Genomic DNA, 115,343 nt, shown 5'->3' on the forward strand with positions numbered 1-115,343 from the left:
CTTGTTTAAAACAGCTAGTTTTCTAGAGGAACCTTTTCGATCCTTCAAACGGAAGAACAAAATTCTTGAAGATGCATACACACCCGAATTGATAGATGAGAACAAAGCAAGGACAATAACAAAATTGACGATATCCGCTGCAAATGGGATATTCATTTTTTCAAATACCATCACAAAAGGACTGACATTCGTACCTGCTAAAGTATTCCAAGGAAAAAGAATCAAAAGCAAAAACAAAGGAATGATGTAAAAGGAAATGATTCTTCCCATGACACCTTTGATGGCTTTAGGAATCGCACGTTTAGGATCATCTGCTTCGCTTACCGTGATAGCAATCAGTTCAGAACCGCCGTAAGAATAGATAACTACAAGCAAAGAACTGATGATTCCCTTCATACCATGAGGAGTAAACCCACCATGGTCAGTCAATTGCTGAAGGGTAGGGAAAACGCCTGTGCCCAACATTTGCTGACCGACAAGATAAGTAGCAAAAATGATCAGTAAGATAATGACACTGATTTTAGCAAAAGCCAGCCAATATTCTGTTTCTGCGAATAACCGTACCGAATAAAGATTGATGATCGTAGTCAAAACAGCCAACATAAAAACAAATACCCAGGCTGGAATGTGCGGGAACCACAACTGCAAAAAGGAAGCAGCTGCAACAGCTTCAGCGATGATATTGATAATCCACATAGACCAGTAGACCCAATCAGTAAAATCAGCAGAATGAGCACCTAGATAAGGGCGTATCAAACCGGATAATCCGTGATGCGTGTCGCCACCGCTTAAAACGATTTTTCCCAGACCTTTCATCACGATATATAAAATCAGTCCACCAATCAAAAAAGCAATCAATACAGAAGGGCCGGCGATTCCAATCGCTTCGCCACTTCCTTTAAATAGACCTGCACCGATTGCTCCACCTAAAGCTAACATGGTGATATGTCTGGAGCTAAGTTGTTTTTTCAATTTTTTATCTTCCATAAATGACCTCTTTCTTTTAAATTCACAATCAAAATTTATATTAAGAATAAATAGCAATATTTAACAATGACTAATGATAACAAATTTTCAGACAATTACAACTATTCAGAAAACTTTTAGGCGAATTTTAATAGAAGAATGATTTATTTCATCATATTTTCATACAAATGTTAAATTTTCATACAAATATAGGAAGCGTTTTACTGGCTTTTTACTATTTAAACAGGCTATCATAGGAAAAAGTGACAGAGAAAGTGAGGCGGAAAAGATGAACAAAAATGACGTACTGCTAGTTGCAAAAAATAAATCACTTTATTTTTTGCCTTCCATCCGCTCTTTAGATGTTTGGTCCGGAAAAGATTTACTACAGTCGGAATTCATTAAATCAGCTAGACAACAGTTGGCAAATTATCAGCTGATCGTTTTTTTAGATTATGGATTTGATATGGAGATGGCTCGACGCGTGCGCCCATTTACCAATGCAAAAATTGTGTTATTTTTTTGGAATCACTTCAAAGCAGAACACGAGGCGATGCTGAAGCAGGCACAAGATGAACCGGCAATCGATGAGATTTATCATTTTGATTTTTTGGAAGCAAAAGAACTTGGGCTGAAACATAATAGTTCATTTTATTCGAAACATATGGATTTTTCTTCTAGCGAACCAAAGACGGATCTATTTTTTGGTGCAACGAATAATGGGAGAAAAGAACGAGCAGAAAGCTATAAGCAGGAATTTATAAAAAGAGATGTTACGACCAACTATTTCATTCTTCCACATCGAGGGAATGAACAACCTGGATATCTTACTTATGAAGAGTACCTGAAAAAAACAGGGGAATCGCGCGGGATTCTGGAACTGTTGCGGGAGGGTCAGCAAGGAGTGACTTTGCGGACATTTGAATCTATGTATTTTCAAAAGAAACTAGTAACGGATAATCAAGCGATTGCTCATTATCATTTTTATCGTCCTGAAAATATTTTTTTGCTTCGAGAACGTGATTTAGATGAATTACCGGAATTTCTGCATACACCTTTTAAGCCAATCCCATCAGAGCTATTGGAATTTTATGATGCAGAAAATTGGGCAAAACGATTTATCACTAACGATTCCACTATTTATGAGCAATACGAATATGACCTCTCCTCTGTTGAAAATAAATAAAAAACCTACATTTTGAAGATATTATGTACCGAAACAAACAAGCACAATTCTTATGGCATCATGAGAGTTGTGTTTTCTTTTTGATCTTTCATTGGGCTTAAAAAAAGAGAACCAGCTGCTGATTCAGCTGATTCTCATCAGAGAGCCTTTTATTCTGCGCCAAGGATTCCTTCTTTTGCATGGACTAATTGGGTCAAAAAGGCACAATATGGTGTAGCAATATCATATTTTTGTCCTTTTCGCCAAACGGCACCATCGATGTAGTCGATTTCAGTCAAACGATGGTTTTTGATCAGGTCTTGGTACATAGATGGGTAATGCAACCCGATGTTGTCAGGATCATAAGTAGAAGCAATATGTTGGTACACTTCTTCTTGATCTAGTATGATTCCTTCTTTTGCTGCGATAGAAGCAAATTCAGATACGATTGTTCGAACCATGCTCTCTGCCGCTTTTTGCGCGCCTAGTTCAGCAATATTACAATCCAAAATCGTGCATAAACCATTCAATGTTCCATTTACACAAGCTTTTCGCCAAATGGAATAACGAACATTATGGCTATAGATCGGATTTAATTTTGCTTCTTGAAAGACTTCTACAACTTCTTTTGTAAATGCTTCGCCTTCTGGTTCCAAGTTCTCTAGTTCGATTTCTCCATCACCTAACAATGTGACTTTTCCGGGACCAGCCAGACCAGCTGTCCACATCGTGATCCCAAATAAGATATTTTTCTTTGGCACATATTTTTCCAGTACATCTTCATGACCTAATCCATTTAGTAAACACAAAACATAAGTATTGTCAGTAATAATGGATTGGATCGAACGAAACATATCATCTAATTGATTCGCTTTTGTTAATGCTACGATCAAGTCCACGTGTTCGTTGCTTTCGATGATTTCTTCTGGTGAATAGATTGGCAGTTTTGCGACCACTTCTTTACCGTTAAAGTCAGCAATCAACCCATTTGTACGAATGGCTTCAATGTGAGCAGGCCAACGATCGATCAAGAGGACCTCATTTCCGCTTTGATGTAGCATCAATCCGATTCGGCTGCCCATTGCTCCGGCCCCAGCTATTGCGATTTTCATGTTTTTTCTCTCCTTTATTCAATGAGTTCCCTTTTAGTATATAGAAAGATGGAAGAAAATAGCATTGTTTTGTTTGAAAAAAATGAAAAAAAGTGTCTTACTTAAGAAGAAAGTGAGGGATACAGATGGATATTTTGGCGGCAATTGATTCATTTAAAGGAAGTGCTTCTTCATTTGAACTAAATCAGGCAGTTCTAAATGGCTGGGAAGATCGTAAAGGAAGAAAAATCAATGTGCCGATTGCAGATGGCGGAGAAAATACTGCAGAAGCAATCTATTACGCGCTCGGGGGAACATGGCGTACCATTGATGGGATGGATCTCTTATTCCGTCAGCGAAAAATCAGCTATTTATTGACAACTTGGCAAGGAAAAAATACCGCAGTCATCGAATCTGCACAAGCATTGGGGTTAGATCTACTTGATAAACCAACGGATCAAACTATCCGACTTGCTTCCAGTTATGCCTTAGGAGAACTTATCAAAGATGCACTGCTTCAAGAAGTAGAACAAATTATTGTCACTTTAGGAGGAAGCGGGTGTAGCGATGGTGGTCTAGGATTACTCCAATCCTTGGGTGCTTCTTTAGAAGGGTACACAGAAGGAAATCCTTTATTATCTACTAAAAAACTTCATTTTGATCGAAGAAACGTTCTTGTTTCTAAAGTAAAATTGATTATCGCTGCAGATGTTACCAATCCATATACAGGTCAACAAGGAGCTGCTTGGCAATTTGGAAGACAAAAAGGAGGAATAGATACGACGCTAGCTTTCTTAGATAAACAAGCAGGAAAGATTGCTCAGCAAATAAAAGATTTCTGGGAGGTGGATTTAGATGATATTCCAGGAAGTGGAGCAGCAGGCGGTATTGGTGGAGCCCTTTTTTTGTTGGGAGCGAAGATGGTTTCTGGTTTCGATTTAGTCAGCCAAATCACTGGATTGGAAAAAAAGATCGAACAAGCAGATGTCATCATTACAGGAGAAGGGCGGATCGATCAGCAAACGATCCACGGAAAAGTTCCATACGGTGTAGCAGTGCTTGCAAAAAAATATCGAAAACCAATCATCGCTATTTGCGGAAGTAGAGACCAAGAGCTAGAAGGACTCTCTGATTTTCTCCCAATTGTCTTAAGTATTCATTTGGGTCCAATAGGTTTAGAAGAAGCAATGGAACACAGGCAAACATTAGAAAAAACAAAAATCTTAGGACAGACACTTAGCAGATTTTTCACCATCCTCCCGAAGTAGTTGACAAAATCATTTTCTTTATGCTATCGTAATTTCAAATATAGGACAAAGTGAGGGATCCGTGCATTGAAAAATTAAGTCGATTGATGAAAGCTGCATTCAGACTGTACCTTGTGGAGACAAGGGAGCAGTGTGCAGATTTTCGGGATTGGCTTGGTTTTTTCGATGTATGGGTCTTTTTGTGTGTACCCAACCCTTGCATCCTCTTTAGCCAGTTCTGAAAATAGGACTGGTCTTTTTTTACGAGGTGATGGAAAATGTCTAAAATCGAAATAAAAAATCTGACATTCGGCTACGACAGCCAAGGCACATTATTATTTGAACAAGCAAATCTAAATTTTGACACACAATGGAAACTAGGACTTATCGGACGAAACGGTCGAGGAAAGACAACTTTACTGAATATTCTACAAAACAAACTACCTTATCAAGGGCAAGTAATCCATCAGCAAGAATTTGTCTATTTCCCGCAACAGACAAAAGATAAAGAACGTTTAACCTATTACGTGTTAAATGATATTACGGATTTTGAGATATGGGAAATCGAAAGAGAGCTCCAATTGATGCAAACAGATCCTGAAATCTTATGGAGAGAATTCAGCACACTATCAGGGGGAGAGAAGACAAAAGTCCTACTGGCACTTTTATTTGTGGATGACACTCATTTCCCGTTAATCGATGAACCAACGAATCATTTGGATATCTCTGGTAGAAAACAAGTAGCGGCTTATTTGAAAAAGAAAAAACAAGGCTTCATCGTGGTCAGCCATGACCGGGGATTTATCGATGAAGTAGTGGACCATGTTTTAGCAATCGAAAAAAGTCAACTGGAACTTTATCAAGGGAATTTCTCTATCTATGAAGAACAGAAAAAACTTCGTGATGAATTTGAAATGGCTCAAAATGAAAAATTGAAAAAAGAAGTCAGTAGGCTAAAGAAAACAGCAGCTGAAAAAGCCGAATGGTCTCGTTCCCGAGAAGGAGATAAAACAAAGAAACAAGTCGGATTCATCGATACTGAATCTAGACGAGTGAATAAAGGAGCAGTGGGTGCTGATGCTGCACGGACGATGAAACGATCCAAAGCAATCGTGAATCGGATGGAGACCCAGATCTGCGAGAAAGAAAAACTATTAAAAGATATCGAATATATCGATTCTTTGACGATGAATAGCCAAGCGTCTCACCATAAGCGACTTTTAAGCGTAGAAGATCTTCAATTAGGGTATGAAAATCTGTTATTCGAGCCAATTCATTTTACAATCGAGCCTCATCAGCGGGTGGCGATTTCAGGACCTAACGGTGCAGGAAAGTCATCCATTATCCATTATCTTCTGGGGGCATTCAACGGCAAGGTTATAGGAGAAAAATCCCAGCCAAAACATCTGAGCATTAGTTATGTACGCCAAAATTATGAAGACAATCGAGGAACGTTGGCGGAATTTGCAGAGAAAAACCAAGTAGACTACCAAGCATTTTTGAACAACCTCCGAAAGCTTGGGATGGAAAGAGATGTTTTTCATAACAAGATCGAGCAGATGAGTATGGGCCAACGGAAAAAAGTGGAATTGGCTAAATCTTTATCACAGCCAGCTGAACTATATATATGGGATGAACCATTGAATTATTTGGATGTCTTCAATCAAGAACAATTAGAACAACTGATCTTGAACGTGAAACCTGCCATGTTACTAGTGGAACATGATCAAACCTTCCTGGATAAAGTATCTACTGAGATTATTTCTCTTGAGAAAATCTAACCCTTGTAATCTCAAGAACAACAAGGTATGGTTAAGGGGAACTTTGCCAACGAAGGAGAGAATCACATGCTTTATGTAACGAGACACGGAGAAACAACTTGGAACGCACAAGGATTAGTTTGCGGACGGGCAGATGTGCCGCTGACTGAAAAAGGACAGATGCAGGCACAGAAACTAGCAGAAAAGGTAGTAGATTTGCCTGTTCCAATCACGAAAATCATCCATTCCCCTCTTCAACGAGCAAGAGATACAGCACAAGCAGTTGCTGATCGTCTCAGCTTGCCGCTGACCGTTGATGAACGATTGGTAGAAATGGATTTTGGGGATTATGATGGACTGCCAAGCAAAGATGAGAACTTTCAAAAAGCACGTTTAGCGTTCGCTGTACGATTCCCAAATGGGGAGTCAGTCTTAGATGTGTATGCACGGATCGTTCCTTTATTGAAAGAATGCATCGAAGACGAAGAAAATGTCTATCTGTTAGTTTGCCATAATGCCTTGATAAGAGTGATCAATGCTTATTTTCATCCGATGCCTAATGAGGGGTTCTTTACATTCATGGTAGATAATACAGAATTGGTTTCTTATGAGTAATTATGTGTTTGTGTTATTTAAATAAAATATTTCAAGGCACTGCTTTTGCTTAGCAGTGCCTTTTTTAGGTTATGACAATTCTTTTGGTAATATAAACTCAACCTTTAGAAACGAAATTTAATTATTTTAATAAAAGTGTTGAAATTTTATTTCTTTAGATATATACTCTAGTCATAGAAATGAAGACGGATACAGAAAAAGAGGGATAATATGTTTGGCTTTTCAATATTTATGAACGATTCTTTGTCAGAAGAGAAGAAACAGTATATCCGCCAAATGGCATCCAATGGCTTTGTCGGTATTTTCACTTCCATGCATATACCAGAAGATGATGTTTCGGCATATCAAAAGCGATTGATCGAACTAGGAAGCGAAGCGAAAAAGAATAAACTAGAATTGATGGTCGATATTTCAGGAGAGGCATTGGAACGAGCTGGTTTTTCATTAGAAGATCTCACGCCTTTGAAAGCAATTGGTGTAACAGGTTTAAGAATGGATTATCATATTTCCAATCAGCAGATTGCCGACTGGTCACATCAATTGAAAATCAGTTTGAATGCTAGCACGATCACGCCTAAAGATATCGATGAATTGAAAGAAGCAGAAGCTGATTTCTCACAGATTGAAGCTTGGCATAATTATTATCCACGTCCCGAAACAGGGCTGGACAAAGAATGGTATCAGAAAAAAAATCAATGGCTCAAAATTCAAGGTCTCCTTGTCCAAGGTTTTGTACCAGGAGATACAGAGTTGAGAGGCCCACTATATCAAGGATTGCCGACTTTGGAAGAACATCGCGGGGTCCATCCTCTTGCAGGCGCTCTAGATCTATTAGCAAGTAACACGGATATTGTTTACATCGGAGATGCAGGTCTGTCAGAAAACGTTCAGGAGCAATTTGCTTCTTTCCAAAAAGAACAGACAGTCTTGCTCCATACGGAACCTGTAGATGAAGAATTTTACGAATATATATTAGGGAAGCATACGAATCGGCAAGACGATGCAAGAGATGTCATACGAAGCGCAGATGCACGTTTTCGAGAGATTCCGCCTATCCCAGCAAGAAATACAGCTACGCGTATGAAAGGGTCTATTACTTTAGATAACGAAAAGTATTTGCGCTATATGGGTGAGATCCAATTAACTAAATATGATTTGCCAGCGGATGAAAAAGTGAATGTAGTAGCCAAAGTTATCAAAGAAGAGCTACCATTGATCAACCAAATCAAAGCTGGTATGAACTATCAATTTATAAGAAAAGAAGGAAGATAAAAATGAGCAAAATCAATTTAGAGAACCTAACAACGGAACGCAGAAACCAAGAAACTTTTGGATTAGATGAGATGAGTATTTCTCAAGCCGTTCAACTAATGAACAAAGAAGATCAGAAAGTGGCCGCTGCGGTTGAAAAAGAACTGACAAGTATCGAACCAGTGATTGCTAACACGATTGAATCCTTTAAAAAAGGTGGACGCCTGATTTATATGGGAGCCGGAACAAGTGGAAGACTAGGTGTGTTAGATGCTGCTGAATGCGTACCGACATTCGGTGTAGAACCGGAAATGGTCATAGGTCTAATTGCTGGTGGAGAAGAAGCAATGACTGTAGCTGTCGAAGGGGCCGAGGATTCTTATGAGCTAGGGCAAGAAGATCTAATCAAGCTGAATTTGACAAAAAATGATATAGTTATTGGTATCGCAGCTAGCGGTCGTACACCATATGTGATCGGTGGATTAGATTACGCAAAATCGATCGGTGCTGTCACAGGAACGATTTCTTGCAATAAACAAGCCGAAATCAGTAAACACGCGGATTTCCCAATCGAAGTCGATGCAGGTCCAGAATTTTTGACAGGCTCTACTCGATTGAAGTCAGGAACAGCACAAAAACTGATCTTGAATATGATTTCTACTATCAGTATGATTGGTATAGGTAAAGTATTCAATAACTTGATGGTCGATGTCAAACCAACAAATGAAAAACTAATCGAACGCTCAAAACGAATCATCATGCAAGCGACAGAAGCTGATTACGAAACAGCTGAAAAGTACTTTGAAGAAGCAGATCAAAATGTTAAGCTGGCTATCGTCATGATTTTGACAAATAGTGATAAAGAGGAAGCTCAAGCAAAATTAGCTGAAGCAAACGGATTTGTAAAAGGGACCTTATGAGGGGGAAAAGACCATGGCAAAAAACGAACTGACTTTGGAAGAACTGGCAAAACAAATTTATAAAGGGGCAGGCGGCATGGGCAATGTAGAAAGCATTGTCCACTGCATGACTCGTGTGCGTATGAAGATCATCAATGATGATCTTGTAAATGTCTCTGAATTAAAAGCGATTCCAGGAGTGCTTGGTGTAGTAGAAGATGAACAGCTTCAAGTCATCATCGGACCTGGGAAAGTGAACAAAGTAGCACAGCAAATGGTTGATTTGGCAGGCGTGAAATTAGGAGAAAAACTTCCTTCTGTAAGTGCAGCTACAGCAAATTCATCAGCATCTGGAAAAGACCGTGTAAACGAACGGGCACAAGAAATGAAAGCGGCACAAAAATCGAAACAAAAACCATCTAAAATCAAATCGGTATTAAAAGACATTTCTAATATCTTTGTGCCAATGATTCCTGCATTTGTCGGTACTGGGATCGTGGCAGGGATTGCCGCAGTTTTAGCAAACTTAGTCACAGCCGGAACACTTGATGCAGCAACATGGCAACAATATATCGATGTGATGAACATCTTGAAAAACGGGATGTTTAGCTACCTAGTTATCTATACAGGTATCAATGCTGCACAAGTTTTTGGTGCAACACCAACTCTTGGTGGAGTTATCGGGGCCGTTGTGATGCTGACAGGGATGAATCCGGAAGCACCACTGAAAAACTTATTTACTGGTGAAGCTCTTGCAGCTGGACAAGGTGGGATCTTAGGTGTCATCTTCGCTGTTTGGCTATTGTCAATCGTTGAGAAAAAACTGCATAAAGTAGTACCTGATGCGGTAGATATCATCGTTACACCAACTCTTTCATTGATTGCCATCGGTCTGATTGAAATTTTCTTCATCATGCCTTTAGCAGGTTTCATTTCTGATGGCATGGTCGGTGGGATCAACTGGGTACTTGGCGTTGGTGGAGCATTTGCCGGCTTCGTTCTAGGCACATTATTCTTGCCGATGGTTATGTTCGGACTGCATCAAATTTTGACTCCAATCCATGTGCAAATGATTGATGAAACTGGTCGTACGCTATTGCTTCCAATTCTTGCGATGGCTGGTGCAGGACAAGTGGGTGCAGCATTGGCATTATGGATTCGCTGCAAAAAAGATAAAGAATTAACAGAAATGATCAAAGGAGCTTTACCAGTCGGGATCCTAGGAATCGGCGAACCATTGATTTACGGAGTAACATTACCTCTAGGACGCCCATTTATTACTGCTTGTATCGGTGGAGGTATCGGCGGGGCAGTGATCGGAATGATCGGAAATGTCGGGGCTATCGCTATTGGACCTTCAGGAGCCGCTTTGATCCCATTGATCTCTGACGGTAAATGGTTAGGCTACATCCTTGGATTATTGGCAGCTTATGCTGGTGGCTTCGTTGCTACATTCTTCTTCGGTATTCCTAAAGACCGTTTAGAAAAAGAAGAATTAGCGACTGAAACAGCCACAGTAAATGAAGTGCCTGAAAAAGCAGTACCTCAAACTTCAGCTGAAAGTGTGACTATCCTCTCATCAGTTGCTGACGGAACAGTTGTTTCTTTAGATAAAGCAAGTGATCCAGTTTTTGCACAAAAGATGATGGGTGAAGGCTACTTTGTAGAACCAGAAAACGGACATATCCATTCTCCAGTTACTGGGGTAGTCAGTTCTGTCTTCCCAACGAAACACGCTATTGGGATCACAACGCCAAATGGTTTAGAAATCTTGCTTCATATGGGAATCAACACAGTTGACTTAGGCGGTACGCCATTTGATGTGAAAGTAACAGAAGGGCAGCAAGTGACACCTGATACGCTTGTAGCAGAAGCTGACTTAGAAGCGATCAAAGCAGCAGGCAAAGAAACATCCATGATCGTCTTGGTAACCAATATGGATCGTGTAAAAAACTTTGTCTTGGAAAAAACAGGTAAAGCAAAAGCAAAAGCACCTGTGATGGATGTCAAAGCTTAATATGATAGAAACAATAGAAACGAAAGAAGAAGCTGAAATCTATTTTTCAGCTTCTTCTTTTTTATTATTTATTGTTTTCTGCTAAAATCTGATAAATTCGTGTCACATCAGATGGTGTTCCCCGTAATTCATAATCTGCCAAGAAAGGAAAGCCAAATGTTTGTGCATATTGTTTGGCTGTTAGACAATACTGATTATTGAAGTTTTTATTCCCGCTACCGACTACACCAAGACAAAGTTTATGATTGTCTTCATGTTCCAGATATTCACGCATCGTTTCGGTCAAGATTTCTGTATCACCGTTATCTAAACCATTTCCGCCGTCTAAATAAGTAGGAACGAAAGTAAAAAATGGTTCTGTTTCTTTCGTAAAATCACTATTTTCATGGATTTCTTTTAAAGTAACTTCAGGATTGACAGGATCTTCTGCATGCATTTTTTCAGCATATTCTGCTAGATGTTTGGCAAAGGCACGCGTATTTCCTGAAATCGATATATATAAAATGTTCATGGATCATCCCCCAATTCTTTCCTTTTAGTATAGCATCTTTTTTAAGTTTTTTGGTGGTGTAATTTGGAAAGGGACTAGGCGCTTTGCTTGTATAATGAGAAAAAAGCCGGTAGAATTATATTTCTATTAAAGTTTTTATTAATTAAGTAAAAATAAAAAAGGTTTGTTATACTTTTTGATAAAAGCGGTTTTATTTTGGAGGATGCTTACATGGATACAGAGCAACAGAAAAAAGGAATTGGTTTAATTCCACTTGCTGCCTTAGTAATTGGTTCAGCGATTGGAGGTGGCGTATTTGGTATTATGACGGACATCTCCGGATCGGCTGGCGGCCCAGCTATTTTCAGTTGGGTACTCGTAGGAACAGCAATGTTGATGCTCTCCTTGTCGATCAATAATATCAATAAAAAACGTCCAGATTTAAAAGGCGGGATCTTTAGTTACGCAGAAGAAGGTTTTGGCCGTTTCGCTGGTTTTATCAGCGGTTGGGGTTACTGGCTCACATGCTGGTTAGGCAACGTAGCTTTTGCAACATTGTTGATGAGCGCATTAGGATATTTCTTCCCAGTATTTGAAGGTGGGCAAAATCTGGCATCGATCGTGATGAGTACAGTCTTTTTATGGGGATATGCATGGCTAGTGAATCGGGGAGTCGAAAATGCTAGTTTCGTCAATGCTATCGTCACATTCTGTAAATTAGTGCCATTATTTTTATTTATTGTAGTAGCTATCAGCACGTTTTCGATCCAACAATTCATTGATAACTTTTCTAGCGACATTATATTGAATGCGAATGGACAGCCGATCCCGTTTTCCAGTCAAGTATTGAGTTGCATCATGGTGATGCTTTGGGTATTTGTTGGTATTGAAGGAGCCTCTGTCGTAGGTTCACGAGCAAAAAAACAATCAGATGTTGGGAAAGCAACGATTCTAGGGATATTCGGCTTGATTATTATTTACGTCTTGGTTTCCATGCTTCCATATGGGACAATGACGATGAATCAGCTGCAAACGATCAAGGCGCAGCCTGCTATGGGCTATGTGTTTGAAATGATGGTTGGTAAATGGGGAGCAGTCGTGATCAACGGCGGTTTGATCATTTCTTTAGTTGGTGTTTGGCTCTCATGGACGATCTTACCGATTGAAACAATGGGAAACATGGCTGAAGACGGACTTTTGCCTAAAGCATGGGGAAAACTCAACAAAAATGGGGCACCAACTTATGCTATCGTATTGACGACGTTATGTACGAATGTCTTTTTACTTTCATTATTATTCACTGACAGTGCTTATAACTTTGCTTACACACTTGGTACAGCAGCTATTTTCTTCACGTGGCTTTTCTTAGGATTGTACCAAATGAAACTTTCTTATCAGCGGAAAGAATGGGTCCAATTTTTAGTAGGGCTTTTAGCAAGTGCCTTTCAAGTATGGGCTATGCTAGTCGTAGCCTTTAATGAAGTAATGCTTGTTCTTGTTCTTTTCTTGCCAGGCATTTATTTTTATCTCAAAGCACGTAAGGAGCAAAACGAGCCTGTACAACATATCCACTTAGATAAGATTTTACTTATAGGTGTGACGATGGTCGGAGTGATTGCAATGGTTTTATTTGCCACTGGGATGCTTCACGTATAGAAGTATAAAAGAAGTATAAAGAGAGGTTGTGAGCCTGTCGTTTATTCAAAAACATACTAGGAAAGGAGCTGTGACACAAATGTTGTCACAGCTCCTTTTTCAGAATAAACGGTGTTTAAGAGACAGCCAATCGGCAATAAGGCTGAACGTCTCTTTCACAACCTCTTTTTTGATGAGTCATCATACATTTTTTCGCTTAAATACGAGATATCCTAATGCTAAGAACAAAACGATGTAAGCTAAATTACCGAACAGCATTTGATTAGTAGAAAGATGAGTCAATTGCTTCATGATCTCTTCGTTTCCAATTTGGTTTTGCAGATTCAACATACTGATCGGATTCCATTTGATCCACTCCCATTTTTGGATGAGTGCGATAAGGATACCAGATATGATTGACGAAGCAAAATAAAAGACGATTCCTGCTGAGATGGATGCACCGGAACTATTGATAAAGCAAGCAATCATCAACACTAAACTTAAAATCAGCCATAAACCGATATAACTACCCAAAGTATAAGTGAACAAGCTTTGGATCAGTGTTTGACCAGTAGAAACCTTCTCCGTGAAGGAAATCGAAGGGAAAAGAATCAGTTTCATCAACACAGTGACAATAATAGCTAAAAGGTATAAATAAACAGAATAAATAACTAATGTGATCCATTTGCTTACTAATATTTCTCCTCGAGAATACTTTCTATAAAGGAGATTTTTCAATGTACCATATTGTGCTTCCATCGAAATGATCGTGCTTGCAGCTGCAATCATGATAAAGACAATCCAAGATGTGGCACTAAAAAGCTGAGCAGTCATTTCAACTGGATCAATGATCGTCGTGTATTTTTTGGCTAGAAGTGCTGTTCCTATGAGCAAAACAACTAATAGAACAGATAAAATAGCAGTTGACTTTTTCTTGATCAATTTAAATAATTCTTGTTTTACAAGCAATGTCATTTTTCTTCTTCCCCCTTTACTGAATCCAGAATTTCCAATAGAGAAGATTCCAAATCATTCGTCAGATGCTGGACATCTGTCACATGGATATTTTGTGCAGACAATAACTGGATCACGGTTCCTAATAATTCTTCGTTTTCTTTTAAAAGCTTGATTTTATCAGAATCTTCCAAAGTATATCCAGCTTCTGTCAAGATCGTTCGAGCAGCTAGATCATTCGTTGTAGAGATAATGATGAAATCTTGCGCTGCTTGGTTCAATTCAGCCATTGTACATTGCTTGATGATCTTTCCTTGATTGATCAGGATCAGTTCATCCACCATTTTTTCAAGCTCACTGAGTAAGTGACTGGAGATCAAGAAAGAGGTGCCTTGAGTAGCCAAGTCGGTAATGATTTTTCGCACATCTCTTGTTGCTTGTGGATCCAACCCGTTCATCGGTTCATCTAAAATAACGATAGAAGGATGGTTCAGTAAGGCAAGAGCAATCCCTAGCTTTTGTTTCATTCCCAACGAGTAAGATTTCGCTTTTTTGTGAATGTACTTTTCCATCTTGAGCTGATTCACGATAGTATCGATAGCAGATACATCGTTTGTTTCAGAGAATAACTTCAGATGATCATAGCCTGTTAAGAATGGGTAGATACCCGGATATTCGATCAATGCTCCTACTTGTTCCAACCCTTTATGACTAGAGGGAGAAATCTCATTTTCACCAATACGGATTGTTCCATCTGAGTAATGGATCAGTCCTAAAATAGCTTTCATGATCGTTGTTTTTCCAGCGCCATTAGGACCTACTAATCCAACGATTTTGCCAGGAGATAAGTTAAAACTGACATCGCTGAGGGCTTGTTTGTGACCAAAGTTCTTGGATAATTCTTGGACCGAAAGACTTTTCAAAAATATTCACTCCTTTTCTATAGATAGTACAAGCATACACCTGATGTGTGGAGAAGTCGCTAGGTCATTGGACTTATTTCTTATTTTTTCATAAAAAAATTGAATATTAAATAAAAAGGCTTATTTTTTCTGATCAGTACTTATTCCAAGTGTCTAGTGGCCGCTAGTAATCTTGATGCCAATGATACTGATGAGTAGCATCCCCACAAAGAACCAAGTGGAAAGATTCAGCTTATCATGAAACAAGACCACACCAATTATGACCGAACCAACTGCGCCAATCCCTGTCCAGATAGGATAAGAGAGACTCATCGGCAAACTTTTGATTGCCTTTGATAAAAAGTAAAAACTAGCAATCATTCCAATCACTGTGTAAAAAGAATAATTTATTTTAGAAAAACCATCACTCCATTTCATCATCGTTGACCAGAATACTTCCAAAATTCCTGCTATGATTAATTCCATCCATGCCATACATACGTTCCTCCTTCAATATAAAAAATACACAAAAAGAGGAGAATCATCCCTTCAAAGACCTAATGGAATGATCATCCTCTTTTTTACTACCCGGTGGCAGATCGTATATCTTTTTCTGTAGTATAGCACACCTATCCAGATATCGGCAATCTCATACTTTTTAGTAAAGTGTACCAAGCATTGACGGATATATCGTTAGCAGAAAAGAAGATGAATGCTTTGCAATTTTATAGAAAGGAGTTGTTATTTATTAATCATTTAAAAAAAACAGTAACTAGACCTTATTTCTATATATTAGCGGGCAATAAATTAAAAAAAGCTTTACCTTACAATAAGTAAGATAATTTTTGTGATAAAAAAATAACGAAAAATATTTAAAAATAGTGTCTATTTCGTGAGAAAACAACTATATTTTTTATGTGTTTTGCTTTATAATTAAAAAAATATTGTCATTTTATGGAGGAAAATATATGGAAAATTATCTTAGCCTTTTAGGCGTCTTGATTGTTATTCTCGGGTTTGCATTTAAATTAGACTCGATATTGATCGTAATGGTTGCTTTAGTTGTTACAGCTTTGACTGGCGGTCTTGGCATTCAAGGAATGTTAGAACTTTTAGGTACAAGTTTTGTAAACAATCGCGGGATGGCGATTTTTATCATCATTATGTTGGCAACAGGAACGCTTGAAAGAAATGGTCTGAAAGAATCAGCGGCTTCCTTGATCAAGCGATTCAAGAAAGTATCTGCTGGTATGATTGTAGATATTTATGGGATCTTTCGAATGATCTTTGCGGCTTTTAACGTGAGTTTTGGTGGAGTTGCTGGATTTGTTCGTCCAATCATTTTACCGATGGCATTGGGGACCATCGAATCAAAAGGATTAGAAGTCCATCCTAAGCATGAAGAAGAACTAAAAGGTATGGCTTCGGCTATGGAAAATGTCTGCTGGTTCTTTGGCCAAGTACTATTCATCGGAGGAGCAGGGGCGTTGCTAGTCCAATCAACGCTGAAAGATCTAGGATATGACGTAACATTGGGACAGCTTGCTTTAGTGGAAGTTCCAGTGGCTATCACGGCTTTAGTTGTGGCAAGTGTCTACTTCTATCTTAAAGAAAAGAAATTAGCGAAGAAATATTATCCAGGAAAGGGGCAATAAGATGGACTTTTTTACAAATCCTGATATTTTATTAGGCGATAAATTACTGGAGATCCTTTATATCGTGATGGGACTCGTATTGATTTACACTGGAGTAAGAAACTTAACAGATAAAACCAATCCTCATCGTTACGGCTCAGCCTTTTTCTGGACGGTTTTAGGGGTAGTTATTGCAGGAGGAAGATGGCTTCCGGCAATCGTGAACGGTGGCTTGATCTTTGCGATGACCATACCAGCAATTGCTAAGAAAGTCAGCAAAGGAGAAAGCCGGCTTCCATCAAAAGAATATATGGAAAAAATGTCAGACAAACTAGGAATGAAAATCTTTATTCCAGCTTTGAGTATCGGTGTCTTTGCGATCTTGTTTGCTCTATTTACCAATTTAGGTGCTTTAGTCGGCGTGGGCGTCGGTGTTTTTGCAGCCATGCTAATCTTGATGTTCTTTTCTCGAGATAATCGACCAAGTACATTTTTAGATGATGCAGCAGATATGCTGGGCACAGTAGGGCCGTTAAGCATGTTGCCAATGCTTTTAGCTTCTCTAGGTGCGGTATTTACAAGCGCTGGAGTTGGGACAGTGATTTCCAATGCAGTAGGTACGATCGTTCCAGAAGGAAATGTGAACATCGGCATCATCATTTACGCTCTTGGCATGGTGATATTTACGGTAATCATGGGGAATGCATTTGCGGCCATCACCGTGATGACGGTTGGGATCGGTGCACCATTCGTATTTAGTCATGGAGCGAATCCAGCGTTAATAGGAATGGTTGCATTGACTTGCGGTTTTTGTGGGACCCTGCTGACACCGATGGCTGCTAACTTCAATATCGTGCCTGTAGCGATGCTGGAGATGAAAGACAAATACGGAGTGATCAAAAACCAGTTGTTTATTGCGTTATTTATGCTAGTTTTCCAAATTGCTTATATGATTCTATTTAAATAATAGAAGAGAAGGGTTGTGACAGAATAATTGTCGCAACCTCTTCTAACATTGTAGTGGAACACTATTTTTTTATAAGAATATATTAAGTTTGATCTGTTATGTTATTTAAACTATTGTTTCCTTTATTTACGCTGTTCAAGGAAAATGGTATGATAAAAGATAACCATATGTTAAATCAATCGGACGGAGGAACAACAGATGAAAGTACTAGTAACAGGTTTTGATCCATTTGGTGGGGACAAAGTGAATCCAGCCTATGAAGCAGTAAAAAAAATGCCAGATGAAATCAGCGGTGCTGAAATCATCAAAGTGGAAGTACCGACCGTATTCGAAAAAAGCAGTCAAGTAGTCAAAGAAGCCATCCAACAGCACCAACCAGATGTCGTGATCTGTGTCGGACAAGCAGGTGGACGGTCAGCAGTCTCGTTCGAACGTGTCGCAATCAATCTAGCAGAAGCAAGAATCCCTGATAATGAAGGAAATCAGCCATTCGATACGGCTTTAGAAGAAAACGGTCCAGCCGCTTACTTTACCTCATTGCCAATCAAAGCAATGACAAAAAATGTACAAGATCATGGTCTACCAGCGTACATCTCTTATACAGCAGGAACATTTGTCTGCAACGATATCATGTATCGTTTGCTTCATTTGATCGAAACACAATTCCCGGCCATTCGAGGTGGGTTCATCCACGTGCCATTCTCACCCGATCAAGTGATCGATCGTCCAGTGGGTACACCTTCTATGTCTTTAGAAGACATTGCTTCTTCTTTGACTTATGCAGTTGAAGCAGCAGTAGAAAATAAAGAAGATATTTCCGGAAATGCCGGAACAACTCACTAGTTTAGCAAGAAACACTGGCTGGTTGCTAACGTTATGTTAGTAGCCAGCTTTTTGTAATTAGAAAGGAAAGAAACAGCCATGGAAGAATGGCAATCCGTCTTTGAAGAATGGTTTCCAAAAGAAATCAGCAAAAGCTATCCCATCAAAATTTCTAAACAATACACAAGCAGTCAACGTTGGGAGATCTATGCAAAATTAACGAAAAAACAGCGGGAACTAGTCGATAAGCACCGCCGATATCTAATCAGCTCTCGTTTTATGGAAGAACATTATTTAGCTGCAACAGATTGGGTGTTTTCTGACTTCAAGATCAATCCGTTTTTTCGAACAAAACGAAGCCAGCAAAAATTGTATTGTGAGTGTGGTAAAGAATTAAAAGTGCAATACATCGTTAAATCGCCAAAAACCGGAAAGATCCTAAAACTAGGCATCAACCACTTTGCCGATCACCTGCATGTCTCTCCGACAGTGGCAGCTTCGATCCATCAGGGAATGACAAAAGTTGATCTGGCCTTAGACGAATTATTATGGCTTAAGCAGAAGAATATCGATTTTCCTGAAGGACTATGGCAAAAATACTGTTTTGTCTTGTACCAAAATCGTCGGATGAAACAGCCATATTTACCGGATATAAAATTAGCTCAGCGGCTCGCAGAATTTCGCCAAGTAGAAATGCCGATTTACATAGCGGATTATCAAGCATTGGAAAATGAAATCAAGAAAATAAGTGAACACATCAATGGGCAGCCAAAAAAGCGACAGATAAAAAAAGAACTATTTGACGACTTTGCAGAAGAATTAGTAAAGGATGTAGAAGAATTCTTGATCAACTATCGCGCATTTTTACGTAAAGATTGGCAATCCATCGTATATGAAGAAGTGCCAGTACATCCTAATGCTTATTTTGAAACATTTATTTCCGTGTTGAGAAAGACAAAACGTCAACGAACACCAGAAGTCACTGCTCAGATGGAATATTTTGCGAAAAACCAACGATTCATCCAACCAAAAATCTATCTATTTATTTGGAAGCAATATTGTCGCTATGGTTTTACAGAAGGGTTCTTCGACAGCATTCCTCGGATAGTCAGAAATGGTTTTTTAAAAGTATTGCGTAAAGAACGAGAAGCTATACAATCTGCTGATAAGAAAGACCGTACAGTTTCAAAAGAAAAATGGCAACTAGTAGTGAAAGATATCCAATCTGGAAATGTGCAAGAGACAATCGACAAATGGAAAGGAAAACATTATCGTTTTACTGAAGCTCAGAAACAAGCGTTGGAATATTATCAGAAGTTAGAAGAATCACTGCGTTTCAATGATGAGGCAAGAAAGTATCTGAAGGAATTACTATAAAAAATAGAGGCTGGGACAGAAGCGTTTAACTCCAAGAAATAAGCTGAAATTCACGAAAATTGCTTTTCGAATTTTTGTGAATTTCAGCTTATTTCCGAAGGAGTTGCTTCTGCTTCAGCCGTTTATACGTGTTTAGAGCGTGAGACAAAAGTGTTCTTTACTTTTGTCCCACGCTCAGTTTTTTTATGCGTGTTGTTGTGCGTTGTAGTATTCTTCTTCCATTTTTTGCATACGTTCACGTTCTTTTTGGTTATACCAAGGTGAAACGGTAAATGCAAGGACATCATTCAGCAAGTAAACAGAGCTGTTCACGAACATCGCCAAACTTGCAGATCCATGCGTAAATGAAATATACCAAAGGACCATTTGAGCAAGCCCTGAAGCTAACCACCAGTAATATTGGTTGTTGTAACGCAAGAAACTGATGATACCAGCAGTCAAGCTAATAGAAAAAGCAATGGCATCTACCCACGGCCGAGGATCATCTGTATAACGACCAATCAGGAATCCTGAAACAAGATAGACAAGGAAAGTACTGATGATTGCGATAAACCAGCTTTTTCCAGTGAATTTTCGGATTTTTGAAGCCATATTATGATTCCATTCTTTACTTAACAATACGGGGATATCCAATGTGATCATATAAGCAATCTGTTCACCGATACTTAAATAGTTCTTTGCTGAGAATCCAACGATAATAAAACAAATCGCAGACAAAATACCTAAAATACCGTTGACTGATTTTGCCGCATTGATGGATAAAATACACAATACACCAAGCGTGGTACCGATAAATGTAATAACGGACAGCCAAGTGATGGGACTATTGACAAGAGTCATGACCTGGCAGCCAAGACTGAAAAAGAAAAGATAATAATTTTGTTGCGGCCAGCCTTTTAGCTGATGAGCTAAAAACTGAAAATATGACTTCATGTATGAGGACTCCTTAAGACACTAAATGTAGTGTGTTCTGTATTTACTAACACAATCTATTGTATGCTTTTCTTGAAAAAAAACTAGTCTTTCAATTATAAATAATTTGTGTTATGATAATTTTCTGTTTGTTTTCTTGAAAATATAATTTCTTACTTTCATTTATTATATTGGGAACAGGAAGAGTGTCTTGGAGGACCTACTTTCTGTTTTTTTTTGCCTTTTTTCTTATAAAAAGGAAAAACAGCTATTTTTTTCAATCTGACACATTTACAATGGAACTGGAGATTAATATAGATCCGAGTTTAAACGAAGAATAGGAGTGCTCATATGAATCTTACAACGATCCATCATATAGCCATCATTGTTTCAGATTATCAGAAATCACGTGATTTTTATGTTAATAAATTAGGATTTGAAGTAATCAGAGAAAATTACCGCAAAGAACGAGATGACTATAAATTAGATCTGAAACTAGGAAGTGCTGAATTGGAGATTTTTGGAATTGCTAATGCGCCACAACGACCAAACTATCCAGAAGCTTGTGGCTTGCGTCATCTTGCTTTCAAAGTAGACGATATTGAAGAAACAATTGCAGAATTGCAGTCCTTAGGGATCGAATCAGAACCGATTAGAGAAGATACCTTTACAGGAAAAAAAATGACGTTTTTCTTTGATCCAGACGGATTGCCATTAGAACTGCACGAATAAAGATAACAAAATTGTCACTTTTTTTTCGTTTCATTCGATTTTTCATTCGTTCATTTCTTGATATTCTTTAAAAAAAAGAAACAGGAGAATGAAGAATGAAAAAAATGATGTTTGGTGTTGCTGCCCTCATCGTAATAGGGATTACCGGTATGACGGGACTGCTCAATGCCGCTTTTCACATGGATGATATTAGTGACCAGGAATATCGGATCTCATTGAAAAAAGCAGCAGCAATCGTAAAAAACGAAACAAAAGAACATAACATATCTGCTATTCATTTTGCAGTTGAAAAAGATTTGGAGAATCCTACGAATGCAACATATGAATACCAGTTTTTTTGTGAAGGACAAGTCATAGCAGTCAATCCATCCACTGGGAAAATAACCGTACGAAATGACACGGAAAAGGCCGCAGAACATCTTTTTGATATAGAAAAAACGGAAGAGTTCAAACAACCGCAAGCAGCGATGAAGGAAGCAGTCAGCTACTACGGGAAAAAAGCAAAAGTGAAAGAGTGGACACTTCTAGTCAAAGATGAACGTCCTTATTATAAAGTCCGATTAATAGATGGAGAACAGGACCGTCAGGTATGGATATCTGCATAGAAGAAGGATATTGCTTCTCTTTTTTTCAATATAAGAGTAAGCTAAGAGGGTAAAGATGAAAGGAAGTTGAGATAACATGGAAAAAATGAAATGCCCTAATTGCGGAAAAAAATTTGCATACGAAGAAGTCAATAATGTAGTCGAACATAATGATAAAGAAATGCCAGTCGTCTGCCCTTATTGCCGAACTGAAGCGGCAAGAATCGTTACTCATGGTTATTTCATTACTGAAAAGATTGAAGATTTTTTAAAATAACGATTTTGCGATTTCTTTTTCTGCATGTTAGAATGGAGAAAAGGAGAGGAAACTATGATTCGTTTTGCGAGAAAAGAAGATGCTCCAGAAATCGCCCCATTGCTCTTAGTGATTCTAAAAGATATGGAACTGCCATTTTTGAAGCAGACAGGGGAACAAAAGACTTTAGAGATTTTAGAAGAAGCAATCACTGATCCAAATTATCGTTACAGTTATTCACGAGGTATCGTAGAAGAAATAGACGGTAAAGTTGCAGGAGTTGCTTACGGTTATACAGATGAAGAAGAATCAATCATCGATCAGCCACTGGTACCTATCTTAGAGAAATATCAGCTAGATGCGTCTACACGTTTGTTCATTGATAAAGAAACGTTTCCCAACGAATGGTATTTGGACTCTATCAGCGTATCAGAAGATTTTAGAGGACAAGGCATCGGTTCACGGTTATTAGAAGCATTACCTAAATTGGCGAAGAAAGCTAATCGCTCCGTCATCGGTCTAAGTGTGGATGAAAAAAATCCAAAGGCTAAAAAATTATACGAACGCCATGACTTCAAAGTTGTCGGTCAGCGGATGATCAGTGGTCATCTTTATGATCATATGCAAAAGAAATTAAATTGATTTAAATTGTCAAATAGTGAAAAAATAATAATGGTGTAAAGAAGAATGAACGTTACTAAAAATTGAATAGGTTTTAATAAGGTTGTGACAGAAGTGGTCAGCTTCAAGAAATAAGAAGGAATTTACGAAAATTGCTTCTCAAATTTTTGTAAATTCCTTCTTATTTCCGAAGAAGCTACTTCTGGAACACCGTGTATCAGAGGTTGTGAAAAAGCTGCCCTGCATCAAGTAATAAGAACAGCCAAATAAAAATAGCTCCTCCTATTTTTCGTTTGGTTGGGCTTATTACCGCAGATGCAAGCTTTTGAACACCGTTTATTCGAAATAAAGGACTGTGACACGATTTTTGTCACAGTCCTATTTGCTATCCGTTGTAAAACTATATTCGACTCCGAATGAATCTTTCAATCTTGTTTGGTTATCAGCTACCCATGTAAATTCCTTTTTGAATCTTTTCCGATTAGATAAGTTTTTTTATTATCAGAATCGATTTCCACTCTTCCATTTTTGACTTTCCTGTTGAAACTTTGCAGTAACTCTGGATTTTCAGTAGAAATAGTTTCGGAAGGAAAGTCTTCTTTAATCATTTCAGCCAGTAACAGTCGATCGGTTTCGCTTAACAATTTTGTTGGAGTATCACCATTCCTTACCTTTACCGATTCCTTCAAAAATAAATATCAGGAAGGAGATAATATAAGTGAAAAAATTTAAGAACTTATTTATTTTAATAATGGCTATATGGGGATTAACCGCTTTTTCACAAAAAATCCATGCTGATACAAATGATTTAAATGCTGAGCAAGTAATGAGTACTATCAATAGCAGAGGTAGTAAAGTTATCTACCACACAAGACGATCGGCTACTTTAAGCGGTCTAACAAATACAATTATATATAATGATGGTATTTATTGTGGGCAATTATATTTACAAACTTGGTCTTACGACAAAGATTTTGCTACAGGAAGATTTTGGTATGTAGGGATATATAGAGGAACAGTCAGATCGAATGGAGGATGTCCTATCGGACGATTAAAGTCTTAATATGTGTTATGAGAATATAGAAGGATAAAACAGCACTTTTTTAGTTCATCATCAAGAGTGTTTGAATACCTCCGTCTCGAAGGGAATTTTGGTATTTCCTATTTTTGATAAGAAATATTGGGAGTCGTTACTCGATCAAGTAACGACTCCCAATATCGTAGATTCTTAATTTTGACTTAGAGTTTGAGATTGTTTATTGTTAGCTTGCTTTCATTTTTTCTAGTTCACATCAAATCGATAGGATAAAGGCTTTTCTTTGCTTTTGTCTTTACGGTAGAGCCAGTAATCTAAAACCGCAGCAATACAAATACAAACTGGAGCATCTTCATCATTTGAGACATCCAATACATAGTAATCTCCTGAAAAAAGTGTTGCTTTATCCATTTTCATGATTTGCTGATTGAAATGATGGATTTGATATTGATGATTATAGATATCACCTTGGACTGTCCAGTGAAGTCTACGAATATAATAAAAATCACCGGGCCAATTGAATATTTTCTGCATGGTTCCCACCTTTTCGAACTCTTTATACAGCTCAAAACGCGTACCGAATGTCAGGCTTATCTGCTTGATGTGAGCAACGAGATCGCCATTCATGGCATAAAGAGACAATGCATCGCCCTTTGTTCCCCAGCGACCAACCATCAAAAACAGGGAATGTCCTTTTTCGTTTTTGACAATTGTCCGAGTTGCACGTCCAAGCTGTTTTTCCTGAATGAAAAATTCTGACATCTATATCCCTCTTTTCTAGATAAAACTACAAGTCTTCTGCAATCGCGCGCAATATGGCTTTTCCTACGCCAGATTCAAGGTTTGTGTCCGTTGTATATTTGGCATAATCTTTTACTTCGATTTCTGCATTTCCCATTGCGAAACTGACTCCTGCTACTTGCAGCATGCTGACATCATTGAAGTTATCGCCAATCGTCATGACTTCTTCTAAAGAAATCCCACGCTCGTGAGCGACATGGGCAACAGCAATTCCTTTTTGAGCGTTTTTATGGTTCACTTCGATATTGTTTTGACCAGAGGAAGTAACTGCTAGATCGCCTAAAAGAGAAATCTGCTTTCCAACTGGACCTAATACAGCTGGCCCTTCTGTATGAAAACAAATAATTTTTAAAACTTCCAGATTCTTTTCTTCCAAGATAGCACGAATACTGTCCACGTATGTGATGTGCAATAACTCCAGCTTAGCTGAGGCCATGGCAATCGCCATTTTATACGTAAGGTGAGGTAAATGGGTAGCCACCATGGAAGCAAAACTTTCGATTCGTTTCGCTTGATTTTCAGAATAAAGACCATCGTTGGTTGCTACTTCATAGTAAATACCGTTAGCATCTAGAATATCTAAAACAGAGATTGCTTGATTATTTGGAATCGATACGGTAAACAGTGAATTTCCTTCTTTATCAAATACCTGTGCCCCGTTCAAAGTGATCATCGCACAATCGATTCCTACCTCATCTAAAGCTGCGCGAGCTTCTTGATAGTTTCGACCAGTAGCGACCATGAACTCAACACCGGCATCATTTGCAAAACGTATCGCCTCGGCATTTTCAGGAGAAACACTCATATGGGCATCTAATAATGTGCCGTCCATATCTGATGCAATTAATTTGATCATAATGATTATCGTTCCTTTCTGCTTCTTGTTCCTAGTTTACCATATTAATCAAGTGCTGAGGGTGAAGATTGTCCCTTGTGATTGAAGAAAATGTGAGTTATTCTTTTTATTAGGAGGTGGAGGTTTTGAAAGAAATCATTCATAACAGTTGGCAAGAAGTTTTGTCCCCAGAATTTTCAAAAGATTATTATCTGCATCTAAGAGAATTTTTAAAAAAAGAATATGCGTCCCAAAAGATCCATCCAGATATGTATCATATCTATGAAGCATTGGAATTGACTCCTTATGAAGAAGTTAAAGTGGTGATTTTAGGACAAGATCCTTATCATGGAGAAAATCAAGCTCATGGCTTATCTTTTTCTGTGCAACCCGGCGTAAAGATCCCGCCATCGTTAAGAAATATCTATAAAGAGCTTAATGATGATCTTGGAATCGCACCTGTTCAACATGGAAATCTAGTGTCATGGGCTAAACAGGGAGTCCTTTTACTCAACACCGTTCTTACCGTTCGGGAAGGGCAAGCGTATTCTCATCGCGGGAAAGGTTGGGAAAGATTAACAGACACGATCATTGAAAAATTAAATGAACGGGAAAAACCAATCGTGTTTATCTTGTGGGGAAAACCGGCACAAGAAAAAATCAAAATGATCGATAAGAGTCGCCATATCATCATAACATCTCCACATCCCAGTCCGTTATCTGCAAGTCGTGGCTTTTTTGGTTCCAAACCCTTCTCGAAAACGAATGATGCGCTCCTTGCGTTAGGAGAAGAACCGATTGATTGGCAACTGCCTGAAACAGTGTAATAAAACAGCGCTTTCCTGTTATAGCGCAGTTCGCTATGTATGTGAAAAACTTAATTTTTCCAGCATTTTTGACTGATACAGATAAAATAAACTGTTCTTTTTTTCTGGAATAGTGTATGATAATACATATAAAAACGTCTGGAGGTCATCTTGTGGAATTGTTTGATAGTTTAAGATTTAAGATTGTTCGCCGTGGGATCAAAATCGTTTTCCCGGAAGCTACTGATGCTCGTATTTTAGGCGCAGCTGCCCGGTTGAAAGCAGAAGAACTTGTGGAACCTATTTTAGTAGGGAACGAAGAAGAAATAAGAAATGCAGCGCATGCCAGAGGAATCAAAACATCTAGCTTTACGATCATCAGCCCTGATAATTACGATAAGTGGGATGAAATGGTGGATGCTTTTGTTGAACGCAGAAATGGAAAGGCATCCAAAGAACAAGCAGAAAAGATTTTAAAAGATGTGAATTACTTTGGTACGATGCTTACGTATATGGGGATTGCAGACGGAATGGTCTCTGGAGCGATCCATTCGACTGGCGACACTGTTCGCCCAGCACTTCAGATCATCAAAACAAAGCCTGGCATCAGTCGGACAAGCGGAGCGATGATCATGGTACGTGGAAGAGATCAAGAAAAATATGTCTTTTCGGATTGTGCGATCAACGTGAATCCAACTGCGCAAGAATTGGCTGAAATCGCCGTAGATTCTGCAAAAACAGCAGAATTGTTCGATATCGAACCAAAAGTAGCAATGATGAGCTTCTCGACAAAAGGCTCAGCGAAATCGCCAGAAGTAGACAAAGTAGTTGAAGCAACTAAAATCGCTAAAAAACTAGCGCCACAATACATGATCGACGGCGAATTGCAATTTGATGCTTCTTATGTTCCTTCAGTTGCACAACTGAAAGCGCCAGATTCAGAAGTAGCTGGTCAAGCAACAGTCTTTGTATTTCCAGAATTGCAGTCAGGAAATATCGGCTATAAAATTGCTCAGCGTTTCGGTAACTTTGAAGCAATCGGACCAATTCTACAAGGCTTGAACAAACCGGTTTCTGATTTGTCTCGTGGAGCAAATGAAGAAGATGTATATAAATTATCGATTATCACAGCAGCACAAACATTGATTGATTAACAAATACACGCGAACTAGCCAAAAACAGCAGCTGCTGTTCTTGACTAGTTCATTTTTTCTTTAAAAAAACTTCATTACGCGATATACTGGCAAAAAGAAAGAAGAGCGGGAGAAGATGAAAAATGATCGAACTATCAGGATTAACAATGACAGAACAATTCGCAGAGGCAATTGGTCATTCCGCAATGCCAGGTGACAATCTGATATTGACTGGTGATCTAGGTGCGGGTAAAACAACGTTGACGAAAGGAATTGCCCAAGGATTAGGGATAACGCAAATGATCAAAAGTCCGACATACACGATTATTAGAGAATATAGTCAAGGTCGGATTCCGTTGTATCATATGGATATTTATCGGGTAGCAGCTAGCGGAGCAGATTTAGGGTTAGATGAATATTTTGAAGGTGATGGGCTTTCCGTTGTCGAATGGGGAAATCTATTAGAAGAAGCACTGCCGGAGGATTATTTGGAACTGATTTTAGAAAAAAGTGATACAGATTTAGAAAAACGGTATGTGAAACTAATCTCATACGGGGAGCAAAGTGAAACCTTCAAACAGCGAATTCTAGAAAAATGGGCTGAAAATCATGAGTGAAGAAGTTGGGATCATCTTGCGGGAAGCAGTGCCAGGAGATGCAAAAGACATTCTTTTGATGATGGGACAAGTCAATAAGGAGACAGAATTTTTAGTTTTGGATGAAGCAGAACTCCTGTTACCACCAGAAACCTTAGAAGAAGAGTTGGATTATATATACGAAAGCAATAATAATTTATTGCTGCTTGCAATCTATGAAGGGACGATTATTGGAACAGCATCTGTCAAGGCAGACAGTCAATTTCGTTTGTCTCACGTGGGAGAAGTCGGTATCAGTATTCTGCAGGAATATTGGGGAATGGGACTAGGCACTCTTATGCTAGAAGAAATCATCAGTTGGGCGAAGGAAATGGGTGTACTTTTTCGATTGGAGCTTGACGTTCAAGTTCGTAATGAAAGAGCCGTACACCTTTACCGAAAAATGGGCTTCCAAATCGAAGCGGTCATGCCTAGAGGGGCAAGAACAGATCTAGGCGAATTTTTAGATGTATATAAAATGAGTTATTTGATTGAATAGAAGAAATAGGAAAAGAGTGAGAAACTGTCATCCTTTTGAGAAGGCAGAAAAACACACGAAGGGACTATGACAAAATACGTGTCACAGTCCCTTTTTCTGAATAAACGGTGTTCAATCAGCTAACCTTCGGTATTAGCTCAAAAAACAGCAAAATATGAGGAACTATTTTGCCGTTTGTTTCTCTAATACTCAGATCAAAACGCTGATTTCACAACCTCTTGGTAAACGGTGTTCAAAAGCTTGCATCTGCGGTAATAAGTCCAACCAAATGAAAAATATCAGAAGCTATTTTTGTTTGGCTGTTCTTATTACTTGATGCAGAACAGCTTTTTCACAACCTCTTCCTTATACGGTGTTCTCCTGCCAGCTCCTCGGTTACCAGTCACAATATTTAATAAACATGAGGAGCTATTTTTTGAAATTGCTCCTTGTGACTCGGAGTGAAACGGCAGGCTCACGACCTCTTTGTGTGTTTCATAAGTATTCTTTTACTTTATAGTCACAAGTTTTTTCAATGGATCTGTCCCGAATTTTTTTTCTTGATAAAGCAGGATTTCCGCACATGCACGACTATCTTCCAATGCATCATGGTGATGATCTAATTGGATGTTCAAATTTTCGCACACAGTGTTCAATCGATGATTTGGAAATTCAGGAAACAAGCGACGGCTACTTTTCACTGTACATAAAGAAAGATAATTAGGCTGTTCAAGATGATAATAATCTAAGCATCCCGCTAAGACCTTTGTATCAAAAGCAGCATTATGTGCAACGACTAAACGATTTTTTTGAAAATATGGTTGGATAGTTTGCCAGACTTCTGGGAATTTCGGCGCATTGCGTACGTCTTCTTGATGGATTCCGTGAATTTGGACATTTCGCCAGAAAAAAGGAGTCTCAGGCTGTATCAATGTATAGAATTCATCAACGATCTGGCTGTTTTTTACCATGACTAGCGCAAGAGAACAAGCACTATAAGGCTGATGATTGGCAGTTTCAAAATCCATGGCAACAAAATTCATTTCTGTAAAACCTCCTTGGGAAATTACTGTAACATACTTTTGAAAAAAGCAAATAAATTTAACAAAAAACATAGAATTTTTTATGTAATATTTGTTGAAAAAAGCTAGTTTTTGAACTTATTCCTTGTGATTTGGAGTTAGATAGGGATCATGAATTCTCGGTATTAAGCCAAATTTATGCAAAGTTGTGAGGAACCATTTTCAAAAAAATTTCTTACGACTCGAAAGTAGGCGACTTTTTCACAACCTCTCCACTAAACGGTGTTCAATCAGCTGACCCTCGGTATTAGCTCAAAAAATGGCAAAATATGAGGAACTATTTTTTCCATTTGTTTCTCTAATACTCAGGTCAGAACGCTGATTTTACAACCTCTCCACTAAACGGTGTTCAATCAGCTGACCCTCGGTATTAGCTCAAAAAATGGCAAAATATGAGGAACTATTTTTCCGTTTGTTTCTCTAATACTCAGGTCAGAACGTTGATTTCACAACCTCTCCACTAAACGGTGTTCAATCAGCTGACCCTCGGTATTAGCTCAAAAAACGACAAAATATGAGGAACTATTTTTCCGTTTGTTTCTCTAATACTCAGGTCAAAACGCTGATTTCACAACCTCTCCACTAAACGGTGTTCAATCAGCTGGCCCTCGGTATTAGCTCAAAAAATGGCAAAATATGAGGAACTATTTTTCCATTTGTTTCTCTAATACTCAGGTCAGAACGCTGATTTCACAACCTCTTAATAAACGGTGTTCAAAAGCTTGCATCTGCGGCAATAAGCCCAATCAAACGAAAAATATGAAGAGCTATTTTTGTTTGGCTGTTCTTAATACTCGAAACTAAACGACTTTTTCACATCCTCTTTATTTCAAATCTAATTCTACTGGACAATGATCACTGCCCATAATGTCCGTATGGATCTTTGCATCAGCTAGTCTTGGCTCTAAATCTTTGCTCGTCAAAAAGTAATCGATCCGCCAACCAGCATTGTTTTTTCTTGAATTGAATCGGTAGTTCCACCAAGAGTAGACACCTTCCTGGGTTGGATAAAAATAACGGAATGTATCGATAAACCCGTTATCCAACAGTCGAGAAAGAGCCGCTCTTTCTTCTGGAGTGAATCCAGCATTTTTTTGATTCGTTTTCCAGTTTTTCAAATCAATCTTTTGATGAGCGACATTTAGATCCCCACACACGATGACTGGTTTTTGTTTTTTTAGATTTTCCAAATAATTATAAAAGGCTTCTTCCCATTCTAATCGGTAATCTAAACGTTTTAATTCGCTTTGAGAATTTGGCGTGTAACAGGTTACAAGAAAGAAATCGGAATATTCCAAAGTAATCAGACGGCCTTCTGTATCATGGATATCGATACCCATTCCGTAAGTGGCATTCAATGCTGGTTTTTTAGCAAAAATCGCTGTGCCGGAATAGCCTTTTCGTTCTGCGTAATTCCAATATTGATAATAACCTGGAAGATCTAAATCAATTTGTCCTGCTTGGAGTTTCGTTTCCTGCAGACAGAAAAAATCGGCGTCTAACTCATGAAAAACTTCTAAAAAATTTTTATTTACGATGGCACGAAGCCCGTTTACGTTCCAAGAGATAAATTTCAATAAAAGCACACTCCTTCGAATTAATTTCCTTACCTTTGCGATACTATTGTACCTCATTTTAGTAAAAAATGGTGTAAGATGAAAGTAACTAAATGATCCAGGAGGAAAGTCGATGAAGATTGGTGTAATCGGTGTAGGGAATATCGCAGAAAAAGCATATTTACCAACTTATGCGAAAAAACAAGGAACACTTGATTTTTATTTTGCAACAAGAAATAAAGAAACAAAAGAAAGAATTCAAAAAGAGTACGGGTTCCAACATCTATATGAAACGATCGATGAGCTTTTAGAAGAAAAAATCGAAGCATGTATGATCCACGCAGCAACAAAAGTACATTATGAATTAGCCAAAAAATGTCTAGAAAATGGTATCCATGTTTATATTGACAAACCACTGAGTGTCCATCTAAATGAAGTTCGTGAATTGCAAGAATTAGCTGATAAGAACCAAAAAATTTTGATGATCGGTTTCAACCGGCGCTTTGCTCCTATGGTAGAAGAATTGAAATGTATCCCAGATAAGCGGTTGATCCACCTGCAAAAAAATCGAATAGCGGCAAAAGAAACGACAGAATTCGTCCTTTATGATTTGTTTTTACATCTTATTGATACAGCGGTGTATTTATTGGATGAACCCATTTTGAGAACAAAATACCAGATAAGAGAAACAAAAGAATTTTTGGAATATGCCATTTTACAATTAGAAACACAAAATCAAACGGCTATTTTAACGATGGATTTAGCAAGTGGCGCTAATATAGAAAAATATCAAGTAACAAGTAAAAATGGTACTTATGAAGTAAACGATCTGACCCAGCTTGTCATTCAAGATGCTGATGGAAAAAAAGTGAAAGAATTTGGCGACTGGACAAACACGCTAGTCAAACGCGGGTTTGAGCCAATGGTAGAGGCCTTCTTTTCTCAGATCCGTTTAGGTAAATCGGAAACAGAAATGCTTAAACAAAAAGAAGTTGTAAGAAGTCATGAATTATGTGAGGAAGTGCTTAAAGATCACTACCGTCATCAACTTTGAACAAGACTGGCAAGATTGTATTAAGCGTGATAGAATAATGAGGACGTTTGAGAAAAGAAAGGAAAATCCTCAGTGAATAAAGAAGAAATAGTTGAAAGCTTAGCCACGATTACTTTATTGTTTGATGAACCATTGATGAACTATACGTTTACGAAAACAGGCGGACCAGCTGATGTCCTTGCATTCCCGAAAAAGCAAGACGAAGTAAAGCAAATCATCGATTATTGCCGAATCCATGATATACCTTGGATGGTATTAGGAAATGCAAGCAATCTGATCGTTCAAGATGGCGGGATTCGCGGTGTAGTCATCATGCTGACTGAAATGAAACAGATTCATGTCAAAGGAACGATGGTCATTGCGGAAGCAGGTGCCTCACTGATTGATACGACTTATGCAGCTTTGGCAGAATCATTGACTGGATTTGAATTTGCTTGCGGCATCCCGGGAAGTGTCGGTGGAGCGGTTTATATGAATGCAGGTGCGTATGGCGGAGAGATCAAAGATGTTTTTGCTGAAGTGGATCTTTTGCTTGAAGATGGAACATTGAAAACTTTGACAAAAGACGAAATGGTATTTTCTTATCGTCACAGTAAAGTCCAAGAATTACGTGCTATCGTATTGGAAGCTCGATTCAGTTTGCAAACAGGGGATTATGAAGCAATCAAAGCAAGAATGGATGAGTTGACCGAATTGCGTCAATCAAAACAGCCATTAGAATACCCTTCATGCGGAAGTGTCTTTAAGCGCCCAGTAGGACACTATACAGGTCAGCTGATCCAACAAGCAGGATTGCAAGGCCTGAAATGGGGCGGTGCACAAGTCTCTGAAAAACATGCTGGATTCATCGTCAATATTGATCATGCGACAGCGACAGATTATATTGAATTGATTGCGCACATCCAAGAAGTAATCAAAGAAAAATTTGATGTGTCTTTAGAAACAGAAGTGCGGATCATTGGAGAAAAACAAGCAATATCAGAAACAAGCAGAAGTTTAGCCAATTAATAAGTAATGGAACTTAAAATAAGTAAAAGAGCAGGACGGTGGCCGCCCTGCTCTTTTTTGTGGTTGTTTACGCAAATGGCGCAAATCTTGTACATTTTAACACAATAAAACAAAAAATATAGAATATTTCCTCATAAATTTTTCCATTTTTTGCAATATTCTCAAAAAAAAGATAAAAAATGAGAATAACTGATGAAAAAACAAGCATAATCCATCATAAAATCAGTATAGGTGAAAAGATGAACTTTCATCTGCATATCAAGTAATTGGTATGAGGCATTTTTTGAGGTGTAGGATATGAAGTTGGATTACCTTATAGAAGAGGAAGATAGAGAAAAACTGCTGCTAGCTAGATATTTAGAATTTGAGAAAAAGAATTATGTAGTGCTACCTAAGTTATATGAAACATTAGGTTTGTCTAAATTTAAAACAAGAAATTATATCATAGAATTAAATAAAGAATTTACTGAATTCAAAACAAAGCCAGAGATCCAAATTTCAGAAGAAGCAGAGATCCATGTCGAACGTCTGAATTTGACGGATATCAAAAATTTAAGAAGAATCTACTTTCAACGATCAAAAATTGCTCGACTGTTAACGGAGATCGTGGATTCAAAAGTAACGATCGAAAAATTTGCAGAGAATCATTTTTTAAGCATATCAAGAGCCTATGTAAAAAGAAGAGAATTAGTCTCTTTTCTTGAACAGCATCAAATAAAGTTAAAGAAAAACATATTAGTTGGGGAAGAAATAAACATACGGAACGTATTATTTGGGGTATATTTCGGGGTCTTTAATGGTTTTTCTATGCCATTTAGAGAAAGCGTCATGAATGAAGCAAAGAGTATCGTGCAATATTTTGAATATCTGTTCAATTTAAAACTGTCTGCAACAAAACGAATCAAATTCAATTTGCTAACCACTATTAGTTTGTTGAGGGCCTATGGGAATCAACCAATCGGAAAACGTTTCTTTTCAGATGAATACTTTAAGAGCTCAGAAGGAATGAAGATCATCAAGGATTTATCACATATTTCTTTTTTTCATATCCCTAAAGAGCAGATCATTGATGAGATTTCTTATATCATGTTGTTTTTGATCACGGAAGAAGAATTTGAATTAGATGGCGCATTTGGACTTGCGGAAGCTCATTTTCATGATATCCACATGATTAGTCAAAAAATGTCAGTGGAATTGATTGATCAATTACCATTTTCGATTGAAATCTCTGAAGAAGAAAGACTATATATACGAAAAGAACTTCGTATGGGTATGATGCATGTCAATCGAAAAAATTGGATATTCGACTTTGAGATGACTAGCTTTACGTCTAAAAAGCAGCTACAGTTTTTCTTCGAGACGTATCCAATATTCAGTACAGCAATCCAAAAGGTCATACAAGAGAATAAACGCTATTTCTTGGGAAAAGATGAACGTTTCATGATTCGCTTATTTTATGATTATCTCTTTTTATTGGTCGGTATTTGTCCGGTATCATATTTTGAAGCACCGATTCATGTCTGTATTGATTTTTCGCAAGGATCTGCTTATACCGATTACATTATTTCTCAAGTGAAAGGATTTAAAAATTACAATATTGTGATTGAGAGTCGAATCACTTCTCGTACGAATATTTATTTATCTGATTGTTTACTTGAAAAATTTAATAAAGAACAGATAATTTGGAAAAATCCACCGACTCCAGATGACTGGGAATATTTTGGAAATATCATCATCAGAGAAAAAAATAGACATTTAACTGAAAAAATCAGCTAGTATTTATGGATGGCAGCTTTGTCTCACATATTTATTAGCTGATTTATGTTTTTTTCAAAGAAAAGGTAACTAGATATAACTAGATATATTACTTAACAAAATTAAAAATTACATAAGTTATTATTCCGATTTTCTTGAAACAATAAAAAATCAAAAAAAATACTCTCCTAATAGTCCATCTTCTTTTGATTTTATTTATATAATGAAATCATCTTATGAAAATTACTACTTCATGTTTAGACAAGAGTAGGGAGGACTAAGAATAAATGTGTTCAAAAAGACGTTCAAAACAACTAAATAAACACGCTTGTCGTTTAGATAAGGAACGGTCGTGTTCTGAAAAACACTACGTTAAGTTTATGATGCGCACGATGCTGATCAGTTTATCTGTAGGTGTCTATATGCATGTACCCGTTCAGGCAACGGCACAAACCATCAAGGTCGTACGTACCTCTGTTTCTGAGACCACTGATTCCCCTATCACTATTACTCATACTTTCACTGATGCAAATGGAAAACAGCTACTTCCTGCATTGACTTCCTATAATAAAGTCAGTTATCCTCCAACGATAAACCACTACTGGTTAATTCCTAACAAAACATTATGGACATCGGAAACCGGAAGCAGTGTGCCGCTTTCTATCTTTTCCGATATGACTGATCCTACAAAAGGTGATCAGTTAAAACAGATCACTGATATTTTGAATCATGCTTTGACAGATATAAAGAACGGTGGAAGCGCACAAGTTTCTTATGTATATGAAAAAGATTATTCACAGTTTGAAGGAAAGAAAATCGATGTTCTGGCAGGGACAAAAGTTTCGATATCTGATCTGGTAGAAAGGCTGAAGAACGCAGATGGAACACAAGGAGATATGTCCAAAGTAATTTCAAACAATGGGAATATCGTGGATACGACTAATACAGGAACATCTACTATTTCCTTGTCCTATTTTGATCCAATTGCTTTAAAAACAATGACTGCATCTGCTGTGATCCATGTTCGTGCTGATCAAACAGCTATCAAAGGAAAAGATCTTCACTTAAGAACAGGAGAGAGTTACGCCCCTAAAGATCTTGTTGAATATGTAACAAAAAGCGATGGAACTTCAGGAAATAAAGAAGAAATCAAAATGAACGGGACAGTAGATACTACAACTCCGGGAGAATATCCCGTTGTATTAACTTATATAGACTCGAAAACATCAAATGTGGCAGAAACAACAGCTGTAGTTTATGTAGAAGCATCTGCTGCTTCATCGACTGTCATCACTCATTTTATAGATAGTCAAACAAATAAAGAACTTCAAGCAGAAACACATATGAGTAGTGTAAATCGTATTCCTGATTTGCGCCTACCTGCTGAATTTTCTGATCGAGTGCCAAATATAGATTTATCGACTTATGAACAAGACGGAAAAGTCACTTCTATTTCTGATTGGATGCAAGCAAACGGATTAGACAGAAAAAGTCACTGGTCGGAGATCCTTGAAGTACTTCACTCAGAACTGATGAATAACAGGAAGCAATCAGGAGGGGAAATTACCTTTACTTATGTTTATATACCAGACAATCGTTCATTAGAAGGCCATGATCTTATTGTTCATCCAAACGAAAAAATAAACAAAGAAGAGTTGATCCAATCAGCAACAAATTCCTTAGATAAACCCGTACCGTTAAAGGATGTATCGGTTACAATCAATGAAGTACCATTGGAGGATGGTTATTTGACCAAACAAACAGGTGATTTTACGATTATGTATAGTTATCATGACCCGTATTCACTCCAAGAACTCCATGCTCAGTCGCTTTTACACGTTTTACCATTAAAAAAACAGATAAGACAAAAAGAACAAAAAAAACAAGAAGAAAACTTGTCAGAAAAAAAACAACAAATGGCTCATGCAGTTTCTCCAACAGGGGAAGCAAAGCAAACAAGAAATTTACAGCCAGCAAGAATATCTAGAAAAATCTCAGAATCTAATAAAACGATAAGGCAAGAAGCTCATTTGGCCCCACAAGTTTCTGGATTGGAAAATGAAATTTTAGAGCCTAAAATAAAACAACAATCAGAAAAAGAATTTGTTGCTAAACAGTCGGCAGATCAGAATGAATCAGATGACCAGAAAGAAACGAAGAAAAAACGCTTGTCAACTATTGATTCCACCGATGAGCATCTGCAGCCGCAAGTACCACTTCCTAGTCCGGGAACACCCGCACCTGGTGGAGGTATTCCTTCTTCTGCTTTAGGAGATTTCATGCGAGGTATGGCAGGAACATGGGTATACGCTAATCGAAATGAATTTGGCGCAGATGACTGGTTCTGATTTATATCTCTATCTGTTATAGTCAAATAAGTAGCTGAGTCATATGTTATTTGGCATAATGGAGACGAGGAGGGATAGAAAAATGTTAGATAAAACGTTACCTTACGCAGAAATCTGGATGACAAGACCACTTCAACAAAATGTTCCAATCACGCCTTTAGCGGAAGGTTTTGAATTTCGATTTTATCAAAAAGAAGATGAATCTGCTTGGGCGGAGATTGAGACTTCCGTTGGGGAATTTCAAACGACAGATGAAGCACTTGAGTATTTTCAACAAAACTTTGCTCCTTATCCTGAAGAACTTGAAAGAAGGATGTTTTTTGTAGAGACAAAAAAAGGAGAAAAAGTAGCAACCTGTACCGCTTGGCGAAAAAAATCAAGAGAGCAAGTGTATCCGGTTTTTCATTGGTTAGCAGTGAAACCAGATTACCAAGGAAAAGGGCTCGCAAAAGCATTGACTGCCAGAGTCTTGCAAGAATTTCCTACCCTCCATACGGACGGACCAATCTATCTTCACACACAGACATGGAGCCATCAGGCGATTGCTCTTTATAAAAAAATGGGTTTTACTTTTATTGCTGAAAATCTAGACGGCACACCTAATCCAGATTATGAAAAAGTTATGCAGGTTTTAAGTAAATTAGATAAATAACGAAATGGTGAAATAAGTCCTCAGTATTGGGATAAAAAACGAAATAGTCATTCCTCATATCTTACTTTTTTGAGTTAATACTATCGGATAACTAATGGCATGCCATACATTCAAAAAAGAAGGGGCAGTGACAAAAGTATTGTCACTGCCCCTTCTCTTGTTTTTTAGCATGTTTTATCGTTTGATTTTTTTAGGAATAAAATTCTTGATGAACGTAAATTTTTGGTAATCGTTTCGACTATAGAGGTAACCAAATACACTGAAAACAACTGCTCCAATAAAATTAACAAATAAATCCTTCATAGTATCCATGATTCCCACGTCTAAGTAACCATTTTGGATGATTGTTTTATCTGTTTTACCATCTGCATTTTGACTTTCAATGATTGTCCGAGTGATATCTGGAACATGATAGACAGTGTTTCCGTCTTTACTTAACTCCACACTATTGATTTGCTGGATGATCGTATCTTTTTGCATATCGAATTGCAGTAATTTATCTGCTGAAAATTCCACAAACTCCCACATAACACCAACTGTCATCGAAAAACAGAAGGAAACAACTGCTAGTAATAAAGGAGTCAAGTTCATGGTTTTTGTATTTTTATTGAGCAAATAAACAAGGGAAAAGCCGACACCCCCAGCTAAAAATCCGCTGAATGCATGTAGAAAAGTATCCCACATTGAAAAATAGCCATAAAAATCACTTAACTCTCCTAAAACTGTTGAACTAAAAATAAAAGATAACAAAATGATTTCTAGCATATTTGGAATCTGTATCTTTAATATCTTTTCTAGGAAATAAGGAATTTCAAACAAAATCAGTGTCAATAATAAAAGCATCGTATTTCCCCAATGTTGGTTCCAAATCTGATCAGCCAACATAATAACAACGATGATACGTAATAAAATATAGATTCCATTTGTGATTCTGCCAGCAGTTTTTGTACTGTTCGTAAAAAAGGTTTTCAAATGATTCATAAAATAACTCCTTCATGTATATCCTTAATTATACTAAGAAGCGTGTGTTTACCAAAGCTATATGACTTAAAGAAAAACAGAGTTGATATTGTGAAAAAAATCACTTAATATAGTATAAGGAGAAAAGGGGGATACAAATGAAAAAATTAGTTGCTGGTTTATTAACAGCCGTTGCACTTCTTGCTATGAGCGCATGCGGCGCAGATCAGAAAAATACAGCGCAGACAAGTTCTAGTACGAAGGAATCTGCCGAAGTATCATCAGGCGCTTCTGAACAAGTATATACAGATCCAAAAGAAATGAAAGAATCTTATGATGTCGTGATTATTGGAGCTGGTGGTGCAGGGATGGCAGCAGCTATCGAAGCAAAAGATGCTGGGTTGAATCCAGTAATTTTGGAAAAGATGCCTGTTGCCGGAGGAAACACATCTAAATCATCAAGCGGTATGAATGCTTCAGAAACAAAATTTCAAAAAGAAGAAGGAATCAAAGACTCGAATGATGCCTTCTATGAAGAAACGCTAAAAGGTGGTGGAGGAACGAATGATAAAGAAATGCTTCGATACTTTGTCGATCACTCTGCTGATGCGGTCGATTGGCTAGATCAAAACGGTATCAAACTGGACAACTTAACGATCACTGGAGGGATGAGTGAAAAGAGGACACATCGTCCGTCTGATGGCTCGGCTATTGGTGGATACTTAGTGGAGGGGTTATTGAATAACGTCCATGAGCGGGAAATCCCTATTTTTGTCAACGCAGATGTGACAGACATTAAGAAAAATGGGGAAACGGTCAATGAAGTGACTGTACATGTTCAAGGAGAAGAACCAAAAGAGGTCACCGGAAAAGCAATCGTAGTTACCACAGGCGGTTTTGGTGCCAGCAAAGAATTTATTGAAAAATATCGTCCCGATTTAGCTGATTATATTACGACAAATCAAGAAGGATCAACTGGAGATGGTATCACCATGATTGAAAAATTAGGTGGACAAACCGTTGATATGGATAAAATACAAATTCATCCAACTGTGCAGCAGGATGAGGGGGTCTTGATTGGTGAGGTTGTTCGCGGAGAAGGAGCAATCTTGGTCGATCAAGAGGGGAAAAGATTTGTCAATGAAATGGATACAAGGGATAAAGTATCTGCAGCAATTACAGCATTGCCTGAAAAATCAGCTTATTTGATTTTTGACCAAGGCGTGCGTGATCGTGCCACAGCTATTGAATTTTATGACCAAAAAGGATATGTCACAACTGGAAAGACAATGGAAGAATTAGCAGAAAAAATCGATTTACCAAAAGAAACACTAGCAAAAACAGTTGATGGATGGAATACGGATGTTGCGGAGAAAAAAGATGCTCAATTCAACCGTGCCACAGCCATGGAACATGACTTATCGTCTCCGAATTATTATGCGATCAAAATCGCACCAGGAATCCATTACACGATGGGCGGTGTGAAAATCAATACGAACACTGAAGTATTAGATAAAGAAAACCAGCCAATTAGGGGGTTATATGCTGCTGGTGAAGTCACAGGTGGCTTACATGGAAACAACCGGATCGGTGGAAATTCAGTTGCGGAGATCATTATTTTTGGGCGACAAGCGGGCATACAAGCAGCTCGATTTGCTTCGGAAAATGAATGAAATAGAACGTAAATAAAAAGAGGTTGTGAAATCAGCGTTTTGACCTGAGTATTAGAGAAACAAACGGCAAAATAGTTCCTCATATTTTGCCGTTTTTTGAGCTAATACCGAGGGTCAGCTGATTGAACACTGTTTAGTGAAGAGGTTGTGAAAAAGCTGCCCTGCATCAAGTAATAAGAACAGCCAAGTAAAAACAGCTTCTTATGTTTTTAACTTGGTTGGACTTATTACCGCAGATGCAAGCTTTTGAACACCATTTGTTCGGAAAAAGAGCGTGAGACAAAAGTGTTCTTTACTTTTGTCCCACGCTCTAAACACGTATAAACGGCGGAAGCAGAAGCAACTCCTTTGGAAATTAGCTGGAATTCACAAAAATTTGAAAAGCAATTTTCGTGAATTTCTTCTTATTTCTTGGAGTTAAACGCTTCTGTCCCAGCCTCTTTTTTGATCAGCATGATTTTATTCAGTTATCTTCAAAATGATTTTTCCGATGTTTTTGTTTGCTTCCATATATTCATGCGCTTGTTTGACTGCGCTGAATTGGAATGTACGGTCAATGATTGGCCGAATCTTGCCATTTTCTAGAAAAGGCCCAGCTTTTTGCATAAAAGTTTGTGCGAGCTCTGCTTTATACTGATCACTTCTAGGTGTCAATAATGTACCAAGCAGTTGGACACGTTTCCCAATCAATACACCAAGGTCTATCTCAGGCACGATGGTCCCACCTAGCATACCAATCAAGACCCAACGTCCATCAACGGCTATAGAAGCTAAATTCTTTTCCCAGTAAGAAGCGCCGATGAAATCCAAAATAACATCGATTCCCCGACCTTCAGTGATTTTTCGTACCTCTTCTTGAAAGTCTTGTTTTTTATAGTTGATCAATTCATCTGCACCAAGTTCTTTACAAAAGGCGAGTTTTTCTTCTGATCCTGCAGTAACGATGATTTTCGCGTGAGAAAGCTGTCTAGCTAATTGGATCGCTGCTGTTCCCACACCACTTGCTCCTGCATGGATCAAGACAGTTTCGCCTTCTTGTAATTTTCCAAGCCAGTAAAGTGTTTGATAAGCAGTCAAAAAAACTTCTGAGATTCCAGCAGCAGAAACATAGTCTAGCGTATCAGGGAGAAGGATTGCACGATCGGCAGGCATCACAGCATATTCGGCATAACCACCTAGATTGACTAATCCGTATACTTTTGTCCCAGGAGTAAAAGTGGAGATATCACTTTTATTCTCAACTACCTCTCCAGCTACTTCGACTCCCAAAATAGGGTAGGGAGGTTTCAAAGAGACTGATTCTCTTTTCATAATATCTGTTCGATTGACAGCTGCTGTATGGACTTTGATCAGTAATTCGCCTTGTTTTGGTTTAGGAACAGGCACTTCAATTTGTTCTAATACATCTACAGAACCAGGATGCTTGATTGAAATGGCACGCATGGATCTATCCCTCCTTTGCCCATTCTTGGAATGCTGTATTCAACTCTTTGCTACCTTCAGAAAGTACTAGAGTCGTACGAGAAATATCCGTTTCTTCCACTAGAGCGGCAAGTACAGCAGCAACTGTAGAGCGAGTGATCGTTTTTGATGCCTTCTCATTAGGCTTAGTTAATTGAATGGAAGTAACTTCTTCATCGTTAGTCAATGTGACTGGTTGAAGAATGACAAAATCTAAGTTAGTTCGTTTCAGCCATTCATCTGCATAATGTTTAGTAATATAATAATCTGTCATGGACTCAGGCCATTTTGCTGGTTCATCTGCATAAACAGCACTGACCATCAGATAGCGAGAGACATGCGCATTTTCAGCTGCGATCACTGTTTTGATTGCGCCATCCAAGTCTACTTGCAGAAGATTCTTTCCTTGAGAGCCGGCAGCAAAAATTAATACATCGATGCCTTTGAATGCTTCGGTCATTTTTTCCACGGACCAAGTTAAATCAAAAGAGACATACGAAACATTCTCTTTTTTTACTAATGTTTGGGAAGCGACATCTCTCACCCCTGCAAAAATTTCATGGGAACTTGGAGCTAAATCTTTTATCAGGTGTCGGCCAATTTGTCCGTTTGCACCTACAACAAAAATTTTCATTTGGATCATCCTTTCGACGTCAAATCTTTCCATTCAATAGTAACACCAAAAGAGAAAAAAATCAGAGATCGGCTACGATGACTATCAGTTAGTAAGAGAAGGGTGCTTGAAGTATCTTAACAAGACATTGCATACTGCTGCAGTCGCAAGACCTGCGACGATTCCTTCAGGTATACCACTTGTAAAAATAACCGCTAGAATAGCTGAATAAACAGCATTTAAATTTGTTCCGATGACTTTGGCATAATCTTGCTGGAATAAAAAGTAGATCATATTCATCACTAAAATCGTATTGGTCAATGAACCGGAAAGTCCAGCTAAGAATAAAGAAACGGAATCTGCTTTTTGTTTCATTAGTTTGCGCAGACCTTTATAAACGAAATAAGGAACCACCCCAATCAAGATACGAGGAATAAACGCGATCAGCAAGGCTTTCCAGCTTCCATGTTCTGTTCCGATGACTGGGATAAACGGAGAAAAGACAAAAGACAAAGGTGTTTGGATAACTGTGCTACGGATCATGCTGATCAGTCCAAATGTACCGCCAAGAAAAGCACCTAGTCTTGGTCCTAAAACGATCGAAGCAATGATTACAGGAATATGCATGGTTGTTGCATTGATTGGACCGATAGGGATAAAACCTAAAGGCGTAACAGCTAATAAAATCAAAATAGCTAAAAACATCGCAGTTAATGTAAAGTTTTTTGTATTTTTCATAAGTACTCCTTTTTTCTAAGCATTTCTTTCATTAAGAGTCAGCATGACCTGTTCGATGATCGTCTGAATATCAGCTAAGGCACCTTTTCCAAAATCTCCACAAGCTAAAAGAGATTCTCTTGGTTCAATTTCCTGATAGCCGACAGATCTCAATGTTTCCAGATTACGCTGAGTGATCGGGTTTTGATACATATTCGTGTTCATGGCAGGGGCAATCAATTTTGGTGTTCCCACTGGAAGCGCCATTGCGACTGTTGAAAGAAGATCGTCTGCAATGCCATTTGCTAGCTTGCCGATAATGTTTGCTGTAGCAGGCGCGATGAGAAACAAGTCAGCTTGTTTTGCTAGTTCGATATGATTGATTACCTGCGGATTTGATTCTTGCATGACGTCTGTATGGACTGCGCGCTTCGACAGAGATTGCAAGGTTAATGGCGTGATAAAATGTGTGCTGCTTTTAGACATAATCACATCTATCTGGGCACCTAATTTGACGAATTGACTTGTAAGATCAGCGCTTTTGTAAGCAGAAATACTTCCAGTAACGCCTAGTAAGATCTTTTTCATTTTGATTCCTCCAGTCTAATTTTCTCAGTAATCAATGCAGCAATCTCAGATTTACTTTGAGCTTCTTCCACTGTTCCATCTTTAGATAAGAGATAGCCGTGGTGTGTCTCGCCATGGATTTCCGTCAAATCATTTGCGAAAATAAAATCAGTTTTGTTATTTATCAGACTATTTTTTGCGACTGCCAGAAGAGATTCCTTTGGTACATCTACTAATAGTTTGAAACCAATGATTTTTGCTTTTGGCTGCCATTCACGTAGATAAGAAATGATTTTTGGTGTTTTCTTCAAAACGAGCACAAGATGCTCGGTGTCAGAAGAGATCTTTGAAACAGTGGTATCTGTCTGTTCATTTTCCGCAAACCAATTGTCCAGTTCTTCTTGCGTTGAAGAAGTGGGTAGGTTTTTTGCCAGCTGTTCTTCTGAAAAACTAAAAGCAGGAGTAAAATCACTGACTGCCATACTGTGGATAATCGCGTCGTAGTGTTCTTTTTTCGTTAGTGCTTCTAATTGTAAAAATAAGTCCAGTGCAGATTCGATCGTATAAATCGTTATATTGGAGTGTCTTTTCGGTTTCAGTGCTTGTTTCGTAGTCACGTAATCGATTGTGGTATCCGGATTGGCAGCTAAATAATCAGCTAATGCTTGCCCTAATCGTCCTGTCGAATGATTTGTAATAGCACGTACTTGATCGATTTTTTCAGTCGTTCCTCCAGCTGTGATTAGAATCTTCATTTATGGTCACCTACATTTACTAGTGTTCTTCCTTGGTGTGTTCCAGCAAGTAGTTTAGATGCTGTTTCAGGCAATTGATCCAGAGTAATCTCTTGGACGACCAGTTCATCTGCAATCTGCAAATCCGCCATCTGTTGCCATAAAGAAAGACGTTGATCTATTGGTACATTGACAGAATCAATTCCAATCAACTGGATGTTTCGCAGAATAAAAGGCAAGACAGTCGCGTTTAGTTTGATTCCCCCAGCATTGCCACATAAAGCTACTGCACCGTTATAAGAGATCAATGGAAGAAGACTACTTAGCTGCTCGCCACCTACTGTGTCGATGACATAGTCGATTTGCTGTTTTCCTAAAGCTTTTGTTGTCTCTGGCAGAAATTCATCAGGTCGTACGACTTGAGAAGCACCTAGACTTTTTAGCCATGTGACAGACTCTTCTTTTCTGGAAAAGGCAATGATTGACTGGAATCCTAGTTTATGTAACAGGGCTATCGCTGTACTGCCTACACCGCCAGAAGCACCAGTAACGACAACTTTTTTATCGGAGGTCATACCTTGACGGATTAAAGCGTTCACACACAACATAGCAGTAAACCCTGCTGTACCAAAAATCATCGCTTGACGCAGTGTCATATTTTTCGGTAGAGGGACTAACCAGTCTCCTGGTACTTTTTGGTATTGGCTGTAACCGCCTGGATAGGTGACACCAAGCCCAAAACCAGTAGCAAGTACAAGATCTTCTTTTGAAAAACGTGGATTGTTACTTTGGACGACAGTTCCGGATAAATCAATCCCTGGAGTCATCGGATATGTTCGTATCACCTGACCAGATTCGCTCATTGCCAATGCATCTTTATAATTGACATCAGAATAGGCAATTTTTACCAAGACTTCATTTTCAGCCAATTCAGTAAATGGCAGATCACTGATTGCTGTATGGAAAACAGGTTCCTTTATTACCTGAAAAGATCGAAAAGCGTTCATTCGTGAGACACTCCTTTTAAAATTTTCTTTTATCATACCATAAAGCCTACTCTTTTATTCTTGTTCTTCCGTAAATTTAGACAAAAATTAGGTGAAAAATAAAGAATCAAACAACTAGAATTTATTCCAAAAGATAAAGAAATATTCAGCAAAAAAAATTTTACAAAGGGTTGCCTTTTTCAATAAATTTCGTATACTAATACGAGTGATAGTAAACAGGAAGTTTACTATTAGAAAACTTCGATTCGGAGGAAATTATGGAAATTGGTGAGAAGTTAAGAAATTTGCGCATCCAAAAGAATTTGACACAAGAAGAACTAGGCGAACGCACAGATTTGTCAAAAGGGTATATTTCCCAGTTGGAACGAGATTTAAGTTCACCATCAATGGAAACATTCTTTTCTATTCTTGAAGTCTTAGGTGTGACTCCAGAAGAATTTTTTCATCAAGAAGCAGCGAATCTGCAAGTGGTTTATTCAAAAGAAGATCATACGGTTTATTTTGATGAAGAAAACGGGTATGAATTGGAATGGCTCGTGGCTGATTCGAATGAAAAAGAAATGGAGCCTGTCTTGCTGACTTTTGAAGGTGCAGGAGAATATAAGACGTTTGAACCTTCATTATCTGAAACGTTTATTTTTGTATTAGAAGGGGAATTAGAGTTAAGCTTAGGAGAGACGGTCTATGTGGCAAAAGCAGGACAGTCGATCTATTATCAAGCGACAAAACAACATCAATTAAGGAATCATCTCAAAAAACGAACAAAAGTATTGATTGTTGCAACGCAATCATATTTGTAATATAGGGGGTAAAAACGTGGGGAAACCAATCATTTCATTTGATCAAGTAGTGAAACGCTATGATGATGAAACAGTATTAAAAAAAGTAAGTTTTGAGATCGAACAAGGAAAATTTTATACACTGCTTGGTCCTTCCGGCTGTGGTAAAACAACGATCCTACGTATTATAGCTGGATTCACCGAAGCTACAGAAGGGGACATCTATTTTGAAGGGAAACGGTTGAATGATTTGCCAGCTAATAAGCGACAAGTAAATACCGTCTTCCAAGATTATGCACTTTTTCCTCATATGAATGTTTTTGATAACGTTGCTTTTGGATTGAAGATCAAGAAAATGTCCAAATCAGATATCGAAAAGAAGGTAAAAGATGCTTTGCGTATGGTCCAGCTTCCTGGATACGAAAAACGGGAGATCAGTGAAATGTCTGGTGGTCAAAGACAGCGTGTAGCGATTGCACGAGCAATTGTAAATGAACCGAAAGTATTGCTACTAGATGAACCGTTATCGGCGCTTGATTTGAAACTACGTACAGATATGCAGTATGAACTGCGGGATCTGCAACAACGATTAGGAATCACGTTTATTTTTGTTACTCATGACCAAGAAGAAGCGTTGGCAATGAGTGATGAGATTTTTGTCATGAATAAAGGGAAAATCGTCCAAAGTGGTACACCTGTAGATATTTATGATGAGCCAATCAATCATTTCGTTGCTGATTTTGTTGGGGAGAGCAATATCGTGGACGGTGTAATGATCGAAGATAATCTAGTTGAGTTTGTTGGTAAGCAATTTGAATGTGTCGATGGCGGGATGCGTCTAAATGAACCAGTTGAAGTTGTTTTACGCCCAGAGGATTTGACGATCACGACACCAGATAAAGGAAAACTAGTCGTAACGGTTGATACTCAGCTGTTTCGTGGTGTCCATTATGAAATCATCTGTTATGATGAACAGCAAAATGAATGGATGGTCCATTCAACGAAAAAAGCTAAAGAAGGAAGCAAAGTAGGATTGGCCTTTGAGCCAGAAGATATCCATGTCATGCGTTTCAACGAGTCTGAAGAAGAATTCGATGCACGTCTTGACAGCTACGAAGAATAGGGGGGACAAGAATGAAAACAATGCGCAGGATCTATTCCGTCCCTTATATTTTGTGGCTCGGTTTATTCGTGATCGCGCCTGTATTAATGATCATTTATCAATCTTTTTTTGATATGAATGGGCAATTCACGCTGAATAATTATCTATCTTATTTTACGTCGGGGACATCGCTTTCTATGACGATCAATTCTGTATGGTATGCATTTTTGATCACGTTTTTCACGCTGATCATCAGTTACCCGACTGCTTATTTTTTAACAAAACTGAAGCACAAGCAATTATGGCTGATGCTGATTATTTTGCCTACATGGGTGAATCTGCTGCTTAAAGCTTACGCATTTATTGGAATTTTCAGTGTGCACGGCAGCGTGAATCATTTCTTTGATTTTATCGGGATCGGGCCGAAACAGATATTATTCACAGACTTCAGTTTTCTGTTCGTGGCAACGTATATCGAGATTCCATTTATGATTATGCCAATTTTCAATGCATTGGAAGAGATGAATCCTTCTTTGATCAGTGCCAGCAGAGATTTAGGCGCGAATAGCTTTGAGACCTTCCGACGAGTGATTTTTCCGTTATCATTAAATGGTGTGAAAAGCGGCGTCCAAGCAGTATTTATTCCTTCTCTTTCTTTATTCATGCTGACTCGTCTGATTGGCGGAAATCGGGTGATCACTTTAGGAACGGCTATCGAACAGCATTTCTTGGTTACACAAAACTGGGGGATGGGTTCTACAATCGGTGTGATTTTAATCATTGCTATGTTCATCGTGATGCTCCTGACAGGCGAGAAGAAAAAAGGAGGTCGCTCATAAATGAAAAAATTTAAATGGTCGTATCTTTATTTAGGGATTGTTTTTTTATTCTTATATGCACCGATCTTCTATCTGATTTTTTATTCCTTCAATGAAGGAGGAACGATGAACAGCTTTACAGGGTTTACTTGGGAAAATTATGAAGCTGTTTTTGAAGATACTCGTTTGATCATTATCGTATTGAATACGTTCATGCTGGCTTTCTTATCTGCATTGATCGCCACGATCATCGGGACATTTGGGGCTATGGGAATCTATTACACGAAGAAACGACGTGCACGGACAGCGTTGTTGAGCATGAATAACATCTTATTAGTCTCTCCTGATGTTATTATCGGTGCTAGTTTCTTGATTTTCTTTACACTACTAGGATTCGGATTAGGTTTTCAGAGTGTATTGCTTTCCCATATTGCTTTCAGCATTCCAATCGTCGTCTTGATGGTCTTGCCAAAATTGCAGGAAATGAACGATTCAATGGTCGATGCGGCTAGAGACCTTGGTGCTAATAATTTCCAAGTAGTCAAAAATATCATTTTGCCTTATCTTTCTCCAGGAATCATAGCTGGATATTTTATGGCATTTACTTATTCTCTTGATGATTTTGCGGTTACGTTTTTCGTCACAGGAAATGGCTTTACGACGCTCTCAGTAGAGATTTATTCTCGTGCAAGACAAGGAATCAGTTTAGAAATCAATGCGCTAAGTGCGTTAGTTTTCTTGTTCTCCATGATATTGGTCATTGGATACTACTTCATTAGTAAAGAAAACCGTCCAAAACGGCTGAAGAAAAACAGAAGAGTACGCGAGGGGGTGGCACGGCTGCGATGAAAAAATTACAATCTCTGTTTTTAGGTATTCTCATCATTATTGCGGTGTTGCTGCTTGGTGTTCGTCAACTTGAAAAAACAAGTGGCATGAGTGGAGCAAAGGTACTTACCATCTATAACTGGGGAGATTATATCGATCCTAGTCTGATCACGAAATTTGAAAAAGAATATGGATACAAAGTGAATTATGAAACATTTGATTCTAATGAAGCGATGTTCACAAAAATCCAGCAAGGTGGGACAAACTACGACATCGCTATACCAAGTGAATATATGATCCAAAAAATGATCAAAGAAAAACTAGTACTTCCATTAGATCATTCGAAGATCAAAGGATTAAATAATATTGATCCACGATTTTTAGACTTGGATTTTGATCCAGATAATCAGTATTCGATTCCATATTTTTGGGGAACTTTAGGGATCGTATATAACGATAAATTCTTTGATGCAGATCAAATTAAGCATTGGGATGATTTGTGGAAGCCGGAATTAAAAGACAGTTTGATGCTGATTGACGGTGCACGAGAAGTTATGGGGCTTTCTTTGAATAGTTTAGGCTATTCTTTGAATAGTAAGAATATGGCACAGCTGACAGAAGCAGCAAATAAATTGAATCATTTAACGCCAAATGTCAAAGCAATCGTGGCAGATGAGATCAAAATGTATATGATCAATGAAGAAGCCTCCGTGGCAGTGACATTTTCTGGCGAAGCTGCCGATATGATGTGGGAAAATGAACATTTACATTACGTAATCCCACCAGAAGGTTCCAATCTTTGGTTTGATAATATCGTTATGCCAAAAACCGTGAAAAATAAAGAAGGTGCCTATGATTTCATCAACTTTATGCTAGAACCGGAAAATGCGGCACAAAATGCAGAGTATATTGGTTATTCTACACCAAATGAAAAAGCAAAAGCGTTATTGCCAAAAGACATTTCGTCGGACGAACAATTCTATCCATCTGATGACACGATCTCCCATCTTGAAGTCTACGAAGATCTAGGATCGAAATACCTAGGCATCTATAATGACCTATTCTTAGAATTCAAGATGTATCGGAAATAGCGAGAAAATAAGCAAATTTGTATAACTATAATAAAAAGGACTTAGTTTTGATGGGAAATTTTTCAAAATTAAGTCCTTTTTTATGTGGTTGAAACGGGTATGATCATTTTAAGGAAGTGATCTAAGATGAAAGGACGACTGAACAATTATCATATTAGAAAAGCTTTATTGTATTCCACAAACCAATTACTAAGAATAACAAATTAGTTTTTGTTTGTTCTTATTCCCTATTGACTTTTCTTTCAAACATGCTATTCTAATTTTATTCTAATAGTATCCGATGAGAAGGAAAGTAGACAGAAAATGGTTCAAGAGAGGCTTTGGTTGGTGTAAAAAGCTAGAAGTTGACTGTCGAAAATGGCCTTAGAGGATTTTTTGTCGAAAGGTAGGCAAAAACGAACAGTCTTTCGTTACCAAGACCACTGATTTTATTGTCAGGCTGAGAGAAAGAATGTTTTTTCTGAAAAAAGGTGGTACCACGAGTATAATCGTCCTTTTACTAGTATTTGCTAGTAAAAGGATTTTTTTTTACAAAAAAACAAAGAAAAGAGTGAGTGAAATGAGCAAAAATAGACCATTTACAGTAGATCATGTCGGAAGTTTCTTACGCCCGCAATCGATCAAAGAAGCAAGAAAAAAAGTTCAAGAAGGCTTACTTTCAAAAGAAGAACTTCGTGCAATCGAAGACCAGGAAATAAAAAAATTAGTGGAAGACCAAAAAGCAGTCGGCATCAAAGGAATTACAGATGGTGAATTTCGGCGTGGATTTTGGCATCTTGATTTTTTAGAAGAACTAAATGGTATCGAAGGCTATGTTCCAGAAACTGGATATAATCAAACATTCCACGGAAAAGCAGCTCCAGCTTATAATATTCGGGTAGTAGATAAATTATCTTTCAATCCAAATCACCCATTTTTAAAAGATTTTGCTTTTCTGAAAGAAGTAGTGGAAACAGATGATACTTTTGTTGCAAAAGCAACGATCCCTAGTCCCACGATGATTTTACGACAAGAGATTCTATCTAATGATGGTTCTTCAAAAATCAAGGAGATTTATCCTGATCTAGCTGATTTTTATGAGGACTTGTCCTCTACTTACAAAGCAGCGATTCATGCTTTTTATGAAAAAGGTTGCCGTTACCTGCAATTCGATGATACAAATTGGGCGTTTCTAGCTGATCAAACTAAAAGAGAAGCACTTCTTCAAAAAGGAATTGATCCGAAAGAAATGGCCCATATTTGTACAGAGATTATCAATAATGCACTGGAAGACAAACCAGAAGATTTGACGATCACAACACATATCTGCCGCGGGAATCACGCTTCTTCTTGGCTGTTTTCCGGTGGATATGAACCCATTGCAGAAGAGTTGTTTTCAACAAATTATGATGGTTTCTTTTTGGAATACGATTCTGACCGAGCAGGAGATTTTACTCCTTTAAGACATTGGAGTAACAAAGAAAGTAAAGTTGTTTTAGGATTAGTTACTTCTAAGTTTCCAGATTTGGAAGATACGGAGAAAATAAAAGAACGAATAAAAGAAGCACAACAATTTGTACCATTGGAAAATCTAAGTATCAGTCCTCAATGTGGGTTTGCTTCAACAGAAGAAGGAAACCATTTAACAGAAGAAGAACAATGGAAGAAAATCCAATTATTGCAGCAAGTCGCAAAAGAAGTTTGGCTATAAAAATGTGAGGCTTGGCAAAAAAAAGCGTCCCAAAAAGTCGGCTTTTCATGGAGTGGAGAAATCCACTCTTTTTTATTTACCTTTTATATTATTTATTTGTTAAATAAATAGGAACAAAAAAATTAAATTACTTAATACACACATTAGGGATCATTCATTGAAGGATTAGAAGACAACGAGGATGGCGAAAAATATGATTACAATAGAAAAGTCGTTCTAAACAAATCAGTTCCTAGTATCACACAACGCAAGCCAGTCGATTTGGTGAGATTAGAGGAGTGAAAGCAAACTTTATTATATAAGAAAAAATATTCGAAAGGGATGCTAGTTTAGGTACTAGTGCTGATGAATTAATATTATGCCTCGTAATATTAGGCGTAGTTACTCTAGAGACATCACTATGGACTATGATTTGTCTCAGAGTCACAACATGTTTTTTTATGAAAAGAAACAGCTAAAATAATTAAATTGCGCAATGTTTAAACTTTCTTAAACTATAACCTAATAAATGTGAAGAAATAATGCACAATTTCTTCACATTTATCTTCTATTCTATATACATACCAACCAACAACCCTATATACTTTTTCATTTTTACTCCTCAAGTAAAAATAACTCCTAGACCGCGGCTACCCACCGCGGTCGTTTTTTTATTCTTCAATCAAAATCGCTTTGATACCCAAACCTGCCAAGATTCGGGCAGAAGTATAAGTATTCAATCCTCTTCTGAAAGTAATGTAAACTTTTTTATCTTTTGGGATTTCATTGATTCGATCTCGTAACTCATTCATTGGAATATTTTTTGTTGCCGAGATACTGCCAGAAGGTGCTTTATTAGGTTCACGTATATCTAAAAAGAACGCTTCTTTCAAATCGTTTTCGGGTATATCACTTGCTTTGATCGTTTCTACGATATTCGTCATTTGATTGATTGCGACATAACCAGCTATATTCAACGGGTCACGGGTAGTAGAATACGGTGGAGAGTAAGGCAACTCCAAATCAGGCAAATCAAAGACTGTCAAGTTTCCGGTGATCGCTACAGAAAGTTCTCCCATCCGTTTATCGACACCTTTTTCTCCAAATGCTTGTCCACCTAAAATACGACCGCTATCTGCATCAAAAATCAGCTTTAGATTTAATCTTGTAGCTTCTGGATAGAAATAGGCATGGTCAAAAGGAGTGATAAAAACAGTTTTATAATTTGTTATGCCTGATGCTTTTAATGCATGTTCTGTCATTCCCGCATAACTTGCTGTATGATCAAAGATTTTTGCGACACCTGCACCAATATATCCGCGATAGCGCATAGGCGTACCATTTAAAATATCTGCCAACATATGTCCTTGACGATTGGCCGCACTGGAAAGCATACTTTGGATCGGCTGACCAGTCACTACACTAGTCGTTTCGATAATATCGCCAATCGCATAGATGTCCGGCAGATTGGTTTGTAACTGGTCATCAACAATGATCTGGCCTGTATCTGATAATTGTATGCCGGTTGCTTTCACCACTTCATTATTCGGAGAAACACCAACAGCAAAAATTAGCATATCAGCAGAAAGGACGGAGCCATCTGATAATACTATTTCTCGACCTTTATCACGGATCTCAGTAACTCTTGTTTCTAAATGAACGGCTAATCCTTCTTTCAGCAATTTGTCATAAACTAAATCAGCAATTTCTGGATCATAAGGGAAAGCGACTTGTGGCAATTGATCGATTAAAGTCACGTCTAAGCCGCGATGCTTGAAATTCTCAGCTAATTCCAGACCCATAACACCTGCACCAAGAATGACGACATGTTGTGGATTTTTTTCTTCAAGGAACGATTTGATTCGATCCGCATCCGTCACACTACGGAGGACAAAGCCGTTTTCTGCTTCAAAAACTCCGGGAATATCCGGATAATCTGGTCTAGCACCAGAAGAGATGATCAACTTATCGTAATCTGTTTTTGTTTCTTCATTTGTGGATAGGTCTTTAACTGTTAATCGCTTAGTAGAAGGATCGATTGCTGTTACTTCGTGTTTAGTAAAGACATCGATGTTGTTTTTTGTTTTCAATATTTCTGGTGTACGTTCGATCAGCGAGTCACGGTCAGTGATCACACCTCCTAAATAATAAGGCAAAGCACAACTTGCATAAGAAATATTTTCTCCGCGTTCATAGATAATGATTTCGTGCGCTTCATTCAATCGACGGAAACGAGTGGCAAATGAAGGACCGCCAGCTACACCGCCAATGACAACAACTTTCATAAAAACATCTCCTTTTCTACGTTGATCGTACTATGTTATGGTAAAAAACAGCAAATAATTGTGCCGGAAAATTATTGTTTATTTTGTCAGTAGAGAAAAATAGTAAGAAAAAGAGAAAGGTTTCGCTATGTTTCTGCATAAAAAAGAAAGAGGCTATGACAACAGTGCTGTCACAACCTCTTTCCATTGGCTTTTAATTCTCGTATTCTTCTAATTCCAAGCTTAGTTCTTCCCATTCCGTCAATTTTGTTTCTTGATCTTGTCTAGCAGCTTCTAAATCTTGGTTCAGCTCATTGAGTTTTACGTGATCTTCCAGGTTTTCTGGCGCGACCATTTCTTGTTCCAACTGATCGATCCATTCATCGATCCGCGCCATTTCTTCTTCAACCTGAGTAATTTTTCGTTGAAGGCTACGGATAAGCTTTTGCTGTTCTTTGCTTTGGTAATAATCAGATTTGTTCGTGGGAGCAGGAGCAGATTCTGGCTCATCTTGTGCCAACAATTCGGCGATTTCTTCTTCTTCCTGCTTTTTCTCTAAATAATAATCATAGTCTCCTAGATAGACTTTGCTGCCATTTTCAGAGAGTTCGACGACTTTTGTCGCGATCCGATTGATGAAATATCGGTCATGGGAAACAAAAAGCAGTGTGCCGTCATAATCGATCAATGCATTTTCTAATACTTCTTTGTTGTCAATATCTAAATGGTTTGTTGGTTCATCCAAAATCAAAAAGTTTTCTTTGTTCATCGCTAACTTGGCTAAAGCAACCCGTGCTTTTTCACCGCCACTTAGCAGAGGGATTGGTTTTTCTACATCTTCGCCAGAAAATAAGAAAGCACCTAAAGCACTTCGAATCTCTTTTTCTGGAGTGGTAGGATGCTCATCCCACAATTCTGCTAGGATCGTCTTGTTTGTATGCAGATCAGCTTGACCTTGATCGTAATAGCCGATGGTGACATTTGTCCCTAGCGTTTCTTTTCCACGGATAAAAGGGATCTGGTGAATGATTGATTTCAGCAATGTCGATTTCCCGATACCATTCGGACCTACTAGAGCAATCGCTTCTTGACGACGGATATCTATATTGATTGGTTCAGATAAGGTGACATTATCATATCCGATAGCGGCATCTTCGATTTGCAAGACTACATTTCCAGAAGGCTTTTCTATACTGAATAGAAAGTTTGCTTGTTTTTCATCCCCTTGAGGACGATCCAGCCGGTCCATTTTTTCTAATGTCTTTCTGCGGCTTTGCGCTCGTTTTGTGGTAGAGGCGCGAACAAGGTTCCGAGCAACGAAGTCTTCTAATTTATGGATTTCTGTTTGCTGCTTTTCATAAGCCTTCCATTCACTTGCTAGCTGTTCTGCTTTCAAATCTAGATATTTCGAATAGTTACCTTTGTAATGGCGCATTTTTCTTCTGCTTAATTCATAGACTTCATTGACTACTTTATCTAAAAAATAACGGTCATGGGAAACAATCAATAATGCACCAGTATAGCTTTGCAGATAATTCTCAAGCCAGGAAAGCGTCTCGATATCTAAATGGTTCGTTGGTTCATCTAGAATCAAAATGTCAGGGTGTTGCAAAAGCATGCGAGCTAAAGCTAAACGAGTGCGCTGTCCGCCTGATAAAGTATCGATTTTCTGATCATAAAATGAAGAATCGAATTTAAACCCATGCAATACGGAACGAATTTCATTTTCATAACCATAGCCGTTTCGATCTGAAAAATCGTGTTGCAGCCGGTCGTATTCTTTTAAATAAGAAGTATATGCAGGTGTGTCTGGCGTACCTTCGCTAATGAAAATCTCTAGCTCGCGCATCCGCTCTTCCATTTGTCTAACTTGTTCAAAAGCTTTCAGCATCTCGTTCCAAACTGTTTCATTGGAATCAAGTCCTGTGTCCTGAGCGAGGTATCCGAGAGTCGCTGTTTTATTTTTAGCGATCTTTCCTTCATCAGGTGCTTCAATTCCAGCAATGATCTTCAATAAAGTCGATTTTCCAGCGCCATTTCTACCAACTAAAGCGACACGAGCGCCTGTACTGATTTCTAAATGTATGTTTTCAAATAAGACTTCTGCACCAAAATGGCGAGCAATCTGATTGGCTTGTAATAATATCATGGAATCCTCTTTTCTACTTTGTGAATTCTCCTCAAATAAAAAACTATTTTTCAATTAGTAGTCTACCATAAATTCCATTATACTGCGAGATTTGCAGAAATGATAAATAAATGAATAAAGAATAAAATTTCACAATATCTGAGCAATGGAATTGATTTTTTCCTATAAATACTGCTATGATGGAGAAATCAAAGATGTAATTAGACAATACGTGGAGGTCATTTCGTGAAAGATCATATTATTCCAAAGGCGACAGCTAAAAGACTGCCTTTGTATTATCGCTATTTAAGGATTTTAAATAATGCTGGAAAGAAAAAAGTGTCTTCAACTGAATTAAGTGAAGCCGTTCAAGTAGATAGTGCAACGATCCGTCGAGATTTTTCTTATTTTGGCGAATTAGGAAAACGTGGGTATGGTTATGATGTAGAAGATCTTATGCACTTTTTTGCAAAGACATTAAACGACGATCAATTGACAAATGTTGCGCTGATCGGTGTAGGGAACTTGGGAAGTGCTTTACTAAAATACAAATTCCATCAAAGTAATAGCATACGTATCAGTTGTGCTTTTGATGTGAATGAGGAAATCGTTGGGCGCATCGTAGACGGTATCCCCGTTTATCCAATGGAAGATATGTCAGAACAAATCAAGATCCAACAAATCGAAGTAGCAATTTTAACGATACCCGCTGAAAGAGCACAAGAAGTAGTCAATCAGTTAACGGAAGCAGGAATCAAAGGAATCTTGAACTTTACCGCTGCTCGATTGAATGCTCCGTCAGATGTATTGATCCAAAATGTTGATTTGACGAATGAATTGCAAACCTTGATCTATTTCTTGCATTCTGACGCAAATGCGCATTCCGAAAATACAGCAGAATAAAAATAAAAAGCGATTGAACAAATGAAGGCAAAACTTTCACTTGTTCAATCGCTTTTTTCTGTTTGGACAACGATTATTTTGTTCGGAAGATTTCTTCATAAGAAAGGGAATCATCTTCTGCTGTCAGTTCATCTAGTAGATAACGGATTTTTTTAAAGTCGATGAACCGTGCTTGCCGAAAGACTTCTTTTCCTTGATGAAAAATCAGGACAACTGGCGCAGTCAGCACTTCAAATTTACTAGCTACTTCTGGTGTTTCAAATGCATCCAAATGAAGTGCCGGAATATCATAATGTGTGAGCAGTTCTTCTAGTCGTGGACGAACAGCGTGACAAACACTGCAATTAGGCATCGAAAGATAAACGACGACAACGGATGATTGTTGCAGTATGTCTTGAACTTCAGTCAAGTTAGTGGTTTGTTTCATTTTTATTCTCCCTTTTGTGATAGAAGTGATATGTATGAGACCTTAATTTAATGGGAATAACAGAAAAAGTCAATTGAAGTGCTTTGGTAAAAAATAAGAGTTGTGTAAAAATTTACAGAGCAACTTGTTTTTTTTTGAATAAAAGCGTATATTTGCAAAGCGAATGAACTAGAAATAAAAAGGAGGAAACTCATGTTTTCTTTTATTCCAAATTCGGTTTTGCAGATGAGTACGATTTTCTTATCGATCGTTATTGAAGCATTACCTTTCGTATTATTAGGCTGTCTTATCTCAGGCGCCTTACAAGTATTTTTGACCCCAGAACGTGTGAAGAGATGGCTTCCTGAAAATCGTATATTCTCTATTTTTACTGGTTCGATCTTAGGATTTTTCTTTCCTTCATGTGAATGCGGCATCGTACCGATCGTTCATCAATTTGTTAAAAAAGGCGTACCAGTTCACACAGCGTTTGCTTTTATGCTGACTGCTCCGATCATCAATCCAATCGTGATTTTTTCCACTTTTATCGCATTTGGCAATTCTTGGCAGATGGCAAGCTGGCGGGTGATAGGCAGCTTTTTTGTTGCCCTTGTGATTGGTGTCTGGCTTGCCTATTTTCAAAAAGACGCTGTATTGAAAGAAAAAATCACGTCTAAAGTAGCAGAAAATCACCATCATCATGTCCATGAAGAAGAACAAAGTGAGAAGAATGAACCAAAAAATCAGCTGATCCATCAAACTGGGCATGTGTTGACACATTCAATCGACGAATTTTTTGATACAGGTCGTTATTTGATCATTGGCGGATTAATCGCAGCTGCGATGCAGACTTATTTACCAACTAGAATTATGCTAACGCTCGGCTCAACAAAGATTTTAGCCATTATCATCATGCTGTTATTGGCCTTTACGATGTCTCTTTGCTCAGAAGCAGATGCGTTTATAGGATCTTCTTTGTTAAGTCTGTTCGGCACAGCACCTGTAGCTGCCTTTTTGGTCTTTGGCCCAATGGTCGATATCAAAAATCTACTGATGATGAAACGATATTTTACAGGACGCTTTATTTTATCGCTGATCGGACTGATTGCCCTTAGCGTTATTGGATTCACATTATTTATTTAGGAGGAAAAATATGCTGCGGTTTTTGATTTTATCTGGGTATTTCGAATTGATGATGTACTTGCAAGTTTCTGGCAAACTCGATCAATATATCAATGTCCATTATCGCTACTTAGCTATTCTTTCAATGATTTTATCTGCTCTTTTGGCTTTAGTTCAGCTGTATTTGTGGGTCAAAAACGGAAAAGCAGAGGACAAGGCACACGAGCACGATCATGACCATGGGTTGTCAAAACCTTATCAACGTGGAATCGCTTATGTACTGCTAGCTTTGCCAGTAATCGTGGGGACGTTGTTTCCAACAGTTAGTCTCGACACTACGATCGTAGAAGCCAAAGGATTTAATTTCCCAGTAAGTAAAGAATCAGTAGGGGATCCGGAGATGCAGACACAATACTTAAAGCCGGATACCAGTATTTATTTCAACAAATCAGACTACTTAGACCAAATGAATGAGTTGAAAGAAAAGTATGGGGATAAGCAAACTATCAAGATCACAGATGAAAACTATTTAGAAGTTATGGAGCTAATTTATAATTACCCTAGCGAATTCATTGGCAAAAAAATCAGCTATGAAGGATTTGTTTACCAAACACCGAACGATAGCAATACAGATATCTTCTTGTTCCGATTCGGCATTATCCATTGTGTGGCAGATTCAGGAGTCTTTGGTTTGTTGACGCATATGCCGGAAGGAGTAACGGTTAAAAATGATGAATGGTATAAAATAGAAGGAACCATCCAATCAGACTATTATCAACCATTCAAGCGTGAAATCCCATCTGTAGTTGTTACAAACGCTGAGAAAGTCTCTGCTCCGAAAAATCAGTATGTGTATCGTTCTTTTTAAAAGAACAAAATAAATAAACATAGCTCAGACAGCTGACACGCAAGGACGTCGGTTGTCTGGCTTTTTTTGCATGATGTATTCATTTGTTTGATATTTATTTTAGAAGCAGCATCCTGAAAGTATTTGATATCGGTTTCAAAGGTGTTGGAAAAGATTGTGAAGAGAATTACAATTTATTCCTAACATGTATGTTGAAAAGTTGTATGAAATGATTTTGATAGTAAAATATCGAGTGGAGGTACTTTTTATGGTAACGCGTATATTTATTTTGGATGATAGTTTGGTTTTTGAAAAAATGCTAGTAGAAATTTTGGAAGAATCCAGAATTTTATTAAGTCCTTGGAAATTTGAGATCGTTCAGGGATTGAACGTTATACAATTTGTTGAATTCATTAAAAATAATGAAATCTATTCCTCAGATATTTTTTTCCTAGACATCGATTTGAACGCCTATTATAGCGGTATCGAACTAGGCGAAATGCTTAGAGAAAAGAATGAAAAGTGTAAAATTGTTTATCTAACGTCTCATCCGAATAAAGCAATAACTGTTATTAATCGAAAGATTACGCCTAGTGGTTATTTGATAAAAGAATTCACTTATGAAAAAAATAAAAAAAGCATCCAAAGTTACTTATTGAAAGAAAAAGAAAACTATCCTGTTCAACATGCTACGAAAAAAAGGTGGACAACTGTCCGTTATGGTAATAGCGATCACTATGTCCATTACGATGAAATCCTTTATCTAATGAGCATGCCAGGTTATAAAAATAAAATAGGCCTAGTATTGAAAGATGAAGAGATTCTCGTAAACGGCACAATTAAAAAATATAAAAAATCACTCGAATATGAGTATTTATGTAAAGATTTAAAAGCTTATATCATTAATACTGAAAACATCACATCTATTAGCAGAGTAAACGAAATAGTAACATTTGCAAATGGAGAACAACTAGAGATGGGAAAGAGAAGTATTGATAAATTAAAGAATTTTATGCAAGAAAAGATAGAAAATGAATCATTTTAAAGAAAACAAAGACTCATATCTTACCTGTTAGAAGAGTGTTTTCCTGTAGAAGAGAACAACCCAAGTAGCAGCCTAGTCGTTTCTATCCTTTTTTGTTATGCACTCTTTTTGACATTTACTCCACCAATAACGAAGGGTACAATAAAAAGTAATAACAAACAAAAGGAGTACAGAAATGATTGAATTCATCAATGTAAGTAAAAGTTACGGGAAAAAACAAGCATTAAAAGACTTGTCTCTCTCGATAAGACAAGGGGAAATTTTTGGATTTTTAGGACATAATGGTGCCGGAAAATCAACTACGATTAAAAGTTTAGTTAGTATTATTGAACCATCATCGGGAACGATTTTAGTAGATGGAATGAAATTGACGGAAAATCGCTTGAGTATCAAACAAAAAATCGGTTATGTGCCTGATTCCCCAGATATTTTTTTACAATTGACGGCTGGAGAATATTGGGACTTGATTTCAGCTGCCTATGAATTAGACACACAAAAAAAAGAAAAGCGTTTAGCAGAATTGACAGCGCTTTTTGATATGTATAGTCATCAAAATGAAACAATCGCAAGTTTTTCACATGGAATGCGTCAAAAAACGATTTTGATCGGCACGTTGCTGCCAGATCCAGATATTTGGGTATTGGATGAACCTTTGCAAGGACTTGATCCTCAAGCAGCATTTGATTTGAAAGAAATGATGAAGGCTCATGCCGCAAAAGGAAAAACAGTCATTTTTTCTACACATGTATTGGATACCGCACAACAGTTATGCGATAAACTGGCTATTTTGAAGAAAGGTGAATTGATTTATCAGGGGGCAGTTAGTGAATTATTGAATGGCTCACCTGATGAAACGCTAGAAAAGATTTATTTGAAAATGGCTGGAAGGCAAGCGACAGGAGATGGACCGTATGTATAAGCGACAATTATTAGAATTAATTCGAGTTAATCTTTTATATGTTAATCCACAGCTCACGAATAAAGCAAGAGAGAAAGGAAAAAAGGGAAAGCGATTAACTATCTATCTTTTGTCTCAAAATCTTTTTTCAGGGCTGATTTTTTTACTGATTTACGGATTTGCTATGTTTGCTATGAACTTTGTTAAATTGCCAGGTTTCTTTACTTATTACGTGGCACTTTTTGGTATGTTAGGTTTAACTCAAAGTATATCAGTCATTTATAATATCTTTTTTGAAGGAAATGACCTGCAAGTATTTTTGCCTCTGCCTTTTGGACAAGGACAGGTTTTTTCAGCAAAGATTTTGGTAGTTGCTTTGACCATCATCCCTTTTGTTTTTCCGCTTCTAGTCATGTTTATTTTAACCGGATGGCGAGCTGATCTAGGGATTTTGCTTACTATCATTATCTCAATCCTTTTGTTTTCTCTATTTTTGATTATTCTTTTTTGTCTGGCTAGTTTGATTGTTTTTGGTTTGGCTCGAACAGCAGTGTTTAAAAAACATAGAAAAACAGTTTCTAGTATCTTGCTTGGCAGCTCGATGCTGATCGCATTTGCTGGAATCATGTGGATGAATCATCAAACGGGGACTATTGAAAATGAGTTAACAGATCGGCATCCGATTTCGATATTATTGCCATTCTATGATGCTGCCAGTCAGCCACTTTCTCAACAAGGTTTATTGGGTTGGGGAATACTAGCTATCACGGCTCTGGGATTTTTCCTTGCTGTAAAACAGCTGATAGTACCAAAGCTTACAGAGCAACTGACTGATTCAAACAGTGAGTTCAAAATAAAAAGAACCCATAAAAAGAACCAAAATGTGCATCAGCTTTTATTTAGTTACAATGCTCAATTAGTAAAAGAACCTAATTTGATTATGCAAGTTCTTTCTTCTTCCTTGTTAACTCCAATCATTTTTATTCTTGCTTTTGCCCTAGGAGGCGAAATAAAATTAACTGATTTAGATAATAAGTTAATCGGTGTTGTTTTCCTGGTAGGGATCGCATTGGCTTTCTTAACAGTTAATCAGACTTCTTTTATCAGTAATCTTATTTCTTTGGATCAAGAAAATTTTCTGTTTATCCGTTCTTTGCCAATCTCTATGAACCAATATTTAAAAGAAAAGTTCAGATTCGGATGGATATTGCAGAGTTTTTTAACTGGTGGGATCGCATTATTAAGCGGACTGTCTTTTCAGCTGCCTTTGTTTTTTATCCCTAGCTTGCTATTTGGTTCTTTATTCGGTTGCTACTTATTGTCACTACGTTATTTCGCTAGAGATTATCGGTTGCTGCTGCTGAACTGGACCAATATTAACCAATTATTTAACAGAGGTTCAGGAAGTTTGGGTTTAGTCGCAACTATGATGGGTTCATTGATCATCAGTATTATTCTTATCGTCTTATACGGAATGTTGGCTTTGTTTTATCCATTTTGGTTAGTGAATATTCCTGTGATCGGTTTAGTTCTAATACTTTCCGCTCTATGGATCGTTTATTATCAACGAACGTTTTGGAAAAAATTTGAATAAAGAAGAGGGGCCGTGACAAAAATCATGTCGCAGCCCCTTTTTTACAGATAGAGGGTGTTCAAAAGTCAGTTTCTCAGTATTAAGTCAATTTTATGTAAAAATGTGAGAAGCTATTTTTACAAAACTTTTTTTAATACTCATAATTACTTCTTATTGCTCCTGCGGTTACTTGTCGCAATGTTTGTGAGATATTTTGTCATCGCTCAAGGCTGAACGTCTCTTTCACAACCTTTTCTTTGTTACACTTCGTTTATTTAAAAAGCCGTTTTTTTCGTTTCATCATGATTGCGTCACGCTTTACTTTGAAATTACGGATGTTATGGTTAAAGACTTCTGATAATACAAGACCTAAAGCGATTGCTCCAGCAATCATAATTGCTTGGACCGCATAATGAGCCGCTTCTCGATAGGATTCAGTAACGAGATTCCGAACCGCTTGATAAGCTAAACCACCAGGGACTAGAGGAACCATCCCGGGAATATTGAAAATCGTTACGGGCATTTTCAAACGTTTAGAGAAAAGATCGCTGATGAATGCTACTCCTAAAGAACCAAGCAATGAACCAAAAGCAGCAGATCCGCCTATTTGAACACAGATCCAGTAGATCATCCAGCCAAAAGCACCAGAAAGACCACAACAAATCAATGAACGCCTAGGTACATTTGTAATAACGGCAAATGCCGCAGTCGCTAAAAAACTAAAAGAAAACTGAATAAATATCGTCCCCATACTTGTGTTCCTTTCCTAATAAAAAAGCTGGAAAATAAAAGCAATCGCAAAACCGATCATCGTAGCGGTCATCATCGCTTCTGTTCCGCGAGAAACTCCTGAGACATAATGTCCAGCTAGCAAATCACGGATAGCGTTCGTAATTTGAACTCCAGGAACTAAAGGCATCACACATCCGATAATGATTAGATCCTGATTGCTTCCTAAGCCAAAACGTACGCTGTAGATAGCGGCTATGCCAATCAATAAAGAAGATAAAAATTCCGATAAAAATTTGATTCTAAAAAATTTCAAACTATATAGATAAGCTGCGTATCCCAATCCTCCAATGACTAAAGTTACAGGTAAATCGGTCATCTTTCCGCCAAATAACACCATAATTGTTCCACTGATCACTGCCGCGCTAACGATTTGCAACCAGACAGGAAAGAAAGAACGGTCTCGGTCGATTGCTTGCAGTTCGCAGTAAAGTTCTTCTAATGTTAGCTCTGAAGCAACATATTTACGTGAAAGATCATTTACTTTTACTACTTTTTCTAAATTAATCGAACGGTTGGTAATTTGTTCCATTCGGATGGTCGAGGTACGATCAAGACCAATAAAGAGACCGGTTTGAGTGACATAGCTGACCAAACGGAAATTTCCAGAAGCTAAAGCAATTCGACTCATCGTATCTTCTACCCGATACATCTCCGCATTGCTTTCCATCATGATTTTCCCAGCGAGTAAACAAGTGTCCAGCAACAGATCTAATTCTTTTCCCGTCATAGCATCTTCTCCAATAATTGATTGATTAGTTTTATTTTACTACAAAACATACCAGAAGCGTAAAGAATAAAAAAACTTGAGGAAGGAATAAAAGAGGCGTATACTGTTTTTGTATTGCGGGTGTAGTTTAGTGGTAAAATCCCAGCTTCCCAAGCTGATGTCGCGGGTTCGATTCCCGTCACCCGCTTAAAATAGGTTGTGAAAAAGCTGCTCTGCAACAAGTAATAAGAACAGCCAAGCAAAAACAACTTCTTATGTTTTTAACTTGGATGGACTTATTACCGCAGATGCAAGCTTTTGCGCACCGTTTACCAAGCGGTTTTGAAATCAGTGTATTGTCTTGAGTATGAAGAAAATTTTTGAATAATAATAAATACCTTACAGATAGAGTGGTGACTGATTAGAGACGAGGAATCCGTCTCTTTTTTGTATTTTTAAGCCATCTTAAAACAGGTTTTATTTTTTGCTGTTTCTATTTCTTTCTAGTATTTATTTATAGGGGAACATATGTTAAGATTTAGGGAGCTGTTAGTAAAGGAGTAAAGAAATGAGCAAAAAAACAACCAAGGCGATCGTGGGGATCGTCGCTGCTGTGATTGCAGGGGCATTCGGTGTTTCCACCACACAAAAAGATTCAGATATCTTTCAGCAGATTACAACTATTTTTGATTCCACACCACAAGCTTCTCAAGTAGCGGATGTGCCAGAATATGATGGAAAACATCAAGAAATAGAAATCAATGGGAATCAGCCGGAATTTACAAAAGAGGATCTTAGCCTTTCCAAAGGGACATGGGAAAGCTATTCAAATATTGATAAATTGAACAGAGTAGGACAAGCCAATGCTATGCTTGGAAAAGATTTGTTCCCTACTGAAAAGAGAGAGCCTTTGTATATTGACCCGACAGGTTGGAAACAAAAGAAATTAAGTGACGGGCAATGGTTATATAATCGCAGCCATTTAATTGGTTTCCAGCTGACTGGTCAAAATAACAACATTAAAAACTTGATGACAGGGACACGTTCGTTGAATGCTCCATACATGCTTGCTCACGAAAATGATATTGCGGCATATATCAAAGAAACAAATCATCATGTACGCTACCGTGTCACTCCTCATTTTGAGGGGGATGAACTGGTAGCCAGGGGAGTGCAATTGGAAGCAGAAAGCATTGAAGACAAAAAAATTGAATTCAATGTCTTTATCTACAATGTTCAAGATGGCTACACGATCAATTATGAGACAGGACAAGCAACAAAAACAAAAAATTAGTAGCAGCTATTCGAATTTTTTATGAATATTATGAAAAAATTGTGTAAAAACATACATTCAAAGAAATATAGCGTATACTTTATGAAAAGAGTACTTTTGATAAAACTACAGAAAAAAGGAAAAAAACATACAAATAGTGTTTCTTAATTTATTCGGAAGTTTGGAATATTTGTTTGTAGTTTTCCCTTTCTTCGAGTAAAATAAGGTTGTAGAAGGTAAGCTGGAATTACCTTGCGGGAAAGAGGTGTAGAATCATGGGTTTTACAGATGAAACCGTACGTTTTGGTTTTGACGATAGTCGCAAAAAAGAAGTGAGCGAAACATTAGCGATTGTTTATCGGGCTTTGGAAGAAAAAGGCTACAATCCAATCAATCAGATTGTCGGCTACTTGCTTTCTGGAGACCCGGCCTACATTCCTCGTTATCGTGATGCTCGAAATTTGATTCGCCGTCACGAACGCGATGAGATCATGGAAGTAATTGTCAAGGACTACCTCTCAAATCATGGAGTGAATTTATGAGAGTAATGGGCTTGGATGTCGGTTCTAAGACAGTAGGTGTTGCTATCAGTGACCCCTTTGGCTGGACAGCTCAAGGAGTAGAGATCATTCGGATCAATGAAGCAGAAGAAGAGTTTGGCTTTGATCGGTTGAAGGAATTAGTAGCACAATATGAAGTAGACCGGTTTGTAGTTGGATTACCTAAAAATATGAACAATTCCATCGGACCAAGGGCAGAGGCTTCCATGTCATACGGAGAAAAGATCAAAGAACTATTCTCCTTGCCAGTTGATTATCAAGATGAACGATTAACCACTGTTCAGGCAGAACGTATGCTAGTAGAGCAGGCAAATACTTCAAGAGCCAAACGAAAAAAAGTCATCGATAAATTAGCAGCTGTGATGATCTTACAAAATTATTTAGACGGCTCAGGTAAGCAATTATTTTAATAATAAAAGAAAAGAGGTAATCTTATGACAGAACATAACCATTCCCACGACCATGAAGGACACGAACACATCACATTGGTGGATGACCAAGGAAATGAAACATTATATGAAATCCTACTAACAGTTGACGGACAAGAAGAATTTGGACGTAACTATGTTCTTTTATATCCTGCTGGTGTTTCAGAAGATGAAGATGTAGAATTACAAGCTTATGCATACATCGAAAACGAAGATGGAACAGAAGGCGAGTTAGAACAAATCGAAACAGACGCAGAATGGGACATGATTGAAGAAGTATTCAATACATTCATGGCGGAAGAAGAAGAATAGAACAAAAGAATGAATGAATTAATAAGATATAAAAAAAGGGATTGTGACAAACGTCTTGTCACAATCCCTTTTTCCAAATAAACGATGTTCAATCAGCTGCCCCTCGGCATTCGCTCGAAAAACGGCGAAATATGAAGAACTATTTTGCCATTTGTTTCTCTAATAATCAGGTCAAAACGTTGACTTCACAGTCTCTTCCTTAAACGGTGTTCTCCTGCCAACTCCTCGGTCACAAGTCACAATATTCAACAAACATGAGAAGCTGTTTTTTGAAATTGTTCCTTGTGACTCAAAGCTGAACGGCAGGCTCACGACCTCTTCCTTAAACGGTGTTCTCCTGCCAACTCCTCGGTCACAAGTCACAATATTCAACAAACATGAGAAGCTGTTTTTTGAAATTGTTCCTTGTGACTCGGAGCTGAACGGCAGGCTCACGACCTCTTTCTTAAACGGTGTTCAAAAGCTTGCATCTGCGGTAATAAGTTCAACCAAACGAAAAATAGGAGGAGCTATTTTTGTTTGGCTGTTCTTATTACTTGATGCAGGACAGCTTTTTCACAACCTCTTTTCGTTTAGTACTACATTTCCTTAAAAAGTAGAAAAGCTTTCGAAGCCTCGTTCGTTTCTTTTACTGTATAATATAAGCAAAGAGTAAAAATCGCTAAAAGATATAAATAAGAGAAAGGATATACAAGATGATATGATTGGTCTGATTTATTTTGTGGTGATCGTTCTGGCAAATACAGTTGGCGCTATTTCCGGCATGGGCGGAGGCGTGTTGATCAAACCGATTCTTGATCTTATCGGTGCCCATTCTATTGCAGGTATTTCTTTTTACTCAACGGTTGCGGTATTCACGATGTCTATTGTTTCGACAGTGCGACAAGTATCAAGTGGGAAATCGCTGAATTGGCAGATTGTCGGTTGGGTATCTGGTGGAGCTGTAGTTGGAGGAATAGCCGGTAACATTGTATTCGAAGTTTTTTTACGGTTGTTTGAAAATGAAAAGCATGTGCAGCTGATCCAAATTTTCTTGACGGTATTGACCTTGGTTTTTGCGTTCTTCTACACCAAGCATCATCAGCCAAAATTTCATCTAACGTCATGGATTTGGTATCTTATATGTGGGGGGATCTTGGGCTTTTTAGCTAGCTTTTTAGGTATCGGTGGTGGACCCATCAATGTTTCATTACTGATGCTGATGTTTGCTTTGCCAATAAAAGAAGCAACGCTGTATTCTCTATCTACGATTTTCTTTTCTCAACTGGCTAAATTGGTAACGATTGCTTTAACAAGTGGCTTTATGCGCTTTGATTTATCTATGTTGTTTTATATTATCCCCGCTGCTGTTATTGGAGGTTTGTGGGGAGCAAAATTTAGCAGGATTTTGTCTCCAAAAAAAGTGACCTTTATTTTTCAAGTAATTGTCCTCGTGGTTCTTTTGGTCAATTGTTACAATGCCTTTGTCATCTTACAAACATTAGGAGAATCTAGACTAACGCAAGTCAAAATCACTGAAACATATTGTTCTAAATGAAAAAAAAAGTATACTATGATAAAAAAATTCATTTTAAAAAATCAGAAATTGGCTGGTGATTTGGATGTTACGGGAAATGCGTTTAGAAGATGCAGAAGCACTACGTGAAATCAATGCGGATCAATTAGGGTATGATATACCATTAACCGTTACGGTGAGACAAATGAAGAAACTGCTGAAGGAGCCAGAGAAAAATTTTTTCTTGGTTTATGAAGATCCTACTTCTAAAAAAGCAGCTGGCTATGTACAAGCGGAGTCCTATGAATCGATTTTTAGCGATCCAATGTTCAATATTATGGCACTTGCTGTGTCTAAATATGCTGAAAAAAGAGGCATCGGAAAGGCTTTGATGACTGGCGTAGAAGAAGAAGCGAAAAACGAGGAATAACGGCAATAAGGCTTAATTCTGCAGAATACAGAGTAGAAGCACACCAATTTTATGAACACATCGGTTATCATTCCGATAAAATGCAAAAAAGATTTTTGAAAATCCTGTAAATCTTTATCAAAAAAATACCCGATCATCAAGCGGATACTTGATGATCAGGTATTTTTGTTTTTTTGACTAAGAAAGTAATTGCATCAAGAAACCAGAGATGATCAAAACGATGGCACCACCAAGTCGATTGCCCATTTGAGCAAAAGCAATAAGTTCCATCCGATTAGCTGCAGATAAGACGGCTACATTTCCTGTTCCGCCCATCGAGTTGTTGCATAAGCCAGCAGTAATAGTTGATTCAATTGGATATAAACCAAACAAACGACCGACAAATCCTGAAACAACTGAAATCGCGATAACACTTGTCAGACATAAGACAACAAATTGCCATGTCAAAGCAGAAGCTAATACATTCAGATTCAGCAACGCAATACCGATACCGGCAAGAACAGCTGCTGTCAAGTTTTTGACAATCAAGTTATTGAACATGATAGCTGCATCTTCATAATATTCTGGTAATAGGTTGGCGATTTTACAGATGACAACGATAATAATCATAAATGCGTATGCATGGACTTTAGGAACAAAATAGTTACCAATTTGTCCTAAGATGAAGAAAGTCAATGATACCATCAAACCAACACCTAACTGTGGAATGGAAGGTTTCACAGTTCGAGGTTTTCCATCGCCAAGATCGCCTTTTTCCATTAATTTACCATTGCCGTTGAATTTTGGCATTGATTGTCCAGCACGAGCAACTAATGCTGCACCGATGATAGCTAAGACATTTGTCATTGCTGTAGCAGGAATCAGGCGGGAAATGATAGAAGAAGCATCCGTACCTAAAACATTTGCATAAATCGTTGATAAAGGAACGGCTCCGGCTCCAACACCACCAGCCATCGCAGGTAATGAGATGTATAAAACGGAATTTGCAAAACCATTTCCGATAAGCATGCCCACGAGTCCTACGGCAAAAAAGGAGACGACCATTGAAATAAGTGCAACGGGAATAAAACGAACAGAAGCTTTCATCAATAGATTACGGTTCATACCAAGGATGCTACCAGTAATCAAGGCAGCAATATAAAAGTCCAAAAAGCCCATATTGCTGACAAAGTTTTCTGTGGATTTCACTACATATTCAGGTAAGATCCCAAATGTAGCAATCGCAGCAGAAGCGAAGATCGCAAAAACGGAACCACCACCCAAATAACTTTTGACGATAGGGATTTTTGTCCCGATAAAATGAAATAAATTACCGAAAATAACCAAAACTGCGATTGGTCCAATCATATTCGTCGGTAATTTCCCTAAAGCCATTGCAATGATCAGGACAAGGACCATGATCAAATAAAGTGGCAAACTTACGCCGGTGATTTTTGTGGACCAAAAACCTTCTTTTTTCTTTTCCTCAACTGCAGTTGCAGTTGTTGTTTTTTGTGCCATTTTTACAGATCCTTTCTTATTCTGTATCATATGAAAAAAGCCAAAGAAAAGCGGCAAAAGAGCAGGAGTTGGCTGGCCGCTGTTTTGCCGCAGTCGCTTTTTTCTTTTTAGACGTCATACAAAGTTTCTGTATGTTCTTTTACTATAACGATCTTAATCTTCTAAAGATTTATATTCAGGAACCCATTTAGCAGATTCAACTGCTTCTTTGATATCCGTGATTTCTTCACGATTCAAGTTTTGTGCGACAACTGATTTTGCGACAGTTTCAGCAATCGTTTGAGAAAATTCAGTGATTTTTGCTACTGGAGGCAAGATAGCTGCTCCTGGTTTTGTTACATCAACGATTCCGCCTAATGCTCGACTAGCTTGAGAAATGATTTCAGCATTTACTCGTGTAGCTGTTGAAGCAATCAAACCAAGTCCTAAACCTGGGTACATCAAAGCATTATTTGCTTGACCGATTTGGTAAGTTACACCATTATATTCAACATCAGCAGCAGGGATACCTGTTCCAACTAATGCTTTTCCGTCCGTCCATTCTATTAAATCTTTTGCTTTTGCTTCTGCCAATTTTGTTGGATTAGACAAAGGCATGATGATCGGACGTGGTGTATGAGCAGCCATTTCTTTCACGATTTCTTCAGTGAATGCTCCAGGTTGGGTAGAAGTACCAATCATGATTGTCGGATGAATCGCTTTTACAACTGCTTCTAAGTTTGTCAATTCATCAGCATTAATGAATTCTGAGCGTTTGCGAGCGAATGGGATTTGACCAGGAGTCAATCCTTCTGTATCTTCAAACAATAAACCTTGTTTATCTACTTGATAGAAATGTTGGCGTGCTTCTTCTTCAGGTACACCTTGACGGATCATTTCATCTAAAAGGATGTTTGCGATACCCACACCAGCAGTACCAGCACCAAATGTCAAAATTATTTGGTCTTTCAATTGTTCACCGGATATATTCAATCCGCCTAATACACCTGCTAGGACAACAATTCCTGTACCTTGGATATCGTCGTTGAAAGTAGTGATTTGATCTTCGTATTTTTCTAAGATCGCTGCAGCATTTCCTCGTCCAAAATCTTCCCAATGCAATAACAATTCTGGGAATAATTCGGTAGCTGATTGAACGAATTGATCGATGAATTCATAGTAAGTTTCGCCTTCTACACGAGCATGACGATTGCCTAAGTATAAGGGATTATTCAATAATTCTTCATTATTAGTACCAGCGTCGATCGATACAGGCAAAACTTGTGCTGGATTAATACCAGCAGCAGCAGTATAGACCATCAATTTGCCGATAGCGATGTCAACACCGTTCACACCCCAGTCGCCCATACCTAAGATTCCTTCTGCATCAGTCACAACAATCAAACGAATGTCTCGTCCATCTGCCGCGTTCTTCAAACTTGCTTTGATGTTTTCTGGTTCGTTGATTGAAAGAAATGCAGCATCTTGCGGTTTCAAGAAAATTTCGTTGTATTGTTCGATTGAATCCGCGACGACAGGATCATAAACGACAGGCATGAATTCAACTAAATGTTCGCCCATCAATTTATAAAACAATGTCCGATTCGTATTGAATAGATTCATTAAGAAGATACGTTTTTCCAAATCTGTTTGTTTGCTTAAGTATTGACCATAAGCTTGAACAGATTGTTGTTCCAGTGTCTGGACAGTACTTGGAAGCATACCAGTGATTCCATATTTTGCCCGTTCTTCTTTTGTAAAAGCTGTTCCTTTATTTAGAAAAGGATTATTTAATAAGTTTAACCCTGTAAGCATGAATGATTCCTCCTAAGTTTTAATACAAACGAAGTATAGAAGTCAGATGATGATATAGTCAAAAAGAGCAGGTATGATAAATTTTATTTATATGTAATATAGCCAAAAGAAATCAAAATAGCAGTATTTGTTCTTTTTATATCGACAATCCTTGCTTGAATACTATGCGTATCTCTTATATGCTAGAGAAAGAAAAGTAGAAGAATAAGGGATAGATGGAATGGATAAATAGGATTTCTGAGGAAAAAAGCACATGATAGCGTTGATAGGAGTCACCTATGTCAGGTGATAAAAATACATAAGTAGAAAATTAAGAGGAGGAAGAGAAAATGAAAGAAGTTCAATTGATTAGAAAAAGCGAACTATCAGAAGGCGGTTGCAATGCATGTGGCGTAGTAGAAGCGACAAGCTATACATTCCAATCAAGCAATAATCTCTGAACTGACAGTAGGCGGTCTTGTGGACAGTCTGGCGCTTGCTGAAGGTTTTACTGGAGAAGATATTTATGAGATGTTTTCAGAAGTCCGTCAGTTAAAAAAAGGAGAAAAATGCATAGAGGTTCATCATGAGAGCCCGAATGTGAGGTTCAAACGTGGTGATAATGAGATGATCTTCAAGAATCATGTGTCTGATCACACTGAACTATATGAAATCGTGAATCAAATACTGTCTGGGCTTTTTGAATTAGGACCTTATGAGTTCAAGGAAGAAAACGGTAATCCAAAATTAAATGAAGAATGGCAAGAAACGATTGAAACACAAAGAAACAATCCACACTTATTTCAATAGTCTTCCACAGTATTTCGTAAAAATGTTGATGAAAAAGAAACACCGTGAATCAGAGGTCGTGAAAAAGCTGCCCTGCATCAAGTAATAAGAACAGCCAAACAAAAATAGCTCCTCCTATTTTTCGTTTGGTTGGGCTTAATACCGAGAAAATGGCTTTTGAACACCGTTTATTCAAAAAAAGGGACTTTGACACGAATTTTGTCAGAGTCCCATCGGTTTTTTATCTATTTTTATTACAATCATTTCTTCCAGAGTAGTGACATCTGGAATGGCTGAAATGTAAACAGATTATTTGCCTGTATCAATGTCGAAGAGTAATATAAAAAGTGTAAACGCTATCATATTGTTCGTCATTCAATTTTTATAGAAAGAAGGCATTTAGATGGAAAAAACATATCAAGCAGGTACAAATGAAGGAATAGTAGATTTTATCAATATGGAAGATTTAGAAATCGCGGCTTCACAAGTGATTCCAGCTGGTGGTTATGGTTACATCAGCAGTGGTGCTGGCGACTTATTTACTTATCAAGAAAATGAACGGGCATTCAATCATCGTTTGATTATTCCTCATGTATTAAGAGATGTAGAATTACCCGATACAACTACACATTTTGACGAAGAAATGCTGACTGCACCAATCATCATGGCACCAGTTGCTGCTCATGGATTAGCTCATGTGAAGGCGGAGAAAGCTTCTGCAAAAGGTGTAGCAGATTTTGGGACGATCTATACAGCAAGTTCTTACGCTTCTTGTACTTTAGAAGAGATAAGAGAAGCAGGCGGGGAGAAAGCACCGCAATGGTTTCAATTTTATATGAGCAAAGATAATGGAATCAATTTGGATATTCTTGAAGTGGCCAAGCGTAATGGAGCAAAAGCAATCGTATTGACAGCGGATGCAACAGTTGGCGGAAACCGTGAAACAGACCGCAGAAATGGGTTTACCTTCCCGCTGCCAATGCCGATCGTTCAGGCTTATCAATCAGGAGTAGGCCAAACGATGGATGCTGTATATAAATCTTCCAAACAAAAACTTAGTCCAAAAGATGTAGAATTTATCGCTGCTCATTCTGATTTGCCAGTCTACGTGAAAGGTGTTCAATCAGAAGAAGATGTCTATCGATCATTAGAATCTGGTGCTGGTGGAATTTGGGTATCTAACCATGGTGGCCGTCAATTAGATGGGGGGCCTGCTGCGTTTGATTCGTTGCAATATGTGGCAGAAGCAGTAGATAAACGTGTACCAATCGTGTTTGACAGCGGTGTACGACGTGGACAACATGTTTTCAAAGCAATCGCATCAGGTGCCGATCTTGTTGCTATTGGCAGACCCGTTATTTATGGATTGTCTTTAGGAGGAAGTACAGGAGTCCATCAAGTGTTTGATTTCTTTAAAACAGAATTGGAAATGGTCATGCAATTAGCTGGAACACAAACAGTAGAAGATATCAAAAAAATAAAATTGCGTGAGAATCGTTTTATTTAAGAAATAAATGACGAAAAAAAATAGGAGTGCGGCAGATGATGCCGTACTCCTATTTTTATAGTTCAAGGATGTCACTAATAGAATAATTTGAAACGAAAAAATAAAATTGAAATATTTTTTCATACTTAATAAAAAAGGAAGAATATTCATGTAAACGATTTTATTGTTTTTTTTCTCTTTTATACAAAAAGGGTCATAATTTCAAGTAAGCGGATGAATTCATGAGGATTTTTTGCATACTGTCTCTACTATACTTAGGTCACTAAGAAAAAGGAGTGATTTATTATGAAAAAGAACATGATTGGGACATTATTACTTTCAACACTTCTTCTAGGTGGCTTGGCAACACCAGCTTTTGCTGAGGGTCAAGCGACTTCAAAAGGAGATATTACCTTTACTGAACCAACAAATACCGTTGAGCCTCTTAACCCTACTGATCCTTCAAAACCAGTAGAGCCAGCAGATCCGGAAAATCCAGCAACTGGCCAGACAGGTCCTTTAACACTGGATGTAGTTACCGAATTGCCATTTGGTACACACGAGATTGAAAGCGGAACAAAAACGTATCAAGTAGACGCTTCAAAAAACGATACACCTTATCTCCAAGTATCAGATCGTCGAGGTGTAGGTGCAGATGGCCAAGCACAAGGGTGGAACGTGACAGTTTCGGTTTCAGATTTTGTAAACGGTTCACAAGTTTTGCAAGGCGCTGAATTAGATTTTGGAACATCCATTGTTAAAAGTACGTCAGATAACGAATCCACTGGACCAACTAGTCAAACTGTAACTGGGTTGAGTAAAGCAAGTGCAGCGACACCAATATTTACAGCAGCAAAAGACCAAGGTCTGGGAACATGGCTTTCTGTTTATGATCCAGCAAATATCACACTGAAAGTGCCGAAAGCAGCAGCTGGAACATTCACGGCTGATTTGACTTGGAACCTCGTGGCTGGCCCAGTAGCATAGAGTATGAAATAAATTCAACAAACTGCGGTGAAAATACTATAGGTGAAGGATTTTTTACCGCAGTTGTTGTTGAAAGGATGTGGTGGACAATGAATCAAAGTAAACGACTGTTTGTTTCGTTTTTTTCTATTTTAAGTCTATTTTTCATTTTTCCGTCAATCAGCCAAGCAAAGGATTCAGCAGGAGACTTTGGAATCAAACCGGTATTTCCAGAGAACCAAATAGATAAAGCAATCGGTTATTTTGATTTATTAGTGGCACCGGAACAAAATCAGACACTAGAAGTAATTATCAGCAATTCTTCAGATGAAGAACGAACATTTGAGGTCTCTGTCAATCCGGCGGTAACGAGTGATGGTGGAACGATCGATTATAGTCAAAAAAAACCAACGTTAGATGAGACATTGCCGTTTGATGTCCGTGACGTTTTGCTCATTGCGAAAAAGGAAATCAATGTATCAGCACATGCAGAAACAACTGTACCTATAGAAGTGAAAATCCCAGCAAAAAGCTTTAAGGGACGTGTATTAGCGGGTATTCATGTTTCACCTAAAGAAGAAGCTGAAACAGAAAATGCTACAGAAGGAGCACAAATCAAAAATCGTATTGCTTATAATCTCGCAGTCGTTTTACAAGAAAGTCAAGAGACGATAGAACCGGATCTGAAACTTTTATCAGGAGATTTGGACGAGGTCAACGCAAAGCCAACTGTTCAGCTTCGTTTCCAAAATCCTCAGCCTAGGATTATCAGCAATTTGATATTTACGAGCAAGATCTTTTATGAAAATCAGCTTTATATTGAAAATACGTCTAATGCATTTTTAGTTGCACCAAATTCGAATTTTCACTTGAATCTTGATTTAGCTGGTGATAAAGCAAAAGCCGGCGATTACCGCGCAGAAATCATAGCAAAATCAGGCGACAGTAATGAATGGCGATTTACACAAAACTTTACGATCAAAAAAGAAAAAGCACAAAAAGTAAATGAAAATTCCGTTTTTGCAGTACAAGAACAATCTTTCCCATGGCTTTATGCAGGATTGGTTGCTGCAGTTCTAGTGTTATGGTTGATTTTGCTGTTTTTGTGGGTCCACAAGAAAAAGAAAAAAGGAGAAACAACATGATGAGGTGATTTCGTTGAAAACATCGATCTTATTGGGAGGGATTATTGCAAGTTTGCTGTTCTTCAGCTGGCAAGAGCCAGTCCAAGCAGATACCAAAAGTTCAGGTATGATTACATTTTATGATCTAAGTCCAGTTCCGCATCCAATTGGTTCAGTCAATGGCGCATCAAAACAGCAGACACAGCTACCGATTTATAAAGAATCTAATCAACATGGCGTATTCCCGGAGACGAATGAACAAAAGATCCGTTTTCTTTATTTGATCATTGGTATAGAATTATGGCTTCTTGCGTGGTTGTTGTTATGGAGAAGAAAGGAAAAGGAGGATGAACATGTTGCTACAAAATAAATTTTCATTTTTTTGCTCCTTCTTTTTTACTTCGTTTTTTGTTTTAAGTATATTTACCTTTTCACCTTCGGCAGAAGCTGTTGGAGCAACGCCTCCTGCCATTTCTTATGATCCATACACGTATGAAAATATCGTACCTCCAAATGGTGGACGTAGTGCAGTCAATGGCGGGAAGCTTGTCCAACTAACTGGGGCTAACCAATTGCCTAAATTGACTGCTACTTATTTGAACGATGGTTCAAATGATCCTTGGAAAGGTGGCACGGTCCGTTTTCATTGGGAAAGCCATGTGAAACTAACAAATGTACTTGATTTGGTGAATATCACTGCACAAGGATTTGCATTTGTGGCGATCATCAATTTGCCGGAACATGTATCAAGCAGTGATGTATTAAAAGCAATTGACTGGAACAACGCCTACTTGTATATTGCCGGTGCCCCCATCAAGGTTACTAGCGGAAGTTTATTATCAGCAGGAAGCCATACCTTGCGTTTTGGGATGGGGTCGTGGGATACAAATACTCTATTGGCAGATATTATTGCTATTATTACGCGAGGCGAATTCAACGTGGATGATATCCCGCTTCAATTTGATGTTACAGCTAATGTCGCGAAGATGACAGAAAACGGAGATAAATATGATACGAGTCCAAACAAAATTTTGACCAAGGGTAAATTACAACCTTCTATGTCTAAAAAGGCCGTTTTTTCTGTTGATTTTTATGATTCGAATAATATTATCCAAGATCGTATGTTCAATTCGATTTTAGCTCCAGCTGCAGGTAGATTTTATCCTAAATTAACTGGCGGAAACTTGAATCCAGGAGCATATGCATTTTCTGCAAGTGCAGAGATAAATACGTGGAATAGTTACATCTCACCAAGTGATTCAACAGGAAAATATAATACATTTGCTGATACCACAGAATACGTGGATGGAAATAACCAGAACCTTCCAGGCTCTACCAATAGTCGGACATTGACGATGGGGCTGACTGAAGGACGTTTTGATCAGTTGCCATTTAGTCGCTTTGATCGCGTAGTCAACTATTTTACAGGAAAAAACGTTACACAAGGAGCAATACTGACTCATACTCCAGCAAGCACAAGTGGATTGAATCAGACAGCCAATATCGTGTACAGTGGGAAAGATGCGCAAGGCGGATTGCTTTCTCCTGTTGCTTTAAAGGTATTGGAGCAGTACAAGCTAGACGGAACGGTTTTACCAACAAACTTAACAGCCGATAGTTAGTGGGGAAAGCTCCTTTCTTCTGCATCGTACCAAGTCACGGCCAATTGGTCAGCAACTGAACTAAAAAAGGGTTCGATCCATTACAGGCTTTATTCGAAAGGAACCCAAAAATTAGCGACAGGATGGACAGATCAACTTTTCCAAACGATCCAATCAAATAACGGGGGTGTAAATACAGCTACTTCTACACTACCTGCATTGGCTTCAGGGCAATATTATTTTGATTATCGCTTGGTGGACGATGTACTTACTAACATGTATCCGTCTTTTGCGTACAAATGGCAGTCTGAACAAGCTGGAATCACCACTCTTCCTCAAATAACAGTGGCTAATTTTCCATCTGTGAGTGCAGATAGTCAGCTAAAAAACCTTAGCAGACAACCTGAGACAGGAGATCCCCTGTCTGCTCTATCAGGAGATACGATTCAAGAAAATGTGACATTCACGTTAACAAAATCTGGGGATGCGATAACCGACAAAAAAATCACGATCTCACTTCCTGAAAATACTACTTATATCAATGGTTCCTTAAAATTAAATGGTACAACTATCGCAGATACCGGCATTCAACAAGGAGTTTCTGTCCCAGCAGATCTATTGAGCAAAATAGGAGATACCATTCATCTTACTTACAACTATCAATTAAATACTGTAGATACTTCTGTACAATCCGTCAGCATACTGACAAAGGCAGCTGTACTTTCCAGCAATATTACATTAGCAGATGGTGCTAAGCTTCCTAACCCAGTTGTCCAAACATCTGCTAAAACAATTCTTGTCCCCAAACAAGAATTAACATTAGTTAATGTACCAGATGATTTTACATTTGGTAACGATCTCCCCAAACCGTTGAAGACAAGTTATTATGAAGCAAAAGGCGATTTTTCTTTTGATGTGCGGGATACTCGGCTTCCAAGCACGTCTCCTTGGCAACTGACAGGTACATTGACTTCTTTATTTAAGAATGATCAAGGTCAAGAATTAAGCGGAACAAAATTATACTTCAATCATTCTGGATCAAAGCAATTGATTCAGCAAGGTCAAAACACGTTGATTTATGAGAGTGATGGAACAGCTAAAGGAGAGGTTCTCGTTGACTTTCCCGATACCGATGGTTTACTCTTAGAGGTAAATAGCAGTACGAATGCTCAACCTGGCGCAACGTATCAAGGCATGGTCACATGGGAACTGACAGCTGGGCCAACCAGCTAAGTGATTAGAATTTGTATGGATCTGTGATAACTGTCACAGATCCTCTTTTTCAAGGATGAGAAGGAAACTTCTGCTGTTAAAATCAGAAATGCTTGGAGGAGTGGACTTGGAACTTTTCAGTTTGCTTGAAAAAAATGAACAACGGCAAATCAAACTTTTCCAACTTTTATTAGAGGAAAAAGGAGAGGTTTCCGTTAATAACGTACTTACCCGCTTATCAGTTGATCGGGCTACCTTGAAAGAAGATCTGTTTTATTTACAAGCTAACTTGGAAAATATCAAACAATTGGAAATTGTTATCCAAGAAGGGAATATTTTATTAATCAGACATGGAAATATAGCAGCAGTCGATGTTTATTATCATTGTTACTTGCGCTATTCTACAAAATATCAGATACTTCTTTATCTGTTGGAAAATGGCTTATTTGATCGGCAGAAACTTGTCATGGAACTTAATATCAGTTCGGCTACTTTGTCTCGCAGAGTGAAGGAATTAAATGATTCTTTAAATGAGTTTCATCTGAAAATAAAAAGCGGGCGGCTGACCGGTCCAGAAAGTCAAATTCGTTATTTTTATTTCCAATTATTTTGGTTTGGACGTCCCTATCTTGAAAACAAAAAAGAATACAGTGATTTATCAGGAAACACTTTTTTAGATCTGCTGCAAAAAGAGTTTAGTTTTGCTATTACAGAAGAAGGACGATTGAAATTTGAAATATGGCTTTCCATTATGAAGAAGCGAATGCGCTGTACGAAAAAATCCAAACCAGATTATAGCAATCTTCCTGTTGGATTGTTTCAAACGACACAATTTTTATTGGACCTCCATACATTTTTGACCCGTTACTTCTTTCAATATGCCTTTCCTTGGAATCAAAATGAAACGTTGGTTTTTTATCTTTTCATGATCAGTAACTTTACATTAGATACACATAACTCGCATGTCCAGGAGTTTTTGATAAGCGAAAAATACAAAGACGACGTAGTAGCTCAATTGAATCGAACGTTTAAACAATCGATAGAAGAATATTTCTCTTTTTATGTTTTTCCAGAAGAGATTTCGCAAAAGATTGCGTTGACAGTGATGCAAAATCACGCTCATTTTGCCTATTTTAGAGGATGGATGAATATTTTTGGCCAAGAAGGATTAAAACAGCGGTTAACTGAAGTAGAAGATAAACAATTCCTGGTTTTATGTGAAAGATTGGTCAGACAAACATTTGCTATTGTTGATTTTACTGAAGTAGACGAGGAAAATGCCCGCTTTGAATTATTTGCTCGCTATGCATCTATTTTACGGACGCTGATCAAGCAGTTAGAATTACGTCTGCAAATTGCTTATGATCTTCCTTATGAAAGGCTAATGGCGGATATCGTGAAAGAAATCATCCAGGAACAATTGCTGAATACGATCAAATATGATTTAGTCGAATACGAGAAAGAAAAGCAGTATGATATCATTTTGACTAGCCAATTGAAAGAGTACCCGTCACAGAAGTCCGCTAAAGTTTTTGTATTCACTAGCAACGAATATAATTATGATTTCCCCTATTTGAACCAATTTTTAAAAGAATGTTATTTAGAAAAATTGAATTTAAGGATGAATAAAACATGAAAATCGTGATCATTGGTGCTTCCCATGCAGGCATCACAGCTGCCCTAAATCTAAGAAAACTTCAACCGAAAGCAGAAGTTTTACTGATCGATGAAGATCATAAAGATGGACTAGGCTATGTTTCAAATGGAATCAACCTTTATTTAAAAGGAAAGATACGTAGTTTAGCTGAAGTTGCCCATAACATGCGGACTCTTCAAGAAAGTGGGGCAAAACTGATCACCGAATGGAGAGTAACTGAACTTGATCCAGACAAACATCAGCTCATCCTCGCATCCAAAGAAGGAAAAAACGAGACCATAACCTATGATAAATTAATCGTAGCGACAGGTTCCTCTCCTGTCACCTTGTATAAACAAATTGAAGCTGAAAATGTCTACACCTATAAAAATCTAGTGCAATCTAAGCAAGTACTTGCCGCTTTAAAAGAAGCAAAAGAAGTAGTGATCTTCGGTGCTGGTTACATTGGATTGGAATTAGCAGATGCTTTGAGAAATAAAGGATACATTATTCATCTAGTTGATTATATGCCGAATGTTTTATCAAGATATTTCGATAAGGATATGATCAACAGTTTTCAAAATCAGCTGCAAACTAAGCAAATAAATTTTTATCCAAATGAATTCTTGATCGATTGGAAAAAATCAGAAGAGAAAGTAGTATCCGTACAACTTCTGTCTCAAACAATAAAGGCAGATATGGTCATTTTTTCTGCCCAAACTCGTCCTAATACGACATTGTTAAAAGAAAAAGTGGCTTTGTATGAGGATGAGACTGTGATAGTCAATGAATATCTGCAGACAAGTGATCCGGACATCTATGCGATTGGAGATATCGTCCCAGTCAGTTTTGACAAAAATAAACGGCATCTCTTTTTACCTTTAGTTACTCGAGCTGTACATATGGCAAGAGCAGTAGCGCTAACTTTGAGTGGTCAGCCAACCGCTTACGACCTCAGACAAAAGATAACAGCAGCAGTCATTATAGACTACTTTTTAGGAACTGTAGGGCTGACAGAAGATGAAGCGCCATTCTTGGAACAAAATACCGGTTCGTGTTCAGGAGAATTTGATCTATTTCCACAATACGACGAAGAAAACAAAACAGTAAATGCAAAGCTGATCTACCATCCGGATACATTAGAAATAATTGGCGGACAGCTGATAAGCCAAGAATTCTTATTATCAGATTTGAACCTGCTTGCGGATATCGTGAAACACAAAACTACGATTCCACAGCTAGCAGTTGAGGATTTTGGATTTCTGTCTGAATACACCTCTCGTTTTCACTACCTCAATGAGTTAGCTTTTAAAGTACTAGCTAAGAGAGCAAATAGCAATAGAGTAGATAAAAGACTGTGAGAAATATCACGGTCTTTTATTGTGTGGGGATATAATAAATATTAATCAATCGAGAATAAAAAATTCATATAATGAAATAGCGGAAGAATTTTTTGAGCATAATATTCGCCAAAAATTTATCAAGTGATAAAATTGTTGTATAAAATGATTATTTCAGGAGGAGGAGTTAAATGTTTTTAGCATTAAATGAAATTATGCATTCAAAGTTACGTTATGCGTTAGTTGCAGGGGTGATGTTTTTGATCGCCTACCTGGTATTTTTTTTGACTGGGTTAGCTTATGGCTTAGCTCAAGATAATCGAACAGCAGTCGACAAGTGGGAGGCAGATTCGATTGTGCTTTCGAAAGATGCAAATTCAAATCTAGGGATGTCCATGATTACTAAGAAGATAGTAGAAGAAGTCGAAGGTGGGAAAGTGGCGTATCTTGCCCAAACACCTGGAGTCGTGACTAGTAAAGACAGTACAGAAGAAGGAAAAATCAATGTTAGCTTCTTCGGTATCGATAAAAATCAATTCATCATGCCCAATCTTGTTGAAGGAAAAGCTTTTGATAACGATGATGAGGCAGTAGGCGATATTAGTTTGAAAGAAGAATATAGTCTAGCCATAGGAGATACAGTTAAGTTATCTGGTAGTGACAAGACGTTTAAACTAACTGGCTTTACGGATCATGCCAAATTCAATGTCTCACCAGTTCTCTATACAACCATCAATGCTTACCAAGAAATCCGCTTCGAAAAAGAAGATACAAGTGAAAATGCACGGATTAACGCAATAGTTGTCAGAGGTAAAATCAGTAATTTACCTGAAGATTTAGAACAGATCAAAATTTCTAAATTCATCAATGAATTACCTGGATATAATGCGCAAGTATTGACTTTTGGATTTATGATCGGATTTTTGATCGTTATTGCGGCTATTGTGATCGGGATTTTCATTTATGTACTGACGATGCAAAAGATTAATATCTTTGGTGTAATGAAAGCACAAGGGATCACAGGAGGATTTATTGCGCGTTCTGTAGTGGCACAAACATTCATTTTATCATTTGTTGGTATTCTTCTTGGTCTATTAGGAACAGTGGGAACATCCCTTGTTCTACCTGATGCGGTTCCATTCCAAAGCAATTGGCTGTTTTTTGGCGTCATTAGCTTGTTGATGTTAGTAGTAGCTGTGTTAGGCGCACTATTTTCTGTTCGGACAATCGTAAAAATCGATCCGTTGAAGGCAATTGGATAAGAAGGAGGAAGAACATGAAAGCAATAGAATTTAAAGAAGTAGAAAAAAGTTTCCAAGATGGCGACCAAGTAGTTAAAGCATTGAAAGAAACAACCATGAGTATCGATAAAGGGGAATTTGTTGCAATCATCGGTCCTTCTGGTTCAGGTAAAAGTACTTTTTTGACTTTGGCAGGCGGATTGCAGACGCCTAGCAGTGGCTCTGTATTTATCAATGATCAAGAATTCAGTAATCAAAAAGAAAGCGAACGCGTTAAACTACGTTTTAAAGAAATTGGCTTTATTTTGCAAGCTTCCAATCTGGTTCCTTTTCTGACAGTAAAAAAGCAGTTATTATTAGTAGATAAGATTAAACATGAACATCGTCAAAAAGAAGCAAACGAATTATTTGAGCAGCTTGGCGTGGATAAGTTGATCAACAAGTATCCAGAAGAACTATCTGGTGGAGAACGGCAAAGGGTCGCAATCGCTCGTGCATTGTACAATGATCCGTCCATTATTCTAGCAGATGAACCAACTGCTAGTTTGGATTCAGAAAAGGCACGAGAAGTAGTCGATATCTTGGCAAAAGAATCAAAAGACAAAAATAAAGCAACGATCATGGTTACTCACGATACACGGCTGATTGACAAATGCGATAGAATATTTATGATGGAAGATGGTGTATTGAAAGAAAAAGAATAACCAAAAAGCAGGTGGAAAAATGGTCCATCGATACAACAAAGATACACAGCAAAAAATTTTGAAAGAAGCGACTGACTTGTTTATGTCCAAGGGATATCTCGGCACTTCAACAAGAGAAATCGCACAAAAAGTTGGGATCACCCAGCCCAATCTCTATCATTATTTCGGTGATAAAGAAAAACTATATACGGCAGTTTTAGAAAACCACTTAAAAGATGTTGGAAAAGCTTTGAGAGAAATCGTTCAAACAAGCGAAACGGGATTTCAAGTAACCTTGACAAAAATGGCGCAGTTTTTGATTGAGACACATCTGGTCGATTTGTTTCTGATGCTTCACGATCTTGAAAGCAATCTTTCAAAGGAAACAAGAGATCATCTTTTCTTTCTATGGAAGAAAAATTATCGTGAACCTTTTGAAGAAATCTTTTCAGCAAACCAATCTGTGCTAAGAAATGGGATTTCAAAAGAAATCGCAGCAAGGCATTTTTTCTTAGTGTTAGCACCTTACATCACTCGGTCGAAAAGACCTGTGGAAGAACCGCTAAATGTGGCGCAATTGATCGATTTATATTTGAATGGTGTATTAGGAGAAGCGTAAAGCTGTTATATAGGGAGAAAATAGTTAGGTGAAGAAGCAAGATATGACGAAGATCGTTATATCTTGCTTCTTTATATAGGTAGTTTTTCATAAATACAAATTTGTTATTCTCTCATGATTATCAGGGTATATTTTTATTTATTATGTCGGTGTTCCAGGAAGTGTTTTAATTTAATAACGTAGAAATTAATTGTTTGTAGAATGAAGGAAACTATTTATTGGGTAGATGAATCACCACGAATAGTCAAAAGGAGATTTCAGGATATGCCAAAAATGAAAAAAATCATTTTAGCAGTAATGTTATTTTCTACGGTTATATCTTTTACAGCCCCTTTTTTGCTTACTTAAGCTGATTTTAAGTTTTGACCCTTAGTCTGGATCTACGAGGTGAGAGTCAAGAATGAAAAAAATAATTGGAGCTTTTGTATTTGCAATCATTATCATTATTATCTGTTTTCAAATAGATGTTTTTGGTCAAAAAAAGATAGTTGGACAAACGGTCAGCAGTACGAACAGTACGGTTACAAAGACAAAGGAATCATTTGATGATACAGAACAAGAGACATTAATCAAAATCGGAAAAAATGACCGTACACTATATACAGATGACTCGCTAACTACCCCACTTGCAACTATAAACGGCGGAGAGCTGGCGGAGTTTCTTTCTGAAACAAAAAATGCTTATCAAATCAAGACAAATGATGGCTATACTGGATATTTAGCCCTCGAAGATGGAACCAAAGTCACAAAGAATATACAAACAAAACCGGAAGAGCTATCTGATGCAGTGATTGTATTAGATCCTGGGCATGGCGGAAATGATACTGGGGCATTAAGCAATGATGAACAAACAGAAGAAAAAGATATAACATTAAGTACAGCCATAAAAGTAAAAAAGGCGCTAGAGGATGCTGGAGCAACGGTTTATTTGACCCATACTACAGATGAATTAGTACAGCTTGGAGATATATGCGACTACAGTGAAGAAAAAAAGGCAGATGTCTTTATCAGTTTACACGCAGACTCTACGGAATATGCGAATGAAGCAACTGGAATCACGACATATTATTACTATGGACAAGAGGAAACATTAGCACAGACAATTGCTGACTCCTTCACTGATCTGCCTCTGGATTCAAGAGGAATCTCCACTGGGAACTATCAAGTTCTTCGAGAAAATCTTCAACCTTCTATTTTAATCGAGATGGGTTATATGAATAATGATAGTGATTTAAAGGAATTAGTAACAGACAGTTATCAGCAGCAGATTGCTGCAAGTTTGACACAAGCATTGACCACTTATTTTCAGTAATAAATAAGCCCAGCCAAACAAAAATAGCTCTTCATATTTTTCGTTTGGCCGGGCTTATTATCGCAGATGCAAGCTTTTGAACACCGTTTAAGGAAGAGGTTGTGAGCCTGCCGTTTAACTCCGCGTCACAAGGAGCAATTTCAAAAAACAGCTTCTCATGTTTGATGACTATTGTGACTTGTGACCGAGGAGTTGGCATGAGAACACCGTTTAAGAAAAAGGTTGTGAAATCAACGTTTTGTTCTGAGTATTAGAGAAACAAACGGAAAAATAGTTCCTCATATTTTGCCGTTTGTTTCTCTAATACCGAGGATCAGATGATTGAACACCGTTTATTCGGAACAAGGGACTGTGACATGACTTTTGTCACAGTTCCATTATTTTTTTAGTAGCTTCAAAGCTTTTTCTGTATTGGCAAAATGAAGTTTGGCATATTTTTCAAGCATAGGCATGCCGCCTTTCTCCAATAGTTTTGCCGCTACTTGGTCAGATTTCGTTCCAGCTCCTGATGGAAGGGTGATTCCAGCTTCAGCTGATGCTTTGTGTAACTCTTCCAAAAAGCTGGCACGACTGATGATAGAAGCAGCAGCAACAGCTAAATGATATTGTTCTCCTTTAGTAACGAAGTACAGTTTTTCTTGTAATTGATTTTTTTCTAAACGCGCATATTTTTTAAAATTTGCTTCTGGCGTAAACTGATCGATCAAAATCGCTTCTGGTTTTTCTGGCTCGATTTTTTTTAGCAGCAAATGGATCGCTTGATTGTGCAAAGCGACTTTCATCCGAACGGCATTGTATTTTGGTTGGATCTCATTGTATTTTTCTGGAGATAAGACAAGCAGTTTATAGGGGATGGTTTTTTTTAAGATGTCAGCAAGCTGGATGATTTGGCTATCTTTTAACTCTTTTGAATCTCTAACACCAAGTTTACGTAATTCTGCAAGCTGATCACGTTTCACATAAGCAGCACATACTGTTAGCGGACCGAAATAGCTGCCATTTCCGACCTCATCACTACCTAAAACGGATAATTGACTGATATTTTTTGGCAAAGAAGAGGCTGTTTTTGCTGGCTTGGCTTGTTTATCCTGTGCCTCCCCCCATTTATCAGCTTCTATTGCTGCATTCGTACCTTGAAACATCACTTTTCCGGATGTATAAGCAGTAATGGTCGTCCCGTCTTTTTTTGCAGCAAAGCTAGTATAAGGAATCTGTTTATTTAACAAATAAGAGCGATAGTATGCTTTCATTTGACTAAGTTGGTCGTTTGTTGCTTTGATAATGACGTTGCTCATAAAATTCTCCTCGTTTTTATACATAAAACTATACCGCAACTCACGACTTTTCGTTTTCTAAGAGATTGCGAGACATAGCATTTTTTTAAAGTTTATCATATAATAGTTAAGTATGTGAAAAATATTTGTGGAGAACGGTGAAAGAACCAACTTCATGGTACACTAAATAAAACTTTCATCAAATAGGAGGAAATGATTCGTATGGCGCACGAAAAAACACGCTACAAAGCAGTGATTGCCAACCAAACATATACTATTATCGGACGGGAAACCAAGCATCATATGGATATCGTAACGAAGCTGATCAATGAACAGTTAGCAGAATTGAAACAATTATCACCACAAATGGATAATGAACAAGCAGCAATCTTGATGGCTGTCAATGCGCTTTCGGATCAATTGAAGAAACAAGAAAGAATCTTGGAGCTGGAAGAAGAAACAGCAGAATTAAAGAAAAAAATGATCAAATTTACAGAGCTTGAAAATCGTGTGAAACGCATTGAAGCAATCGAGAACGAAGCTCGGGAAGTATTGAAAGAAAATGGTCAAGCAGATCATACCATTAAAAATCATGTGGAAGCACAACAGATTTTAAACGAGAAACGAAAAGGACAAATTAAACAAAAATCTTCTAATTAAGATCCTTTTATCAAAATAAGAAAAATTTAAAAAAGTTAGAAGAGAAAGGAACGTAGCATGCTGAGTTTGCTGATTTTATTTTTATTGCTAATTGCGTTTTTTTCTGGAGCACGTCGCGGGTTTGCTTTGCAAATCATATTCGCGATTGGATATGTATTGTCATTTATTGCTGCCCAGCATTTTTACAAACCATTAGCAAGTCATTTGGAATTATACATTCCATACCCAGCTGTCACCCCAACATCAAAGTTAGCATTTTTTGATCAGGTATTTGCCTTTCACCTAGATGAAGCTTTTTATGCAGGAACTGCTTTTCTGATTATTTTGCTAATTGGCTGGCTGCTTACCCGATTTGTGGGGGTTTTTGTCCATGGGTTGACGTATGTGCCGATCTTGAGACAGGTAGACTGGATTGCAGGAGGCATCCTGTCACTAATCATGGCTTACGTTACTATATTTTTGATTTTGCAGTTACTTGCCTTTGTTCCATTAGATGTGGTCCAAAATCAATTCGGCGAGCATAGTTTCGCTCGTTTTATCGTTGAGAGAACGCCATTTCTTACCAACAAGATGTATGAGCTTTGGGTAACGAATATTTTGAATTAAGGAAAATAGTGCTGGAAAATATTTCGTTTTTTGTACAGAGTAGTTTATTTAAGAAGGCTGCGTAGCGTATGTCCGGCACAGCTCTTTTTTCATAGTGAAAGATAAGGTGATAAAATGAATAACCGAATCCTTGAAACATTGGAATTTGAAAAAGTCAAACAGATGGTCAGACAATTTGTAGTGACTGCACAAGGAAAAGAAGAACTGGCAGAATTGGTACCAGTGAGTGAGAAACAAACGATCACAAACTGGCTTCAAGAAACTGAGGATGGATTGAAAGTGCAACGTCTGCGAGGCGGGATCCCTATACCTAAACTTGAAAATATCCGTCCCCATATGAAACGGATCGAGATCGGAGCAGACTTGAATGGAGTGGAGCTTGCACAAGTTTCCAGAGTATTGTCTACGACAAGCGAATTAAATCGTTTCATTGATGATCTTTCTGACAGTGAAATCGAATTTGCACGTTTGTATATGTGGGCAGATCAGTTAGTCACGATCCCTGTTTTGAGCCGCCGTTTAAAGGAAGCAATCGATGAAGACGGACGCGTGACTGATGACGCTTCTCCTGAGTTAAAGAGCATAAGACAGAACATTCGGCGAAGTGAACAAGCTGTTCGTGAACAGTTAGATGGGATCGTCCGTGGGAAAAATGCAAAGTATTTAAGTGATGCGATCATCACCATGCGAAATGACCGCTACGTTATCCCAGTCAAACAAGAATACCGCGGTGTATTTGGCGGTGTAGTCCACGATCAAAGTGCTTCAGGACAGACTTTATTTATTGAACCAAAACAAGTGGTGGATTTGAATAATCGTTTGCGTCAATACCAAATCGCTGAACGAAATGAGATTCAACGTATTTTAAGTGAACTTTCTGCTGAACTTGTTCCCCATCGTCAAGAAATCATCCACAATGCTTATGTGATTGGTAAAATGGATCTGATGAATGCAAAAGCACGATTTGGTAAAGAAGTAAAAGCTATCGTGCCGGGAATCAGTGAAGACAATCATGTCGTCTTGAAACAAGCAAGACATCCACTGATCGATCAGGAAAAAGTAGTTTCTAATGACATCACAATCGGAAAAGACTATCAAGCCATCGTCATTACAGGACCTAACACAGGTGGGAAAACGATCACGTTGAAGACTTTAGGTCTGTTACAACTGATGGGGCAAGCAGGATTACCGATTCCTGCAGGTGAAGAAAGTCAAATCGGTATTTTTGAGGAAGTATTTGCGGATATAGGAGACGAACAGTCGATTGAGCAAAGTCTATCGACCTTTTCTTCTCATATGACGAACACTGTAGATATTTTATCAAAAGTCAATGAAAAAAGTCTGGTATTATTTGACGAGCTCGGTGCAGGAACAGATCCGCAAGAAGGTGCTGCTCTAGCAATCGCAATCTTAGATGATCTTGGTAAAAAGTCTGCTTATGTGATGGCAACAACGCATTATCCTGAATTGAAAGTTTATGGATATAATCGGGCAAATACGATTAATGCCAGCATGGAGTTTGATGTGGATACATTAAGTCCAACGTATCGTTTGCTGATTGGCGTTCCTGGACGAAGCAATGCGTTTGAAATCTCTAGCCGATTAGGTCTTGATACAGAAGTTATTGATGAAGCGAAGCAGTTGATGAATGATGAGAGCCAAGATTTAAACGAAATGATCACAGATTTAGAGAATCGCCGGAAAATGGCAGAGACCGAATATCTGGAAATGCGTCATTTTGTTTCTGAGGCACAAGAACTTCACGATGATTTGAAAGAAGCTTACAGCTATTTCTTTGAAGAACGTGAAAAAGAAATGGAAAAAGCAAAGAAAAAAGCAAATGAAGTCGTGTCAGAGGCGGAAGAAAAAGCAGAAAAAATCATTGCTGATATTCGTAAAATGCAACAGCAGATTGGGCAAGGAAATGTGAAAGAGCATCAGTTGATCGATGCAAAGACCCAATTAGCAAATCTACATCAAGAAGAAACTTTGAAGAAAAATAAAGTATTGAAGAAGGCGAAAGAACAAAAAACGTTGAAACCGGGAGACGAAGTGTTGGTTACGACTTACGGCCAAAGAGGGACGCTTTTACGTAAAAACGGGAATCAGTGGCAAGTAGAAATCGGTATATTAAAAATGAATGTGTCCGAAGACGAGCTGACGCCTGTTGCTCCTCAAAAAGAGCCGACACAACGAGTTATCCATGCTGTACGATCTGAATCTAGTAGTCACGTGCCGAATCAATTGGACCTTCGAGGAAAACGATACGAAGAAGCGCTAAGTGAGGTAGATCAATATTTGGATTCTGCCATTCTAGCTGGTTATCCTCAAGTGACTATTGTCCACGGAAAAGGAACAGGCGCACTTCGCAAGGGAATTACTGATTATCTTAAAAACCATCGGAGCGTCAAAAGCTTTGAGTTTGCACCGGCAAACCAAGGCGGAAATGGTGCGACAATTGTTAAATTTAAGTAAAACTTACTAAAGGTAAGCAGATGGTTCGCTATCCAAGTATAGAAATGCTATACTAGTCATAGATTTTAAAAATGGAGGTCTTTGATATGTCACAAGTAATTACAGATAAGACATTTAATGAAGAAACAGATAAAGGACTTGTATTGATTGATTTTTGGGCAACTTGGTGTGGTCCATGTCGTATGCAAGCACCGATTTTGGATCAGTTGGAACAAGAATATGATGAAGAAGAATTCAGAATTGCTAAAATGGATGTGGATGAAAATCCAGAAACTCCTCAACAATTCGGTATCATGAGCATTCCAACATTAATGTTGAAAAAAGATGGTCAAGTAGTAGAAAAAGCTGTTGGTGTTCATTCAAAAGAACAACTACGTCAAATGATCGATCAATATTTATAAAAACTTACAGCAAAAATAAGCTGAGGGTGGAACTGAATCCAGTTCCGTCCTCGGTTTTTTTGCGGTTGAGTTAAGGTTATTCAAATTAATATTTTTTGAGTATAATTACGTTGTCAGGCTGGATTGTTTTTTTGACAGACATGCTATAATAACTTTAATTGAATATGAAGGGGAGTACCAGATGAACGAACGAATCAAAAACAAATTAGCTTTACTTCCTGATCAGCCCGGCTGTTACTTGATGAAAGATAAAAATGGAACGATCATTTATGTCGGCAAAGCCAAAATATTAAAAAATCGTGTCCGCTCATATTTTACTGGCAGCCATAATACGAAAACGGAACGGCTTGTTAGTGAAATCGAAGACTTTGAATACATCGTTACAGAATCGAATATCGAAGCATTGCTCTTAGAGATCAATCTGATAAAGAAAAATGATCCTAAATACAACATTATGTTAAAGGATGATAAAACCTATCCTTTCCTTAAGATAACGAATGAAAAATATCCCCGTTTGGTGATTACTCGTAAGGTACTAAAAGACAAAGCACTGTATTTTGGACCATATCCTGATGTCGGTGCGGCGAATGAGACAAAGAAGATCCTCGATCGATTATTTCCTCTAAGAAAATGCAAACCTAGTCAGACGAAGGAGCCTTGTCTTTACTATCATTTGGGACAATGTCTGTGTCCTTATTATTTCGACGTAGATCCGAAAGTCTATACGAAAATCGTTGATGAAGTGAAAAACTTTTTAAACGGAGGACACGAAAAAATCGAGTCAGAGATCCATCAGAAAATGGAAAAAGCTGCTGAAAATATGGAGTTTGAAAAAGCTGCAGAGTACCGAGACCAGATCCGTGCCATTGAGACAATCATGACTCGCCAAAAAATGACAAATACTGATTTACTGGATCGAGATGTATTTGGTTATGCGATTGACAAAGGATGGATGTGTGTCCAAGTGTTTTTCGTAAGACAAGGAAAGCTAATTGAACGAGATGTTTCAATGTTTCCTTTCTATAACGAAGCAGAAGAAGATTTCTTGACTTACATCGGTCAGTTTTATCAGGAAAATGAGCATTTCATTCCTAAAGAAGTCTTGATTCCTGATACGATCGACAAGCCAAGTGTAGAAGCTTTGTTAGCTACGAAAGTGCTGCAACCAAAACGAGGAGAAAAGAAAAAATTAGTTGAATTGGCGAATAAGAATGCCTCAGTTGCTTTGAATGAACGGTTTGATCTGATTGCCAGAAAACAGGAACGGACGATCGGAGCAGTTGAACGTTTAGGAAACGCGATGAATATCCCGACCCCAATACGTATCGAGTCTTTTGATAACTCTAATATCATGGGGACGAATCCTGTGGCTGCGATGGTCGTATTCATTGATGGAAAACCGGCAAGAAAAGAATATCGGAAATATAAAATAAAAACAGTCAACGGACCGGATGATTATGCATCAATGAGAGAAGTCATCTATCGCAGATATTCACGAGTGATTCGCGAAGGGTTGCCTTTACCTGATTTGATCTTGATCGATGGAGGAAAAGGACAAGTAGATGTGGCAAAAGATGTCTTAGAAAATCAATTAGGAATCGATATTCCTATTGCTGGCATGGCAAAAAACGATAAACATAAAACAAATGAGTTGCTATTCGGTACAGATTTGGCTGTAGTACCGCTTGAGCGAAATTCACCAGAGTTTTTCTTACTCCAGCGAATCCAAGATGAAGTCCATCGATTCGCAATCACTTTCCATCGGCAGCTACGCAGTAAAAACAGTTTTGCTTCCCGATTAGATGAAATTGAAGGGTTAGGACCAAAAAGAAAAAAAATGCTGCTTAAAGAGTTCAAATCGTTGAAAAATATCACAGCAGCCACGACAGAAGAATTACAAGAAATCGGACTGCCGAAAAATGTCGCACAAAACGTATTTGATAAATTACATCAGGAATGAGGAAAGGGCACTTTACAAAGAAAGTAAAGTGTCCTATCATTTTATGTACAACAAAAAGAGCGTTTACGTTTTGTTGGTAAATAATAAATCGCTTACGTCTGGTGTCTAAGGATATATGTGATTTCTTGAAGAAGGAGTGAAGAAATGTTAGAAGTCAAGGATCTTGTTAAAACTTTTGGGAACTACACAGCTGTCGATCATGTCTCTTTCCAAATCCCCGATGGAAAAATCATGGGGCTAATTGGCCAAAACGGGGCTGGGAAGACAACGACTTTTCGTTTGATCTTGGATTTTTTGACACAAGACCAAGGAGAAGTGTTATGGAATGGCCATCATCTTGGGGAGAAAGATTATGATGTCATCGGTTATCTTCCGGAGGAACGGGGACTTTATCCGAAAGTAACGATTCAAGACCAACTGCTTTATTTTGCAGAACTTAGAGGGAAATCAAGAAAAGAGATTGAACCAAAAATCGATTTTTGGATGGAAAAATTTCAGGTAAAAGGGAAAAAGACGGATAAAGTAAAATCTTTGTCTAAAGGAAATCAGCAAAAAGTCCAGCTAATCGCCACGTTAATCCATGAACCTAAATTGATCATTTTGGATGAGCCATTCAGCGGGTTAGATCCGGTAAATGCTGAATTGCTAAAAGATGGAATATTGGAATTGAAAAAACATGGTTCATGTGTCATTTTTTCTAGCCACAATATGGATAATGTAGAAAAAATCTGCGATCATTTGATCATGTTGCGAAACGGAAAAATGGTTTTGAATGGAAAAGTACATGAGATTCGTGAATCATTTGGCCGTACGAAGTTATTCTTGGAATCTGGTTTAAGCCAACAGGAAGTAGAAGAAATCGAAGGCGTGAAAAAAGTGATCCTTCATGAAGACAATACGTTAGAGATTACCTTAGAAGATCCTGAAGCTGGGAAAGAAATCTTTACTCGTGCGACTCAGTTCGGCTACATTCCTATGTTCAACCAACAACCGCCAACTTTGGAAGAGATTTTCAAATTGAAAGCAGGTGAAATCGATGCGTAAGTTTTGGATTATTACCAAAGATGTCTATTTAAAAAATGTTAAGTCGATTTCTTTCTTGATCATGATATTAGTCCCTTTTATCATGCTGGGTATCATTTATGTAGCAGGAAACTTTGCTCAACAAAATAGTGATGTCAATAAAATCGGCGTATTGGCTGATAATGAGCAAATCAGTCAGCAAATGAGCCAAGTCAAAACAGATGATTTTGAGTTCAAAGCAGTTGATTCTGAAGAAAAAGCACAAAAAGAGCTTTCGGAAGAAAAAATCGATGCGTATTTAGTAGTCTCAACTGAGAATGATAAGATAAATGGGATGCTTTATAGCGAAAATTCATTAGGACAAAGTACACAACTACTGATACAACAACAACTGACTGGCTTGCAATCGATGCTTCGAGCGAGTCAATTAGGCATTTCACCAGAAGAAGTAGCTAGCTTGAGCCAACAAGCAAGTTTGACTCGACAAAAAGTCAATTTTGATTCAAAAGGAAAAATGACAGTCGGAGAAGATAACTCGACAGTCCAATATGTCGTAAGTTATGTAGCAACGATTGTCTTGTTCATTATTATTTTGACGTATGCGCAGATCATTGCACAAGAGATCGCTTCTGAAAAAGGCACGCGGATCATGGAAGTGATCCTGTCCAGTACGACTGCACAAAAGCATTTTTACGGAAAATTAACAGGTGTTTTACTTGTTGCATTAACGCAAATGGCATTATACGGTATTATTTTTGGTATAGGATACAGTCAATTCAAAGATATGGAAATGGTCAAAAATATATTAGACGGTATCTCATTGGATAACTTGATTGGACCATTCTTGTGGTATTCTCTTCTATTCATGATCTTTGGCATTTTGATTTTTTCTGTTTTAGCAGCTTTATGTGGCTCTTTGGTCAACAAAGCAGAAGATACAGCAAAAGCAATTTTGCCAGTGACTTATCTATCTCTAGGCGGATACATGCTTGGATTGATACTAGGAGCTTCAGATCCAAACAATATCGTTATTCGGATCACTTCGTATATTCCATTCTTATCTTCATATATTATGCCGGTTCGCTTAGCAAATGAGACAGTCGGTATGGGTGGAGCATTGATTTCCTTGTTGGTACTTGTAGCCGTAACATTCTTATTGATGATCTTGTCTGCAAACATGTACAAATCGAATGTACTCGTTTATAGCGAAGGCGGATTATGGAGTTCATTGAAACAATCGATTTCAATTATGAGGAATGAACGAAAAAAAGCATAAAACAATCCTAAAATATAGAAGGAAGCTGGACATCTATTGTTCCCAGCTTCTTTTTGTATAGACCTATTTTATTTATTTTACTATATTGGATATATATTCATTGAAAATAGTGTATAACAACTTTATAATATTGAGTATACCAATTTTTGGAGGCGTTTTAATGGACCGTTATTTAGATTTACTTTCAGAAAAATTCCCCTCAACGGAAGATGTCATCACGGAAATCATCAATCTCGAAGCAATTTTGCAGCTTCCAAAAGGAACAGAGTTATTTTTGAGTGATATACATGGCGAATTTCCTGCTTTTGATCATATTCTGCGTATCGGTTCAGGAAATCTTAAAGAAAAGATCAAAGACCTTTTTTCTGAACAAATGACGGAAACGGATATCAGCCAATTCACTATTTTTACGGCTTATCCAGAATATGCATTAACGACTGATTGGTACAAAGAACAAGATAAATCGCAGCTGATCCATCATTTGATCGATCTTTTACGGTTTACGACAGTCAAATATACCCGGTCAAAAGTTCGAAAAGGATTGCCGAAAGAATATAGCTATATCATTGAGGAACTCTTGTATATCGATGACCGTATCAATGGAAAAAAAGACTATGTAAAAAAAATCATTGAACAACTTGTTTTGATGAAGGAAGAAGAAAAATTTTTAACGAAACTTGCACAGACGATCCAAAAATCTGTCATCGATCATTTGCATATCGTTGGAGATATTTTTGACCGAGGAACTCAAGCAGCCAAAGTGATGGATCGAATCATGGATTTTTCTTCTGTAGATATCCAATGGGGAAATCATGATATTTTGTGGATTGGTGCGTATTGCGGCTCTGAGGCATGTTTACTGACACTTTTACGGATTGCAGCACGCTATAATTATTTATTTGAATTAGAGAAAGAATATGGGTTGAATTTACGTCCATTGTTTTCTTTTGCTCATCAAACTTATCAGAAGAATCCAGTATTTGCGCCTAAAAACAGTAAAAATCTATCCGAAAGAGAGCAAGAAGAATTAGAAAAGATCCATCAGGCACTTTCTATCCTTCAATTCAAATCAGAACATCAGTTATTGGATCGTCGACCTGAATTTAAAATGGACGATCGTAAATTGCTGGAAAAAATCGACTATGAAGCATCAACGGTTGATTTAGAAGGTCAGCTCTATGAGTTGAAAGGAACTTGTTTTCAAACGATCCAGCCAGATGATCCAAAAAAATTCTTGGAAGAGGAACAAAAAGTGATTGATAGTTTGATGTATTCATTCCAGCACTCTTTGAGAATGCAAAAACATATGACGTTTTTGATCGAAAAAGGGGGAATGTATCTCACGAACAATCAGCATGTGCTGTTTCATGGCTGTATACCTGTAGACGAGAAGGGACAGCTCTTAGCATTTGAATTAGACCAATCTTATCGCGGAAAAGAACTGCTGGGCTTTTTTGAAAAACAGATAACTGAAAGCGCAAAAGATCTGACTGCAAAAGAAGATTTAGCAACCGATTTGATTTGGTATGCGTGGAGTGGGCCATTTTCGCCTTTATTCGGCAAGAGTAAAATGGCGACTTTTGAACGTTATTTTCTCACAGAGCCTCATACGCACGTCGAGAAAAGCAATCCTTATTATCACTTGCGAGATGAAGAGTGGTTCAGTGAAAAAATTTTAGCAGAATTCGACACAAAAGAAGAAGGGTCAGCAATCATTAATGGGCACACGCCAGTAAAAGTAAAAAAAGGGGAGTCACCGATCAAAGCAAATGGAAAAGTATTTGTCATTGACGGAGGTTTATCCAAAGCTTATCAAAAAACGACAGGAATTGCCGGTTATTCACTATTATGCAATTCTTATGGTTTCCAAATCGTGACACATTATCCGTTTTTGCCTATTGAACAACAATTTGCAAAAAAATCCGACCAAACAAATGTGAAAAAAGTAATCGAACAGCAGCTACCACGCAAACTCAATCGTGATACAACAAAAGGTATGGAACTGCAGCAGCAGATTACCCAGCTCAAAAGGCTGTTGGACTATCGAAAGGACGATTGAGAAGAATTCCAGTGAACATTGTTCCATAGACTGGAGACTGAGACAAAAGTCGTGTCGCAGTCTCTTTTTCCGGATAAACGGTGTTCTTCTGCCAACTCCTCGGTCACAAGTCACACTATTCAACAAACATGAAAAGCTGTTTTTTGAAATTGCTCCTTGTGACTCAGAGTTGAACGGCAGGCTCACGACCTCTTGGTATAAACGGTGTTCAATCAGCTGACCCTCGATATTAGCTCAAAAAACGGTAAAATATGAGAAGCTATTTTTCCGTTTTGTTTCTCTAATACTCAGGTCAAGGCACTGATTTCACAACCTCTTCCTTAAACGGTGTTCAAAAGCCAGTTTCTCGGTATTAAGCCAAATTTATGCAAAAATGTGAAAAGCCATTTTCACAAAATTTTTCTTAATACTCGAAACTAAACAGCTTTTTCACAACCCTTCAGAAAGTCTATTAAAATTCATTCACAAAGAAATCGAATAAGCGCTGTTCAGATGGATGTACACGGTGGGTAAGTTCCGGATGCCATTGAACACCGAGGATTTTATGCATATCATCTTTGCTTTGAACCGCTTCAACGAGTCCATCGTTAGAAAAAGCGATGGCTTTTAATAAAGGTGAAAGATCTTTGACTGCCTGATGATGGTAAGAATTCACAAAATATGGATCGGGGAGAAGGTTGCTTAACAAACTGTCTGAAACAATCTTGACTTCGTGAGTCGTAAATTGCGGGGCAGTGGGCTGTTGTTCATGTTTTACTGACCACTTTGGATATAATGAAAGATCTTGATAAAGTGTACCTTCCAAAACGACATTCAATAGTTGGAGTCCCCGGCAGACTGCAAAAATTGGTTTTCTTTGTTTCAATGCTTCCAAGATCAGTGCCTGTTCAAATTGGTCTCGTTGAATATTTGTTTCCGTTAGCTTTGGATGAGGATCTTCCATGTAAAGTTGTGGACTGACATCTTGACCACCTGCAAGAATGAGTTTGTCGATTTGTCCAATCAGTTGAGGAGCTGAATCTGGAGACATGACTGGCAGAATAAGAGGCAATCCTTGAGCATCTAAAACTGCATCCACGAATCCTTGCGGTGTATAGCTCACTTGATTTCCTTGGAAAGTATCTGTTGCTCGAATCAGTTGATTTCCGGCAATGCCGATGATTGGTTTCATTTGTATTCCCCCTAAAGTAGACCTATTGTAACAAGGATTTAAAAAAAATTAAACTATGTAAGACTTGCCCCTATACTTATCTGTTCTTGCTGTGTTACTATCTGTAAAGAGAAATTTCGTGTGAAATTCATGACGATAGTTGAAAATATTGCTTAATTTGTTATAATAAAAAGTAAGCAGAAATAAAAAGGTTGGGCGTAAGCTTCAAGGATCTAGTTCTTCAAGGGGTGAGAAGGACATTTTATTGAAGGGGCCTGCCTATACTAAGTTATCTTTAGAGGTACATACTTTCAATGAAAAAAGAAAGCATGTACCTCTTTTTTAAATCGAAAGGAAGTGAAGCAAGTGTTAGAAGCTTTGGAACAAATCCGAAAAGCAGAAGAAGAAAATGAAAAGCGTGCTCAAACACTGCGGCAGCAGCTGAAGATCTATGCAACAGAAAAAGAGCAGGAATTGGAAACGATCCAAACAAACTATCGACAACAACTAAAACAGTTGGTGGAAGAAAAAGAACAATTCGAAATACAAGAATTAGAAAAAGAAAAAATGAAATTGAAAGCAGAAGCAGACAAGGTGCAAGCAACTTTGAAAGATCAATATCAAAAGCATCAGAGTCAAGCGATCGGTGCGATCATTGAAAGGGTGAAAGAAACTTATGGCCGTCACTAAGATGGAAAAAGTGACCCTCATTTCAGATAAAAGAAATCAGGAGAGGATTTTACAAGCAGTACAAGGAATCCAAAACGTTGAAATACGGGATCTGTATCAAAATAGAACAAACAACCAGTGGGTAGAGAAGTATTTTCCAGATACCACGATTATTGATAAAGAAGCAAAATTAAGCGCTTTAGGTAATCGGTTGAAAGACATCCAAGAAGCTATCCAATTCATACAACACCACGGCGATAGCCGTCAAAAGAAACTCCATTTGAAACGTCAAGAACTTTCCTTACAAGATTTGGAAGCCAATTATTCCGAAGAAAATTTCATAAATAAATTGAAAGAAGTCCTTGATTTAAAAGAAAAGTGGGAACAGCTAACTGAAAAACGTGATCGTTTAGAAGAAGAGGAAGAATGGCTTCTTCATTGGCAACAGCTGGATATTGCTCCAAGTATGTATGCAAGTAAGACGACCATTTTTGAGATGGGGACTGTGAGTGCAGCAAATTTTGAAAGTTTCAAGGAAGAACTGAGTAAGCTTGATGACGTTTATATGGAAGAAATAGATTATACGCCAAAACAAGTTTATCTTTCGTATGTTGCTTTAAAAAAATCAGTTGCTGTTATAGAAGAAATTGCTGGGAAATACGGGTTCAATAAAGAAACGTATCCTTATGAACAAAATCCTAAAGAAAAACTGCAAGAGACCAAGCAGCAATTATCCATTGTTCACGAGCAGCAAAAGAAGATAACGACAGCGTTAGGTCAGTGCAGTGGCTATATCCAAGAATTTGAATGGGTAGAAGAAGTCACACTTGCCGTTGCAGAACGAGAAAAAATAAAAGAACGGTTTATCTATGCGACTTATCTGATCGTTTTGCAAGGTTGGGTAGATGCAGAAGAAAAACAGAATTTGCTGCATGTGTTAAACGAAACCGTATCAGAAGAAGATATATACGTCAGTTTCGAAACACCAAACTCAGAAGAGATTCAGCAGGAAGTCCCTACTAAATTGAAAAACCATCCGCTTGTCGAACCTTTTGAATTGCTGACTGAAATGTACAGTCTGCCAAAATATGAAGAAGTAGATCCAACACCTTGGATGACACCATTTTATCTTGTCTTCTTCGGGATGATGGTCGCAGATGTTGGTTACGGATTGCTGATGCTCATTGGGACAATACTAGCTCAAAAACTACTTGTTCTACCACGCGGGATGAAACGTTTCGTAAAATTCTTTGAGATTCTCTCGATACCATCGATCATCTGGGGATTGATCTACAGTTCATTTTTCGGACAGGCATTACCAAAAGAACTGTTTGGCATCCGCTTGCCTTTCCCAATCCTATCTACGACGGATGACGTCAATACGATTTTGATTTTATCCGTGATTTTCGGTCTGATACAGATTTTGGTTGGATTATTTGTGGCAGCAAAGGAAAATATCAGGAGAAAAGATTACTTGAGTGCTGTCAGTGATGGATTTGCCTGGCAAGGGATCCTAATTGGGATCGTTATTGCGTTGGTTGGTGCCATGTTGATAAAAAATACAGCATTTGTTTACCTTGGCGCTGGGCTATCGATCATTGCTGCCTTATGTATCTTGATCGTTCCGATTATCCAAACGCCGTCTAAAGTCAAAGGTGCTGCCAAAGGTGCGTATAATCTTTACGGACTGACCGGCTATATCGGTGATTTAGTCAGTTATACACGTTTGATGGCATTGGGTATTTCAGGCGGAAGTATTGGAGCGGCATTCAATATGCTAGTTGCTTTCATGCCGCCAGCTGCTCGATTCAGTGTAGGGATCCTTTTGATCATCGCTTTACACGCACTGAATATGTTTTTGACACTGCTAAGTGCCTATGTCCATGGCGCACGATTGCAGTATGTCGAATTTTTTGGGAAGTTTTATACAGGAGGCGGACGTGCCTTTGATCCGCTGAAAACGGCGGAAAAATACGTCAACATCAATCACAAGAAAAAAAACAATAAATAATTGGAGGATTTTTATACAATGATGGATTACTTAATTAGTCAAAATGGTGGAATGGTATTTGCGGTATTAGCGATGGCAACAGCGACGATTTTTTCAGGGATCGGTTCAGCTAAAGGTGTTGGAATGACAGGTGAGGCAGCAGCAGCATTGACAACAAGTCAACCCGAAAAATTCGGGCAGGCTCTGATTCTGCAATTGCTTCCAGGTACGCAAGGTTTGTATGGATTTGTTATTGCCTTTTTGATTTTTATCAACTTAGGAAATGACATGTCAGTTGTACAAGGACTGAACTTTCTAGGCGCTTCTCTGCCGATTGCTTTTACAGGCTTGTTTTCAGGTATTGCCCAAGGAAAAGTCGCAGCGGCAGGTATTCAAATTTTAGCGAAAAAACCTGAACATGCTACAAAAGGAATCATTTTTGCTGCGATGGTTGAAACATACGCGATTTTAGGTTTCGTTATTTCCTTCCTATTAGTGTTGAATGCCTAAGCATAAAGGAGGAAAAGCAGATGAACGCCATTGAAAAAATCATCTCTCAGATGAACGAAGCAGCAGAGCAGGAAAGAGCGGCGTTAGAACAAGAAGAGCGAATGAAGATCGATCAAAACTTTGAACAAAAACGTACGCAAGTTGAAACAGAACATCAAAAACAAAAAGAAAAACAAATCGAATTACTCGAAAAAAAATACCGTCAGCTAAGGAATCGCCAGCAAGTAGAAGTACGACAAGAAAATTTGAATGCGAAGCAGGAATTTTTAAGACGATTGTTTGCAGATGCGGTAACTGAAATGGAAAATTGGGATGAATCTGAACAAATCCAGTTTATCAAAAATGCATTGTATTCATTACCTTTGACAGGAAAAGTAGCATTCATTGCTGGAGAAAAATCAGCAGCCTATCTTTCTCAGACGTTGTTGGATGAATGGAACAATGAACTTCCCTTTATGATGGTTTTAAGTGATGAAACTGTTGCTGATCAAGCGGGTTTTCTGATAAACGATCAAGGAGTTCAGTATAATTTTCTTTTCAGCAGCCTTGTACAAGATATCCAAGGAACGATGAGTTTTGAGATTGCCAATCAATTATTCGAATAAGGAGGGATCAGTGTATGGAATACCACGAACTAAATCCCTTGATTCGCGGAAGAGAGCTTGAACTTTTGTCCAATGAGACATTTGAACGGATGATTCAAACAAATTCTGTCGAAGCACTTGGTGAAATATTGAAATCCACGATTTACAGTCCATATATTTATGACGGATATGAATATGACTTCGAACAGAATCTTTTAAAGGAGCAGAGCCGTCTATTTCGCTGGTTAAAGGAATCAGCACCGGAGCCTGAAATCGTTTGGATCTATACGATGCGCTATACTTTCCATAATCTGAAGGTTTTGACAAAAGCCGAGATGACAAATCAAAATCTGGACCATTTGTATATCGACGATGGATTTTATTCATTAGAAACCTTGAAGGATGCCATTCATACGCAAGTTTCAAATGAACTCCCTGAAAGCATTATGGACAGTATACGAGAAGTACGTGATTATTTTGAAGAGTCTACCATTCTTCAGGGAATTGACGTGATTTATGATCGACAGTTTTTGACAGAGCAGCGACGGCTTGCCGATAAGCTAGGATATCAAGAATTGCTGACAGAAGTCATTGCTTTTATTGACTTGACCAATATCACAACGATGGCTCGAGGAATATTGCAGAAAAGAACATATGGGTTCATGACGACGGTACTTTCCAGCTCGGGAAGTATCGAAAAAGAAGTATTTTTGAACTTTGTAGATAAAGATATGGAAGATTACACGAATTTTCTATTAGAGACAGATTATGCTGATTTTCTGCGCCCTGTCATCCGTGAAGGAAATCTTGATCTCGTAAAGCTTGAACAGTTGAAAGATGATTATCTAAGTTCATTGTATCAAGAAGCACAAACCCAGGCTTTCGGACCACTGCCACTACTAGCCTTTTTGAACGCAAAAGAGGTAGAAAGCAAAAACCTTCGTTTACTGGTTATCGGCAAAAGAAGCCATTTCGAATCAGAAACAATCAGAAAGCGGGTGAGACAAGTCTATGACGCATAAGATCGGTGTAGTTGGCGACAAAGATTCTGTTTTGCCATTCAAATTGTTTGGCTTTGATGTTCGTTATGGTACCACCAAGCAAACCGTTCGTCAGGCAATTGAAGAAATGGCAAAGAATGAGTATGGCGTGATTTATGTCACAGAGCAATGTGCAGCATTGAGCCCAGAAACGATCGAACGTTACAAGGAACAAATGATACCTGCTATCGTATTGATTCCCAATCATCAAGGATCATTAGGAATAGGGCTGGAAGAAATTCAAAAAAACGTAGAAAAAGCAGTAGGTCAAAATATCTTATAGTATGAAAAGGAGATAGAAATTTTGCAAATTGGAAAAATCATAAAAGTCTCCGGACCTCTTGTAATGGCTGAGAACATGTCTGATGCCAGTATCCAAGACATGTGTCTAGTGGGAGATCTAGGAGTTATCGGAGAAATTATCGAGATGCGTGGCGATGTGGCGTCTATTCAAGTATATGAAGAAACTTCTGGAATTGGTCCAGGCGAACCGGTTCGCTCTACTGGTGAAGCTTTATCTGTTGAATTAGGACCAGGGATCATTTCACAAATGTTTGACGGAATCCAACGGCCATTAGATACATTTATGGAAATCACACAAAGTAATTTCTTAGGGCGCGGAGTTCAATTGCCCGCATTGGACCATGAGAAAAAATGGTGGTTCGAACCAACAGTAGAAACCGGAGAAACGGTGAGTGCCGGAGATGTTATCGGGATCGTAGAAGAAACAAAAGTTATCAAACATAAAATCATGGTGCCAAATGGGATAAAAGGTACGATCAAAACAATCGAAAAAGGTTCATTCACTATTGATGAAACAGTATGTGTCATTGAAACCGAAAATGGTGACAAAAATTTGACGATGCTTCAAAAATGGCCAGTAAGACGTAGTCGGCCAATCAAAGAAAAATTAAACCCGGATGCACCCATGATCACTGGACAGCGAGTGATTGATACATTCTTCCCAGTGACAAAAGGAGGAGCAGCAGCTGTACCTGGTCCTTTTGGCGCAGGGAAAACAGTCGTTCAGCATCAAATTGCAAAATGGGCCGATGTGGACATGGTTGTCTATGTGGGATGTGGCGAGCGTGGAAATGAGATGACGGATGTTTTAAATGAATTCCCTGAATTGATTGACCCTAATACAGGAGAATCGTTGATGGAACGTACGGTATTGATTGCTAATACATCAAACATGCCAGTAGCAGCTCGAGAAGCTTCTATCTATACGGGAATCACAATTGCGGAATATTTCCGTGACATGGGTTATGACGTTGCTATCATGGCAGACTCCACTTCACGATGGGCAGAAGCACTTCGTGAGATGAGCGGACGTTTGGAAGAAATGCCTGGTGATGAAGGTTATCCAGCTTATCTTGGTTCACGGCTTGCGGAATACTATGAACGATCTGGAAGAGTCATTGCATTAGGATCAGAAGGTCGCGAAGGAAGTATAACCGCAATCAGTGCTGTATCGCCGTCTGGAGGGGATATTTCGGAACCAGTCACACAAAATACATTGCGGGTCGTAAAAGTATTCTGGGGTCTTGATTCCAGTTTAGCCCAAAAAAGACATTTTCCTTCGATCGATTGGATACAAAGCTATTCTCTTTATTCAACAGAAGTAGGGAAGTATATGGATCATATCCTTCAAGCTGACTGGGCATCCATGGTCACCGAGGGCATGCGTATTTTGCAAGAAGAACAGCAGCTGAATGAAATCGTGCGTTTGGTAGGGATTGATTCCCTTTCAGATAATGACCGTCTGACATTAGAAGTGGCAAAATCCATTCGTGAAGATTATTTGCAGCAAAATGCTTTCGATGATGTCGATACATTCACCTCAAGAGAGAAACAGTTCAAAATGTTGAAGATGATCTTGACCTTTGGTGAAGAAGGACGCCGTGCGTTGTCGTTAGGTGCTTATTTAAGTGAGATCATGGACGGTACCGTATCGATTCGTGAAAGGATCGGACGAAGCAAATATATCCCGGAAACAGAATTAGAAAAACTAGATCAAATTATTGGTGAAATCAAGCAAACGATGCAAACGATCGTTTCAGAAGGAGGCATGAGCAATGATTAAAGAATATCGTACGATCGGTGAAGTCGTCGGTCCATTGATGGCGGTTGAAAAAGTTGCTGGTGTCAAATATGAAGAATTAATCGAAGTCCGTATGCAAAATGGCGAGATTCGTCGTGGACAAGTATTGGAAGTCCAAGAAGATAAAGCAATGGTCCAAATATTCGAAGGAACAAGTGGGATCAATTTACGTGACTCTTCTGTACGATTTTTAGGCCATCCTTTAGAACTAGGTGTATCGGAAGACATGATCGGTCGAGTATTCGATGGTTTGGGACGACCGAAAGATAACGGACCAGAGATCCTGCCTGAAAAGCATTTGGATATTAACGGAGAAGTAATCAATCCAGTAGCTCGGGATTATCCAGATGAGTTTATCCAAACAGGTATCTCTGCAATCGATCATTTGAATACATTAGTTCGTGGGCAAAAATTACCAGTATTTTCTGGCTCTGGTCTTCCTCATAAAGAATTAGCTGCTCAGATCGCGCGACAAGCAACGGTACTCGATTCATCAGATGATTTCGCCGTAGTCTTTGCTGCTATTGGAATCACTTTTGAAGAAGCAGAATTTTTCATGGAAGATTTTCGTCAAACGGGCGCAATCGACCGTTCTGTCATGTTTATGAATTTAGCAAACGACCCTGCAATCGAACGTATCGCTACTCCTCGTATGGCTTTGACTGCTGCAGAATATCTTGCTTATGAAAAGGGAATGCATGTTTTGGTTATCATGACAGACATGACCAACTATGCAGAGGCATTGCGAGAGATTTCTGCAGCACGGCGAGAAGTTCCAGGAAGAAGAGGATATCCTGGGTATCTTTACACGAACTTAGCTACTTTATTCGAACGAGCAGGAAGAATCCGCGGACTAAAAGGATCGGTTACTCAAATTCCGATTCTAACAATGCCAGAAGACGATAAAACTCATCCAATCCCTGACTTGACTGGTTATATTACAGAAGGACAGATCATCTTGACTAGAGAGCTTTACAAGAGTGGGATTCAGCCACCAATTGATGTACTCCCGTCTCTTTCGCGGTTAAAAGATAAGGGAACTGGACCCGGAAAGACAAGAGAAGACCATGCAGCTACGATGAATCAGCTTTTTGCAGCCTATGCACAAGGAAAACAGGCAAAAGAATTAGCCGTAGTTTTAGGTGAATCTGCTTTATCTGATGTAGACAAGATCTATGCGAAGTTTGCTGAGCGGTTTGAAAAAGAATATGTCAATCAAGGATTCTACACGAACCGTTCGATTACTGAAACACTTGATCTAGGGTGGGAACTGCTATCGATGTTGCCAAGAACCGAATTAAAACGAATCAAAGACGACATGCTGGACAAATATCTGCCAGAAGGGAAGTGAGTTCTGATGGCACGATTGAATGTGAATCCGACCCGCATGGAATTGACTCGATTGAAAAAACAGTTGACAACTGCCACAAGAGGGCATAAATTATTAAAAGATAAGCAAGATGAACTGATGCGTCAATTCATCCTGTTAATTCGAAAGAACAACCAGCTGCGTCAAGAAATGGAAGAGTCTATGACAGAAGCAATGTCTGATTTTGTATTGGCAAATGCTTCGATCACGGAACCTTTCATCGAAGAATTATTTGTTTTGCCGGCGGAAAACGTTGATTTGTCTATCGTAGACAAAAATATCATGAGTGTAAAAGTACCTGTGATGAATTTTGAATATGATGAACAGCTGACAGACACACCTTTGGAATACGGGTATTTGAATTCCAGTGCCGAACTGGATCGGTCAATCGATCGGTTTACTACCCTGCTTCCAAAACTTTTGGAACTGACAGAAATCGAAAAAACTTGTCAACTGATGGCGAGTGAAATCGAAAAGACACGTCGGCGAGTCAATGCATTAGAATATATGACGATCCCTCAATTAGAAGAAACGATCTATTATATTCGTATGAAGCTGGAAGAAAACGAGCGCGCAGAAGTAACAAGGTTGATCAAAGTAAAAAATATGGGTACCACTGACTAAGTGGTATCCTTTTTTAAAAGAGGAAAACGATGATTAAACAAAGCAAACAAATAAAGAAACGCTTGCCGGCTGTTCAGCTTCTCGCATTAGGATTTTTTCTCCTGATTTTAGTTGGCGGCGGCCTACTTACCCTACCATTTTTTAGTAATAGTGGGCATGGGACAAATTTTATCGATGCACTTTTCACTGCAACTTCTGCTGTCTGTGTAACGGGATTGACAACATTGAATACAGCAGAGCATTGGAACAGTGCTGGTCAATTTTTGATCATGCTTTTGATTGAGATCGGCGGTCTTGGTTTTATGATGGTTCCGATTCTATGCTTTGCATTGATAAAGAAGAAAGTCAGTCTCAGCACACGTATTATATTAAAAGAAGCGCTGAATCTAGAAGAAGTATCAGGTGTGATGAAGCTCATGCTTTACATCCTGAAATTGGCCTTTGTGATCCAATTGATTGGTACGGTTGCTTTATCTTTTGTATTTGTGCCTGAATTTGGCTGGTTGAAAGGTATCTGGTACAGTTTATTCCATGCAATCTCTAGTTTTTGTAATGCAGGGTTTGATTTGTTAGGAGACAGTTTAGCCAATCACCAGCAAAATGTTTATTTGATCATGGTGGTATCTGCTTTGATCATTTCTGGTGGGTTAGGCTTCATCGTATGGCGTGATTTACTGGAATATCATCAGAAAAAGAAGATGACGATTCATTCAAAAATCGCATTAACCGTTACAGGTACCCTTTTATTAGGCGGATTCGTTGTGTTCTTTTTCACAGAGCGCAATGGGGCAACGCTAGTGGAAGGGAATATGTTTCAACGATTGGCAAACACCTTTTTTATGAGTGTGACACCTAGAACGGCTGGATATTATTCAGTTGATTACCTCCATATGAGCCATGCAGGTCTGATTTTAACGATGTTTTTGATGTACATCGGCGGAACATCTGGGTCGACGGCCGGCGGATTGAAAACAACTACGTTAGGTGTGTTGCTGATCCAGATGCGTTCGATGTTGAAAGGACGTACGAGAGCGGAAGCATTTGGCCGTACCATCCGACAAGGCGCAGTGTTGCGGGCACTTACTTTATTTTTTGTTACGTTGACGTTGTGTGTAGTCGCCATCATGATTTTATCGGTGACTGAAACGATACCTAAAACTTCTGGCATCGAATATATTGCTTTTGAGGTCTTCTCTGCATTTGGTACAGTAGGTCTTACGATGGGATTGACGCCAGACTTGACTGCAATAGGGAAATTGATCATTATAGCGCTTATGTACATTGGACGAGTTGGTGTATTGACTGTGGTCTTCTCTCTGATGACAAAAGCACAAAGAACACAATCAAAATACAAATATCCAGAAGAAAGTGTCATGATTGGATAATTTCATCTTCTGACAGAAACCTAGTGATTTATTAAAATAAGAAAATAAAATAATTTTTCTTGCTTCTTGGATACTTTAAGTGCAAAATGTTCGTTTATTTTTTGAGGCACTACCCGTTGTTGAACCTCGGGTAGTGCCTCTTTTTTATTGAAAGGAATCAATAAGATTTGATTCCTTTATTTATCAATAGGTTATAATTCATATTTTTTTATTTTTTCTTTTACGATACTTAGTCCAGAAGCTAAAATTTCAAGGTTATTAGAGGATAGGGAAATTCGAACGAATGCATCTGGTTGCGCACGTGTAGTAAAGCGTCTGGAATGATAAAGTCGGATACCGTTAGCAAGAAAGTCATTCTCAATTATCTTAGGGTCAATCTCAGGATCAACTGGAAGAATTCGATAGTAAGGGACACGATTCGTTGGTTTTTCTACTTTGAAAAGAGAATCAAAAAGCTGATTGGCTCTTTTCGTAAGACTTAATTTAGTTTCTAAGATCCTATTTGCTTCATTTGAATGGAGGATTTGAGTGATGACTTCCACATCTAATCCAGAAGTTTTCACATTTATATTAAAAATTGCTTGTTCTATCTTGCTTTGGACATGTACTGGAACTACAAGATAAGCAACTCGCAATCCAGAACAAATAAATTTTGTCATTCCAGCTAAGTAGATTGTTTGGTTAGGTAATAATTTTTGGAAAGGAGGAATGATCGTATGTTGATAGTGAGTTGTTAAAAATGAATGGATATCATCTTCAATAACCCATAGACCTTCTTTTTCAATCACTTCGGCTAATTGCTCTCGTCTTTTGTGAGAGATTTGAAACCCTATAGGATTATTACAAGAAGGCATAAGGAAGACACCATGAATCTTCTTTTTTCTACATTCCTGAATCAATATATCAGGTCGCATTCCTTGCTCGTCAAAATCAATTGGAACGATCTCTAAATGATATAACTGAGCCAATTCAATGAAATTAGCGTATGTATATCGGTCTGTTGCTATTCTATCACCTGGAGAGAAAAGTGCAGAAAGTGTGATAGCCAATCCATTTTGAACACCGGAAACAATAGATAGAGATTCTAAGGACGGAATGACTCCTTGAGTTTCTAACCAATTTGCTGCAGTAGTCAATTGAAAATTTGTGCCTTTGGGATCTTGGTAATTAAGCAAACCAACAAGATTTGGGTTATTACTAGTTGATTGAATAAACGGGACAACGAATTTATTACATTCTTCAAAAGAACTAACCAGACCAAAATCAATGATATGTTCGGTTACTTCATTGGTAGAGATGGTGATGGACTCAAAGACATTGGGAGAAATAAATGTGCCACTTCCAATATTCGTATACAGCAAACCTTTCTCAATTCCATATTTATAAGCCTTGCCAACGGTAGTAAAATTTAAATCTAAATAATCAGCTAGCTCTCTTTGGGAGGGTAACTGAGTGTTTTTCTGTAATTTATTCTTTAAAATATCTTGTTCTAATTGTTGAATCAACGATCGATAATAAGGACGCTTCAATTTTTGTTTGTCTGGTCGCCAAGTTAACGGGTAATTGTCATAAGAATTAATAGGCATTTTCTCCACTCCTTAAAATTGTATACCATACAATTTTACCATTGATTGTATTGATTTTAGAAGTTAATCTTTTGTGAGGAGGGAATTGTCTATGAAAATTATTAATTTTGAGGAAGTAGTAGCTTCTTTTAGTTTTGAAGAAGCGATTCAAGTAATGAAAAAATGTTTTTTTGATTATGAAAGTGGTAAAATCAGCCAAAATCCTCGATTGGTGGAAATTTTACCTGACGGAAAAGACAAAAATATGTTTGCGATGATGCCTGCTTATTTGGGGGAGAACAGATATTTTGGAACAAAAGTCATTACCGCTTTTCCGGATAATCATCAGTATCATTTACCTTCTCATTTAGGAGAGATTTTCTTGTTTGATGCTCAAAACGGACTACCCAAAGCATTGATAAACGCAAATGCAGTCACCTGGATTCGAACAGCTGCTGTATCTGCGCTGGCAACAGATTACTTAGCAAATCCGCATGCAGAAACACTTGCTTTAATTGGAGCTGGTCAACAAGCATTGTCGCATTTGACTGCGATTTCTACCATTCGTCCCATCACTACAGTGTTTGTTTACGATATTTTAGAAGAAAGACGAAATACTTTTATCGCTAAAGCTAAAAAACAGTATCCTAAAATAACGTTTATAAATGCAATATCAGTAGAAGATGCAGTACGTCCAGCGGAAATCATTTGTACGTTGACCTCTAGTAAAGAGGCATTTCTTCAAAAAGAGTGGGTAAGGGAAGACGCACATATCAATGCTGTGGGCACATTTACTCCTGATACAAGAGAGATAAGTACATCGTTGATGGAAACTTCTCAAATCTATGTAGATGATTACTCAGCTGCCTTAACAGAAAGCGGGGACCTGCTTATAGCCATGGCAGAAGGAGATTTAGAGGAATCTTGTATTGTTGGTACATTAGGCGAATTAGTTTCTGAGAAAAAAACATTTTATAAAGGAGAATCGAGGCCGACGATTTTCGACGCAGTTGGTCTAGCTATTGAAGATCTTTGTTGTGCAGAATATATTTATAACAAATTAGAGAAAGGGGCTTTAAAATGAACTTAGATTATTACGTAGTTGATGCATTTGCAGATGAGGTGTTCAAAGGAAATCCAGCAGCGGTTTATGTGCTAGAAGAATGGCTGCCAGAAGGTACGATGCAAAAAATTGCCATTGAAAACAATTTATCTGAAACAGCATTTACAGTGAAGAAAAACCAAGAATTTGAGCTTAGATGGTTTACGCCAGATCGAGAAATCGATCTTTGTGGTCACGCGACATTAGCAACAGCATTTGTTTTATTTAACTATTACAAAATACCTGATGAAACGATTAAATTTTCTACTCAAAGCGGTAATCTATTTGTGACAAGAATTAAAGATTATTATTACATGGATTTTCCTAGTATTATGCCGAAAAAAGTGCCGATATTGTCTGAATATGAAGAAGCGATTGGGGCTAAGATTAAAGAAGCCTACTTAGCGCGTGATTTATTTTTCGTATTAGAAGATGAAAAAACGGTGGCTAAATTGCAGCCAGATTTTACAGCTATCAAAAATTTTGAATTAGGAATAGGAGTCATCGTGACAGCAGAAAGTGTGCAAAAAGACTTTGTTTCTAGAACCTTCTTTCCAAAATTAACAATCAATGAAGATCCAGTATGTGGATCAGCACATTCTAATCTTATTCCTTATTGGGCAGAAAGAATGAATAAAACAAAATTGTCAGCTTATCAAATGTCATCAAGGGGCGGGGATCTAGAATGTGAATTAAAAGAAGATCGTGTGATAATAGGAGGAAAAGCAGTTTTGTTTTCTAAAGGTACCTCGTTTATTTGATTTCTTTCAAATGAATTAAAAATAAATTGGTGGAGAGTGGCAGCCTTATAGCTACAATGGTTGTTAAAAAAAGACGCAAACTTTTTCAATTTAATGAAAAGTTTGCGTCTCATTTTAATTATTGGTGTTTGTTTTTTATTCAATCAAGAGTAAAATGCCCCATACTAACTATCCTCGGATGACTTCGATTTTATAACCATCAGGGTCAATGACAAAGTAGTAAGAAGGCGCAGTGCCAGGTAATCCTTTTAAGTCAGTAATCTCAAGACCAGCAGCTTTATGTTGCTCGTGTAATTTTTCTAGATCATCAGCTACAATAGCGATATGACCATAGCCGTCTCCTAGATCATACGCACCATGATCATAGTTGTAAGTCAACTCTAATTCATAGTCATCCCCAGGAAGTGTCAAATAAACAAGTGTAAATTTGTTTTCTGGAAAATCACGGCGGCGGCTTTCTTCAAAACCAAATGCCTTTTGATAAAACTCGATTGATGCTTCAAGATCTTTCACTCGAACACATGTGTGAGCCATTTTCATAGATTCATCTCTCCTTTTCCTTTTACTCAATCATAACAAAAAGAAGTAAGGAAATAGTTGATTTGTGCTTGTTCATGAGAAATTTCTCATGTAAAATGGATAGAAAATAAAACTGTTAAGGTGGAAACTATTCATGGATAAACAAATTTTTGGTGAAAAAAAGCAATTTGCTGATTATCAAACCCGTTATGCAGCATATATTGTCATAGAAAGAGATCAGCAGATTGCAGTAATCGAGGCTCCAAATGGTGCTTTTTTTCTTCCTGGCGGGGAAATTGAAGGAGAAGAGACGAAAGAAGAAGCGATTGTCCGTGAGCTGATAGAAGAAATGGGAATTGTGGCAGAAATTTCTTCTTATCTGGGAGAAGCTGATGAGTATTTTTACTCGAATTATCGTGCAACTTATTATTATAATCCAGGATATTTCTTTGTTGCTGATTCTTGGAAGCGTATAGGAGAACCAACTGAAAAGACCAATAAAATTTGGTGGGTGAGCCCTCAAGAAGCGCTTGTGAAATTGAAACGTGGTAGCCACCGATGGGCAGTCGAGAGATGGATCGAAAAAAATAAAAACTGAAAGAAAGCGAGTAGATCAGCTTTCTCTCAGTTTTTTTATTTATTACAGTACATATTTTTTGATTGCTTCAGCTACACCGTGCTCGTCGTTTGATGAAGTGATGACATTTGCTGCTTCTTTGACAAGAGAAACGGCATTTCCCATTGCTACTCCTAGACCAGCATATTCAATCATGGATAAGTCGTTCTCGTTATCTCCGATAGCCATGATTTCATCTTGATCAATACCAAGGTGCTGGGCGAGATTCGCAACTGCCGCACCTTTACTTGCTTCTTTATTTAGTACTTCGAAGTAATAGGGCGCACTTTTGACCGTTGTGTATTTATCACGGAAAGTTTGCGGTAAACGCGCAATTGCTGCATCTAAAATTTTTGGTTCGTCGATCATCATCATTTTGACGATGTTCATGTCTGGTGTCATTTCTTCAGGTGTTCGATATTTTAGCGGCATCTTGACTAAACTTGCTTCGTGGATCGTATAAGCGCTGATATCTCGATTAGGCGTGTAGATCGCTTTGTCATCGATCGAATGGAGATGACTGCCGACACGGCGTGCCATCACTTCGATCTCTAGGAAATCTTCATGAGTCAGTCCGTGACGGGCGATGATTTTACCTGATTTCGTTTGTTGTACGAGTGCCCCGTTATAAGTAATAACGTAATCATTATCTTGAAAAAGGTTCAACTCGTTTAACTGTTCCTGGACACCTGGTAAGGGACGGCCAGTGCATAAAACGATCGAAACACCTTTTGCAACAGCAGCGGCAATCGCTTCTTTTACTTCTTTTGTTACTTCTCTTTTCTCATTTAATAAAGTACCATCGATGTCGATAGCGACTAGTTTGATAGACATAATTTCCTCCAATATATTTTAATTTATTTCAATCAATGCGCCATTACGGATATGGCTGGCAAATTCTTGATAAGTTTCGTCAAATAAATCATAATGATCACGCAAGGACGGATCAACCATTTCTTTTGGAAAGAAAAATCGCTCATCTCCTTGTTCTTGTCCCGCTAATGCAGCAACAAGCTGACTAACCTGTGATAATTCTATCAAAGTTCCGTCATTTCGCAAAAT

General features: G+C 38.1%; 106 protein-coding genes, 1 tRNA gene, 3 pseudogenes and 2 other annotated features (2 of these 112 cut by a window edge). Of the genes and pseudogenes, 79 read left to right on the forward strand and 31 right to left on the reverse strand.

The genetic code is table 11. The features are described from left to right. Positions 1-987: the 5' portion of an amino acid permease gene (locus tag OS138_RS00260; protein ID WP_002296179.1), read on the reverse strand. Its footprint begins 354 nt before the window's first position; 987 of the gene's 1,341 nt are visible here — the first part of the coding sequence; the start codon lies at positions 985-987; its stop codon lies off the left edge, out of view. 268 nt (positions 988-1,255) lie between these two features. Here OS138_RS00260 and OS138_RS00265 point away from each other — a divergent pair, with 268 nt between their 5' ends. Further along, complete coding sequence (locus tag OS138_RS00265; RefSeq protein ID WP_002323722.1) at positions 1,256-2,152, forward strand: hypothetical protein; 897 nt, start codon at positions 1,256-1,258, stop codon at positions 2,150-2,152. Positions 2,153-2,301: 149 nt separating this feature from the next. Here OS138_RS00265 and OS138_RS00270 read toward each other — a convergent pair whose 3' ends face one another. Next, the gene (locus tag OS138_RS00270) at positions 2,302-3,243 is read right to left on the reverse strand and encodes a 2-dehydropantoate 2-reductase (RefSeq protein ID WP_002323721.1); all 942 of its coding nucleotides are present in this window, start codon (positions 3,241-3,243) and stop codon (positions 2,302-2,304) included. A gap of 125 nt (positions 3,244-3,368) precedes the next feature. On the opposite strand from OS138_RS00270, the gene OS138_RS00275 reads away from it, so the two are divergent. From OS138_RS00275 to OS138_RS00300, 6 genes are all read left to right on the forward strand, one after another. Beyond that, a complete protein-coding gene (locus tag OS138_RS00275) occupies positions 3,369-4,490 on the forward strand; it encodes a glycerate kinase family protein (RefSeq protein WP_002291594.1) in 1,122 nt (373 codons plus the stop codon). 257 nt (positions 4,491-4,747) lie between these two features. Continuing rightward, entirely contained in the window at positions 4,748-6,250 is a 1,503-nt protein-coding gene (gene eat(A), locus OS138_RS00280; RefSeq protein WP_325069574.1) for an ABC-F type ribosomal protection-like protein Eat(A), read from the forward strand. 66 nt (positions 6,251-6,316) lie between these two features. Next, positions 6,317-6,844 (forward strand): histidine phosphatase family protein, encoded by a 528-nt coding sequence (locus OS138_RS00285; RefSeq protein WP_002296174.1) that lies wholly within the window; start codon positions 6,317-6,319, stop codon positions 6,842-6,844. 210 nt (positions 6,845-7,054) lie between these two features. After that, the gene (locus tag OS138_RS00290; RefSeq protein ID WP_002291589.1) at positions 7,055-8,116 is read left to right on the forward strand and encodes a DUF871 domain-containing protein; all 1,062 of its coding nucleotides are present in this window, start codon (positions 7,055-7,057) and stop codon (positions 8,114-8,116) included. A 2-nt stretch (positions 8,117-8,118) separates the two neighbouring features. Beyond that, a complete protein-coding gene (gene murQ, locus OS138_RS00295) occupies positions 8,119-9,015 on the forward strand; it encodes an N-acetylmuramic acid 6-phosphate etherase (protein ID WP_002287094.1) in 897 nt (298 codons plus the stop codon). 13 nt (positions 9,016-9,028) lie between these two features. Continuing rightward, entirely contained in the window at positions 9,029-11,011 is a 1,983-nt protein-coding gene (locus OS138_RS00300; RefSeq protein WP_002323720.1) for a glucose PTS transporter subunit IIA, read from the forward strand. 64 nt (positions 11,012-11,075) lie between these two features. On the opposite strand, the gene nrdI is transcribed toward OS138_RS00300, so the two are convergent. Beyond that, on the reverse strand, positions 11,076-11,522 hold the full coding sequence (nrdI, locus tag OS138_RS00305) for a class Ib ribonucleoside-diphosphate reductase assembly flavoprotein NrdI (RefSeq protein WP_002287091.1): 447 nt from the start codon (positions 11,520-11,522) through the stop codon (positions 11,076-11,078). A 210-nt stretch (positions 11,523-11,732) separates the two neighbouring features. Here nrdI and OS138_RS00310 point away from each other — a divergent pair, with 210 nt between their 5' ends. Continuing rightward, positions 11,733-13,157, forward strand: a complete 1,425-nt coding sequence (locus tag OS138_RS00310) for a basic amino acid/polyamine antiporter (protein ID WP_002287090.1) — start codon at positions 11,733-11,735, stop codon at positions 13,155-13,157. A gap of 180 nt (positions 13,158-13,337) precedes the next feature. Here the strand turns inward: OS138_RS00310 and OS138_RS00315 are convergent, their stop codons facing one another. The 3 genes from OS138_RS00315 to OS138_RS00325 form a co-directional block, all read right to left on the reverse strand. Next, positions 13,338-14,111 (reverse strand): ABC transporter permease subunit, encoded by a 774-nt coding sequence (locus OS138_RS00315; RefSeq protein WP_002323719.1) that lies wholly within the window; start codon positions 14,109-14,111, stop codon positions 13,338-13,340. Continuing rightward, on the reverse strand, positions 14,108-15,013 hold the full coding sequence (locus OS138_RS00320; RefSeq protein ID WP_002323718.1) for an ABC transporter ATP-binding protein: 906 nt from the start codon (positions 15,011-15,013) through the stop codon (positions 14,108-14,110). Before OS138_RS00320 ends, OS138_RS00315 begins: the two co-directional genes overlap by 4 nt. Before the next feature lie 153 nt (positions 15,014-15,166). After that, entirely contained in the window at positions 15,167-15,487 is a 321-nt protein-coding gene (locus tag OS138_RS00325) for a DMT family transporter (RefSeq protein WP_002287086.1), read from the reverse strand. A gap of 473 nt (positions 15,488-15,960) precedes the next feature. On the opposite strand from OS138_RS00325, the gene OS138_RS00330 reads away from it, so the two are divergent. The 4 genes from OS138_RS00330 to OS138_RS00345 all read left to right on the forward strand — a co-directional run bounded on the left by OS138_RS00330 (position 15,961) and on the right by OS138_RS00345 (position 19,792). After that, on the forward strand, positions 15,961-16,647 hold the full coding sequence (locus OS138_RS00330) for a DUF969 domain-containing protein (protein ID WP_002287083.1): 687 nt from the start codon (positions 15,961-15,963) through the stop codon (positions 16,645-16,647). A gap of 1 nt (position 16,648) precedes the next feature. Next, positions 16,649-17,593, forward strand: a complete 945-nt coding sequence (locus tag OS138_RS00335; RefSeq protein WP_002287082.1) for a DUF979 domain-containing protein — start codon at positions 16,649-16,651, stop codon at positions 17,591-17,593. 198 nt (positions 17,594-17,791) lie between these two features. Further along, positions 17,792-18,436: a pyroglutamyl-peptidase I gene (gene pcp / locus OS138_RS00340; RefSeq protein WP_002287081.1), complete on the forward strand. Its 645-nt coding sequence runs from the start codon at positions 17,792-17,794 to the stop codon at positions 18,434-18,436. Between the two features lie 78 nt (positions 18,437-18,514). Further along, entirely contained in the window at positions 18,515-19,792 is a 1,278-nt protein-coding gene (locus tag OS138_RS00345; protein WP_325069575.1) for a hypothetical protein, read from the forward strand. Between the two features lie 183 nt (positions 19,793-19,975). Here the strand turns inward: OS138_RS00345 and pnuC are convergent, their stop codons facing one another. Continuing rightward, a complete protein-coding gene (gene pnuC / locus OS138_RS00350) occupies positions 19,976-20,725 on the reverse strand; it encodes a nicotinamide riboside transporter PnuC (RefSeq protein WP_002287078.1) in 750 nt (249 codons plus the stop codon). A gap of 330 nt (positions 20,726-21,055) precedes the next feature. On the opposite strand from pnuC, the gene gloA2 reads away from it, so the two are divergent. The 5 genes from gloA2 to OS138_RS00375 all read left to right on the forward strand — a co-directional run bounded on the left by gloA2 (position 21,056) and on the right by OS138_RS00375 (position 23,960). Continuing rightward, the gene (gloA2, locus tag OS138_RS00355) at positions 21,056-21,436 is read left to right on the forward strand and encodes an SMU1112c/YaeR family gloxylase I-like metalloprotein (protein WP_002287076.1); all 381 of its coding nucleotides are present in this window, start codon (positions 21,056-21,058) and stop codon (positions 21,434-21,436) included. Between the two features lie 95 nt (positions 21,437-21,531). Next, positions 21,532-22,041: a hypothetical protein gene (locus tag OS138_RS00360; protein WP_002326315.1), complete on the forward strand. Its 510-nt coding sequence runs from the start codon at positions 21,532-21,534 to the stop codon at positions 22,039-22,041. A gap of 76 nt (positions 22,042-22,117) precedes the next feature. Further along, on the forward strand, positions 22,118-22,297 hold the full coding sequence (locus tag OS138_RS00365; protein WP_002291570.1) for a hypothetical protein: 180 nt from the start codon (positions 22,118-22,120) through the stop codon (positions 22,295-22,297). A 54-nt stretch (positions 22,298-22,351) separates the two neighbouring features. Then, on the forward strand, positions 22,352-22,918 hold the full coding sequence (locus OS138_RS00370) for a GNAT family N-acetyltransferase (RefSeq protein WP_002323536.1): 567 nt from the start codon (positions 22,352-22,354) through the stop codon (positions 22,916-22,918). Positions 22,919-23,615: 697 nt separating this feature from the next. After that, positions 23,616-23,960: a hypothetical protein gene (locus OS138_RS00375; protein ID WP_002325852.1), complete on the forward strand. Its 345-nt coding sequence runs from the start codon at positions 23,616-23,618 to the stop codon at positions 23,958-23,960. A gap of 219 nt (positions 23,961-24,179) precedes the next feature. Here OS138_RS00375 and OS138_RS00380 read toward each other — a convergent pair whose 3' ends face one another. Both OS138_RS00380 and OS138_RS00385 read right to left on the reverse strand, forming a co-directional pair. Next, the gene (locus OS138_RS00380; protein ID WP_002291449.1) at positions 24,180-24,695 is read right to left on the reverse strand and encodes an LURP-one-related/scramblase family protein; all 516 of its coding nucleotides are present in this window, start codon (positions 24,693-24,695) and stop codon (positions 24,180-24,182) included. Positions 24,696-24,720: 25 nt separating this feature from the next. Then, entirely contained in the window at positions 24,721-25,590 is an 870-nt protein-coding gene (locus tag OS138_RS00385) for a Cof-type HAD-IIB family hydrolase (protein ID WP_002287072.1), read from the reverse strand. A 125-nt stretch (positions 25,591-25,715) separates the two neighbouring features. Between OS138_RS00385 and OS138_RS00390 the strand changes: the two genes are divergently transcribed. The 4 genes from OS138_RS00390 (at position 25,716) to OS138_RS00405 (ending at position 28,642) form a co-directional block, all read left to right on the forward strand. After that, a complete protein-coding gene (locus tag OS138_RS00390; protein ID WP_002291446.1) occupies positions 25,716-26,396 on the forward strand; it encodes a uracil-DNA glycosylase in 681 nt (226 codons plus the stop codon). Between the two features lie 152 nt (positions 26,397-26,548). Continuing rightward, entirely contained in the window at positions 26,549-27,529 is a 981-nt protein-coding gene (gene pta / locus OS138_RS00395; RefSeq protein ID WP_002291445.1) for a phosphate acetyltransferase, read from the forward strand. Between the two features lie 122 nt (positions 27,530-27,651). Continuing rightward, positions 27,652-28,125, forward strand: coding sequence for a tRNA (adenosine(37)-N6)-threonylcarbamoyltransferase complex ATPase subunit type 1 TsaE (tsaE, locus tag OS138_RS00400; RefSeq protein ID WP_002287066.1), 474 nt, complete (start codon positions 27,652-27,654; stop codon positions 28,123-28,125). Further along, complete coding sequence (locus OS138_RS00405) at positions 28,118-28,642, forward strand: GNAT family N-acetyltransferase (protein ID WP_002287063.1); 525 nt, start codon at positions 28,118-28,120, stop codon at positions 28,640-28,642. The genes tsaE and OS138_RS00405 overlap by 8 nt, the downstream gene beginning before the upstream one ends. A gap of 488 nt (positions 28,643-29,130) precedes the next feature. Here OS138_RS00405 and OS138_RS00410 read toward each other — a convergent pair whose 3' ends face one another. Beyond that, positions 29,131-29,664 (reverse strand): 3'-5' exonuclease, encoded by a 534-nt coding sequence (locus OS138_RS00410; RefSeq protein ID WP_002291442.1) that lies wholly within the window; start codon positions 29,662-29,664, stop codon positions 29,131-29,133. A gap of 863 nt (positions 29,665-30,527) precedes the next feature. Continuing rightward, a complete protein-coding gene (locus OS138_RS00415; RefSeq protein ID WP_002293820.1) occupies positions 30,528-31,280 on the reverse strand; it encodes an exodeoxyribonuclease III in 753 nt (250 codons plus the stop codon). A gap of 112 nt (positions 31,281-31,392) precedes the next feature. On the opposite strand from OS138_RS00415, the gene OS138_RS00420 reads away from it, so the two are divergent. The 5 genes from OS138_RS00420 (at position 31,393) to OS138_RS00440 (ending at position 38,076) form a co-directional block, all read left to right on the forward strand. Then, positions 31,393-32,313: a Gfo/Idh/MocA family protein gene (locus tag OS138_RS00420; protein WP_002323385.1), complete on the forward strand. Its 921-nt coding sequence runs from the start codon at positions 31,393-31,395 to the stop codon at positions 32,311-32,313. A gap of 72 nt (positions 32,314-32,385) precedes the next feature. Further along, the gene (murB, locus tag OS138_RS00425) at positions 32,386-33,321 is read left to right on the forward strand and encodes a UDP-N-acetylmuramate dehydrogenase (protein ID WP_002291437.1); all 936 of its coding nucleotides are present in this window, start codon (positions 32,386-32,388) and stop codon (positions 33,319-33,321) included. Between the two features lie 297 nt (positions 33,322-33,618). Beyond that, positions 33,619-35,097 carry a helix-turn-helix domain-containing protein gene (locus OS138_RS00430; protein WP_002323384.1) on the forward strand — a complete coding sequence of 493 codons (1,479 nt, stop codon included), beginning with the start codon at positions 33,619-33,621 and terminating at the stop codon, positions 35,095-35,097. A 266-nt stretch (positions 35,098-35,363) separates the two neighbouring features. Then, positions 35,364-37,424, forward strand: coding sequence for a bacterial Ig-like domain-containing protein (locus OS138_RS00435; protein ID WP_002334100.1), 2,061 nt, complete (start codon positions 35,364-35,366; stop codon positions 37,422-37,424). An 82-nt stretch (positions 37,425-37,506) separates the two neighbouring features. Then, on the forward strand, positions 37,507-38,076 hold the full coding sequence (locus tag OS138_RS00440; RefSeq protein WP_002287055.1) for a GNAT family N-acetyltransferase: 570 nt from the start codon (positions 37,507-37,509) through the stop codon (positions 38,074-38,076). A gap of 174 nt (positions 38,077-38,250) precedes the next feature. Here the strand turns inward: OS138_RS00440 and OS138_RS00445 are convergent, their stop codons facing one another. Continuing rightward, positions 38,251-39,057: a hypothetical protein gene (locus tag OS138_RS00445; protein ID WP_002323382.1), complete on the reverse strand. Its 807-nt coding sequence runs from the start codon at positions 39,055-39,057 to the stop codon at positions 38,251-38,253. A gap of 137 nt (positions 39,058-39,194) precedes the next feature. On the opposite strand from OS138_RS00445, the gene OS138_RS00450 reads away from it, so the two are divergent. Next, positions 39,195-40,709, forward strand: coding sequence for a flavocytochrome c (locus tag OS138_RS00450; protein WP_002287050.1), 1,515 nt, complete (start codon positions 39,195-39,197; stop codon positions 40,707-40,709). A 459-nt stretch (positions 40,710-41,168) separates the two neighbouring features. Here OS138_RS00450 and OS138_RS00455 read toward each other — a convergent pair whose 3' ends face one another. The 6 genes from OS138_RS00455 to OS138_RS00480 form a co-directional block, all read right to left on the reverse strand. Next, complete coding sequence (locus OS138_RS00455) at positions 41,169-42,152, reverse strand: NAD(P)H-quinone oxidoreductase (protein WP_002323326.1); 984 nt, start codon at positions 42,150-42,152, stop codon at positions 41,169-41,171. 4 nt (positions 42,153-42,156) lie between these two features. Then, complete coding sequence (locus OS138_RS00460) at positions 42,157-42,804, reverse strand: NAD(P)-binding oxidoreductase (RefSeq protein WP_002323325.1); 648 nt, start codon at positions 42,802-42,804, stop codon at positions 42,157-42,159. Positions 42,805-42,888: 84 nt separating this feature from the next. After that, positions 42,889-43,521: an ECF transporter S component gene (locus OS138_RS00465; protein ID WP_002287046.1), complete on the reverse strand. Its 633-nt coding sequence runs from the start codon at positions 43,519-43,521 to the stop codon at positions 42,889-42,891. 15 nt (positions 43,522-43,536) lie between these two features. Then, positions 43,537-44,088 (reverse strand): phosphopantothenoylcysteine decarboxylase, encoded by a 552-nt coding sequence (gene coaC / locus OS138_RS00470; RefSeq protein ID WP_002323324.1) that lies wholly within the window; start codon positions 44,086-44,088, stop codon positions 43,537-43,539. Beyond that, positions 44,085-44,822 (reverse strand): phosphopantothenate--cysteine ligase, encoded by a 738-nt coding sequence (locus tag OS138_RS00475; RefSeq protein WP_002293460.1) that lies wholly within the window; start codon positions 44,820-44,822, stop codon positions 44,085-44,087. Before OS138_RS00475 ends, coaC begins: the two co-directional genes overlap by 4 nt. Next, positions 44,819-45,808, reverse strand: coding sequence for an oxidoreductase (locus OS138_RS00480; protein WP_002323323.1), 990 nt, complete (start codon positions 45,806-45,808; stop codon positions 44,819-44,821). Before OS138_RS00480 ends, OS138_RS00475 begins: the two co-directional genes overlap by 4 nt. A gap of 257 nt (positions 45,809-46,065) precedes the next feature. On the opposite strand from OS138_RS00480, the gene OS138_RS00485 reads away from it, so the two are divergent. From OS138_RS00485 to OS138_RS00510, 6 genes are all read left to right on the forward strand, one after another. Next, positions 46,066-46,608 (forward strand): helix-turn-helix domain-containing protein, encoded by a 543-nt coding sequence (locus tag OS138_RS00485; protein WP_002287040.1) that lies wholly within the window; start codon positions 46,066-46,068, stop codon positions 46,606-46,608. Positions 46,609-46,624: 16 nt separating this feature from the next. Continuing rightward, positions 46,625-47,710, forward strand: a complete 1,086-nt coding sequence (locus OS138_RS00490) for an ABC transporter ATP-binding protein (RefSeq protein WP_002287039.1) — start codon at positions 46,625-46,627, stop codon at positions 47,708-47,710. A gap of 11 nt (positions 47,711-47,721) precedes the next feature. Then, on the forward strand, positions 47,722-48,528 hold the full coding sequence (locus OS138_RS00495) for an ABC transporter permease (protein ID WP_002287038.1): 807 nt from the start codon (positions 47,722-47,724) through the stop codon (positions 48,526-48,528). Further along, positions 48,529-49,356 carry an ABC transporter permease gene (locus tag OS138_RS00500; protein ID WP_002287036.1) on the forward strand — a complete coding sequence of 276 codons (828 nt, stop codon included), beginning with the start codon at positions 48,529-48,531 and terminating at the stop codon, positions 49,354-49,356. Then, the gene (locus OS138_RS00505; protein ID WP_002293464.1) at positions 49,353-50,426 is read left to right on the forward strand and encodes an ABC transporter substrate-binding protein; all 1,074 of its coding nucleotides are present in this window, start codon (positions 49,353-49,355) and stop codon (positions 50,424-50,426) included. The genes OS138_RS00500 and OS138_RS00505 overlap by 4 nt, the downstream gene beginning before the upstream one ends. Before the next feature lie 271 nt (positions 50,427-50,697). Next, positions 50,698-50,925 (forward strand) — a binding site (T-box leader). A gap of 60 nt (positions 50,926-50,985) precedes the next feature. Beyond that, a complete protein-coding gene (locus OS138_RS00510) occupies positions 50,986-52,116 on the forward strand; it encodes a 5-methyltetrahydropteroyltriglutamate--homocysteine S-methyltransferase (protein WP_002295032.1) in 1,131 nt (376 codons plus the stop codon). A 650-nt stretch (positions 52,117-52,766) separates the two neighbouring features. On the opposite strand, the gene OS138_RS00515 is transcribed toward OS138_RS00510, so the two are convergent. Both OS138_RS00515 and OS138_RS00520 read right to left on the reverse strand, forming a co-directional pair. Further along, entirely contained in the window at positions 52,767-54,380 is a 1,614-nt protein-coding gene (locus tag OS138_RS00515) for an FAD-dependent oxidoreductase (protein ID WP_002323591.1), read from the reverse strand. 193 nt (positions 54,381-54,573) lie between these two features. Further along, positions 54,574-56,508 carry an ABC-F family ATP-binding cassette domain-containing protein gene (locus OS138_RS00520; protein WP_325069578.1) on the reverse strand — a complete coding sequence of 645 codons (1,935 nt, stop codon included), beginning with the start codon at positions 56,506-56,508 and terminating at the stop codon, positions 54,574-54,576. Positions 56,509-56,733: 225 nt separating this feature from the next. Between OS138_RS00520 and OS138_RS00525 the strand changes: the two genes are divergently transcribed. Continuing rightward, positions 56,734-57,390, forward strand: a complete 657-nt coding sequence (locus OS138_RS00525; protein WP_002287746.1) for a redox-sensing transcriptional repressor Rex — start codon at positions 56,734-56,736, stop codon at positions 57,388-57,390. A gap of 73 nt (positions 57,391-57,463) precedes the next feature. Here OS138_RS00525 and OS138_RS00530 read toward each other — a convergent pair whose 3' ends face one another. Then, the gene (locus tag OS138_RS00530) at positions 57,464-57,817 is read right to left on the reverse strand and encodes a thioredoxin family protein (RefSeq protein WP_002323593.1); all 354 of its coding nucleotides are present in this window, start codon (positions 57,815-57,817) and stop codon (positions 57,464-57,466) included. A gap of 192 nt (positions 57,818-58,009) precedes the next feature. Between OS138_RS00530 and OS138_RS00535 the strand changes: the two genes are divergently transcribed. The 5 genes from OS138_RS00535 (at position 58,010) to OS138_RS00555 (ending at position 63,302) form a co-directional block, all read left to right on the forward strand. Continuing rightward, positions 58,010-58,939 carry a permease gene (locus tag OS138_RS00535; protein WP_002287744.1) on the forward strand — a complete coding sequence of 310 codons (930 nt, stop codon included), beginning with the start codon at positions 58,010-58,012 and terminating at the stop codon, positions 58,937-58,939. Between the two features lie 10 nt (positions 58,940-58,949). Next, positions 58,950-59,786 carry a TIGR03943 family putative permease subunit gene (locus OS138_RS00540; protein ID WP_325069579.1) on the forward strand — a complete coding sequence of 279 codons (837 nt, stop codon included), beginning with the start codon at positions 58,950-58,952 and terminating at the stop codon, positions 59,784-59,786. Positions 59,787-60,033: 247 nt separating this feature from the next. After that, on the forward strand, positions 60,034-60,810 hold the full coding sequence (locus OS138_RS00545) for a LytR/AlgR family response regulator transcription factor (protein WP_002325087.1): 777 nt from the start codon (positions 60,034-60,036) through the stop codon (positions 60,808-60,810). A 175-nt stretch (positions 60,811-60,985) separates the two neighbouring features. Further along, the gene (locus tag OS138_RS00550; RefSeq protein ID WP_002287741.1) at positions 60,986-61,729 is read left to right on the forward strand and encodes an ABC transporter ATP-binding protein; all 744 of its coding nucleotides are present in this window, start codon (positions 60,986-60,988) and stop codon (positions 61,727-61,729) included. Next, positions 61,722-63,302, forward strand: coding sequence for a hypothetical protein (locus tag OS138_RS00555; protein ID WP_002323596.1), 1,581 nt, complete (start codon positions 61,722-61,724; stop codon positions 63,300-63,302). The genes OS138_RS00550 and OS138_RS00555 overlap by 8 nt, the downstream gene beginning before the upstream one ends. Before the next feature lie 250 nt (positions 63,303-63,552). Here the strand turns inward: OS138_RS00555 and OS138_RS00560 are convergent, their stop codons facing one another. Next, positions 63,553-64,032 (reverse strand): threonine/serine exporter family protein, encoded by a 480-nt coding sequence (locus OS138_RS00560; protein ID WP_002289868.1) that lies wholly within the window; start codon positions 64,030-64,032, stop codon positions 63,553-63,555. 15 nt (positions 64,033-64,047) lie between these two features. After that, complete coding sequence (locus OS138_RS00565) at positions 64,048-64,800, reverse strand: threonine/serine exporter family protein (RefSeq protein ID WP_002289867.1); 753 nt, start codon at positions 64,798-64,800, stop codon at positions 64,048-64,050. Between the two features lie 116 nt (positions 64,801-64,916). Between OS138_RS00565 and OS138_RS00570 the strand changes: the two genes are divergently transcribed. The 7 genes and pseudogenes from OS138_RS00570 to OS138_RS00600 all read left to right on the forward strand — a co-directional run bounded on the left by OS138_RS00570 (position 64,917) and on the right by OS138_RS00600 (position 69,387). Beyond that, positions 64,917-64,987, forward strand: a tRNA-Gly gene (locus tag OS138_RS00570). Positions 64,988-65,347: 360 nt separating this feature from the next. After that, positions 65,348-66,073 (forward strand): DNA/RNA non-specific endonuclease, encoded by a 726-nt coding sequence (locus OS138_RS00575; RefSeq protein ID WP_002300763.1) that lies wholly within the window; start codon positions 65,348-65,350, stop codon positions 66,071-66,073. Positions 66,074-66,327: 254 nt separating this feature from the next. Beyond that, a complete protein-coding gene (locus OS138_RS00580) occupies positions 66,328-66,594 on the forward strand; it encodes an IreB family regulatory phosphoprotein (RefSeq protein WP_002290885.1) in 267 nt (88 codons plus the stop codon). Next, positions 66,591-67,022: a Holliday junction resolvase RuvX gene (ruvX, locus tag OS138_RS00585; RefSeq protein WP_002296503.1), complete on the forward strand. Its 432-nt coding sequence runs from the start codon at positions 66,591-66,593 to the stop codon at positions 67,020-67,022. Before OS138_RS00580 ends, ruvX begins: the two co-directional genes overlap by 4 nt. Before the next feature lie 24 nt (positions 67,023-67,046). Next, positions 67,047-67,352, forward strand: a complete 306-nt coding sequence (locus OS138_RS00590) for a DUF1292 domain-containing protein (RefSeq protein ID WP_002290887.1) — start codon at positions 67,047-67,049, stop codon at positions 67,350-67,352. A gap of 700 nt (positions 67,353-68,052) precedes the next feature. Continuing rightward, positions 68,053-68,889, forward strand: coding sequence for a sulfite exporter TauE/SafE family protein (locus tag OS138_RS00595; protein WP_002325086.1), 837 nt, complete (start codon positions 68,053-68,055; stop codon positions 68,887-68,889). A gap of 64 nt (positions 68,890-68,953) precedes the next feature. Further along, positions 68,954-69,387 (forward strand): annotated as a pseudogene (locus OS138_RS00600) (GNAT family N-acetyltransferase). Positions 69,388-69,454: 67 nt separating this feature from the next. Here the strand turns inward: OS138_RS00600 and OS138_RS00605 are convergent. Together OS138_RS00605 and OS138_RS00610 are read right to left on the reverse strand one after the other, a co-directional pair. Then, positions 69,455-70,777, reverse strand: coding sequence for a 2-hydroxycarboxylate transporter family protein (locus tag OS138_RS00605; protein WP_002301062.1), 1,323 nt, complete (start codon positions 70,775-70,777; stop codon positions 69,455-69,457). 153 nt (positions 70,778-70,930) lie between these two features. After that, a complete protein-coding gene (locus tag OS138_RS00610) occupies positions 70,931-72,571 on the reverse strand; it encodes a malolactic enzyme (protein WP_002334102.1) in 1,641 nt (546 codons plus the stop codon). Positions 72,572-72,900: 329 nt separating this feature from the next. Between OS138_RS00610 and OS138_RS00615 the strand changes: the two are divergent. The 12 genes and pseudogenes from OS138_RS00615 to OS138_RS00670 all read left to right on the forward strand — a co-directional run bounded on the left by OS138_RS00615 (position 72,901) and on the right by OS138_RS00670 (position 86,559). Next, positions 72,901-73,360: pseudogene (locus OS138_RS00615) on the forward strand (DUF4809 family protein). 382 nt (positions 73,361-73,742) lie between these two features. Continuing rightward, entirely contained in the window at positions 73,743-74,846 is a 1,104-nt protein-coding gene (locus OS138_RS00620) for an alpha-hydroxy-acid oxidizing protein (RefSeq protein WP_002296473.1), read from the forward strand. Between the two features lie 285 nt (positions 74,847-75,131). Next, positions 75,132-75,812 (forward strand): WxL domain-containing protein, encoded by a 681-nt coding sequence (locus OS138_RS00625; protein WP_325069580.1) that lies wholly within the window; start codon positions 75,132-75,134, stop codon positions 75,810-75,812. Between the two features lie 89 nt (positions 75,813-75,901). Next, the gene (locus OS138_RS00630) at positions 75,902-76,936 is read left to right on the forward strand and encodes a DUF916 and DUF3324 domain-containing protein (protein ID WP_002339017.1); all 1,035 of its coding nucleotides are present in this window, start codon (positions 75,902-75,904) and stop codon (positions 76,934-76,936) included. A gap of 13 nt (positions 76,937-76,949) precedes the next feature. Continuing rightward, positions 76,950-77,285, forward strand: coding sequence for a hypothetical protein (locus OS138_RS00635; protein WP_325069581.1), 336 nt, complete (start codon positions 76,950-76,952; stop codon positions 77,283-77,285). Next, positions 77,269-79,749 (forward strand): annotated as a pseudogene (locus tag OS138_RS00640) (hypothetical protein). Before OS138_RS00635 ends, OS138_RS00640 begins: the two are co-directional and overlap by 17 nt. Positions 79,750-79,804: 55 nt before the next feature. After that, positions 79,805-81,364, forward strand: coding sequence for a helix-turn-helix domain-containing protein (locus OS138_RS00645; protein WP_325069582.1), 1,560 nt, complete (start codon positions 79,805-79,807; stop codon positions 81,362-81,364). Continuing rightward, on the forward strand, positions 81,361-82,725 hold the full coding sequence (locus tag OS138_RS00650; RefSeq protein WP_002323810.1) for an NAD(P)/FAD-dependent oxidoreductase: 1,365 nt from the start codon (positions 81,361-81,363) through the stop codon (positions 82,723-82,725). The genes OS138_RS00645 and OS138_RS00650 overlap by 4 nt, the downstream gene beginning before the upstream one ends. Before the next feature lie 170 nt (positions 82,726-82,895). After that, positions 82,896-83,966, forward strand: a complete 1,071-nt coding sequence (locus tag OS138_RS00655) for an ABC transporter permease (protein ID WP_325069583.1) — start codon at positions 82,896-82,898, stop codon at positions 83,964-83,966. Between the two features lie 14 nt (positions 83,967-83,980). Next, positions 83,981-84,649: an ABC transporter ATP-binding protein gene (locus OS138_RS00660; RefSeq protein WP_002295078.1), complete on the forward strand. Its 669-nt coding sequence runs from the start codon at positions 83,981-83,983 to the stop codon at positions 84,647-84,649. Positions 84,650-84,668: 19 nt separating this feature from the next. Then, positions 84,669-85,247 carry a TetR/AcrR family transcriptional regulator gene (locus OS138_RS00665; protein ID WP_002295080.1) on the forward strand — a complete coding sequence of 193 codons (579 nt, stop codon included), beginning with the start codon at positions 84,669-84,671 and terminating at the stop codon, positions 85,245-85,247. Positions 85,248-85,647: 400 nt separating this feature from the next. Then, a complete protein-coding gene (locus OS138_RS00670) occupies positions 85,648-86,559 on the forward strand; it encodes an N-acetylmuramoyl-L-alanine amidase family protein (RefSeq protein WP_002295084.1) in 912 nt (303 codons plus the stop codon). Between the two features lie 377 nt (positions 86,560-86,936). Here the strand turns inward: OS138_RS00670 and rnhC are convergent, their stop codons facing one another. After that, positions 86,937-87,854 carry a ribonuclease HIII gene (gene rnhC / locus OS138_RS00675; protein WP_002296459.1) on the reverse strand — a complete coding sequence of 306 codons (918 nt, stop codon included), beginning with the start codon at positions 87,852-87,854 and terminating at the stop codon, positions 86,937-86,939. 201 nt (positions 87,855-88,055) lie between these two features. On the opposite strand from rnhC, the gene zapA reads away from it, so the two are divergent. The 8 genes from zapA (at position 88,056) to OS138_RS00715 (ending at position 98,293) form a co-directional block, all read left to right on the forward strand. Next, a complete protein-coding gene (zapA, locus tag OS138_RS00680; protein WP_002295087.1) occupies positions 88,056-88,493 on the forward strand; it encodes a cell division protein ZapA in 438 nt (145 codons plus the stop codon). 57 nt (positions 88,494-88,550) lie between these two features. Then, positions 88,551-89,099, forward strand: coding sequence for a CvpA family protein (locus tag OS138_RS00685; protein ID WP_002295088.1), 549 nt, complete (start codon positions 88,551-88,553; stop codon positions 89,097-89,099). Between the two features lie 114 nt (positions 89,100-89,213). Continuing rightward, on the forward strand, positions 89,214-91,574 hold the full coding sequence (locus OS138_RS00690) for an endonuclease MutS2 (protein WP_002296458.1): 2,361 nt from the start codon (positions 89,214-89,216) through the stop codon (positions 91,572-91,574). An 86-nt stretch (positions 91,575-91,660) separates the two neighbouring features. Then, entirely contained in the window at positions 91,661-91,975 is a 315-nt protein-coding gene (trxA, locus tag OS138_RS00695; RefSeq protein ID WP_002290803.1) for a thioredoxin, read from the forward strand. A gap of 181 nt (positions 91,976-92,156) precedes the next feature. Further along, on the forward strand, positions 92,157-93,935 hold the full coding sequence (uvrC, locus tag OS138_RS00700; RefSeq protein WP_002334114.1) for an excinuclease ABC subunit UvrC: 1,779 nt from the start codon (positions 92,157-92,159) through the stop codon (positions 93,933-93,935). Between the two features lie 144 nt (positions 93,936-94,079). Next, positions 94,080-94,979: an ABC transporter ATP-binding protein gene (locus tag OS138_RS00705; RefSeq protein WP_002295091.1), complete on the forward strand. Its 900-nt coding sequence runs from the start codon at positions 94,080-94,082 to the stop codon at positions 94,977-94,979. Continuing rightward, complete coding sequence (locus OS138_RS00710) at positions 94,972-96,234, forward strand: ABC transporter permease (protein WP_002296456.1); 1,263 nt, start codon at positions 94,972-94,974, stop codon at positions 96,232-96,234. Before OS138_RS00705 ends, OS138_RS00710 begins: the two co-directional genes overlap by 8 nt. Positions 96,235-96,394: 160 nt before the next feature. Then, complete coding sequence (locus OS138_RS00715) at positions 96,395-98,293, forward strand: fructose-bisphosphatase class III (RefSeq protein WP_002337433.1); 1,899 nt, start codon at positions 96,395-96,397, stop codon at positions 98,291-98,293. A gap of 451 nt (positions 98,294-98,744) precedes the next feature. On the opposite strand, the gene OS138_RS00720 is transcribed toward OS138_RS00715, so the two are convergent. Continuing rightward, a complete protein-coding gene (locus OS138_RS00720; RefSeq protein ID WP_002300438.1) occupies positions 98,745-99,464 on the reverse strand; it encodes a gamma-glutamyl-gamma-aminobutyrate hydrolase family protein in 720 nt (239 codons plus the stop codon). 189 nt (positions 99,465-99,653) lie between these two features. Then, positions 99,654-99,701 (forward strand) — a sequence feature (sodium ion sensor (DUF1646 type); this cis-regulatory element may regulate processes involved in with the transportation of sodium ions). 99 nt (positions 99,702-99,800) lie between these two features. On the opposite strand from OS138_RS00720, the gene OS138_RS00725 reads away from it, so the two are divergent. The 10 genes from OS138_RS00725 to OS138_RS00770 are packed head-to-tail and all read left to right on the forward strand — an operon-like array spanning position 99,801 to position 109,718. After that, on the forward strand, positions 99,801-100,133 hold the full coding sequence (locus OS138_RS00725; protein ID WP_002349065.1) for a hypothetical protein: 333 nt from the start codon (positions 99,801-99,803) through the stop codon (positions 100,131-100,133). Beyond that, entirely contained in the window at positions 100,120-102,123 is a 2,004-nt protein-coding gene (locus tag OS138_RS00730; protein WP_010726173.1) for a V-type ATP synthase subunit I, read from the forward strand. The genes OS138_RS00725 and OS138_RS00730 overlap by 14 nt, the downstream gene beginning before the upstream one ends. An 18-nt stretch (positions 102,124-102,141) precedes the next feature. Continuing rightward, a complete protein-coding gene (locus OS138_RS00735) occupies positions 102,142-102,612 on the forward strand; it encodes a V-type ATP synthase subunit K (RefSeq protein ID WP_002292848.1) in 471 nt (156 codons plus the stop codon). Between the two features lie 20 nt (positions 102,613-102,632). Further along, positions 102,633-103,217, forward strand: coding sequence for a V-type sodium ATP synthase subunit E (locus OS138_RS00740; protein ID WP_002295097.1), 585 nt, complete (start codon positions 102,633-102,635; stop codon positions 103,215-103,217). Between the two features lie 14 nt (positions 103,218-103,231). Then, the gene (locus tag OS138_RS00745) at positions 103,232-104,218 is read left to right on the forward strand and encodes a V-type ATPase subunit (RefSeq protein ID WP_002306177.1); all 987 of its coding nucleotides are present in this window, start codon (positions 103,232-103,234) and stop codon (positions 104,216-104,218) included. After that, on the forward strand, positions 104,208-104,519 hold the full coding sequence (locus OS138_RS00750; RefSeq protein WP_002292844.1) for a V-type ATP synthase subunit F: 312 nt from the start codon (positions 104,208-104,210) through the stop codon (positions 104,517-104,519). Before OS138_RS00745 ends, OS138_RS00750 begins: the two co-directional genes overlap by 11 nt. A gap of 21 nt (positions 104,520-104,540) precedes the next feature. After that, entirely contained in the window at positions 104,541-106,322 is a 1,782-nt protein-coding gene (locus OS138_RS00755; RefSeq protein ID WP_002334117.1) for a V-type ATP synthase subunit A, read from the forward strand. After that, entirely contained in the window at positions 106,315-107,691 is a 1,377-nt protein-coding gene (locus OS138_RS00760; protein WP_002292842.1) for a V-type ATP synthase subunit B, read from the forward strand. Before OS138_RS00755 ends, OS138_RS00760 begins: the two co-directional genes overlap by 8 nt. A 6-nt stretch (positions 107,692-107,697) precedes the next feature. Then, a complete protein-coding gene (locus OS138_RS00765) occupies positions 107,698-108,333 on the forward strand; it encodes a V-type ATP synthase subunit D (RefSeq protein WP_002295103.1) in 636 nt (211 codons plus the stop codon). 29 nt (positions 108,334-108,362) lie between these two features. Continuing rightward, positions 108,363-109,718, forward strand: a complete 1,356-nt coding sequence (locus tag OS138_RS00770; RefSeq protein WP_002295106.1) for a TrkH family potassium uptake protein — start codon at positions 108,363-108,365, stop codon at positions 109,716-109,718. Positions 109,719-109,909: 191 nt separating this feature from the next. On the opposite strand, the gene OS138_RS00775 is transcribed toward OS138_RS00770, so the two are convergent. Continuing rightward, entirely contained in the window at positions 109,910-111,304 is a 1,395-nt protein-coding gene (locus tag OS138_RS00775; protein ID WP_002334118.1) for an aminotransferase-like domain-containing protein, read from the reverse strand. A 91-nt stretch (positions 111,305-111,395) separates the two neighbouring features. Between OS138_RS00775 and OS138_RS00780 the strand changes: the two genes are divergently transcribed. Further along, complete coding sequence (locus OS138_RS00780) at positions 111,396-112,367, forward strand: ornithine cyclodeaminase family protein (protein ID WP_002334119.1); 972 nt, start codon at positions 111,396-111,398, stop codon at positions 112,365-112,367. After that, positions 112,364-113,146 (forward strand): PhzF family phenazine biosynthesis protein, encoded by a 783-nt coding sequence (locus OS138_RS00785; protein ID WP_002295114.1) that lies wholly within the window; start codon positions 112,364-112,366, stop codon positions 113,144-113,146. The genes OS138_RS00780 and OS138_RS00785 overlap by 4 nt, the downstream gene beginning before the upstream one ends. A gap of 168 nt (positions 113,147-113,314) precedes the next feature. Here the strand turns inward: OS138_RS00785 and gloA are convergent, their stop codons facing one another. Further along, a complete protein-coding gene (gloA, locus tag OS138_RS00790) occupies positions 113,315-113,686 on the reverse strand; it encodes a lactoylglutathione lyase (protein WP_002334120.1) in 372 nt (123 codons plus the stop codon). A 133-nt stretch (positions 113,687-113,819) separates the two neighbouring features. Between gloA and OS138_RS00795 the strand changes: the two genes are divergently transcribed. Further along, positions 113,820-114,263: an NUDIX domain-containing protein gene (locus OS138_RS00795; RefSeq protein ID WP_325069584.1), complete on the forward strand. Its 444-nt coding sequence runs from the start codon at positions 113,820-113,822 to the stop codon at positions 114,261-114,263. A 42-nt stretch (positions 114,264-114,305) separates the two neighbouring features. Here the strand turns inward: OS138_RS00795 and yidA are convergent, their stop codons facing one another. Continuing rightward, positions 114,306-115,115, reverse strand: coding sequence for a sugar-phosphatase (yidA, locus tag OS138_RS00800; protein WP_002333144.1), 810 nt, complete (start codon positions 115,113-115,115; stop codon positions 114,306-114,308). An 18-nt stretch (positions 115,116-115,133) separates the two neighbouring features. Further along, positions 115,134-115,343, reverse strand: partial view of an HD domain-containing protein gene (locus OS138_RS00805; RefSeq protein ID WP_002295121.1) — the 3' portion only. It continues 1,158 nt past the right edge of the window; only the last 210 of its 1,368 coding nucleotides appear in the window; its start codon lies beyond the right edge, outside the window — the gene reads right to left on this strand; the stop codon is at positions 115,134-115,136.

Origin of the sequence: Enterococcus sp. E5-37, from assembly GCF_035726925.1 — a bacterium.
Classification (GTDB): Bacteria; Bacillota; Bacilli; order Lactobacillales; family Enterococcaceae; genus Enterococcus_B; species Enterococcus_B faecium.

Excerpts from the sequence above, each read along its gene's own strand:
- OS138_RS00265 (WP_002323722.1), top strand. The coding sequence starts at position 1,256 with ATGAACAAAAATGACGTACTGCTAGTTGCAAAAAATAAATCACTTTAT.
- OS138_RS00270 (WP_002323721.1), bottom strand. The coding sequence starts at position 3,243 with ATGAAAATCGCAATAGCTGGGGCCGGAGCAATGGGCAGCCGAATCGGA.
- OS138_RS00275 (WP_002291594.1), top strand. The coding sequence starts at position 3,369 with ATGGATATTTTGGCGGCAATTGATTCATTTAAAGGAAGTGCTTCTTCA.
- OS138_RS00285 (WP_002296174.1), top strand. The coding sequence starts at position 6,317 with ATGCTTTATGTAACGAGACACGGAGAAACAACTTGGAACGCACAAGGA.
- OS138_RS00290 (WP_002291589.1), top strand. The coding sequence starts at position 7,055 with ATGTTTGGCTTTTCAATATTTATGAACGATTCTTTGTCAGAAGAGAAG.
- murQ (WP_002287094.1), top strand. The coding sequence starts at position 8,119 with ATGAGCAAAATCAATTTAGAGAACCTAACAACGGAACGCAGAAACCAA.
- OS138_RS00300 (WP_002323720.1), top strand. The coding sequence starts at position 9,029 with ATGGCAAAAAACGAACTGACTTTGGAAGAACTGGCAAAACAAATTTAT.
- nrdI (WP_002287091.1), bottom strand. The coding sequence starts at position 11,522 with ATGAACATTTTATATATATCGATTTCAGGAAATACGCGTGCCTTTGCC.
- OS138_RS00310 (WP_002287090.1), top strand. The coding sequence starts at position 11,733 with ATGGATACAGAGCAACAGAAAAAAGGAATTGGTTTAATTCCACTTGCT.
- OS138_RS00315 (WP_002323719.1), bottom strand. The coding sequence starts at position 14,111 with ATGACATTGCTTGTAAAACAAGAATTATTTAAATTGATCAAGAAAAAG.
- OS138_RS00325 (WP_002287086.1), bottom strand. The coding sequence starts at position 15,487 with ATGGCATGGATGGAATTAATCATAGCAGGAATTTTGGAAGTATTCTGG.
- OS138_RS00330 (WP_002287083.1), top strand. The coding sequence starts at position 15,961 with ATGGAAAATTATCTTAGCCTTTTAGGCGTCTTGATTGTTATTCTCGGG.
- OS138_RS00335 (WP_002287082.1), top strand. The coding sequence starts at position 16,649 with ATGGACTTTTTTACAAATCCTGATATTTTATTAGGCGATAAATTACTG.
- pcp (WP_002287081.1), top strand. The coding sequence starts at position 17,792 with ATGAAAGTACTAGTAACAGGTTTTGATCCATTTGGTGGGGACAAAGTG.
- OS138_RS00345 (WP_325069575.1), top strand. The coding sequence starts at position 18,515 with ATGGAAGAATGGCAATCCGTCTTTGAAGAATGGTTTCCAAAAGAAATC.
- pnuC (WP_002287078.1), bottom strand. The coding sequence starts at position 20,725 with ATGAAGTCATATTTTCAGTTTTTAGCTCATCAGCTAAAAGGCTGGCCG.
- gloA2 (WP_002287076.1), top strand. The coding sequence starts at position 21,056 with ATGAATCTTACAACGATCCATCATATAGCCATCATTGTTTCAGATTAT.
- OS138_RS00360 (WP_002326315.1), top strand. The coding sequence starts at position 21,532 with ATGAAAAAAATGATGTTTGGTGTTGCTGCCCTCATCGTAATAGGGATT.
- OS138_RS00365 (WP_002291570.1), top strand. The coding sequence starts at position 22,118 with ATGGAAAAAATGAAATGCCCTAATTGCGGAAAAAAATTTGCATACGAA.
- OS138_RS00370 (WP_002323536.1), top strand. The coding sequence starts at position 22,352 with ATGATTCGTTTTGCGAGAAAAGAAGATGCTCCAGAAATCGCCCCATTG.
- OS138_RS00380 (WP_002291449.1), bottom strand. The coding sequence starts at position 24,695 with ATGTCAGAATTTTTCATTCAGGAAAAACAGCTTGGACGTGCAACTCGG.
- OS138_RS00385 (WP_002287072.1), bottom strand. The coding sequence starts at position 25,590 with ATGATCAAATTAATTGCATCAGATATGGACGGCACATTATTAGATGCC.
- tsaE (WP_002287066.1), top strand. The coding sequence starts at position 27,652 with ATGATCGAACTATCAGGATTAACAATGACAGAACAATTCGCAGAGGCA.
- OS138_RS00405 (WP_002287063.1), top strand. The coding sequence starts at position 28,118 with ATGAGTGAAGAAGTTGGGATCATCTTGCGGGAAGCAGTGCCAGGAGAT.
- OS138_RS00410 (WP_002291442.1), bottom strand. The coding sequence starts at position 29,664 with ATGAATTTTGTTGCCATGGATTTTGAAACTGCCAATCATCAGCCTTAT.
- OS138_RS00420 (WP_002323385.1), top strand. The coding sequence starts at position 31,393 with ATGAAGATTGGTGTAATCGGTGTAGGGAATATCGCAGAAAAAGCATAT.
- OS138_RS00430 (WP_002323384.1), top strand. The coding sequence starts at position 33,619 with ATGAAGTTGGATTACCTTATAGAAGAGGAAGATAGAGAAAAACTGCTG.
- OS138_RS00435 (WP_002334100.1), top strand. The coding sequence starts at position 35,364 with ATGTGTTCAAAAAGACGTTCAAAACAACTAAATAAACACGCTTGTCGT.
- OS138_RS00440 (WP_002287055.1), top strand. The coding sequence starts at position 37,507 with ATGTTAGATAAAACGTTACCTTACGCAGAAATCTGGATGACAAGACCA.
- OS138_RS00445 (WP_002323382.1), bottom strand. The coding sequence starts at position 39,057 with ATGAATCATTTGAAAACCTTTTTTACGAACAGTACAAAAACTGCTGGC.
- OS138_RS00450 (WP_002287050.1), top strand. The coding sequence starts at position 39,195 with ATGAAAAAATTAGTTGCTGGTTTATTAACAGCCGTTGCACTTCTTGCT.
- OS138_RS00455 (WP_002323326.1), bottom strand. The coding sequence starts at position 42,152 with ATGCGTGCCATTTCAATCAAGCATCCTGGTTCTGTAGATGTATTAGAA.
- OS138_RS00460 (WP_002323325.1), bottom strand. The coding sequence starts at position 42,804 with ATGAAAATTTTTGTTGTAGGTGCAAACGGACAAATTGGCCGACACCTG.
- OS138_RS00465 (WP_002287046.1), bottom strand. The coding sequence starts at position 43,521 with ATGAAAAATACAAAAAACTTTACATTAACTGCGATGTTTTTAGCTATT.
- coaC (WP_002323324.1), bottom strand. The coding sequence starts at position 44,088 with ATGAAAAAGATCTTACTAGGCGTTACTGGAAGTATTTCTGCTTACAAA.
- OS138_RS00475 (WP_002293460.1), bottom strand. The coding sequence starts at position 44,822 with ATGAAGATTCTAATCACAGCTGGAGGAACGACTGAAAAAATCGATCAA.
- OS138_RS00480 (WP_002323323.1), bottom strand. The coding sequence starts at position 45,808 with ATGAACGCTTTTCGATCTTTTCAGGTAATAAAGGAACCTGTTTTCCAT.
- OS138_RS00485 (WP_002287040.1), top strand. The coding sequence starts at position 46,066 with ATGGAAATTGGTGAGAAGTTAAGAAATTTGCGCATCCAAAAGAATTTG.
- OS138_RS00495 (WP_002287038.1), top strand. The coding sequence starts at position 47,722 with ATGAAAACAATGCGCAGGATCTATTCCGTCCCTTATATTTTGTGGCTC.
- OS138_RS00500 (WP_002287036.1), top strand. The coding sequence starts at position 48,529 with ATGAAAAAATTTAAATGGTCGTATCTTTATTTAGGGATTGTTTTTTTA.
- OS138_RS00505 (WP_002293464.1), top strand. The coding sequence starts at position 49,353 with ATGAAAAAATTACAATCTCTGTTTTTAGGTATTCTCATCATTATTGCG.
- OS138_RS00510 (WP_002295032.1), top strand. The coding sequence starts at position 50,986 with ATGAGCAAAAATAGACCATTTACAGTAGATCATGTCGGAAGTTTCTTA.
- OS138_RS00515 (WP_002323591.1), bottom strand. The coding sequence starts at position 54,380 with ATGAAAGTTGTTGTCATTGGCGGTGTAGCTGGCGGTCCTTCATTTGCC.
- OS138_RS00520 (WP_325069578.1), bottom strand. The coding sequence starts at position 56,508 with ATGATATTATTACAAGCCAATCAGATTGCTCGCCATTTTGGTGCAGAA.
- OS138_RS00530 (WP_002323593.1), bottom strand. The coding sequence starts at position 57,817 with ATGAAACAAACCACTAACTTGACTGAAGTTCAAGACATACTGCAACAA.
- OS138_RS00535 (WP_002287744.1), top strand. The coding sequence starts at position 58,010 with ATGTTTTCTTTTATTCCAAATTCGGTTTTGCAGATGAGTACGATTTTC.
- OS138_RS00540 (WP_325069579.1), top strand. The coding sequence starts at position 58,950 with ATGCTGCGGTTTTTGATTTTATCTGGGTATTTCGAATTGATGATGTAC.
- OS138_RS00545 (WP_002325087.1), top strand. The coding sequence starts at position 60,034 with ATGGTAACGCGTATATTTATTTTGGATGATAGTTTGGTTTTTGAAAAA.
- OS138_RS00550 (WP_002287741.1), top strand. The coding sequence starts at position 60,986 with ATGATTGAATTCATCAATGTAAGTAAAAGTTACGGGAAAAAACAAGCA.
- OS138_RS00555 (WP_002323596.1), top strand. The coding sequence starts at position 61,722 with ATGTATAAGCGACAATTATTAGAATTAATTCGAGTTAATCTTTTATAT.
- OS138_RS00560 (WP_002289868.1), bottom strand. The coding sequence starts at position 64,032 with ATGGGGACGATATTTATTCAGTTTTCTTTTAGTTTTTTAGCGACTGCG.
- OS138_RS00565 (WP_002289867.1), bottom strand. The coding sequence starts at position 64,800 with ATGACGGGAAAAGAATTAGATCTGTTGCTGGACACTTGTTTACTCGCT.
- OS138_RS00575 (WP_002300763.1), top strand. The coding sequence starts at position 65,348 with ATGAGCAAAAAAACAACCAAGGCGATCGTGGGGATCGTCGCTGCTGTG.
- OS138_RS00580 (WP_002290885.1), top strand. The coding sequence starts at position 66,328 with ATGGGTTTTACAGATGAAACCGTACGTTTTGGTTTTGACGATAGTCGC.
- ruvX (WP_002296503.1), top strand. The coding sequence starts at position 66,591 with ATGAGAGTAATGGGCTTGGATGTCGGTTCTAAGACAGTAGGTGTTGCT.
- OS138_RS00590 (WP_002290887.1), top strand. The coding sequence starts at position 67,047 with ATGACAGAACATAACCATTCCCACGACCATGAAGGACACGAACACATC.
- OS138_RS00595 (WP_002325086.1), top strand. The coding sequence starts at position 68,053 with ATGATTGGTCTGATTTATTTTGTGGTGATCGTTCTGGCAAATACAGTT.
- OS138_RS00605 (WP_002301062.1), bottom strand. The coding sequence starts at position 70,777 with ATGGCACAAAAAACAACAACTGCAACTGCAGTTGAGGAAAAGAAAAAA.
- OS138_RS00610 (WP_002334102.1), bottom strand. The coding sequence starts at position 72,571 with ATGCTTACAGGGTTAAACTTATTAAATAATCCTTTTCTAAATAAAGGA.
- OS138_RS00620 (WP_002296473.1), top strand. The coding sequence starts at position 73,743 with ATGGAAAAAACATATCAAGCAGGTACAAATGAAGGAATAGTAGATTTT.
- OS138_RS00625 (WP_325069580.1), top strand. The coding sequence starts at position 75,132 with ATGAAAAAGAACATGATTGGGACATTATTACTTTCAACACTTCTTCTA.
- OS138_RS00630 (WP_002339017.1), top strand. The coding sequence starts at position 75,902 with ATGAATCAAAGTAAACGACTGTTTGTTTCGTTTTTTTCTATTTTAAGT.
- OS138_RS00645 (WP_325069582.1), top strand. The coding sequence starts at position 79,805 with ATGAGAAGGAAACTTCTGCTGTTAAAATCAGAAATGCTTGGAGGAGTG.
- OS138_RS00650 (WP_002323810.1), top strand. The coding sequence starts at position 81,361 with ATGAAAATCGTGATCATTGGTGCTTCCCATGCAGGCATCACAGCTGCC.
- OS138_RS00655 (WP_325069583.1), top strand. The coding sequence starts at position 82,896 with ATGTTTTTAGCATTAAATGAAATTATGCATTCAAAGTTACGTTATGCG.
- OS138_RS00660 (WP_002295078.1), top strand. The coding sequence starts at position 83,981 with ATGAAAGCAATAGAATTTAAAGAAGTAGAAAAAAGTTTCCAAGATGGC.
- OS138_RS00665 (WP_002295080.1), top strand. The coding sequence starts at position 84,669 with ATGGTCCATCGATACAACAAAGATACACAGCAAAAAATTTTGAAAGAA.
- OS138_RS00670 (WP_002295084.1), top strand. The coding sequence starts at position 85,648 with ATGAAAAAAATAATTGGAGCTTTTGTATTTGCAATCATTATCATTATT.
- rnhC (WP_002296459.1), bottom strand. The coding sequence starts at position 87,854 with ATGAGCAACGTCATTATCAAAGCAACAAACGACCAACTTAGTCAAATG.
- zapA (WP_002295087.1), top strand. The coding sequence starts at position 88,056 with ATGGCGCACGAAAAAACACGCTACAAAGCAGTGATTGCCAACCAAACA.
- OS138_RS00685 (WP_002295088.1), top strand. The coding sequence starts at position 88,551 with ATGCTGAGTTTGCTGATTTTATTTTTATTGCTAATTGCGTTTTTTTCT.
- OS138_RS00690 (WP_002296458.1), top strand. The coding sequence starts at position 89,214 with ATGAATAACCGAATCCTTGAAACATTGGAATTTGAAAAAGTCAAACAG.
- trxA (WP_002290803.1), top strand. The coding sequence starts at position 91,661 with ATGTCACAAGTAATTACAGATAAGACATTTAATGAAGAAACAGATAAA.
- uvrC (WP_002334114.1), top strand. The coding sequence starts at position 92,157 with ATGAACGAACGAATCAAAAACAAATTAGCTTTACTTCCTGATCAGCCC.
- OS138_RS00705 (WP_002295091.1), top strand. The coding sequence starts at position 94,080 with ATGTTAGAAGTCAAGGATCTTGTTAAAACTTTTGGGAACTACACAGCT.
- OS138_RS00710 (WP_002296456.1), top strand. The coding sequence starts at position 94,972 with ATGCGTAAGTTTTGGATTATTACCAAAGATGTCTATTTAAAAAATGTT.
- OS138_RS00715 (WP_002337433.1), top strand. The coding sequence starts at position 96,395 with ATGGACCGTTATTTAGATTTACTTTCAGAAAAATTCCCCTCAACGGAA.
- OS138_RS00720 (WP_002300438.1), bottom strand. The coding sequence starts at position 99,464 with ATGAAACCAATCATCGGCATTGCCGGAAATCAACTGATTCGAGCAACA.
- OS138_RS00730 (WP_010726173.1), top strand. The coding sequence starts at position 100,120 with ATGGCCGTCACTAAGATGGAAAAAGTGACCCTCATTTCAGATAAAAGA.
- OS138_RS00735 (WP_002292848.1), top strand. The coding sequence starts at position 102,142 with ATGATGGATTACTTAATTAGTCAAAATGGTGGAATGGTATTTGCGGTA.
- OS138_RS00740 (WP_002295097.1), top strand. The coding sequence starts at position 102,633 with ATGAACGCCATTGAAAAAATCATCTCTCAGATGAACGAAGCAGCAGAG.
- OS138_RS00745 (WP_002306177.1), top strand. The coding sequence starts at position 103,232 with ATGGAATACCACGAACTAAATCCCTTGATTCGCGGAAGAGAGCTTGAA.
- OS138_RS00750 (WP_002292844.1), top strand. The coding sequence starts at position 104,208 with ATGACGCATAAGATCGGTGTAGTTGGCGACAAAGATTCTGTTTTGCCA.
- OS138_RS00760 (WP_002292842.1), top strand. The coding sequence starts at position 106,315 with ATGATTAAAGAATATCGTACGATCGGTGAAGTCGTCGGTCCATTGATG.
- OS138_RS00765 (WP_002295103.1), top strand. The coding sequence starts at position 107,698 with ATGGCACGATTGAATGTGAATCCGACCCGCATGGAATTGACTCGATTG.
- OS138_RS00770 (WP_002295106.1), top strand. The coding sequence starts at position 108,363 with ATGATTAAACAAAGCAAACAAATAAAGAAACGCTTGCCGGCTGTTCAG.
- OS138_RS00775 (WP_002334118.1), bottom strand. The coding sequence starts at position 111,304 with ATGCCTATTAATTCTTATGACAATTACCCGTTAACTTGGCGACCAGAC.
- OS138_RS00780 (WP_002334119.1), top strand. The coding sequence starts at position 111,396 with ATGAAAATTATTAATTTTGAGGAAGTAGTAGCTTCTTTTAGTTTTGAA.
- OS138_RS00785 (WP_002295114.1), top strand. The coding sequence starts at position 112,364 with ATGAACTTAGATTATTACGTAGTTGATGCATTTGCAGATGAGGTGTTC.
- gloA (WP_002334120.1), bottom strand. The coding sequence starts at position 113,686 with ATGAAAATGGCTCACACATGTGTTCGAGTGAAAGATCTTGAAGCATCA.
- OS138_RS00795 (WP_325069584.1), top strand. The coding sequence starts at position 113,820 with ATGGATAAACAAATTTTTGGTGAAAAAAAGCAATTTGCTGATTATCAA.
- yidA (WP_002333144.1), bottom strand. The coding sequence starts at position 115,115 with ATGTCTATCAAACTAGTCGCTATCGACATCGATGGTACTTTATTAAAT.